Annotated in this window: 109 protein-coding genes, 1 tRNA gene and 1 pseudogene; 62 read left to right on the top strand and 49 right to left on the bottom strand. The window is 66.1% G+C overall.

All coding sequences use genetic code 11. From position 1 onward, the window contains the following. Nucleotides 1-437: 437 nt before the first annotated feature. The 3 genes from ACOHX0_RS03775 to ACOHX0_RS03765 form a co-directional block, all read right to left on the bottom strand. A complete protein-coding gene (locus tag ACOHX0_RS03775; protein ID WP_420675328.1) occupies nucleotides 438-1,109 on the bottom strand; it encodes a Hint domain-containing protein in 672 nt (223 codons plus the stop codon). 84 nt (nucleotides 1,110-1,193) lie between these two features. Then, the gene (locus ACOHX0_RS03770) at nucleotides 1,194-1,844 is read right to left on the bottom strand and encodes a sulfotransferase family 2 domain-containing protein (protein WP_420675327.1); all 651 of its coding nucleotides are present in this window, start codon (nucleotides 1,842-1,844) and stop codon (nucleotides 1,194-1,196) included. 187 nt (nucleotides 1,845-2,031) lie between these two features. Next, nucleotides 2,032-2,946: a DMT family transporter gene (locus ACOHX0_RS03765; RefSeq protein WP_420675326.1), complete on the bottom strand. Its 915-nt coding sequence runs from the start codon at nucleotides 2,944-2,946 to the stop codon at nucleotides 2,032-2,034. Nucleotides 2,947-3,033: 87 nt separating this feature from the next. On the opposite strand from ACOHX0_RS03765, the gene ACOHX0_RS03760 reads away from it, so the two are divergent. The 3 genes from ACOHX0_RS03760 to ACOHX0_RS03750 all read left to right on the top strand — a co-directional run bounded on the left by ACOHX0_RS03760 (nucleotide 3,034) and on the right by ACOHX0_RS03750 (nucleotide 6,370). After that, nucleotides 3,034-4,668, top strand: coding sequence for an AMP-binding protein (locus tag ACOHX0_RS03760; RefSeq protein WP_420675325.1), 1,635 nt, complete (start codon nucleotides 3,034-3,036; stop codon nucleotides 4,666-4,668). Nucleotides 4,669-4,769: 101 nt separating this feature from the next. Then, entirely contained in the window at nucleotides 4,770-5,780 is a 1,011-nt protein-coding gene (locus ACOHX0_RS03755; protein WP_420675324.1) for a hypothetical protein, read from the top strand. Between the two features lie 137 nt (nucleotides 5,781-5,917). Next, nucleotides 5,918-6,370 carry a PACE efflux transporter gene (locus ACOHX0_RS03750; RefSeq protein ID WP_420675323.1) on the top strand — a complete coding sequence of 151 codons (453 nt, stop codon included), beginning with the start codon at nucleotides 5,918-5,920 and terminating at the stop codon, nucleotides 6,368-6,370. A 73-nt stretch (nucleotides 6,371-6,443) separates the two neighbouring features. Here ACOHX0_RS03750 and ACOHX0_RS03745 read toward each other — a convergent pair whose 3' ends face one another. The 5 genes from ACOHX0_RS03745 to ACOHX0_RS03725 form a co-directional block, all read right to left on the bottom strand. Next, complete coding sequence (locus tag ACOHX0_RS03745; protein WP_420675322.1) at nucleotides 6,444-7,790, bottom strand: SPOR domain-containing protein; 1,347 nt, start codon at nucleotides 7,788-7,790, stop codon at nucleotides 6,444-6,446. A gap of 255 nt (nucleotides 7,791-8,045) precedes the next feature. Continuing rightward, nucleotides 8,046-8,678 carry a uracil phosphoribosyltransferase gene (gene upp, locus ACOHX0_RS03740; protein WP_420675321.1) on the bottom strand — a complete coding sequence of 211 codons (633 nt, stop codon included), beginning with the start codon at nucleotides 8,676-8,678 and terminating at the stop codon, nucleotides 8,046-8,048. A gap of 99 nt (nucleotides 8,679-8,777) precedes the next feature. After that, nucleotides 8,778-9,989 (bottom strand): phosphopentomutase, encoded by a 1,212-nt coding sequence (locus tag ACOHX0_RS03735; RefSeq protein WP_420675320.1) that lies wholly within the window; start codon nucleotides 9,987-9,989, stop codon nucleotides 8,778-8,780. Beyond that, the gene (locus tag ACOHX0_RS03730) at nucleotides 9,989-11,293 is read right to left on the bottom strand and encodes a thymidine phosphorylase (protein WP_420675319.1); all 1,305 of its coding nucleotides are present in this window, start codon (nucleotides 11,291-11,293) and stop codon (nucleotides 9,989-9,991) included. Before ACOHX0_RS03730 ends, ACOHX0_RS03735 begins: the two co-directional genes overlap by 1 nt. Nucleotides 11,294-11,297: 4 nt before the next feature. Next, entirely contained in the window at nucleotides 11,298-11,690 is a 393-nt protein-coding gene (locus ACOHX0_RS03725) for a cytidine deaminase (RefSeq protein WP_420675318.1), read from the bottom strand. 216 nt (nucleotides 11,691-11,906) lie between these two features. Between ACOHX0_RS03725 and ACOHX0_RS03720 the strand changes: the two genes are divergently transcribed. From ACOHX0_RS03720 to ACOHX0_RS03705, 4 genes are all read left to right on the top strand, one after another. Then, on the top strand, nucleotides 11,907-14,180 hold the full coding sequence (locus ACOHX0_RS03720; protein WP_420675317.1) for an NADP-dependent malic enzyme: 2,274 nt from the start codon (nucleotides 11,907-11,909) through the stop codon (nucleotides 14,178-14,180). A gap of 66 nt (nucleotides 14,181-14,246) precedes the next feature. After that, nucleotides 14,247-14,636: a GFA family protein gene (locus tag ACOHX0_RS03715; RefSeq protein WP_420675316.1), complete on the top strand. Its 390-nt coding sequence runs from the start codon at nucleotides 14,247-14,249 to the stop codon at nucleotides 14,634-14,636. Between the two features lie 282 nt (nucleotides 14,637-14,918). Then, the gene (prpE, locus tag ACOHX0_RS03710; protein ID WP_420675315.1) at nucleotides 14,919-16,808 is read left to right on the top strand and encodes a propionate-CoA ligase PrpE; all 1,890 of its coding nucleotides are present in this window, start codon (nucleotides 14,919-14,921) and stop codon (nucleotides 16,806-16,808) included. 97 nt (nucleotides 16,809-16,905) lie between these two features. After that, nucleotides 16,906-18,336, top strand: coding sequence for an amidase family protein (locus tag ACOHX0_RS03705; protein ID WP_420675314.1), 1,431 nt, complete (start codon nucleotides 16,906-16,908; stop codon nucleotides 18,334-18,336). Between the two features lie 760 nt (nucleotides 18,337-19,096). Here ACOHX0_RS03705 and ACOHX0_RS03700 read toward each other — a convergent pair. Continuing rightward, entirely contained in the window at nucleotides 19,097-19,858 is a 762-nt protein-coding gene (locus ACOHX0_RS03700; protein ID WP_420675313.1) for an NAD kinase, read from the bottom strand. Nucleotides 19,859-20,028: 170 nt separating this feature from the next. On the opposite strand from ACOHX0_RS03700, the gene glyA reads away from it, so the two are divergent. Beyond that, entirely contained in the window at nucleotides 20,029-21,324 is a 1,296-nt protein-coding gene (glyA, locus tag ACOHX0_RS03695) for a serine hydroxymethyltransferase (protein WP_420675312.1), read from the top strand. Nucleotides 21,325-21,897: 573 nt separating this feature from the next. Here glyA and ACOHX0_RS03690 read toward each other — a convergent pair. Further along, on the bottom strand, nucleotides 21,898-22,263 hold the full coding sequence (locus tag ACOHX0_RS03690; RefSeq protein WP_420675311.1) for a hypothetical protein: 366 nt from the start codon (nucleotides 22,261-22,263) through the stop codon (nucleotides 21,898-21,900). A gap of 115 nt (nucleotides 22,264-22,378) precedes the next feature. Between ACOHX0_RS03690 and ACOHX0_RS03685 the strand changes: the two genes are divergently transcribed. After that, entirely contained in the window at nucleotides 22,379-23,137 is a 759-nt protein-coding gene (locus ACOHX0_RS03685) for an alpha/beta fold hydrolase (protein ID WP_420675508.1), read from the top strand. Between the two features lie 44 nt (nucleotides 23,138-23,181). Here the strand turns inward: ACOHX0_RS03685 and ACOHX0_RS03680 are convergent, their stop codons facing one another. From ACOHX0_RS03680 to ACOHX0_RS03670, 3 genes are all read right to left on the bottom strand, one after another. Next, on the bottom strand, nucleotides 23,182-23,370 hold the full coding sequence (locus tag ACOHX0_RS03680) for a hypothetical protein (RefSeq protein ID WP_420675310.1): 189 nt from the start codon (nucleotides 23,368-23,370) through the stop codon (nucleotides 23,182-23,184). A gap of 113 nt (nucleotides 23,371-23,483) precedes the next feature. Continuing rightward, on the bottom strand, nucleotides 23,484-24,512 hold the full coding sequence (locus ACOHX0_RS03675; protein WP_420675309.1) for a sterol desaturase family protein: 1,029 nt from the start codon (nucleotides 24,510-24,512) through the stop codon (nucleotides 23,484-23,486). A gap of 31 nt (nucleotides 24,513-24,543) precedes the next feature. Continuing rightward, nucleotides 24,544-25,299 carry a class II aldolase and adducin N-terminal domain-containing protein gene (locus tag ACOHX0_RS03670; protein ID WP_420675308.1) on the bottom strand — a complete coding sequence of 252 codons (756 nt, stop codon included), beginning with the start codon at nucleotides 25,297-25,299 and terminating at the stop codon, nucleotides 24,544-24,546. A 93-nt stretch (nucleotides 25,300-25,392) separates the two neighbouring features. Here ACOHX0_RS03670 and ACOHX0_RS03665 point away from each other — a divergent pair, with 93 nt between their 5' ends. The 5 genes from ACOHX0_RS03665 (at nucleotide 25,393) to queF (ending at nucleotide 28,723) form a co-directional block, all read left to right on the top strand. After that, nucleotides 25,393-26,283: a LysR family transcriptional regulator gene (locus tag ACOHX0_RS03665; protein ID WP_420675307.1), complete on the top strand. Its 891-nt coding sequence runs from the start codon at nucleotides 25,393-25,395 to the stop codon at nucleotides 26,281-26,283. A gap of 199 nt (nucleotides 26,284-26,482) precedes the next feature. Next, on the top strand, nucleotides 26,483-27,184 hold the full coding sequence (gene queC / locus ACOHX0_RS03660; RefSeq protein WP_420675306.1) for a 7-cyano-7-deazaguanine synthase QueC: 702 nt from the start codon (nucleotides 26,483-26,485) through the stop codon (nucleotides 27,182-27,184). Beyond that, on the top strand, nucleotides 27,184-27,537 hold the full coding sequence (queD, locus tag ACOHX0_RS03655) for a 6-carboxytetrahydropterin synthase QueD (protein WP_420675305.1): 354 nt from the start codon (nucleotides 27,184-27,186) through the stop codon (nucleotides 27,535-27,537). The genes queC and queD overlap by 1 nt, the downstream gene beginning before the upstream one ends. After that, nucleotides 27,534-28,241, top strand: coding sequence for a 7-carboxy-7-deazaguanine synthase QueE (queE, locus tag ACOHX0_RS03650; protein ID WP_420675304.1), 708 nt, complete (start codon nucleotides 27,534-27,536; stop codon nucleotides 28,239-28,241). Before queD ends, queE begins: the two co-directional genes overlap by 4 nt. Before the next feature lie 17 nt (nucleotides 28,242-28,258). Next, the gene (queF, locus tag ACOHX0_RS03645) at nucleotides 28,259-28,723 is read left to right on the top strand and encodes a preQ(1) synthase (RefSeq protein ID WP_420675303.1); all 465 of its coding nucleotides are present in this window, start codon (nucleotides 28,259-28,261) and stop codon (nucleotides 28,721-28,723) included. 50 nt (nucleotides 28,724-28,773) lie between these two features. On the opposite strand, the gene ACOHX0_RS03640 is transcribed toward queF, so the two are convergent. The 3 genes from ACOHX0_RS03640 to ACOHX0_RS03630 all read right to left on the bottom strand — a co-directional run bounded on the left by ACOHX0_RS03640 (nucleotide 28,774) and on the right by ACOHX0_RS03630 (nucleotide 30,087). Next, nucleotides 28,774-28,858 (bottom strand) — tRNA-Leu (locus tag ACOHX0_RS03640). A 96-nt stretch (nucleotides 28,859-28,954) separates the two neighbouring features. After that, nucleotides 28,955-29,551, bottom strand: coding sequence for a tetratricopeptide repeat protein (locus tag ACOHX0_RS03635; protein ID WP_420675302.1), 597 nt, complete (start codon nucleotides 29,549-29,551; stop codon nucleotides 28,955-28,957). A 65-nt stretch (nucleotides 29,552-29,616) separates the two neighbouring features. Further along, the gene (locus ACOHX0_RS03630) at nucleotides 29,617-30,087 is read right to left on the bottom strand and encodes an Lrp/AsnC family transcriptional regulator (protein ID WP_420675507.1); all 471 of its coding nucleotides are present in this window, start codon (nucleotides 30,085-30,087) and stop codon (nucleotides 29,617-29,619) included. A 124-nt stretch (nucleotides 30,088-30,211) separates the two neighbouring features. Here ACOHX0_RS03630 and putA point away from each other — a divergent pair, with 124 nt between their 5' ends. From putA to ACOHX0_RS03615, 3 genes are all read left to right on the top strand, one after another. After that, complete coding sequence (putA, locus tag ACOHX0_RS03625) at nucleotides 30,212-33,643, top strand: bifunctional proline dehydrogenase/L-glutamate gamma-semialdehyde dehydrogenase PutA (protein ID WP_420675301.1); 3,432 nt, start codon at nucleotides 30,212-30,214, stop codon at nucleotides 33,641-33,643. Nucleotides 33,644-33,692: 49 nt separating this feature from the next. Next, nucleotides 33,693-34,457 (top strand): rhomboid family intramembrane serine protease, encoded by a 765-nt coding sequence (locus ACOHX0_RS03620; RefSeq protein WP_420675300.1) that lies wholly within the window; start codon nucleotides 33,693-33,695, stop codon nucleotides 34,455-34,457. Between the two features lie 64 nt (nucleotides 34,458-34,521). After that, nucleotides 34,522-34,899: a GFA family protein gene (locus ACOHX0_RS03615; RefSeq protein WP_420675299.1), complete on the top strand. Its 378-nt coding sequence runs from the start codon at nucleotides 34,522-34,524 to the stop codon at nucleotides 34,897-34,899. Between the two features lie 262 nt (nucleotides 34,900-35,161). Here ACOHX0_RS03615 and ACOHX0_RS03610 read toward each other — a convergent pair whose 3' ends face one another. Continuing rightward, nucleotides 35,162-35,947 carry an inositol monophosphatase family protein gene (locus ACOHX0_RS03610; protein ID WP_420675298.1) on the bottom strand — a complete coding sequence of 262 codons (786 nt, stop codon included), beginning with the start codon at nucleotides 35,945-35,947 and terminating at the stop codon, nucleotides 35,162-35,164. A 198-nt stretch (nucleotides 35,948-36,145) separates the two neighbouring features. On the opposite strand from ACOHX0_RS03610, the gene ACOHX0_RS03605 reads away from it, so the two are divergent. Further along, nucleotides 36,146-37,165, top strand: a complete 1,020-nt coding sequence (locus ACOHX0_RS03605; protein WP_420675297.1) for an NADP-dependent oxidoreductase — start codon at nucleotides 36,146-36,148, stop codon at nucleotides 37,163-37,165. Between the two features lie 47 nt (nucleotides 37,166-37,212). On the opposite strand, the gene ACOHX0_RS03600 is transcribed toward ACOHX0_RS03605, so the two are convergent. After that, nucleotides 37,213-38,118 carry a LysR family transcriptional regulator gene (locus tag ACOHX0_RS03600; protein ID WP_420675296.1) on the bottom strand — a complete coding sequence of 302 codons (906 nt, stop codon included), beginning with the start codon at nucleotides 38,116-38,118 and terminating at the stop codon, nucleotides 37,213-37,215. Nucleotides 38,119-38,216: 98 nt separating this feature from the next. On the opposite strand from ACOHX0_RS03600, the gene ACOHX0_RS03595 reads away from it, so the two are divergent. From ACOHX0_RS03595 to ACOHX0_RS03585, 3 genes are all read left to right on the top strand, one after another. Then, a complete protein-coding gene (locus ACOHX0_RS03595; protein ID WP_420675294.1) occupies nucleotides 38,217-39,086 on the top strand; it encodes a methylenetetrahydrofolate reductase in 870 nt (289 codons plus the stop codon). A gap of 66 nt (nucleotides 39,087-39,152) precedes the next feature. Then, nucleotides 39,153-39,632, top strand: a complete 480-nt coding sequence (locus ACOHX0_RS03590) for a PaaI family thioesterase (protein ID WP_420675293.1) — start codon at nucleotides 39,153-39,155, stop codon at nucleotides 39,630-39,632. A 73-nt stretch (nucleotides 39,633-39,705) separates the two neighbouring features. After that, complete coding sequence (locus tag ACOHX0_RS03585; RefSeq protein WP_420675292.1) at nucleotides 39,706-40,242, top strand: DUF2867 domain-containing protein; 537 nt, start codon at nucleotides 39,706-39,708, stop codon at nucleotides 40,240-40,242. Between the two features lie 135 nt (nucleotides 40,243-40,377). On the opposite strand, the gene ACOHX0_RS03580 is transcribed toward ACOHX0_RS03585, so the two are convergent. Genes ACOHX0_RS03580 through ACOHX0_RS03570 form a run of 3 tightly spaced genes read right to left on the bottom strand, consistent with a single transcriptional unit; the run spans nucleotide 40,378 to nucleotide 44,941 of the window. Next, nucleotides 40,378-41,466, bottom strand: coding sequence for a DUF2235 domain-containing protein (locus ACOHX0_RS03580; RefSeq protein ID WP_420675291.1), 1,089 nt, complete (start codon nucleotides 41,464-41,466; stop codon nucleotides 40,378-40,380). After that, a complete protein-coding gene (locus ACOHX0_RS03575) occupies nucleotides 41,444-43,741 on the bottom strand; it encodes a xanthine dehydrogenase family protein molybdopterin-binding subunit (RefSeq protein ID WP_420675290.1) in 2,298 nt (765 codons plus the stop codon). Before ACOHX0_RS03575 ends, ACOHX0_RS03580 begins: the two co-directional genes overlap by 23 nt. Before the next feature lie 48 nt (nucleotides 43,742-43,789). Then, complete coding sequence (locus ACOHX0_RS03570) at nucleotides 43,790-44,941, bottom strand: type III PLP-dependent enzyme (protein ID WP_420675289.1); 1,152 nt, start codon at nucleotides 44,939-44,941, stop codon at nucleotides 43,790-43,792. A gap of 106 nt (nucleotides 44,942-45,047) precedes the next feature. Here ACOHX0_RS03570 and ACOHX0_RS03565 point away from each other — a divergent pair, with 106 nt between their 5' ends. From ACOHX0_RS03565 to ACOHX0_RS03495, 15 genes are all read left to right on the top strand, one after another. Next, nucleotides 45,048-45,485: an Lrp/AsnC family transcriptional regulator gene (locus ACOHX0_RS03565; RefSeq protein WP_420675288.1), complete on the top strand. Its 438-nt coding sequence runs from the start codon at nucleotides 45,048-45,050 to the stop codon at nucleotides 45,483-45,485. A gap of 581 nt (nucleotides 45,486-46,066) precedes the next feature. Further along, nucleotides 46,067-49,138, top strand: a complete 3,072-nt coding sequence (locus ACOHX0_RS03560; protein WP_420675287.1) for a valine--tRNA ligase — start codon at nucleotides 46,067-46,069, stop codon at nucleotides 49,136-49,138. 192 nt (nucleotides 49,139-49,330) lie between these two features. Continuing rightward, the gene (locus ACOHX0_RS03555) at nucleotides 49,331-49,639 is read left to right on the top strand and encodes a DUF1330 domain-containing protein (protein WP_420675286.1); all 309 of its coding nucleotides are present in this window, start codon (nucleotides 49,331-49,333) and stop codon (nucleotides 49,637-49,639) included. 42 nt (nucleotides 49,640-49,681) lie between these two features. After that, nucleotides 49,682-50,146: a tellurite resistance TerB family protein gene (locus ACOHX0_RS03550; protein ID WP_420675506.1), complete on the top strand. Its 465-nt coding sequence runs from the start codon at nucleotides 49,682-49,684 to the stop codon at nucleotides 50,144-50,146. Further along, entirely contained in the window at nucleotides 50,143-50,583 is a 441-nt protein-coding gene (locus ACOHX0_RS03545) for a tellurite resistance TerB family protein (RefSeq protein ID WP_420675284.1), read from the top strand. Before ACOHX0_RS03550 ends, ACOHX0_RS03545 begins: the two co-directional genes overlap by 4 nt. After that, nucleotides 50,580-51,353 carry a phosphate/phosphite/phosphonate ABC transporter substrate-binding protein gene (locus tag ACOHX0_RS03540; RefSeq protein ID WP_420675283.1) on the top strand — a complete coding sequence of 258 codons (774 nt, stop codon included), beginning with the start codon at nucleotides 50,580-50,582 and terminating at the stop codon, nucleotides 51,351-51,353. The genes ACOHX0_RS03545 and ACOHX0_RS03540 overlap by 4 nt, the downstream gene beginning before the upstream one ends. Nucleotides 51,354-51,486: 133 nt before the next feature. Next, nucleotides 51,487-52,266 (top strand): ABC transporter ATP-binding protein, encoded by a 780-nt coding sequence (locus tag ACOHX0_RS03535; RefSeq protein WP_420675282.1) that lies wholly within the window; start codon nucleotides 51,487-51,489, stop codon nucleotides 52,264-52,266. 38 nt (nucleotides 52,267-52,304) lie between these two features. Beyond that, entirely contained in the window at nucleotides 52,305-53,021 is a 717-nt protein-coding gene (locus ACOHX0_RS03530; protein ID WP_420675281.1) for a transporter substrate-binding domain-containing protein, read from the top strand. Between the two features lie 109 nt (nucleotides 53,022-53,130). After that, complete coding sequence (locus ACOHX0_RS03525; protein WP_420675505.1) at nucleotides 53,131-54,012, top strand: ABC transporter permease; 882 nt, start codon at nucleotides 53,131-53,133, stop codon at nucleotides 54,010-54,012. Beyond that, nucleotides 54,009-54,821 carry an ABC transporter permease gene (locus ACOHX0_RS03520; protein ID WP_420675280.1) on the top strand — a complete coding sequence of 271 codons (813 nt, stop codon included), beginning with the start codon at nucleotides 54,009-54,011 and terminating at the stop codon, nucleotides 54,819-54,821. Before ACOHX0_RS03525 ends, ACOHX0_RS03520 begins: the two co-directional genes overlap by 4 nt. A 174-nt stretch (nucleotides 54,822-54,995) precedes the next feature. Further along, complete coding sequence (locus ACOHX0_RS03515; protein ID WP_420675279.1) at nucleotides 54,996-56,315, top strand: glutamine synthetase family protein; 1,320 nt, start codon at nucleotides 54,996-54,998, stop codon at nucleotides 56,313-56,315. A gap of 72 nt (nucleotides 56,316-56,387) precedes the next feature. Further along, the gene (locus ACOHX0_RS03510; protein WP_420675277.1) at nucleotides 56,388-57,068 is read left to right on the top strand and encodes a type 1 glutamine amidotransferase; all 681 of its coding nucleotides are present in this window, start codon (nucleotides 56,388-56,390) and stop codon (nucleotides 57,066-57,068) included. Continuing rightward, nucleotides 57,068-58,429 (top strand): glutamine synthetase family protein, encoded by a 1,362-nt coding sequence (locus ACOHX0_RS03505; RefSeq protein WP_420675276.1) that lies wholly within the window; start codon nucleotides 57,068-57,070, stop codon nucleotides 58,427-58,429. The genes ACOHX0_RS03510 and ACOHX0_RS03505 overlap by 1 nt, the downstream gene beginning before the upstream one ends. Nucleotides 58,430-58,559: 130 nt before the next feature. Continuing rightward, the gene (locus ACOHX0_RS03500) at nucleotides 58,560-59,870 is read left to right on the top strand and encodes an NAD(P)/FAD-dependent oxidoreductase (RefSeq protein ID WP_420675275.1); all 1,311 of its coding nucleotides are present in this window, start codon (nucleotides 58,560-58,562) and stop codon (nucleotides 59,868-59,870) included. Nucleotides 59,871-60,013: 143 nt separating this feature from the next. Then, nucleotides 60,014-61,219, top strand: a complete 1,206-nt coding sequence (locus tag ACOHX0_RS03495) for a DegT/DnrJ/EryC1/StrS family aminotransferase (RefSeq protein ID WP_420675274.1) — start codon at nucleotides 60,014-60,016, stop codon at nucleotides 61,217-61,219. Between the two features lie 348 nt (nucleotides 61,220-61,567). On the opposite strand, the gene phaR is transcribed toward ACOHX0_RS03495, so the two are convergent. Further along, nucleotides 61,568-62,104, bottom strand: a complete 537-nt coding sequence (gene phaR, locus ACOHX0_RS03490) for a polyhydroxyalkanoate synthesis repressor PhaR (protein WP_420675273.1) — start codon at nucleotides 62,102-62,104, stop codon at nucleotides 61,568-61,570. 565 nt (nucleotides 62,105-62,669) lie between these two features. Between phaR and ACOHX0_RS03485 the strand changes: the two genes are divergently transcribed. Further along, nucleotides 62,670-64,106, top strand: a complete 1,437-nt coding sequence (locus tag ACOHX0_RS03485; protein WP_420675272.1) for an adenylate cyclase Cya3 — start codon at nucleotides 62,670-62,672, stop codon at nucleotides 64,104-64,106. 108 nt (nucleotides 64,107-64,214) lie between these two features. On the opposite strand, the gene ACOHX0_RS03480 is transcribed toward ACOHX0_RS03485, so the two are convergent. Together ACOHX0_RS03480 and ACOHX0_RS03475 are read right to left on the bottom strand one after the other, a co-directional pair. Further along, nucleotides 64,215-64,661 (bottom strand): phasin family protein, encoded by a 447-nt coding sequence (locus ACOHX0_RS03480; protein WP_420675270.1) that lies wholly within the window; start codon nucleotides 64,659-64,661, stop codon nucleotides 64,215-64,217. A 132-nt stretch (nucleotides 64,662-64,793) separates the two neighbouring features. Further along, the gene (locus ACOHX0_RS03475; protein WP_420675269.1) at nucleotides 64,794-66,596 is read right to left on the bottom strand and encodes a PHA/PHB synthase family protein; all 1,803 of its coding nucleotides are present in this window, start codon (nucleotides 66,594-66,596) and stop codon (nucleotides 64,794-64,796) included. 133 nt (nucleotides 66,597-66,729) lie between these two features. Here ACOHX0_RS03475 and phaZ point away from each other — a divergent pair, with 133 nt between their 5' ends. After that, complete coding sequence (gene phaZ / locus ACOHX0_RS03470) at nucleotides 66,730-68,004, top strand: polyhydroxyalkanoate depolymerase (protein WP_420675268.1); 1,275 nt, start codon at nucleotides 66,730-66,732, stop codon at nucleotides 68,002-68,004. Nucleotides 68,005-68,008: 4 nt separating this feature from the next. Next, nucleotides 68,009-68,584, top strand: a complete 576-nt coding sequence (locus ACOHX0_RS03465; RefSeq protein ID WP_420675267.1) for a DUF6151 family protein — start codon at nucleotides 68,009-68,011, stop codon at nucleotides 68,582-68,584. Nucleotides 68,585-68,588: 4 nt separating this feature from the next. On the opposite strand, the gene ACOHX0_RS03460 is transcribed toward ACOHX0_RS03465, so the two are convergent. From ACOHX0_RS03460 to ACOHX0_RS03445, 4 genes are all read right to left on the bottom strand, one after another. Then, a complete protein-coding gene (locus tag ACOHX0_RS03460) occupies nucleotides 68,589-69,335 on the bottom strand; it encodes an alpha/beta fold hydrolase (RefSeq protein WP_420675266.1) in 747 nt (248 codons plus the stop codon). 115 nt (nucleotides 69,336-69,450) lie between these two features. Next, nucleotides 69,451-69,876, bottom strand: a complete 426-nt coding sequence (locus tag ACOHX0_RS03455) for a VOC family protein (RefSeq protein ID WP_420675265.1) — start codon at nucleotides 69,874-69,876, stop codon at nucleotides 69,451-69,453. A 91-nt stretch (nucleotides 69,877-69,967) separates the two neighbouring features. Next, on the bottom strand, nucleotides 69,968-70,717 hold the full coding sequence (locus ACOHX0_RS03450; protein WP_420675264.1) for an alpha/beta fold hydrolase: 750 nt from the start codon (nucleotides 70,715-70,717) through the stop codon (nucleotides 69,968-69,970). Nucleotides 70,718-70,800: 83 nt separating this feature from the next. Beyond that, nucleotides 70,801-70,941 carry a hypothetical protein gene (locus tag ACOHX0_RS03445; RefSeq protein WP_420675263.1) on the bottom strand — a complete coding sequence of 47 codons (141 nt, stop codon included), beginning with the start codon at nucleotides 70,939-70,941 and terminating at the stop codon, nucleotides 70,801-70,803. Between the two features lie 406 nt (nucleotides 70,942-71,347). Here ACOHX0_RS03445 and thrS point away from each other — a divergent pair, with 406 nt between their 5' ends. The 5 genes from thrS to ACOHX0_RS03420 all read left to right on the top strand — a co-directional run bounded on the left by thrS (nucleotide 71,348) and on the right by ACOHX0_RS03420 (nucleotide 76,112). Further along, the gene (gene thrS, locus ACOHX0_RS03440; RefSeq protein ID WP_420675262.1) at nucleotides 71,348-73,294 is read left to right on the top strand and encodes a threonine--tRNA ligase; all 1,947 of its coding nucleotides are present in this window, start codon (nucleotides 71,348-71,350) and stop codon (nucleotides 73,292-73,294) included. 233 nt (nucleotides 73,295-73,527) lie between these two features. Continuing rightward, nucleotides 73,528-73,833 (top strand): BufA1 family periplasmic bufferin-type metallophore, encoded by a 306-nt coding sequence (locus tag ACOHX0_RS03435; protein ID WP_420675261.1) that lies wholly within the window; start codon nucleotides 73,528-73,530, stop codon nucleotides 73,831-73,833. Between the two features lie 98 nt (nucleotides 73,834-73,931). Beyond that, nucleotides 73,932-74,786, top strand: a complete 855-nt coding sequence (bufB, locus tag ACOHX0_RS03430; protein WP_420675260.1) for an MNIO family bufferin maturase — start codon at nucleotides 73,932-73,934, stop codon at nucleotides 74,784-74,786. Beyond that, entirely contained in the window at nucleotides 74,783-75,553 is a 771-nt protein-coding gene (locus tag ACOHX0_RS03425; RefSeq protein ID WP_420675259.1) for an HvfC/BufC N-terminal domain-containing protein, read from the top strand. The genes bufB and ACOHX0_RS03425 overlap by 4 nt, the downstream gene beginning before the upstream one ends. 4 nt (nucleotides 75,554-75,557) lie before the next feature. Then, entirely contained in the window at nucleotides 75,558-76,112 is a 555-nt protein-coding gene (locus tag ACOHX0_RS03420; protein ID WP_420675258.1) for a DoxX family protein, read from the top strand. A 93-nt stretch (nucleotides 76,113-76,205) separates the two neighbouring features. Here the strand turns inward: ACOHX0_RS03420 and ACOHX0_RS03415 are convergent, their stop codons facing one another. Next, nucleotides 76,206-76,574 carry a hypothetical protein gene (locus ACOHX0_RS03415; RefSeq protein WP_420675257.1) on the bottom strand — a complete coding sequence of 123 codons (369 nt, stop codon included), beginning with the start codon at nucleotides 76,572-76,574 and terminating at the stop codon, nucleotides 76,206-76,208. 42 nt (nucleotides 76,575-76,616) lie between these two features. After that, a complete protein-coding gene (locus tag ACOHX0_RS03410) occupies nucleotides 76,617-76,934 on the bottom strand; it encodes an arsenate reductase family protein (RefSeq protein ID WP_420675256.1) in 318 nt (105 codons plus the stop codon). A 194-nt stretch (nucleotides 76,935-77,128) separates the two neighbouring features. Between ACOHX0_RS03410 and ACOHX0_RS03405 the strand changes: the two genes are divergently transcribed. Then, the gene (locus ACOHX0_RS03405) at nucleotides 77,129-77,335 is read left to right on the top strand and encodes a cold-shock protein (protein WP_420675255.1); all 207 of its coding nucleotides are present in this window, start codon (nucleotides 77,129-77,131) and stop codon (nucleotides 77,333-77,335) included. A 74-nt stretch (nucleotides 77,336-77,409) separates the two neighbouring features. On the opposite strand, the gene ACOHX0_RS03400 is transcribed toward ACOHX0_RS03405, so the two are convergent. Both ACOHX0_RS03400 and ACOHX0_RS03395 read right to left on the bottom strand, forming a co-directional pair. Further along, nucleotides 77,410-77,892, bottom strand: a complete 483-nt coding sequence (locus ACOHX0_RS03400; protein WP_420675254.1) for a dihydrofolate reductase — start codon at nucleotides 77,890-77,892, stop codon at nucleotides 77,410-77,412. Nucleotides 77,893-77,927: 35 nt separating this feature from the next. Beyond that, nucleotides 77,928-78,761 (bottom strand): thymidylate synthase, encoded by an 834-nt coding sequence (locus ACOHX0_RS03395; protein ID WP_420675253.1) that lies wholly within the window; start codon nucleotides 78,759-78,761, stop codon nucleotides 77,928-77,930. 221 nt (nucleotides 78,762-78,982) lie between these two features. On the opposite strand from ACOHX0_RS03395, the gene ACOHX0_RS03390 reads away from it, so the two are divergent. The 3 genes from ACOHX0_RS03390 (at nucleotide 78,983) to ACOHX0_RS03380 (ending at nucleotide 81,934) form a co-directional block, all read left to right on the top strand. Continuing rightward, complete coding sequence (locus ACOHX0_RS03390) at nucleotides 78,983-80,029, top strand: hypothetical protein (protein WP_420675251.1); 1,047 nt, start codon at nucleotides 78,983-78,985, stop codon at nucleotides 80,027-80,029. A gap of 6 nt (nucleotides 80,030-80,035) precedes the next feature. After that, nucleotides 80,036-81,439, top strand: a complete 1,404-nt coding sequence (locus ACOHX0_RS03385; RefSeq protein WP_420675250.1) for a surface lipoprotein assembly modifier — start codon at nucleotides 80,036-80,038, stop codon at nucleotides 81,437-81,439. A gap of 66 nt (nucleotides 81,440-81,505) precedes the next feature. Beyond that, nucleotides 81,506-81,934, top strand: coding sequence for a VOC family protein (locus ACOHX0_RS03380; RefSeq protein WP_420675249.1), 429 nt, complete (start codon nucleotides 81,506-81,508; stop codon nucleotides 81,932-81,934). A gap of 443 nt (nucleotides 81,935-82,377) precedes the next feature. Here the strand turns inward: ACOHX0_RS03380 and ACOHX0_RS03375 are convergent, their stop codons facing one another. From ACOHX0_RS03375 to ACOHX0_RS03365, 3 genes are all read right to left on the bottom strand, one after another. Further along, entirely contained in the window at nucleotides 82,378-82,875 is a 498-nt protein-coding gene (locus tag ACOHX0_RS03375) for a MarR family winged helix-turn-helix transcriptional regulator (RefSeq protein ID WP_420664466.1), read from the bottom strand. 76 nt (nucleotides 82,876-82,951) lie between these two features. Then, entirely contained in the window at nucleotides 82,952-83,209 is a 258-nt protein-coding gene (locus ACOHX0_RS03370) for an FAD assembly factor SdhE (protein ID WP_420675248.1), read from the bottom strand. Between the two features lie 2 nt (nucleotides 83,210-83,211). Beyond that, nucleotides 83,212-83,619, bottom strand: a complete 408-nt coding sequence (locus ACOHX0_RS03365) for a helix-turn-helix domain-containing protein (protein WP_420675247.1) — start codon at nucleotides 83,617-83,619, stop codon at nucleotides 83,212-83,214. A 96-nt stretch (nucleotides 83,620-83,715) separates the two neighbouring features. Between ACOHX0_RS03365 and ACOHX0_RS03360 the strand changes: the two genes are divergently transcribed. Both ACOHX0_RS03360 and ACOHX0_RS03355 read left to right on the top strand, forming a co-directional pair. Beyond that, a complete protein-coding gene (locus ACOHX0_RS03360) occupies nucleotides 83,716-84,918 on the top strand; it encodes a pyridoxal phosphate-dependent aminotransferase (protein WP_420675246.1) in 1,203 nt (400 codons plus the stop codon). 12 nt (nucleotides 84,919-84,930) lie between these two features. Continuing rightward, nucleotides 84,931-85,344: a hypothetical protein gene (locus ACOHX0_RS03355; protein WP_420675245.1), complete on the top strand. Its 414-nt coding sequence runs from the start codon at nucleotides 84,931-84,933 to the stop codon at nucleotides 85,342-85,344. Between the two features lie 21 nt (nucleotides 85,345-85,365). Here the strand turns inward: ACOHX0_RS03355 and ACOHX0_RS03350 are convergent, their stop codons facing one another. Beyond that, the gene (locus ACOHX0_RS03350; RefSeq protein WP_420675244.1) at nucleotides 85,366-86,145 is read right to left on the bottom strand and encodes a hypothetical protein; all 780 of its coding nucleotides are present in this window, start codon (nucleotides 86,143-86,145) and stop codon (nucleotides 85,366-85,368) included. Between the two features lie 206 nt (nucleotides 86,146-86,351). On the opposite strand from ACOHX0_RS03350, the gene ACOHX0_RS03345 reads away from it, so the two are divergent. Then, nucleotides 86,352-87,221: a delta-class carbonic anhydrase gene (locus ACOHX0_RS03345; RefSeq protein WP_420675243.1), complete on the top strand. Its 870-nt coding sequence runs from the start codon at nucleotides 86,352-86,354 to the stop codon at nucleotides 87,219-87,221. A gap of 39 nt (nucleotides 87,222-87,260) precedes the next feature. On the opposite strand, the gene ACOHX0_RS03340 is transcribed toward ACOHX0_RS03345, so the two are convergent. Further along, nucleotides 87,261-87,710, bottom strand: coding sequence for a deaminase (locus ACOHX0_RS03340; protein ID WP_475682649.1), 450 nt, complete (start codon nucleotides 87,708-87,710; stop codon nucleotides 87,261-87,263). 133 nt (nucleotides 87,711-87,843) lie between these two features. On the opposite strand from ACOHX0_RS03340, the gene ACOHX0_RS03335 reads away from it, so the two are divergent. Continuing rightward, nucleotides 87,844-88,215, top strand: coding sequence for a DUF1428 domain-containing protein (locus ACOHX0_RS03335; RefSeq protein WP_420675242.1), 372 nt, complete (start codon nucleotides 87,844-87,846; stop codon nucleotides 88,213-88,215). Nucleotides 88,216-88,224: 9 nt separating this feature from the next. Here ACOHX0_RS03335 and ACOHX0_RS03330 read toward each other — a convergent pair whose 3' ends face one another. Together ACOHX0_RS03330 and ACOHX0_RS03325 are read right to left on the bottom strand one after the other, a co-directional pair. Then, on the bottom strand, nucleotides 88,225-89,610 hold the full coding sequence (locus ACOHX0_RS03330; RefSeq protein WP_420675241.1) for an MATE family efflux transporter: 1,386 nt from the start codon (nucleotides 89,608-89,610) through the stop codon (nucleotides 88,225-88,227). A gap of 99 nt (nucleotides 89,611-89,709) precedes the next feature. Further along, nucleotides 89,710-91,128, bottom strand: coding sequence for a pyridoxal phosphate-dependent decarboxylase family protein (locus ACOHX0_RS03325; protein ID WP_420675240.1), 1,419 nt, complete (start codon nucleotides 91,126-91,128; stop codon nucleotides 89,710-89,712). A 348-nt stretch (nucleotides 91,129-91,476) separates the two neighbouring features. On the opposite strand from ACOHX0_RS03325, the gene parE reads away from it, so the two are divergent. Then, nucleotides 91,477-93,435 (top strand): DNA topoisomerase IV subunit B, encoded by a 1,959-nt coding sequence (gene parE / locus ACOHX0_RS03320; protein WP_420675239.1) that lies wholly within the window; start codon nucleotides 91,477-91,479, stop codon nucleotides 93,433-93,435. 5 nt (nucleotides 93,436-93,440) lie between these two features. Here the strand turns inward: parE and ACOHX0_RS03315 are convergent, their stop codons facing one another. Further along, nucleotides 93,441-94,496, bottom strand: a complete 1,056-nt coding sequence (locus ACOHX0_RS03315) for a hypothetical protein (RefSeq protein ID WP_420675238.1) — start codon at nucleotides 94,494-94,496, stop codon at nucleotides 93,441-93,443. 529 nt (nucleotides 94,497-95,025) lie between these two features. On the opposite strand from ACOHX0_RS03315, the gene ACOHX0_RS03310 reads away from it, so the two are divergent. The 4 genes from ACOHX0_RS03310 to ACOHX0_RS03295 all read left to right on the top strand — a co-directional run bounded on the left by ACOHX0_RS03310 (nucleotide 95,026) and on the right by ACOHX0_RS03295 (nucleotide 97,786). Then, the gene (locus ACOHX0_RS03310) at nucleotides 95,026-95,790 is read left to right on the top strand and encodes a hypothetical protein (protein WP_420675237.1); all 765 of its coding nucleotides are present in this window, start codon (nucleotides 95,026-95,028) and stop codon (nucleotides 95,788-95,790) included. 30 nt (nucleotides 95,791-95,820) lie between these two features. Continuing rightward, nucleotides 95,821-96,477, top strand: coding sequence for a DNA-3-methyladenine glycosylase I (locus ACOHX0_RS03305; RefSeq protein ID WP_420675236.1), 657 nt, complete (start codon nucleotides 95,821-95,823; stop codon nucleotides 96,475-96,477). Nucleotides 96,478-96,524: 47 nt separating this feature from the next. After that, nucleotides 96,525-97,208 (top strand): hypothetical protein, encoded by a 684-nt coding sequence (locus ACOHX0_RS03300; RefSeq protein ID WP_420675235.1) that lies wholly within the window; start codon nucleotides 96,525-96,527, stop codon nucleotides 97,206-97,208. Nucleotides 97,209-97,351: 143 nt separating this feature from the next. Continuing rightward, nucleotides 97,352-97,786, top strand: coding sequence for a DMT family transporter (locus ACOHX0_RS03295; RefSeq protein ID WP_420675233.1), 435 nt, complete (start codon nucleotides 97,352-97,354; stop codon nucleotides 97,784-97,786). Between the two features lie 48 nt (nucleotides 97,787-97,834). On the opposite strand, the gene ACOHX0_RS03290 is transcribed toward ACOHX0_RS03295, so the two are convergent. Together ACOHX0_RS03290 and ACOHX0_RS03285 are read right to left on the bottom strand one after the other, a co-directional pair. Then, the gene (locus ACOHX0_RS03290; protein ID WP_420675232.1) at nucleotides 97,835-98,518 is read right to left on the bottom strand and encodes an ABC transporter ATP-binding protein; all 684 of its coding nucleotides are present in this window, start codon (nucleotides 98,516-98,518) and stop codon (nucleotides 97,835-97,837) included. Then, the gene (locus ACOHX0_RS03285) at nucleotides 98,511-99,797 is read right to left on the bottom strand and encodes a lipoprotein-releasing ABC transporter permease subunit (RefSeq protein WP_420675231.1); all 1,287 of its coding nucleotides are present in this window, start codon (nucleotides 99,795-99,797) and stop codon (nucleotides 98,511-98,513) included. Before ACOHX0_RS03285 ends, ACOHX0_RS03290 begins: the two co-directional genes overlap by 8 nt. A 263-nt stretch (nucleotides 99,798-100,060) precedes the next feature. Between ACOHX0_RS03285 and ACOHX0_RS03280 the strand changes: the two genes are divergently transcribed. Beyond that, on the top strand, nucleotides 100,061-100,561 hold the full coding sequence (locus ACOHX0_RS03280) for an HPP family protein (protein WP_420675230.1): 501 nt from the start codon (nucleotides 100,061-100,063) through the stop codon (nucleotides 100,559-100,561). Nucleotides 100,562-100,566: 5 nt separating this feature from the next. After that, entirely contained in the window at nucleotides 100,567-101,115 is a 549-nt protein-coding gene (locus ACOHX0_RS03275; protein ID WP_420675229.1) for a TetR/AcrR family transcriptional regulator, read from the top strand. 161 nt (nucleotides 101,116-101,276) lie between these two features. Here ACOHX0_RS03275 and proS read toward each other — a convergent pair whose 3' ends face one another. After that, nucleotides 101,277-102,635 carry a proline--tRNA ligase gene (gene proS, locus ACOHX0_RS03270; protein WP_420675228.1) on the bottom strand — a complete coding sequence of 453 codons (1,359 nt, stop codon included), beginning with the start codon at nucleotides 102,633-102,635 and terminating at the stop codon, nucleotides 101,277-101,279. Nucleotides 102,636-102,944: 309 nt separating this feature from the next. Between proS and ACOHX0_RS03265 the strand changes: the two genes are divergently transcribed. The 3 genes from ACOHX0_RS03265 to ACOHX0_RS03255 all read left to right on the top strand — a co-directional run bounded on the left by ACOHX0_RS03265 (nucleotide 102,945) and on the right by ACOHX0_RS03255 (nucleotide 106,498). Beyond that, nucleotides 102,945-104,012, top strand: a complete 1,068-nt coding sequence (locus tag ACOHX0_RS03265) for an AI-2E family transporter (protein WP_420675227.1) — start codon at nucleotides 102,945-102,947, stop codon at nucleotides 104,010-104,012. 4 nt (nucleotides 104,013-104,016) lie between these two features. Next, entirely contained in the window at nucleotides 104,017-104,724 is a 708-nt protein-coding gene (locus tag ACOHX0_RS03260; RefSeq protein WP_420675226.1) for an HdaA/DnaA family protein, read from the top strand. Nucleotides 104,725-104,869: 145 nt separating this feature from the next. Then, a complete protein-coding gene (locus ACOHX0_RS03255; RefSeq protein WP_420675225.1) occupies nucleotides 104,870-106,498 on the top strand; it encodes a Ppx/GppA family phosphatase in 1,629 nt (542 codons plus the stop codon). Nucleotides 106,499-106,516: 18 nt separating this feature from the next. On the opposite strand, the gene ACOHX0_RS03250 is transcribed toward ACOHX0_RS03255, so the two are convergent. From ACOHX0_RS03250 to ACOHX0_RS03225, 6 genes and pseudogenes are all read right to left on the bottom strand, one after another. Next, on the bottom strand, nucleotides 106,517-106,921 hold the full coding sequence (locus ACOHX0_RS03250) for a hypothetical protein (protein WP_420675224.1): 405 nt from the start codon (nucleotides 106,919-106,921) through the stop codon (nucleotides 106,517-106,519). A 48-nt stretch (nucleotides 106,922-106,969) separates the two neighbouring features. After that, nucleotides 106,970-107,965, bottom strand: a complete 996-nt coding sequence (locus ACOHX0_RS03245) for an endonuclease/exonuclease/phosphatase family protein (protein ID WP_420675223.1) — start codon at nucleotides 107,963-107,965, stop codon at nucleotides 106,970-106,972. Then, on the bottom strand, nucleotides 107,946-108,644 hold the full coding sequence (locus tag ACOHX0_RS03240; RefSeq protein ID WP_420675222.1) for a TerB family tellurite resistance protein: 699 nt from the start codon (nucleotides 108,642-108,644) through the stop codon (nucleotides 107,946-107,948). Before ACOHX0_RS03240 ends, ACOHX0_RS03245 begins: the two co-directional genes overlap by 20 nt. Before the next feature lie 9 nt (nucleotides 108,645-108,653). Next, a complete protein-coding gene (locus ACOHX0_RS03235) occupies nucleotides 108,654-109,178 on the bottom strand; it encodes a GNAT family N-acetyltransferase (protein WP_420675221.1) in 525 nt (174 codons plus the stop codon). Further along, complete coding sequence (locus ACOHX0_RS03230; protein ID WP_420675220.1) at nucleotides 109,175-109,783, bottom strand: VOC family protein; 609 nt, start codon at nucleotides 109,781-109,783, stop codon at nucleotides 109,175-109,177. Before ACOHX0_RS03230 ends, ACOHX0_RS03235 begins: the two co-directional genes overlap by 4 nt. A 112-nt stretch (nucleotides 109,784-109,895) precedes the next feature. Further along, nucleotides 109,896-110,007 (bottom strand): annotated as a pseudogene (locus ACOHX0_RS03225) (IS5/IS1182 family transposase); the annotation flags it as partial.

Raw genomic sequence — 110,007 nt, 5'->3', positions numbered from 1 at the left:
CCGGCCGGTGCCCCGCGCATCGGCCGGTTTTTTTTATTGGGGGGTGCTTGCAAACCGTGTTGGCGCCGTATGGTCAAATCTCTCCCTGGCGCCGCAAGCGTGAAGCCGTGCGTCGACGGCGCCCGCGGTGGCGATGCTGACGGGTTTGGCTGGCAGTTTATTCCCGCAAAGTCCGTACTCCCTGTCGAGGGAGCACCAAGCCTCAACCAAATCGCCGCCGCGAGGGCGCGCGCCGGCGATGCGCGGCGGCCTTCAGCCTTGCTCCGCGCGGGGAACTCTCATACCCGGGCCAGCTAATCACCAAATGGCGCCAGCCATCGCAGGTGCGGCCACGACCACTTTTCGGGGAGGTGGTTTTGCTGGCGAACTGGCCCGGAACGGGACGGACAGGCCTTCCGGCCAGCGGTCCCGATTTCCGTGCATGGCCCCTGCGCCCATCAGCTGAGCGGCGGCCGGGTATCCTCGGCAAATTGGTTGCGCGGCAGCCCGGCGGCCCACTGTGCCTCTTCGTCGATCAGCGAAAGCACCAGCCCGCGCGCTTCCTCCGGTGGCAGGAGCCGGTAGAGCCCCTGCTCCGGCACGGCGCGGCCGCACATCAGGTTGCGCGGAGCGGCGGTGAAGCCCAGGGCGCCCGCCTCCAGGTAGATCACCTGGTCCTGGGCAAACCGCGGCACCGCCAGCGACAGGCTGCGGCCCGGGTGCATGCGGGCTATGCCGCGGTAGCCCTCCAGCGCGGCGGCGGGCACCACCGCGAAGGGATCTCCCATCGCGTCCTGCGCCAGCTCGCTCTCCAAGAGCACGCCCTGATCGGGCATCATCCACATCGGGTTGCGGTTCATCAGCGCATCGCGCGGCACCAGGAGCGGGCAGCGCGCCGGGTCCATTGCCTCACCGTCGAGGGCCAGCACCTCGCGCTCGACCTCCAGCACGGGCTGCATGCCGTGGTCAAAGGTCAGAACCCGGTCACCGGGCGCCAGCGCCTCCACCGGGCGCCAGCCGAAGCTGGAAGCAACCAGCGTGCCCTCCAGAAAACCGCCCTGCCCCGCGGCCACCAGCGGAAAGCCGCTCGCCAGCGGCCCCGCCTTGCGCTTCGAAAACCAGTCCAGCATCGCCCGTCCTTTCCTGCGCCGCCCCGGGGGCGGAAGTCCTCTGCGGCCCGCACGAGGGGCCGCGGTCTCCGACAGGCATAAGGCTCAATCGTTAAAAGAGTATTCAAATTGTTCGATGTCCTGCGCGCAGGCCTCGGCCACGGCGCGGGCGGTGGCGGCATCGTAGTAGCTGCGCCAGTCCGCGCGCCGCACGGAGGCATTGGCGTGCGGCAGGGTCAGCGCAAAGCCGAGGTGATCGAACAGCGGCTGGGCGTCGCGCGCGAAATGCTCGAGCCGGATGTAGAGGCTGCAGTGCACTGCCCCGCTCGCCAGCCGCATGTAGGAAGAGGCGGGGCTCGCGCGCAGCGTGGCCTGCGTCTGGGGATGCGTCACGAAGGCGGAGAAATCCAGCTCCCGCGCCTGCGCCACGGCCGGATGGGCAAAGCTTTGCGTGCGCAGCCAATGATAATAGCTGACCACCCGGTCCCACGGATTGCGCACCAGGGTGAAGGCAAAGAGCGCCCGCAGCTCCGCCTCGCTGCGAATCCCGTCGAGGTCACCCAGCGCCGAGTGTTTCCAAAGCCGCCCCCGCGCTTTCGCCCCCGCCAGGCGGCGGCGGCGCTTTTTGGCTTTGGGTGTATCGCCCAGCATCAGGTCATCCGCCATCGCGCGCGCTTCCAGCGCCAGCGCAAGCGCGGTGCCGCCGGTCTTGGGGATATGAATGAAAACGTAGCCGCGTCCGGGCGACAGGATCATGGCCCGACCCTAGGCAATCGCACCGCAATAGGAAATGCCGCAAATGCGCCTCGCGGCGCAGGCCTCCGGCGGGGGTATTTCGCGTCAGAAAGCGGTTCCTTGGATTTTTCCCCCTGCCACTTTCTGGCTCCAAATACCCCGGGGTGAATTGGCCCCAGGGGGCCAAGAGGGGCAGCGCCCCTCCCCCTCAGCCCGAGCGCAGGGCGATGGTGGCCCCCGCCAGCACGATGAGCGCAATGCCGAAAATCTGCCAGGCGTCGAGAACCTGACCGAAGACCATCCAGGCAAATGCCGGGCCGACGATCATCACCGAATACTCGAAGACCGCCACAAAGGACGCCTCGCCCAGCTGGTAGGCCTTGGTTATCAGGAAGACGCCCCCCACCGCGGCAAAGCCCTGCAAGAGGATCAGGTGGGAAATCTCCCAGAGCGGCCAGGCCCAGCCGCGGGTGAGGAAGCCGTCAGCGCCCGCGGGCACCGGCTGCGGCCAGATTTCGAGTCCGGCGAGCAGTGCCGCGCCTATAAGCCCCTGCGCCAGCAGGTAGACAAACAGCATCGCCACTGTGCTTTCGCCCCGGCACAGGCGCCCGGTCGCGATCGAGCCGAGCGCATAGAAAAACCCGCCCGCCACCGGCAGAAGAATCAGCCAGTCGAAAGCGCCGGGGTCCGGCTGCAGCACAAACAGAACCCCGGCAAAGCCCGCCAGCACTGCCGAGATGCGCACCAGCCCGATCCGCATATTCAGGAACAGGACCGAGACGATCACGATGATGATCGGCGAGGTGAACAGCCCGGCCAGCGCCTGGGCAATCGGCATCAGCGCGACGGCGGAGAAATAGAACACCATCGACACCGCCAGCAGCACCGCCCTCAGCGTCACCGCTCCCAGCCGGACAGGCGCCATGCCGCCCAGGCCCGCCCGGGCCATCAGCCACAGGAAGGGCAGCGCCACCAGGGTGCGCAGCAGGTAGAACTGCCCCAGCCCGATATGTTCCGCCATCAAAGGCACGGCATTGTCGGTCATGCCGATGATTGCCATCGCCGCAAGCATCGACTGGGCCGCGGCGGCCTGGCTGCTCCCTGCCCCTCGGGAAAGTATCATTTGTTTCATGCCCTTTGCATTGCCCGCAACTTTCCGCAATATCTAGCCTCAAAACGACACATAGAGTGATTCAAGGGGAGGTATCCGATGGGTTGGATGGCGGATGAGACCGGTCTGGAGAAGACCGCCGCGAATTACGTGCCGCTCACGCCGCTGTCGCATCTGCGGCGCGCGGCCCTGGTGTTCCCGGATCACCTTGCGGTGATCTACGGCAGCCACCGCAAGACCTACGCCGAGTATCATGGGCGCGTCAGCCGGCTGGCTTCGGCGCTGGCGGCGCGGGGGGTGGCCCCGGGCGATGTCGTGGCAACGCTGCTGCCGAACCTGCCCGCCCAGGCGGAGGCGCATTTCGGGGTGCCCGCCTGCGGCGCGGTGCTGAACACCATCAACACCCGGCTGGATACGGGCACCGTGGCCTATATCCTCGATCATGGCGGCGCCAAGGTGCTGCTGGCCGACCCGCAATACCTTGAGCTGGCCGAGGCCGCCGTTGCGGAAATGGACGGCCAGGCACCGGAGATTATCGAGGTGGCGGACGGTCACGCTGGCTGGCCCGCGTCCGGCAAATACACCGAATACGAGACGCTGCTGGCCGGAGGCGATCCGGAATTCGACTGGATCATGCCCGAGGATGAGTGGGAGAGCCTGGCGCTGAACTATACCTCCGGCACCACCGGGCGGCCCAAGGGCGTGGTCTACCATCACCGCGGCGCCTACCTGATGACGATGGGCACGGTGGTGTCCTGGCGGATGGTGCTGCACCCGGTCTATCTCACCATCGTGCCGCTGTTTCACTGCAACGGCTGGAACCACACCTGGATGATGCCGCTGGTCGGCGGCACGCTGGTCTGCTGCCGCGACGTCACCGCAGCGAATATCTATAACGCGATCCACGACGAAGGCGTCACCCATTTCGGCGGCGCGCCGATCGTGCTGAACATGATCGTCAACGCCAGGGAAGTGGAACGCCGGCCCTTCGAACACACGGTCGAGGTCTTCACCGCCGGCGCCCCGCCCGCGCCCGCGACACTGTCCAAGATCGAGGATCTGGGCTTCAACATCACCCATGTCTACGGGCTGACCGAGACCTTTGGCCATGTCACCGAATGCTGCTGGAAGGACAAGGAATGGGGCGGGCTGGACCGCGCCAGTATCGCCGCCCGCAAGGCGCGCCAGGGCGTGGCGATGCCGATGATGGAGCCGGTGGCGGTACGCGGCAGCGACCTCAGCATCCTGCCGATGGACGGGCAGAGCCAGGGCGAGATTGTCCTGCGCGGCAATTCCGTGATGAAGGGGTATTACAAGAACCCGGAAGCCACCGCCGAGGCCTTCAAGGGCGGCTATTTCAACTCGGGCGACATCGCGGTGCAGCATCCGGACGGCTATGTCCAGATCGCGGACCGGGCCAAGGACATCATCATCTCGGGCGGGGAGAATATCTCCTCGGTCGAGGTGGAGGGCGTCTTGATGGCGCATCCGGACGTGAACCTCGCCGCGGTGGTGGCCAAGCCGGACGAGAAATGGGGCGAGGTTCCTTGCGCCTTTGTCGAATTGAAACCCGGGGCGGAGCCGGATGCGGCGGCGCTGATTGCCTTTGCGCGGGAAACGCTGGCGGGCTTCAAGACCCCCAAGGAGGTGCTGTTCCAGGAGCTGCCCAAGACCTCCACCGGCAAGATCCAGAAGTTCGAGCTGCGCAAGATCGCCCGCGGCCTCAGGGGCTGAGGCAAGGCAAAAGCGGCAGCGCGCTGCAAAGCGGTTTGCTGCCCCCCCGATCTTGTGTTTAATCCGGCGGCGACAGGAACAACGGGGGGCAGTCCGTCAGCATGACCGCATTGAAGGAATTCGAGCGTCTGGAGGCAGCGGGCCTGTGGCGCGCGGACGCAGAGGCCCAGCGGCGGGATGTGATCATCTCGGTCGGGGATGCGACGCTGACGATTTCCGACATGAACGACCGGCCGCTCGCGCACTGGTCGCTGGCGGCGCTGGAAAGGGCCAATCCGGGCGAATACCCCGCCCTCTTCCACCCCGATGGCGACCCCGGCGAGACGCTGGAGATCGGTGCCGACGAGACCACCATGCTGGAGGCAATTGCCCGGGTGCAGGCCGCGATCGGCCGGTCGCGGCCGCGGCCCGGCCGCCTGCGCGCGCTGAGCGGGCTGGGGATGCTGGCGCTGTTCCTGGCGCTGGCGGTCCTGTGGCTGCCGGGCGCGGTCAGCCGCCATGCGGTGAGCGTTGTGCCGGAAATCAAGCGCAAGGCGGTAGGCCGGGCGCTGCTGGAGCGGATCGAGCGGGTCTCGGGCCCGGCCTGCGCCACACCGGAAGCCGCGCCGATCCTGAGGAAGCTGGCGCAGCGCACCGGGGTGCGGCGGCTGGCGGTGCTGCGCTCGGGCGTGCCGGGCAGCTTGCACCTGCCGGGCGGCATCGTGCTTCTGAACCGCAGCTTCGTGGAGGATTACGAAGACCCCGCGGTGGCGGCCGGCGCGATCCTCGCCGAGCGCGCCCGCGCGGCGGAGGGCGATCCGATGGCGGCGCTTCTGGATGCGGGCGGGCTGGCGGCGCCGGTCCGGCTTCTGACCACGGGCGATGTGAACCGCGCAACGCTCGATGCCTATGCCGAAGCGATGCTGGCAAGCCCGCGCCCGGTGGTGCCGCCGCAAGTGCTGCTGGCAGAGTTCGCCCGCGCCGGGCTGCCGTCCGCGCCTTATGCCTATGCGCTGGACATCACCGGAGAGACCGTGCTGCCGCTGATCGAGGGCGATCCGATGGCGGGCCAGGAAGTGGAGCCGGTGCTGAGCGACCGCGATTGGGTGCGGTTGCAGAACATCTGCGGCTAGGAGGCGGACCACCGGCGGCGGGGGTTGAAACCGCGGCGGCGCCGGCTATCTTGGCGGCAAGCGAGGACGCCCTCCCCCAAGACGGGACAGCAGCCGGGACGGCCCGGGTCACCCCAAGAGGGATAAGGGGAGATACCATGCGCAGCGCCGGGGACCGGATCCGCCATGCCGTCAGCTTTGAAATCATCGGGCTTCTGCTCATCACGCCGCTGGGCGCCTGGGTTTCCGGCATGCCCGCCGCGCATCTGGGGCTGGCCGCCTTTGTCTGCGCAACGATCGCGACTTTTTGGAACTTTCTCTACAACCTGCTGTTCGACAAGGCGCTGCTCGCCTTGCGCGGCTGCACCGACCGCGGCGTGCCCCTGAGGGTTCTGCATGCGGTGCTGTTCGAGCTGGGGCTGCTGCTGGTGCTGATGCCATTCCTGGCGTGGTATCTGGAGATCAGCCTGTTCATGGCCTTCGTGATGGATGCGGGGTTCGCGGCCTTCTACCTGGTTTACGCCTTTTGCTTCAACTGGGCCTACGATGTGATCTTCCCGGCGCCCGCCCGGCCCTCCGGGCCCGCCGAGGCGGTGGCGCAGGCGGGCTGAGGCCGGGCTTAGGACAGAGGAAAAGCCGGGACGCGCGGGGCGCTCCCGGCTTTTATGTTTTGGGATCTGGAGCTTACTTGCTGAGCCGGGCGCCGGGGAAACCTGCAGCCTGCACCGTGGAGAGGGCGGCGTGCGCCTTCGCAGGGCTGGCAAATGGACCCGCCAGCACGACTTTCAGGCTGTGCCCCTTGCGGCTCAGCGTGCCGAGCCGCACCGGCAGCCCGCGCGCTGCCAGCGCCTGTGCGGCGGCGCGGGCCTCGGCGGCGTCAGCATGGGTTGCGGCACGGATGTAGCTTTGCGCGGGCGCAACCAGATCCGGGGCCGGGGCTGCCGGGTCGGCGCGGCTGGAAAGGCGCAGCGCGGGTTTCTTGGCCTCCGCCGGGCTGCGGCGGGCCTTGGGCGGGAGGGTGACCACGGGGCTGTCGAGCGGCAGTTTCACCAGCCTGCGCGGCACCTCATCGGTCCAGATCCGCGCACTGGCGGCAGCGCCCGCCGCGCCGCGCGGGCCGCGGGCGGGGTTCAGGCGGCCGTCTTCGCGGCTGACCCGGATATAACCGGGCGGCACGACGGCGGCCCCGTTGACCACGGCCGGGCGGATGGTGCGTTCGGCACGGCGGGGGTTGAGGCGGCCGTCCTTCCAGACCGGGCGGTAGCCCTTGGGGACGGAGAAATTGTTGCTGAGGCGGCGCTCCTGATAGATGTGCTTTTGCACCACGCGCGTGTTGGGCGTGAGCGGAAGCGCCGATTGCGGGCCGATCCCGGGGCTGTCGCCATAGGTGACGGGCGAGACCGCCTGCGGGCCGCAGCGGGCGCTGCCGCGGTTGATGTACTGCTGGCTGAGCGCCGAGGCGCCGGGACAGGGGGGGCTGGCCGCGGGTGCGGCCTTGGCTGCGGGGTTCGGCGCGAGCCGCACGGGTTTCTGCCGGGCGGGCCTGGGGGAGGCAGCTGGTTTGGCGGGCGCAGCCGCTGCGGCACGTTTCACCGGTTTGACAACAGGTTTCGCAGCCGGTTTCGCAGCCGGCGTCACGGCGGGCTGAGCTGCCTGTTGCGCCGCTTTCGGTGCAGGTCTTGCGGGGGCTGCGGCGGTGGCCTGCGCGGGCTGATCACCCTGCGGCAAGGTGATCATTTCGGGCCCGGGCACAGCCTGCTGCGGCTGCTTGGTGGTGCCCGCGACGCCAGTGGGCTTGTAGCCGCAGATCTGCCTGCGGGACCGGGTCACCCGCGGCACCCAGGTCACATTGCCGCCGATACCTGCGCGGATGTAGATGCAGCCGCGGCTGTCGACATATTGCTTGGCGGCATAAGACGCAGGCGGATATTCGGCGGGCGGGCTGGCCTCGCGCAGCACCTGTGCCTCTAGCGCCGTGATCCCGGCGGACCCCGCGATCAAGGCCAGCGCAATAATTCTAGCTATTTTCATACCCGTGCCCCGCAATATATGGCGGCAGGATGCCCGATGCGCCGGGCTGAGTAAAGATTTCGCGGCGTAAATATGGCCGCAAGCGGCTGATTTGCCATGGTATCGCACCCGGGCACCGCCCCCAGCGCGGAACAAGGCCGAAGGCCGCGGCGCATCGCCGCCGCGCGCCGGCGATATGCGGCTCTGGCAGACCTTCCGGCGGAATGAAAAAAGCCCGGCGGAGGGCCGGGCTTTTCTGTACTACGCAACCGCCGCTTACTTGGTGCCGAACATCCGGTCGCCCGCGTCGCCGAGGCCGGGCAGGATGTAGCCCTTCTCGTCGATCTGGCGGTCAAGCGAGGCGGTGACGATCGGCACATCCGGGTGGGCTTCCTTCATCTTGGCGACACCTTCCGGCGAGGCCAGCAGGCACAGGAAGCGGATGTTGTTCGCGCCCGCCTCTTTCAGCAGATCGACGGCGGCGGCGGAGGAGTTGCCGGTCGCCAGCATCGGGTCCACCGCGATCACCAGCCGGTCCTTCAGCCCTTCCGGCGCCTTGAAGTAATACTGCACCGGCTGCAGGGTTTCCTCGTCGCGGTAGAGGCCGACAAAGCCGACGCGGGCCGAGGGGATCAGCTCCAGCACACCATCCAGCATACCGTTGCCCGCGCGCAGAATCGAGACCAGCGCCAGTTTCTTGCCCGCCAGGATTGGCGCTTCCATTTCCTCCATCGGGGTTTCGACGGTGGTGGTGGTCAGCGGCATCCCGCGGGTGATCTCATAGGCCAGGAGCTGGGTGATCTCGCGCAGCAAGCGGCGGAAACTGGCGGTCGAGGTGCCCTTGTCCCGCATCAGGGTCAGCTTGTGCTGCACAAGCGGGTGATCAACGACTGTGAGATGGTCGGTCATGGGGCGCTCCTAAAGTTGTTTGTTGCGCTTTTATTGGCTTTGCCGCAGCAGGCAAGGCGGTTTTGCCCGCTGCCGCCCGGAAAGGGGTGCTGGGAGGGATCAAAGGAAGCTCTTGCCGGGGCCTTGCGCGGGCACACCCAGGTGCGCCGCGACCGAAGCCGCCACATCGGCGAACTTCACCGCGCCGATGGGGCCCGCGCCAAGACCCGCAATCAGCACCGGCACCTGTTCGCGGGTGTGGTCGGTGCCGGGCCAGGCGGGATCGTTGCCGTGGTCGGCGGTGAGCAGCAGCATGTCGCCGCCGCGCAGACGCGGCAGCAGACGGCCGAGCGCGGCGTCGAACCATTCCAGCGCGCGGGCATAGCCGGAAATGTCGCGGCGGTGACCGTAAAGACTGTCGAACTCCACGAGGTTGGCGAAGGTGAGGCTGCCGTCCTCGGCTTCTTCCACCGCGTCAAAGAGATGCTGAATCAGCGTCTCGTCCGGACCTTTCTTCAGCGTGTCGATGCCCGCCATGGTGAAGATGTCACCGATCTTGCCGATCGCATGCACGCGGCGGCCTGCGTCCTGCACCCAGTTGGTGAGCACCGGCGCGGGCGGCGCAATAGCGTAGTCGCGGCGGTTGGCGGTGCGGGTGAAGCCCTCCTCCGCCGTACCGGTGAAGGGGCGCGCGATGACGCGGCCGACCTTCATGGCGTGCAGCTCGGGCGCCAGCGCCTCGCAGAGCTTGAGCAGGCGGTCCAGGCCGAAGGTCTCTTCATGCGCGGCGATCTGGAACACACTGTCGGCCGAGGTGTAGCAGATCGGCTGGCCGGTCTGCATGTGCTCCGCCCCGTGGCGGGCGATGATCTCGGTCCCCGAGGCGTGGCAGCTGCCGAGGATGCCGGCTGTGCCCGCAAGCTCCGCCGCGCGGGCGGAGAGGCTTTCGGGGAAGGCAGGCGTGGTGTCGGGGAAATAGTGCCAGTCCCAGGGCACCGGGAGGCCCGCCAGCTCCCAATGGCCCGAGGGCGTGTCCTTGCCCGGGCTCAGCTCATGGGCGCAGCCCCAGCGGCCTTCGGGGTCCGCGTCCAGCCCCGGAAACGGCACCGAGGACGCGAGCCGCATCGCCGCCCCAAGGCCAAGCCTGGTGAGGTTCGGCAAGTCCAGGGGGCCGCTGCGCCCCTCCTCAGCCTGCCCCGCGGCGCAGGCCTGGACGATATGGGCCAGCGTGTTGGCACCAAGGTCGGGAAGGTCGCCGTTGAAGAACCGCCCGGCATCCGGCGCGCCGCCAATGCCAACCGAATCCATCACCACAAGGAAGGCGCGGGGCATCAGGAGATCCTTTCGTGCACAAGCGGCGGCAGGGTTTCGGGCGCCTCGCCGATGGTGAAGGCGGCCAGAACCTCGGCCTCGGCGGCGCGGGCGGCGTCGTTACTGGCCGCATGCACACGGGCCAGCGGGTCGCCCGGCTCCACTGGCTGGCCGAGGCGGGCAATGTCCGAAACGCCGACGCCCGGATGGATACGGTCGCTTTCCACCATGCGGCCGCCGCCAAGGCGCACCACCGCAAGCCCCAGCGCCTCGCCGTCGATGGCGGCGGCATGCCCGCCTTTGGGGGCCTTGACCACGCGGGACACTTCGGCCCGCGGCAGGTGATCGCGCCAGCGGTCCGCAAAATCGGCAGGGCCGCCAAAGGCCGCGATCATGCGGGCAAAGCGGTCCGCGGCGCGGCCGTCCGTCAGGGTTTCGGTGATCTTGGTTTCGCCCTCGGCGGCATCCCGTGCCAGCCCGCCATGGGCCAGCAGCACGCCGCCCAAGGCCGCCGTCAGCTCCGCCAGCGGGCCTGAGGCAGCGCCGGTGAGCACCCGCATCACCTCCGCCACCTCCAGCGCGTTGCCAAGCGCGGGCGCCAGCGGCTGGTTCATGTCGGTGATCAGCGCCGAGGTGGTGCAGCCGGCCGCATTGGCGGTATCGCAGAGTGAGCGGGCCAGCGCGCGGGCGTCCTCCGCCGTCTTCATGAAGGCGCCGGAGCCGATCTTCACGTCGAGCACCAGCGCGCCGGGGCTGGCGGCGAGCTTCTTGGAGAGGATCGAGGCGGTGATCAGGTCGAGGCTTTCCACCGTCGCGGTCACGTCGCGGATGGCGTAGAGCCGTTTGTCGGCGGGGGCAATTTCCGCCGTGGCGCTGACGATGGCGCAGCCTACGTCCTTGACCATGGCGCGCAGCGCACTTTCGCTGACCGAGGTGGAGAGGCCGGGGATGGCCTCCAGCTTGTCGAGCGTGCCGCCAGTATGGCCAAGCCCGCGGCCGGAAATCATCGGCACATAGGCGCCGCAGGCGGCGAGCGCGGGCGCAAGCAGGAGCGACACGCAATCCCCTACCCCGCCGGTCGAGTGCTTGTCGAGCACCGGCCCGTCCAGATCCCACGCCAGAACGTCGCCGGTGTCGCGCATCGCCAGCGTCAGCGCACTGCGCGCCCCGGTCGGCAGGCCCTGCAAGCAAACGGCCATGGCAAAGGCGCCCGCCTGCGCGTCGGAGACGGCGCCGCTGGCGAGGCCTTTGGCGAACCAGCGCAGTTCGTCGTCTGAGGGCGTGCGGCCGCGGCGCAGGCTGGCGATTATGGCACGGGCGTCCATGATGTCAGCTCCGATCCATGTGGGCGGTGTCGAAGGCGGCGGGCAAGAGGTCGGCAATCGTCAGCACCGCTTCCTTGCCGTCCACCGTGCCCATGGTGACCTTCACCTCGCCCTTGCCGAATTCCTTCAGCTTCTGGCGGCAGCCGCCGCAGGGCGGGATCGGCGCCGGGCAGTCGGCGACCACGTAGGCCTCGGTCAGCTCGGTCTCGCCGGCTGCGACCATCGCCGCAATGGCGCCAGCCTCGGCGCAGGTGCCTTCGGGATAAGCCACGTTTTCCACGTTGCAGCCCACGTAGATGCGGCCCGAGGCGGCGCGGATGGCGGCGCCGACCTTGAAGTTGGAATAGGGTGCGTGGGCGTTGTCCCGCACGGCGAGAGCGGCGTTCTTCAGGCTCATGACGATTCCCTGGCTGCTTTATCATTCGGACAAGATGCCGCAGGATAGCGGAAACCCGAGGGGGAGCGGAAGCCCCTGCCCCGGGGAATTGCCGCTGCGGCACCCTTCCGCGGGAAGCCGCCGGCGGCGGGCTGCCGCAGCCCCTCCGCGGTTTTCTCTGTTCCCCCGCCGCGGGAATTGGTTTAATGCTAAACTAAATTGTTTCAGGAGCGCCAAATGTCCGATTCACAGAACCTGCGCCAGGCGGCCTTGCACTATCACGAGTATCCGCAGCCCGGGAAACTGGAGATCCGCGCCACCAAACCGATGGCCAACGGCCGCGACCTGGCGCGCGCCTATTCGCCCGGTGTTGCGGAAGCCTGCACCGAAATACAGGCCGACGCCGCCAATGCAGCCCGCTATACCTCCCGCGGGAACCTGGTGGCGGTGGTGTCCAACGGCTCGGCCGTGCTGGGGCTTGGCAACATCGGCGCACTGGCCTCCAAGCCGGTGATGGAAGGCAAGGCGGTCCTGTTCAAAAACTTCGCGGGCATCGACTGTTTCGACATCGAGGTGAACGAGAGCGACCCGGAAAAGCTCGCCGATATTGTCTGCGCGCTGGAGCCGACCTTCGGGGCCATCAACCTTGAAGACATCAAGGCGCCGGATTGCTTCGTGGTCGAAAAGCTGTGCCGCGAGCGGATGAACATCCCGGTTTTCCACGACGACCAGCACGGCACCGCCATCGTGGTGGGGGCGGCGGCTAAGAACGCGCTGCATGTGGCCGGAAAGAAGTTCGAGGACATCAAGATCGTTTCCACCGGCGGCGGGGCGGCCGGGATTGCCTGCCTCAACATGCTGGTAAAGCTTGGGGTGAAGCGCGAAAACATCTGGCTCTGCGACATCCACGGGCTGGTCTATGAGGGCCGCACCGAGGACATGAACCCGCAGAAGGCGGCTTTTGCCCAGGCTTCGGACAAGCGCACTCTGGGTGAGGTGATCGAGGGGGCGGATCTGTTCCTTGGCCTCTCCGGCCCCAATGTGCTGAAGCCGGAGCTGGTCGGCCAGATGGCGGCGCGGCCGATCATCTTTGCGCTGGCCAACCCGAACCCCGAAATCATGCCGGACCTCGCCCGCAACGTGGCGCCGGATGCGATCATCGCGACCGGGCGCAGCGATTTTCCCAACCAGGTCAACAACGTCCTGTGCTTCCCCTTCATCTTCCGCGGCGCGCTGGATGTGGGCGCAACCGAGATCAACGACGCGATGCAGATCGCCTGTGTGGACGGTATCGCGGACCTTGCCCGCGCCACCACCTCGGCCGAGGCCGCGGCGGCCTATCAGGGCGAAGAGATGAACTTCGGCCCCGACTACCTGATCCCCAAGCCGTTCGACCCGCGGCTGGTGGCGGTGGTTTCCTCCTCGGTTGCGAAGGCTGCGATGGACAGCGGCGTGGCGACGCGGCCGATCCCGGACCTTGACGCCTACAAGCAGAAACTGAACCAGACCGTGTTCAAATCGGCGCTCCTGATGCGGCCGGTGTTTCAGGCCGCCCGCGCTGCCGCCCGCCGCATTGTGTTCACTGAGGGCGAGGACGAGCGGGTGTTGCGCGCCGCCCAGGCGGTGCTGGAGGAGACCACGGAAACGCCGATCCTGATCGGCCGTCCCGAGGTGATTGAGACGCGCTGCGAACGGCTGGGGCTGGACATCCGCCCGGGCCGCGATTTCCAGCTGGTGAACCCGGAAAACGACCCCCGCTACTACGACTATTGGAACAGCTATCACCAGCTGATGCAGCGCCAGGGCGTGACGCCGGATCTGGCCAAGGCGATCATGCGCACCAATACCACCGCGATCGGCGCCATCATGGTGCAGCGCGGCGAGGCCGACAGCATGATTTGCGGCACGTTTGGCGAATACCGCTGGCATCTGAATTATGTCGAGCAGGTGCTGGGCGGCGGCACCTATACGCCGCATGGCGCGCTGTCGATGATGATCCTGAAGGACGGGCCGCTGTTCATCGCCGACACCCATGTGCATGTGGAGCCGACACCGGAGCAGATCGCGCAGACCGTTGAGGGAGCTGCCCGCCACGTGCGCCGCTTCGGACTGGAGCCGAAAATCGCCCTGTGCTCGCAATCGCAATTCGGCACCATCAACTGCGACACCGGCGCGCGGCTGCGCGCCGCTATCGGGATTCTCGACGGCAAGCACTGCGATTTCGTCTATGAGGGCGAGATGAACATCGACACCGCGCTCGACCCCGAGCTGCGGGCGCGGATCTTCCCGAACTCGCGGCTGGAGGATGCCGCCAACGTGCTGATCTTTGCCCATGCCGATGCGGCGTCGGGCGTGCGCAACATCCTGAAGATGCGCGCCGACGGGCTGGAAGTGGGGCCGATCCTGATGGGCATGGGCAACCGCGCCCATATCGTCTCCCCCGCGATCACCCCCCGCGGGCTTCTGAACATGGCCGCCATTGCCGGCACCCCGGTAGCGCACTACGGTTAAGTCCGGGCGGCCGCGCCTTAGCTGGCCGCCCCCGGCGATTGCGGGACGGCCAGCAGGGAGGCGGGCATGAGGGGGCATTGCAACTGCGGCGAGGTGTTTTGGGACAGCGGGGCCGAGGTTGCCTGGAGCTGCTATTGCCATTGCGCCGACTGCCGCCGCGCCTGCGCGGCGCCGGTCACCGCCTTTATCGGCCTGCCGCATGAGGCGGTGAAATGGGGCGGCGCCGAGCCCCGCATCTACCGCTCCTCCGAAGGGGTGGAGCGGCTGTTCTGCGGCACTTGCGGCACCCAGATGGCCTACCGCAATGCCCGCGACACGGTGAATATCCACCTCTATACCGCGACGCTGGAAGACCCGGAGGCGGTGCCGCCGCGCTTCCACGTCTTCCACGCCGAGCACTTGCCCTGGCTGCATCTAAAGGACACGCTGCCCCGCTACGCCAAGACCGCCGGCTGACGGGGTGATTCCCTGCGGCCAGCCCCTGCCCCGCGCGGGGAAGCAGGCGCGGTTGGCTGCGCAATATCCTGACTTTGCAAAGGCGGCGGCGCTTTCCGGAATATTCTCCCGCAAAGCCGGCTTTGCAAAGCCGGTCTGGTGCAGGGTTGTAAATCCTGTAAATCCCGGCGCGAAAGCGCCCCCTGCCCTGTAATTTTCTTCACCGATCTGGTCCGCGCGCGTGGCAAAACTTGCCCGGCGGCAGCGTTCTCGCCTAGGCATTTGGCAGGAGGAGAATGACACATGGCATATCAGGATATCTACGCCCGCTGGCAACAGGACCCGGAAGGCTTCTGGATGGAGGCGGCCGGCGCGATCAGCTGGGACCGCGCGCCCTCGAAAGCGTTCTTCGATAAGGGCGACGGGCTCTCCGAGTGGTTCTCCGAGGCGCGCGTCAACACCTGCTACAACGCGGTGGACCGGCATGTGGAGGCAGGCCACGGCGCGCGCGCCGCGATCATCCATGACAGCCCGGTGACCGGCAGGAAGCAGGTGATCTCCTACGGCGAGCTGAAGGACCGGGTGGCCAGGCTGGCCGGCGCCCTGCGCGCCAAGGGGGTGGAGAAAGGCGACCGCGTAATCATCTACATGCCGATGGTGCCCGAGGCGCTGGAGGCGATGCTGGCCTGTGCCCGGCTTGGCGCGGTGCATTCGGTGGTGTTTGGCGGCTTTGCCGCAAACGAGCTGGCGGTGCGCATCGACGATGCCACCCCCAAGGCGATCATCGCCGCCTCCTGCGGCATCGAGCCGGGGCGCACCGTAAAGTACAAGCCACTGCTGGACGGGGCGATCGAACAGGCGGCGCACGAGCCCGATTTCTGCGTGATCCTCCAGCGCGAGCAGGAGGTGGCGGAGCTGAGCGAGGGGCGCGATGTCGACTGGCACCGCTTCCAGGACGGGGTAGAGCCCGCGGACTGCGTGCCCGTCGAGGGCAACCACCCCTCCTATATCCTCTATACCTCCGGCACCACCGGCGCGCCCAAGGGGGTGATCCGCCACACCGCGGGACAGCTGGTGGCGCTCAATTGGACAATGAAGAACATCTACAACGTCGATCCGGGCGATGTGTTCTGGGCCGCCTCGGACGTGGGCTGGGTCGTGGGCCACAGTTACATCTGCTACGGGCCGCTGATCCACGGCAACACCACCATCGTGTTCGAGGGCAAGCCCGTGGGCACGCCCGATGCGGGCACCTTCTGGCGGGTGATCTCGGAGCACAAGGTGAAGAGCTTCTTCACCGCCCCCACCGCCTTCCGCGCGGTGAAGCGGGAGGACCCGAAAGGAGAGTTCGTCCAGAAGTATGACCTGAGCTGTCTGCAGCAGGTTTACCTGGCTGGCGAGCGCGCCGATCCCGACACCATCGCTTGGGCCGAGGAGCAGCTCAAAGTGCCGGTGATCGACCACTGGTGGCAGACTGAGACCGGCTGGGCAATTGCCGCCAACCCCCTCGGGATTGAGGCCCTGCCGGTGAAGCGCGGCTCGCCCGCGGTGGCAATGCCGGGCTATGAGGTCGATATCCTCGACGAGGGCGGCAACCCGGTTGCGCCCGGCCAGCTGGGCGCGATCGCGGTGAAGCTGCCGCTGCCGCCGGGCACCCTGCCGACTCTGTGGAACGCGGAGGAGCGCTACCGGAAGAGCTACCTCACCACCTTCCCCGGCTATTACGAAACCGGCGATGCGGGGATGAAGGACGAAGACGGTTATCTCTATATCATGGCGCGCACCGATGACGTGATCAACGTGGCGGGGCACCGGCTGTCCACCGGCGCCATGGAGGAGGTGCTGGCCAGCCACCCGGACGTGGCCGAATGCGCGGTGATCGGCGCTGCGGATGCGCTGAAGGGGCAGATGCCGGTCGGCTTCCTCTGTCTCAACGCAGGCTGCAGCCGCGCGCCCGCCGAGGTGGTGGAGGAAGTGGTAAAGCTGGTGCGCGGCAAGATCGGCCCGGTGGCTGCCTTCAAGCGCGCCGCGGTGGTGGAGCGGCTGCCGAAGACCCGCTCGGGCAAGATCCTGCGCGGCACCATGGTGAACATCGCCGATGGAACGGCTTGGAAGATGCCTGCCACGATCGACGATCCGGCAATCCTGGACGAAATCAAGGCGGCGCTGCAGGGTCTCGGCTACGCCAAGTAGCGCCTCCGGTTCCCGGCGCGGAAATCCGGTGCGCTGCCGTCCGGTTTTGCTTGCAAGTCTCCCCTGCCCGCCTAACCTGCGGCGGGGGAGGCCATTCATGACACAAACCGACATCTGGCGGCTGAGCGCAGCGGAGCTGTCGCGGCGCACCCGCGCGGGCGACGTGAGCGCGGAAGCCGCGGTGCAGGCCTCGCTCACCCGCATGGAAACGGTGAACCCGGGCCTCAACGCGGTGGTCGAGGATCTGGGCGCCGAGGCACTGGAGCGCGCGCGGATGCTGGACAAGGCACGCGCGGGCGGCGCGGAACCCGGGCCGCTGCACGGGGTTCCGGTGACCATAAAGATCAACGTGGACCAGGCGGGCCATGCCACCTCGAACGGGGTGGCGGCCTTGAAGGACCTGATCGCGCCCGCCGATGCGCCGGTGGTGGCCAACCTGCAAAAGGCGGGCGCGGTGGTGATCGGGCGGACCAATACGCCCGAGTTCTCTTTCCGCGCCGATACCGACAACCCGCTGTTCGGGCGCACCCATAACCCCTGGGGAAATCATGTCTCGGCCGGCGGCTCCTCGGGCGGCGCAGGGGCTGCGGTAATGGCGGGGATCGGGGCGCTGGCGCATGGCAATGACATCGGCGGCAGTTTGCGCTTCCCGGCCGCCGCCAACGGAGCCGTCACCGTGAAGCCGGGGCTTGGCCGGGTGCCTGCCTGGAACCCCAGCCAGACCGCCGAGCGCGGGCTGCTGGCGCAGCTGATGTCGGTGCAGGGGCTGCTGGTGCGCGCCACTGAGGACCTGCACCTGGCGATGCCCAGCCTGATCGCACCCGATCCGCGCGATCCCTTTCACGTGCCCCTGCCCTGGCGCGGCGCGGCTCTGGACGGTCCGGTGAAGGTCGCTTTCACCCGCAACACCTTCGGCTATGACCTGCACCCCGAGGTGGAGGCGGCGCTGCTGTTTGCCCGCGATGCGCTGAGCGATGCGGGCTGCGTGGTCGCGGAGGTGGAGCCGCCCAATGTGTTTGAGGCCGGGCGTGCGGGCTACCGCGCGCTGATGGGAGAGGTGTTTGCGCTGATGAAGGCGGACGTGGAGGCTGCGGGCTCGCAGACCGTGCGCGATATCTTTGCCGTCTATTTCGAGGAATTTCCGCCGTTTTCGGGGGAGGAGCTGCTGCGGATGATGGCGCAGCGCAGCCATTACGCGCGGCAGTGGTCGCTGTTCATGGAGGAGTACCCGCTGGTGTTGTCGCCCTTCCTGCCGCAGCCCTTCTTCCGGCCCGGCCGCGACACCGAAGGCCCCGAGGGCGTGCAGGAGGTGCTGGGCAGCGCGGTCTATTCCTATGCGATGAACTTCATGGGCCTGCCCGCGGCCTCGGTCCCGGCGCGGCTGGCGGAATTGCCTGCGGGGCCGCAGCCCATAAATGTGCAGATCACGGCGCGGCGCTGGCGGGAGGATCTGGCAGTGGAGGCCTGCGCCGCCATCGAAGCGCGGGCCGGCCGGATGTGCGAGGCCCTTTGGGAGCGGATGGGGTAGCCGGCGGAGTGGCCGGTGTGGCCGGGCAGCGGAGCGAACGGATTGGCCCGCCAGCGCAGCGGACCGGGCCGAATTTCAGGCGCACAGGTGCGATGCGGGAAAGATCAGGGAGCGGCCATCGGCGGCGGCGCAATAGCCGCCGGATCAGCGCCCGGCTCTGAGCTTGCCTTTGGCGTTCGAGGTCTCCACATCGTTCCAGGTCTCCACATCCAGGTCATCAGACCCGGGTCAACACGTCCTGGCCATCACGCCCGGATCAGGACGCCCGGATTATCACGCCCGGAAAAAGACGCTGGAGGGGGGCAAATCAAACATGCTCACAAGCCGCCGGGGGCGCGGCTTGAACCGCCCCCGGGGCCTTCCAAAAAAAGGATACTCGTCACAGGCACACCGTGCGCGGCGCGCCGCCTTCACATCTACAGATTCTTCGCAGGGACATGCGGTCTGACTGACGACCCGTCCTGCCGCCTGCGTTACACTTGCACTTGCCTTGCCCGGCCATTCATCAGAACCAGCCAGTCCAGCGCGGCTATTGCCGTTTTCCGCAGCTTCTGCCGAAGGCACCGGTACCCGACGTCAACTCGTCAACACGCCCTCTTTCAAACATCCGAGGGCAAACTTCAGCGGCTTACCGGGGGCAAAGCATCAAACCCTCTGCCCGTACGAAAAGCATCGCATGGATTCCCTACCTGAACCTTCACAAAAGCGTGAAACCAGCATTAACGGCCGCAATGCTCCCGCAAATAATTCCGCGGCCCGCTCAGGTGAACTGTTCGGAGATCAGCCGCTCTTCCAACCCGTGGCCCGGATCGAAAAGGATCTTGTGGCGGACTCGCGGCTCCGTCTGGATCTCGACCCAGTCGATATCGGCGACCGACATCGAATCCGCGTCCGCCATCACCGGGCGTTTTTCAGGCTCCAGCACGTCGAAGCGCACCCTGGCGTTGCTGGGCAGCAGCGCGCCGCGCCAGCGCCGGGGGCGGAAGGCGGCAATTGCAGTGAGCGCCAGCACGTCCGAGCCGATCGGCAGGATCGGCCCATGCGCCGAGTAATTATAGGCGGTGGAACCCGCGGGCGTGGACACCAGCGCCCCGTCGCAGACCAGCTCTGCCAGCCGCTGCCGCCCGTCGACCGAGATCTTCAGCCGCGCCGCCTGCGGCCCGGCCCTGAGCAGCGAGACCTCGTTGATCGCCAGCGCCCGGTGGGTTTCACCGCTGCGATCCATCGCGGTCATCGACAGCGGGTTGATGATCTCCTGCTCGGCGTCCTCCAGCCGCTCGATCAGCCCGTCCTCGCGGTAGGTGTTCATCAGGAAGCCGACGGTGCCGCAGTTCATGCCGTAGACCGGTGCGGGGTGGTCGACCATGGAATGCAGCGTGCGCAGCATGAAACCGTCGCCGCCAAGCGCCACGATCACATCCGCCTCCTGCGGCGCCACGTGGCCGTAGCGGCGGCTGAGCGCGGCCAGGGCCGCCTGGGCGACATCGGTGCGGCCGGCCAGAAAAGCGATTCTCAGAGACATGCGATCTGTTTCCGGTGGTGGTCAGCTGGTTCCGAAACAAGCACAGCTTTTCCCCAAAGGCCAGACTTGCCGTTCTCCCAAGCGCATATGTCGCTTTACAGGCTTTCGAAGGGGCGGTGTTTCCGATAGGAAATCCCTCGACACTGTTCCTCTACTGACATGGAGCCATCATGACTGAAGCGACCCGCGACCCCGGCTTTTTCACCCAGCCGCTTTCCGAACGCGACCCGGAGCTGTTCGGCGCGATCACCGATGAACTGGGCCGCCAGCGCGACGAGATCGAGCTGATTGCCTCCGAGAACATCGTCTCCGCCGCGGTAATGGAGGCTCAAGGCACGGTTCTGACCAACAAATACGCCGAGGGCTACCCCGGGCGGCGCTATTATGGCGGCTGCCAGTATGTCGATGTGGCGGAAGACCTGGCCATCGACCGCGCCAAGCAGCTGTTCAACTGCGAATTCGTGAACGTGCAGCCGAACTCCGGCAGCCAGGCCAACCAGGGCGTGTTCCAGGCGCTGATCAAGCCGGGCGACACCATCCTGGGCATGGATCTGGCCTCGGGCGGGCACCTGACCCACGGTGCCAGGCCGAACCAGTCGGGCAAGTGGTTCAATGCGGTGCACTACGGCGTGCGCCAGGACGACAACCTGATCGACTATGACCAGGTCGAAGCGCTGGCGAAGGAGCACCAGCCCAAGCTGATCATCGCCGGCGGCTCGGCCGTGCCGCGGGTGATCGACTTTGCCCGCTTCCGCGAGATCGCCGACATGGTGGGCGCCTACCTGCACGTGGACATGGCGCATTTTGCAGGCCTCGTGGCGGCCGGCGAGCATCCCTCGCCCTTCCCGCATGCGCATGTGGCCACCACCACCACCCACAAGACCCTGCGCGGGCCGCGCGGCGGCATGATCCTCACCAACGACGCGGATATCGCCAAGAAGGTGAACTCGGCGATTTTCCCGGGCATTCAGGGCGGTCCCCTGATGCATGTGATCGCGGCCAAGGCGGTGGCGTTCGGAGAGGCGCTGCGCCCGGAGTTCAAGGCCTATCAGAAGCAGGTCAAGGCCAATGCGGTGGCGCTGGCGGATCAGCTGATCAAGGGCGGGCTCGACATCGTGACCGGCGGCACCGACACCCATGTGATGCTGGTGGACCTGCGCCCCAAGGGCGTGACCGGCAATATCGTCGACAAAGCGCTGGGGCGGGCCCATATCACCACCAACAAGAACGGCATCCCCTTTGACCCGGAAAAGCCGACGGTGACTTCGGGCATCCGGTTGGGTACTCCGGCAGGCACCACCCGCGGCTTCAAGGAAGAAGAGTTCCGCGAGATCGCCGATCTGATCGTCGAGGTGGTCGACGGGCTGGCCGCGAACGGTGAAGACGGCAATGGCGCGGTGGAGGCCGCGGTGCGCGAGAAAGTCGCCGCGCTCTGCGCCCGCTTCCCGCTCTACCCGAACCTGTAAGCGCCAGCTCTGCGGAGCAGTTCCAGCCGCCGCGGCCCGCCAGCCGCGGCGGTTTTCCATCTTGCAGCGGCGCCCTCCCGCGCCCCGCCGGGGCATCGAAGATGCACCGGCACGGGCCTTGGGCCCGGCCGCGCGGGCCTCACGGCCCGCGCGGCTTGCGCCGCGCCTGGCGCGGCGCCCGGCCCAACGCTTTGACACCCGCCTCCGGCGGACGGCAAAGGGACGGGAGGGCGCCGGTATTTTTGGGGTGCCCGTTTACACGGCTCTTCAAGGCGCACGGAACGCAGCCGCATCAAACCCATTTCAAGCCCCTTCCCCCAAATCATCCCCGGCGCGGGACAGGGCCCAAAGGCCGCCGCGCATCGCCCGCGCCCCCGCGGGGCGGCGGCTGGGTGAGGCAAAGCGGTCCCTCGCGGCTGCATACGGACTTGGCTGGGAAAAACGGCCTGTCATTCCCCGTTGGACCGCCCGCGCGCGCCGGCGAGGCGCGGCTTGGTGGGCGGGGGCCATGGCGGATTATCCCCGCGGCAATCCCGCACATGCGCGATTGATCATTGGAGGGGCCGGAGCCGCTCAGACAAACCCGCGCCAGCGCAGCACGATCACCAGGAGCGTAAAAACCGCGAGCAGCGAGAAGGCCATGCTGCCAAGGATGCTGAGCAGCAGCGTCTTGCGGCGGCCGGCGAGGTCGATCTGCCGCAGATGCGCTTTCACCTCCTCTGCCGCGGCGCGCAAGGGTTTTTCCTCGACCGTCAGCCGCAGCCGCGGATGTTCCAGGAGCGGCAGCGCCCGGGCGAGCTGCATGCCCTGCCGGTAGATGCGCCGCGGCAGGCGGCGGCGGGCGCGGGTCAGGGCGGCGGCAAGATCGCCCGTGGCATGTTCGCGCTGTTTCAGCAGCTGGCGGATGTCTGCGATCTCCTGTTCCAGGCTGGCGGCCATGGCGGCTCTCTCCTCGAAGGTGGCGGCTTGCGTCAGATTAGCCCTGATGAGCGGGCGGCTCAATCCGGCGCGATCGGGGCTGGCAAGGCGCTGCCTGCGCGGCTATCACTGCATCATGCTGAACACCATCACACATGGCTCCGCCACGGAGCAGCCGCCGCTTCTGATCGCGCACGGGCTTTACGGCTCGGCCCGCAACTGGGGTGTGATCGCCAAGCGCCTTTCGGACCAGCGCCAGGTGGTGGCGGTCGACATGCGCAACCACGGCCACAGCCCCTGGGACGATAGCCACAGCTACCCTGACCTGGCCGCTGACCTGGCCGGGGTGATCGCGGAACATGGCGGGGAGATGGATGTGATCGGCCATTCGATGGGCGGCAAGGCGGCGATGATGCTGGCCTTGCAGCACCCGGGGGCCGTGCGGCGGCTGCTGGTCGCCGATATCGCGCCGGTCGCCTATGGCCACAGCCAAATCCAGTATATCGAGGCAATGCGGCGGGTCGATCTCTCCACCCTGGAGCGGCGGCCCGAGGCCGAGGCGCAGCTTGCCGCGGCCGGGGTGGAGCCTCAGCTGCAGAGCTTTTTCACCCAGTCGCTGGACGTGCCGAACCGGCGCTGGCGGCTCAATCTCGATGCGCTGGCGGACCAGATGCCGAACATCATGTCCTTCCCCGATACAGACACCGTCTGGGAAGGCGATACGCTGTTCCTGTCGGGCGCCAACTCGGATTATGTGCTGCCGGAACACCGCGGCCGCATCCGCGATCTGTTTCCCAACGCGCGTTTTGCCAAGCTGCCGGGTGCCGGCCATTGGCTGCATGCCGAGAAGCCGCGCGAGTTCGAAGCGGCGGCGCGGGTGTTCCTGAACGCCTGACGCCCGGCCCCTAGGGACGCGCCCCACCCTCGCCGGCTGGCAGTTCAGGCGCCGCGGGCGTAAAGCGCGCGGGCGACCAGCCAGGCCACCGGCAGGCCCAGCGCCGCGCCCGCTGCTGCGGCCGCCAAAATCGCCGGGACGGTGGCGAGCCCCGCCACCAGCACCGCAATCACCCCGGCACCGGCCAGGCTGGTTCCGATCAGCGAATAGAGAAGAGAGGCAAGGCGCAGCATCGGGGTCTCCTTTGATCTGCTGTAACTGTCTGCATCTCTCTTAGCCGTCCCGCCGCACGCCCACGTTGATCAGGATCAGATTGCGCGGGCCAATTCCACCCGCACCGCGGTCCTCACCGGGTATACATCTGCTTCTTGAAGGCCCGGGTGCGCTTGGTCGCTGCCGCGCTGCCGTCGTGGTAGGTGCCGAACCACTTGTCGAAGGGGATCTCCGAGGTGCCGTAGTTGCACTCGAAATAGCGGTGGTGCAGCTGGTGGAAGAAATCCCCGGCCTTCGCCGCCTCCCGCTCCCCCGCGATCACCCGCTCGAAACCGGAGTGCGACAGCACCGGGCTCACCTGCTGGAACATGGCGTGGAACAGCAGGTGCAGCGGGTGCGAGGGCAGCACCAGATGGATGAAATAAGTGGTGAAGTAGAGCAGGTTTTCGAACCAGTGGTTCGAAATGCCGGACCAGGGCCCGGTGTTGACGTTGCGGTGATGCACCGCGTGCACATGGCGGTAGAGCCGCGGGTAATGCTCCAGCCGGTGCACCCAGTAGAAATGCAGCCCCGACCACATCGGGATCAGCATGAGCCACAGAACCGCCCAGACCGGCGCCTCGGCAAAGCTGATGACGGGCGCCCAGCCGTTCGCCATGATCCAGAAGATGCCCCATTGGTAGACGGTCGCCACGGTGATGGCGCTGCCCAGGGTCCACCATATGTTGTCGAGCACCTGGCTGCGGAAGGTGAAACTGCCGTTGCCGCGGGAAAGGTCGCGGGCGTCAAACTTCTTCCGCGTCCCCTGCCCCTTCCGGATGTAGAGCCACCAATGCAGCCCGCCCGCCACCAGGATCTGCGGCACGAGATTCATCAGCCAGATGCGCATCATCCAGCCGGGGCGGAAGCTGGCCATCTCCGCCAAGGGCGGCAGCAGCCAGAGATAGAGCGCCACAGCCAGCAGAAAGGTTACCGTGAGCGCTGTGATTTCCATCCAGGCGCCGCGGTACCAGGCCAGAACCGCCCGGGGGCGCGGCGGCCAGTGGAATAACGGGTTGAGCGGCACCGGGCCCTCAGGGCGGTAGTTCCAGCGCTGGCTTTCGGAATCCGAAGCACTGGCGGTCACTGTCTCGGTCATCGGGGTCATTCCGGGCGCGGTCATGGGTGTACCTCCGGGCTGGGGGCGTCAGGGATCAGGTTGCGTAATTGGAGCGCTCATCGTCGAGGATGGCTTTCAGCTCGGCCAGGTGGCGTTCGGCCTGGCTGGGGTAGTCTTCCAGTTCGCGGGCGGTTTTCTCGGCGGTCTCATCGCTCAGCACCCGCAGCGTCCGGCCGGTTTGCAGGGCGCGGATATAGGTCTCCGCCGCGCGCTCGAAATAGTAGAGGCGGTTGAAGGTGTCGGCGACGTCCGCGCCGATGACCAGCACGCCGTGGTTGCCCATAATCATCACCTTCTTCTTGGGGTCGGAGAGCAGCGCGGCGCAGCGTTCGCCCTCGGCCTCAAAAGCGAGCCCGCCATAGCCTTCGTCCACCACATGGCGGTTGAAGAAGGCCGCCGTGTTCTGGTCGATCGGCAGCAGGGTGCTGTCGGCGAGGCAGGCCAGCACGGTCGCGTGGATCGAATGCACATGCATCACGCAGCGCGCATGCGGACAGAGCCGGTGCAGCGCGCCATGCAGCCCCCAGGCGGTGGGATCGGGGGCATCGGGGCGATCCATCGTCCTTGCGTCGTTGGCATCGAGCAGCAAGAGGTCCGAGGCCTTCAGGCGGGCAAAATGCACCTGGTTGGGGTTCATCAGGAAGCGGCTGCCGTCGTCACTCACCGCGAGGCTGAAGTGGTTGGCGACCCCTTCGTGCATGTTCAGCCGCGCGGTCCAGCGGAAAGCGGCGGCCATGTCGGTGCGTGCGGCCCAATGGGTGAGGTTTTCCTGCAGCGCTTGCGTGTTCATCGGTATCTCCATCGCTGTTTTACCAGGGATGCCAGCGCGCCCGGGGGCTGACAAACGATGGATTCCGCGCTAATGCATCAGGAAATCTTATGCATGGATCATGCACCGATGTCCGCGCCCTCCCTGCCCCCGCTGACCTGGCTGCGCGCCTTCGAGGCGAGCGCCCGGCATCTGTCGTTCACCCGCGCCGCCGCCGAGCTGAACCTCACGCAGCCGGCGGTCAGCCAGCACGTGCGCAGCCTGGAGAATTTCCTCGGCCGCGAGCTGTTCCTGCGCAAGACCCGCGCGCTGGACCTGACCGAGGCGGGGGCGAACTACCTGCCGGTGGTGCGCGAGGCCTTCGACCTGATCGCGGCCGGAACCCGGGCCTTCACCGGCGGCGGCCAGGGGCGGCATCTGGTGTTGCAGTGCAACATGGCGTTTTCGGTGTTCTGGCTGGCACCCCGGCTGCCGCGGCTCTATGCGCGGTTTCCCTGGTTGGTGCTGAACATCGTAACACCGATCTGGGACCCGGAGCGCCATGCGGCAAACGCCGGGACCGAGATCCGCTTTGGCCGCCCGAACGACATGTCGGCCGCGGCGGTGCGGCTGACGCGGGACCGCTTCTACCCGGTCTGCGCGCCCGGCTACCAAGGCGGGCGGGTCGATTTCGCCTCGGCCACTTTGCTGGATTGTGCCGGCGTCACCGGGTCTTGGGGCGCGTGGTTCAAGTCGCAGGGCCTGGCGTTTGCGCGCGCTGAAGAAGTCAACCTCGGCTCCACCTACGTGATCGCGATGACCGCGGCGCTGCATGGCGCAGGCATCGCCATGTCGCATGACACGCTGGCGGCGGGCCTCTTGGAGAGTGGCCAGCTGGTGCGCGCGGGCGGACACTCGGCAGAACTGATAGAGAACTACTTCCTGCTGCCCCCGCCGAGCCATGCCAGCACCCCGGCCTCGCGCGCGTTTCTGGAGTGGCTGGGGGAAGAGCTGCCGCCGGTGTGACGGCCCAGCGCTTGCGCCCTTCCGGCCGCGGCCGGGCACTGCCCGCACCGCTGTCAAGACGCCTGCCGCATTTTCAAGAATTTCCTGAAAGACCCGCACAAAGTGCGCATTGCGCCCAACCCTTGCGCCCCCTCGCCCGCGCCGCTATATGCGCAGAACCGGTCGCAGCCTACCCGGTCATCAAAACAAGGGTTCGAAAATGAAAACTATCGTTATCTGCTCGGGCGGGCTCGATTCCGTGTCGCTCGCGCATATGGTGGCTGAGGAACAGCAGCTCACCCGTCTTGTCTCTTTCGACTATGGCCAGCGCCACCGCAAGGAGCTCGACTACGCCGCCGCCGCCGCCAAACGGCTGGGCGTGCCGCATGACATCATCGACATGCGCAATATCGGCGCCGCGCTCTCGGGCTCGGCGCTCACCGATGATATCGACGTGCCGGACGGCCACTACGAAGAAGAGACCATGAAGGTCACCGTGGTGCCGAACCGCAACGCCATCATGCTCGCCATTGCCTATGGCATCGCTGCCGCAAGTGGCGATGAGGCGGTGGCGACGGCGGTGCATGGCGGCGACCACTTCATCTATCCCGACTGCCGCCCGGCCTTCACCGAGGCCTTCGACGCGATGCAGCGGGCAGCACTCGACGGCTATGCGGACGTGCGGCTCTACACGCCGTTCGTGCACCGCTCCAAGGCGGATATCGTGACCGCGGGTGCCAGGCACAATACGCCCTTTGCCGAGACCTGGTCCTGCTACAAGGGCGGCGAAAAACACTGCGGCCGCTGCGGCACCTGCGTGGAACGGCGCGAGGCCTTCCATCTCGCAGGCGTCGACGATCCGACGGTCTACGCCGATCCCGATTTCTGGCAGAAGGCTGTTGCCGGAAAGGCGGGTGGCTGATGTTCCGGATCACCAAGGAGTTCCATTTCTCCGCCTCGCACCAGCTATCGCATCTGCCGCCGGAACACCAATGCGCGCGGCTGCACGGGCACAACTACGTGGTGGTGGTGGAGCTGGCGGCGCAAGCGCTGAACCGGGACGGCTTTGTGCGCGACTATCACGAGCTGAAGCCGCTCAAGGCCTATATCGATGAGTGTTTCGACCACCGGCATCTGAACGACGTGCTGGAGGGGCCCTCGACGGCCGAGAACATGGCGAAACACTTCTACGACTGGTGCCGCGCGCGCTGGCCCGAAGTGGCGGCAGTGAAGGTCTCGGAAACGCCGAAGACCTGGGCGGAATACCGGCCATGACCCTCCGCATCGCAGAAATTTTCGGCCCGACGATCCAGGGCGAAGGCGCGCTGATCGGGGAGCCCACGGTGTTCATCCGTGCGGGCGGGTGCGACTACCGCTGTTCCTGGTGCGACAGCATGCATGCGGTCGACAGCGCCTACCGCCACGATTGGGCCGCGATGGCGCCCGAAGACGTGATGGCTGAGGTGCGCCGCCTGTCGGGCGGCAAGCCGCTGACCGTGTCGATCTCGGGCGGCAACCCTGCGATCCAAGACTTCGGCCCGGTGATTGCGCTTGGCAAGGCCGAGGGCTACCGATTTGCCTGCGAAACCCAAGGGTCCGTCAGCAAGCCCTGGTTTGCGGATCTCGACACGCTGGTGCTGAGCCCCAAGCCTCCCACCAGCGGGGAAACGGTGGACTGGAAAGCCTTTGACCAGTGCCTGGAAGCCGCCAGGGGCTGCGGTCAGGCAGTGATGAAGATCGTGATCTTTGACGACAAGGATTATGCTTGGGCCAAGGCCGCCGCCGAACGCCACCCGGATCTGCCTCTGTACCTGCAGCCCGGCAACCCGGAGGTCGACCCGGAGCTGCCGGTTGACTTGCAGCAGGCCACCGACCGGCTGCTGTGGCTGATTGAAAAAGTGACCGGCGACGGCTGGTTTGCCCCCCGCGTCCTGCCCCAGCTGCATGTGCTGGTCTGGGGCAACAAACGCGGCGTCTGAAGATTAGGAACCCTGACATGTCCGACAGCATCTACAGCAACCTGAAACAGCTGGGCGGCGAGACCGTGCAGCCCGCCAGCCCCGAAGAGGCGGAACTGGAGCGGGTCGAGAACCCGCAAGCCGATGTGGCCTACAACGTGCGCTTCACCGCGCCCGAGTTCACCTCGCTCTGCCCGATGACCGGCCAGCCGGATTTCGCGCATCTGGTGATCGACTACGTGCCGGGCAAATGGCTGGTGGAGAGCAAATCGCTGAAGCTCTTCCTGACTTCCTTCCGAAACCACGGCGCCTTCCACGAGGATTGCACGGTGTCGATCGCCCGCCGCCTGGCAGAGTTCCTGGAGCCGCAGTGGCTGCGGATCGGCGGCTACTGGTACCCGCGCGGCGGCATCCCGATCGACGTGTTCTGGCAAACCGGCCCGCTGCCCGAGGGCGTCTGGATTCCGGACCAAGGTGTGCCCCCCTACCGCGGCCGCGGCTGACCGGAAAACGGTCCCGCGTGCTGGTTCCGGGTCTAAGATTTTCTGCCGGGTGGTACGGGCGGCGGGACTCGAACCCGCACGGCCTAGGGCCTAGGGATTTTAAGTCCCTTGTGTCTACCATTCCACCACGCCCGCACGCAGCTGGACTGCAAGCTAGGGTCTAGCGGCATGGGCCGCGGCGGACAATCTCTATTCAACCCGCGGGCGCGGATTTTCCCGCGCGGCGGGCGCTCAGAGCGATTGCCCGGGGTCCGGGGCCGTATCGGGCGCCAGCGGGCCGCCCGGGGCGGCGAGGCTGCGTTCGGGCAGCCAAGGGTTCAGCAAGAGCGCCGTGGCGAGTGCCGTGCGGGCTTCCTCCATCCGCGCGAGCCCGTAGAGCGACAGCGCCCGGCCGCTGAGTGCCGCCACATGGCGCGGCGACAGCGCCAGCGCGCGGTCGAGGTCCGCCAGCGCCGAGGCGAAATCGCGGCGCAGGTAATGCACGAAGGCGCGCTGGTTGTAGCCTTCGGCGTAGTCCGGGCAATAGGCGATCAGCGCGTCGAAATCCGCAAGCGCCCCCAGCAGGTCGAAGCCTGCGCGCCGGGTCATGCCCCGGTCGAGGATCTCCTGCGCCTGCGCGTCGGGCGCATCGGCCCAATACTGCCACATGCGGTTGGTGATCAGGCGCGCCTCCTGCTCGCCGGGCGCGGACTGCACCTCGGCGAGGAGCTGCTCCAGCGGTTGGGAGTGATCCGGCGCAGGCGGGCAGCCTGCCGAGGCTATGGCAGGCAGGACGGCAGCCAGCAGCAGGGCTGGCAGGCAGGGCGGGCGGGCAAGCGGACTGGACATGCCTATAATGCTGGCGCAGTTGCGGCCGGGATCAAGCTGGTGTCCGCCCTGCCCCGCGCGGCACCTTACAGCGGGCCGGGTGCTGCCTCCTCCTTCACCGCCTGCATCGCCACGTAGGTGGAGGTCGAGGAGACATGTGGCAGCGAGGAGATCTTCTCCCCCAGCACCGCGCGGTATTCGGTCATCGAGCGGGTGCGCACCTTCAGTAGGTAGTCGAAATGCGAGGCCAGCATATGCGCCTGCTCGATCTCCGGCACCCGGATCACCGCGGCGTTGAACTTCGCCAGCGCTGCCTCGCGGGTGTCGTCGAGCTTGACCTCGACAAAGGCGACGTGGTCGAGCCCCAGCCGGATCGGATCCACAAGGGCGCGGTAGCCGGTGATGATCCCGCCGGTTTCCAGCCGTTTCAGCCGGGTCTGGGTCGGGGATTTCGACAAGCCGATGCGGCGCGCGAGATCGGCGATGGAGATGCGGCCGTCCTCGGCCAGGACGTTCAGAATCGCCCGGTCGAACCGGTCCAGATCGGAGAAGTTCATTTGAGCTGCCATATCGCCTCACTTTCCTCAATCGTACCGTACATCGCACATCTTCGGGCGGTTGTCCCGCAGTATTGGGTGTAATCTTGTCATCAGACTTCTTCGTCCAGCGGAGCACGAGAACATGAACACCTCCCAGAAACTGCGGCACCGTATCGATGCCGGAACCTACGCGAGCGAGACCGCGATGCGCGGCAAGCTAATCGACCAGGCGGCCCTCAGCAGTGAGGACCGGCAGCGGATCAGCGCCAATGCAGCCGCCTTGGTGCGCGACATCCGCGGCCATTCCGCGCCCGGGCTGATGGAGGTGTTCCTGGCCGAGTACGGGCTTTCCACCGAAGAAGGCGTCGCGCTGATGTGCCTGGCCGAGGCGCTGCTCCGCGTGCCGGATGCCGACACCATCGACGCGCTGATCGAGGACAAGATCGCGCCCTCGGACTGGAGCAAGCACCTGGGCAAGTCCTCCTCGCCGCTGGTCAATGCCTCGACCTGGGCCCTGATGCTGACCGGCAAGGTGCTGGACGAGGACAAGCCCAGCCCGGTGCGCGCCCTGCGCGGTGCGGTGAAGCGTCTGGGCGAGCCGGTGATCCGCACCGCCGTGGGCCGCGCGATGAAGGAGATGGGCCGCCAGTTCGTGCTGGGCGAGACCATCGAGAGCGCCATGAAGCGGGCCGAGGGGATGGAGGCCAAGGGCTATACCTACTCCTACGACATGCTGGGCGAAGCCGCGCGGACCGAAGGCGATGCCTCGCGCTATCACCTCGCCTATTCGCGGGCGATCTCGGCAATTGCAGCCGCCTGCCACAGCGATGACATCCGCGAGAACCCCGGTATCTCGGTGAAGCTGTCGGCGCTGCATCCGCGCTACGAGCTGGCGCATGATGCCAGCGTGATGGAGACCCTGGTGCCGCGGCTGAAGGCGCTGGCGCTGCTCGCCAAGGCCGCAAAAATGGGGCTCAACGTCGATGCCGAAGAAGCCGACCGGCTGTCGCTGTCGCTGGAAGTGATCGAGGCGGTGGTGTCCGACCCGGCTCTGGCGGGCTGGGACGGCTTTGGCGTGGTCGTGCAGGCCTACGGGCCCCGCACCGGGCTGGCGATCGACGCGCTGCACGAAATGGCCGAAAAATACGACCGCCGCTTCATGGTGCGGCTGGTGAAGGGCGCCTATTGGGATACCGAGATCAAGCGCGCCCAGGTCGAAGGCGTCGATGGCTTCCCGGTCTTCACCTCCAAGGCGCTGACCGACGTGTCCTACATCGCCAATGCCCGCAAGCTCTTGGGGCTGACCGATCGGATCTACCCGCAGTTCGCCACCCACAACGCCCATACCGTCGCCGCGATCCTGCACATGGCCGATGGCAAGGACAAGGCGTCATACGAGTTCCAGCGCCTGCACGGCATGGGCGAGACGCTGCACCAGATGGTGCTGGAGCAGAACAAGACCAACTGCCGGATCTATGCGCCTGTCGGTGCGCACCGCGATCTTCTGGCCTATCTGGTGCGCCGCCTGCTGGAGAACGGCGCCAACAGCTCTTTCGTGAACCAGATCGTGGACGAGAACGTGCCGCCGGAGGTGGTGGCTGCCGACCCGTTCGACGCAGTGGAGGACCTCACCCGCCAGATCCCGACCGGGCCGGAGCTGTTCCTGCCGGAGCGGATGAACTCCAAGGGCTTCGACCTTGGCCATGCACCGACGCTGGCGCGGATCGAGGCGGCCCGCGCGCCCTGGCGCGACCATCAGTGGGAGGCAGGCCCCCTGCTGGCTGGTGAGGCGCAGCCCGAGACCTCGAAGGACGTGACCAGCCCCACCGACCTGAGCGTGGTCGGCCGGATCGCGCAGTGCAGCAGCGCTGATATCGAGCTGGCGCTGGCCTCGGCCACCCCTTGGCACGCGGCCGCGGCAGAGCGCGCAAGCGTGCTGAACAGGGCCGCCGACCTCTACGAGGAAAACTTCGGTGAGCTGTTTGCCATCCTTGCGAGGGAAGCGGGCAAGTCCATCCCCGATGCGGTGGCCGAGCTGCGCGAGGCGGTGGACTTCCTGCGCTACTACGCCGCCCGCATTCCCGACGCGGCGCCTGCGGGGATCTTTTCCTGCATCTCGCCGTGGAACTTCCCGCTGGCGATCTTCACCGGGCAGATCTCGGCCGCGCTCGCGGTGGGCAACGCAGTGCTGGCCAAGCCCGCCGACCAGACGCCGCTGATCGCGCATCGCGCGGTGCAGCTGCTGCATGAGGCCGGTGTGCCCCGGGCCGCACTGCAGCTGGTGCCGGGCCGCGGCAGCGTTGTCGGCGCTGCGATCACCTCGGACCCGCGCGTGAACGGCGTGGCCTTCACCGGCTCCACAGCGACCGCGCTGCGCATCCGCAAGGCGATGGCCGAGAACCTCCAGCCCGGATCGCCCTTGATCGCGGAAACCGGCGGGCTCAACGCGATGATCGTCGACTCCACCGCGCTGCCGGAACAGGCGGTGCAGGCGGTGATCGAAAGCGCCTTCCAGTCGGCGGGTCAGCGCTGCTCGGCGCTGCGCTGCCTGTATCTGCAGGAGGACGTGGCCGAGACCGTGCTCACCATGCTGAAGGGCGCGATGGACTGCCTGCGGCTGGACGATCCGTGGCACCTGCCCACCGACAGCGGCCCGGTGATTGACGAAGGCGCCCGCGCGGGCATCCTCGCCCATATCGACAAAGCCCGCGCCGAGGGACGGGTGCTTAAAGAGCTGCGCACGCCGCAGGGCGGCACATTCGTGGCGCCGACGCTGATCGCGGTGCCGGGCATCCAGGCGCTTGAGGAGGAGATCTTCGGCCCCGTGCTGCATGTGGCGCGGTTCCGGGCGCAGGACCTGGACAAGGTGATTTCCGACATCAACGCAACGGGTTACGGCCTGACCTTCGGGCTGCACACGCGGATCGACGACCGGGTCCAGCATGTCTGCGACCGGGTCCATGCGGGCAATATCTATGTGAACCGCAACCAGATCGGCGCCATCGTCGGCAGCCAGCCCTTCGGCGGCGAAGGCCTGTCCGGCACCGGCCCCAAAGCGGGCGGGCCGAACTACCTTGCCCGGTTCTGTGCGCCTGACCGGCAGCGAAGCCGCGCAGGCTCAGCCCCCGAAGCTGCGGGCCAGAGCGCAGCGGCGCTGCCGCCTGCCAGCGGGGTTCCGGCGCAGGCGGTCACCACCACCCTGCCCGGCCCGACCGGTGAATCGAACCGGCTGACGGTGCTGCCGCGGCTGCCGCTCCTCTGCATGGGGCCCGGGGCCGAAACCGCGGAAGCCCAGGCCGATGCGGTGATCAGCCTCGGCGGCACTGCGATCAAAGCGCATGACCTCATGGGCATCCGCCAGCTGGAGAGCGTCGACGGCATCGCGGGCGTCCTGTGGTGGGGCGACGAGGCCACCGGCCGCGAGATCGAGCAGGCGCTGGCGCGCCGCGACGGGCCGATCCTGCCGCTGATCCCCGGCCTGCCCGACCGCGCCCGCGTCATGGCCGAGCGCCACGTCTGCGTCGACACCACCGCCGCCGGCGGCAACGCGGCGCTTCTCGGCGGCATGAGCTGAACCCGATAACCCCTTGACGCTGGGCCGCAACCGGCCCAGCGTTTCCCGCATGTTTCCCTTGCGCGACCACAACCCCTCCCACCGGACGCCCTATGCCGTCTACGTCCTGATGGCGGCGAATATCCTGGCGTATTTCTATTATTCCGCCACCTATGCCTCGCCCCGGGCGCTGGCCTATTTCTATGATGCCTTTGCAGTGATCCCGGCCGAGATCAGCCAGGGCTATGGGCTTGCCACCCTGTTCACCTCGATGTTCATCCACGGCGGGCTGATGCATCTGGGCGGCAACATGCTGTTTCTGTGGATCTTCGGCGACAACCTCGAAGACGAGATGGGCCACCTGCCCTTCCTGCTGTTCTACCTTGCCTGCGGCATCGGCGCCGGGGTCATCCACGTGATCTCCGCCCCCTGGTCGCAGGTGCCGACGGTGGGGGCCTCGGGCGCGATTGCCGGGGTGATGGGGGGCTATCTGCTGATGTTCCCGAAGGCGCGTGTCGATATCCTGCTGGTGCTGATCATCTATTTCCGCATCTTCTCGATCCCTGCCTTCGTCATGCTGGCGGCCTGGCTGGGGATGCAGTTCCTCGGCGGCATCGGCGCCGATCCGGATCAGGGCGGCGTGGCCTATTGGGCCCATGCGGGCGGCTTCATCGTCGGGCTTGCACTGTGTGTGCCGCTGTGGATCAAGCGCGGCGGGCCCGCCTTCTGGAACAAGACGCACGGCCTGCCGCCGCATCCCGCAAGCCAATATTCCGCCAGCCGCATCCCCAAGCTGCCGCGCCGGAAGCGCAATCCGGGGCCTTGGGGGAAGTGAGGGACGTCAGGGAAGTGAGGGACGTCGGGGAAGTGAGGGACGTCAGGGAAGTGAGGAGAGAAACATGAAACGCCTGAAAGCCACCTGCCACTGCGGCGCCGTCGAGATCGAGGCGGAGTTTCCGCAAGGCCTTGCCTCGGCGGCCCGCTGCGATTGTTCCTTCTGCCGCCGCCGCGGGGCGGCGGCGGTGACGGCGTTGGCTCAGACACTGAAGGTGCGGAAGGGGGCGGAGAACCTCAGCCTCTACACCTGGGGCACCCATACGGCGAAGCACTATTTCTGCAGGACCTGCGGCATCTACACCCACCACCAGCGCCGGTCGAACCCGGCGGAATGCGGGGTGAACCTCGGCTGTATCGAGGGCGCCAATCCGCGGACGCACCCTGAGACCTATGGCGAGATTCCGTGGAGCGACGGGGTGAACCATCCTTCGGACCGGTAGAAAGCCAGCCACCAAGCCGCGCATTGCCGACGCGCGCGGAGGCGATGCAAACGGCAGTCTATGGCAGTTTATCCCGGCCAAGTCCGTATACCCCTTTTGAGGGAGCGCCCAGCCTCAGCCAAATTGCCGCCGCGTGGGGGCGCGCCTGCGATGCGCGGCGGCCTTCGGCCTTGTTCCGCGCCGGGAGACATGACGCCCCCTTCCAGAACGCAAAAACGCGGCCACGGGGCCGCGTTTGCAAGTCCTGGATATCCGGGGCGGCTCAGCCGCGGATTACCTTGGCGAAATTCTCGAAGATCGGCTCGTTCGAGCAGACCACGCTGCCGCTGTCGATGATGCCCGCCTCGGGGTCGATCGCCTCGGCAAACCCGCCGGCTTCTTTCACCAGGATGATGCCCGCGGCCAGGTCCCAGGCGTTCAGGCGGCGCTCCCAGAAGCCTTCGTAGCGGCCCGTCGCGACATAGGCCATGTCCAGCGCCGCCGAACCCCAGCGCCGCACGCCGGCACAGGCGGGCATCAGCCGGGCCAGGTCCTGCAGCGTCAGCGGCAGGTCGGAGCGGCCGCCGAAGGGCACGCCGGTCGCAAAAACCGACTCGATCATCCGGTGGCGGCCGGAGACACGGATGCGGCTTTCGTTCATCCAGGCGCCCGCGCCCTTCTCGGCAAAGAACATCTCGTCCTTGGCAGCGTCATAGATCACGCCGGCCACCACCTGCCCCTTGTGCTCCAGCGCGATCGACACCGCCCAATGCGGCAGGCCGTGCAGGAAGTTGGTGGTGCCGTCGAGCGGATCAACGATCCAGCGGCGGGTCGGGTCCTCGCCCGGCTCCTCACCGCCTTCTTCGGCCAGCCAGCCGTAGGTCGGGCGGGCGCCGCGCAGCTCGTCCTTCAGGATCTTCTCGGCCGCTATGTCGGCCTTGGAGACGAAATCGCCCGCGCCCTTCATCGAGACCTGAAGGTTTTCGACCTCGCGGAAGTCCTTCACCAGGGAACGGCCTGCCTTGCGGGCGGCCTTGATCATCACGTTGAGGTTTGCGCTGCCAATCATGTGTGCGTTTCCTGTGCCGGTCGGGGAAGGTGCGGGTCAAACCGTGCCTATACGCTTCAAGCCAGAGCTTGCCAAGGGGGCAATGCCTACGAGCAGGGCACCGCCTGACGGCGGGTCAATTCCGCGCTGGCGGTTGAATTCGGCAAGCGCGGGGCACAGAGTTCTGCGCAGCACAGTTTGATCAGGAAGGACGATCCCATGACCGAAGAGATGCAGCGCATCGTGTTGGCGAGCCGCCCCGAGGGCGAGGCCACAGAGGAGAACTTCCGCCTGGAGACTGCCCCCCTGCCCCAGCCGGGTGAGGGCGAAGTCCTTGTGAAGCTTCACTATATGTCTCTGGACCCGTACATGCGCGGGCGCATGAACGATGCCAAATCCTATGCCGCGCCGGTGCCGGTGGGCGGCACCATGGAAGCGGGCGGCGTGGGGGAGGTAATCGCCTCCAACAGCCCGGCGTTCGAGCCCGGCGACTTTGCGCTGGGGCAGTTCGGCTGGGCCAGCCATGCCTGCCTGCCCGCGGATCAGATCCGCAAGCTCGACCCGGACATGGCGCCGCTCACCACCGCGCTTGGCGTGCTGGGCATGCCGGGGTTTACCGCCTGGCATGGCTTGGACGCCTATGGCCGCCCCAAGGCGGGCGAGACGCTGGTGGTTGCCGCCGCGACCGGGCCGGTCGGCTCGATGGTGGGGCAGCTTGCGAAACAGGCGGGCCTGCGGGTTGTCGGCATCGCGGGCGGGGCCGAGAAATGCAAGCTGGCGGAGGAAACCTTCGGCTTTGACGCCTGCCTCGACCACCGCGCGCTGGGGTCTGCCGAGGCGCTGAGTGCGGCGCTGGCGGCGGCCTGCCCCGGCGGTATCGACATCTATTACGAAAACGTCGGCGGCAAGGTGCTGGAAGCGGTGCTCCCGCTGATGAACAACTTCGGCCGCATCCCGGTCTGCGGCATGATCGCTTGGTACAATGGCTCCGAGACCGCGCTGACCGCACCGGCGATCTGGCGCACGGTGCTGACAAAGTTCCTGTCGGTGAATGGCTTCATCATCTTCAACCACTACGACCGCTACCCGGAGTTCCTGAAGGAGGTGGCGCCCAAAGTGGCCGATGGCTCGATCAAGTACCTCGAAGACATTGCCGAAGGGCTGGAGATCGCGCCCAAGGCCTTCCTGTCGATGATGAAGGGCGGCAACACCGGCAAGCAGATCGTCAAGCTGGCCTGAGCCGGCTGATTATCGGCCCGGCCCTCGCCGGGGCCGGGCCTTTTGGATCATTGCTGTTGCAGCTTGCGGGCCTCGATCTTGGCGAGGCGGATCAGCTCCTGCATATAGGGTTTCTCCCGGTCCTCGCGGCGCACAGCGGCATAGAGGCTGCGGGTGATCCCCGCCTTGGTCAGCGGCCGGGTCACGTAGTCGGAGGAATACTTCACTTCCCGCACCACCCAGTCCGGCAGCACCGACACCCCGCGGTTGGAGGCAACCAGCAGCAGGATCACCGCGGTCAGCTCCACCTGCCGGATCGAGGCGGGCTCCACCCCGGCGGGCGTCAGGAGCTGGCTGAACACGTCAAGCCGGGATTTCTCCACAGGGTAGGTGATGAGCACCTGACCAAGGAAGTCCTCCGCCTCGACATAGGGTTTTTCGGCCAGCGGGTGATGGGAGGAAGCGACAAAGACCGGTTTGTAATCAAACAGTTCGATAAAATCGACGCCCGGGATGTCCTCGGGGTCGGAGGAGACCACAAGATCCACCTCCTCCTTCTGCAGCGCGGGCAGCGCATCGAAGGCAAGGCCCGGGCGGATGTCGACATCGACATCGCCCCAGCTCTTGCGGAAGGCCTCCAGCACCGGGAACAGCCACTCAAAGCAGGCGTGGCATTCGATCGCGATATGCATCCGCCCGGCGTGGCCGTCGCGCAGCGAGGAAAACTCGGCCTGCGCCGCCTCCACCTGCGGCAGCACCTGCTCGGCCAGCCGCAACAGCCGCAGCCCCGCGGGCGAAAGTTTCATCGGCTTGGACCGGCGCAGAAACAGCTCCACTCCCGCCTGCTCCTCCAGCCCCTTCACCTGGTGGCTGAGCGCGCTTTGGGTGATGTTCAGCTGATCCGCAGCCCGGGCCAGCCCGCCGGCCTCGTGGATGGCCTTGATGGTGCGGAGATGGCGGAATTCGATATGCATCCTATGATGTCGCTCATGTTGTTCTTGAGAATTATGAAATTGTCTCACAGTGCCGCACATGCGACAAGAGACGAAATCAACACAGCGAGAGACCTGAAATGACGACGCCAGAGATTTCCTTCGAATTCTTCCCGCCGCAGAGTCTCGAAGCCTCCTTCCGGCTTTGGGACACCGTTCAGGTGCTCGCTCCGATGGACCCTCGCTTTGTCTCGGTGACCTATGGCGCAGGCGGCACCACCCGCACGCTCACTCGTGATGCGGTGGCGACGCTGCATAATTCCTCCGGCCTGAACGTGGCCGCGCATCTGACCTGCGTCAACGCCTCCAAGGCGGAAACGCTGGAGATCGCCGACCAGTTTGCCGAAGCCGGCGTGCGCGAGATTGTTGCATTGCGCGGCGATCCGCCCAAGGGCGAGGGCACGTTCACCCCGCACCCTGAAGGCTTTGCCGACTCGGTGGCGCTGATCGAGGGGCTGGCGGCGCGCGGCGGTTTCACCATCCGCGTCGGCGCCTACCCGGACCGCCACCCGGAGGCTGCCGACCAGTCCGCCGATGTCGAATGGCTGAAGCGCAAGCTGGATGCCGGCGCGGACGAGGCGCTGACCCAGTTTTTCTTCGAGGCGGAGACCTTCTTCCGCTTCCGGGATGCCTGCGAGAAAGCGGGGATCGACGGCAGCAAGCTGACACCCGGCATCCTGCCGATCGAAAACTGGAAGGGCGCGCGCAACTTTGCCCGCCGCTGCGGCACCATCATTCCGCAATGGGTGGAGGATGCCTTCGACAAGGCGGTGCGCGACGGCCGCGAAGACCTGCTGGCGACCGCGATCTGCACCGAGCTGTGCTCGGACCTGCTCGAAGGCGGCGTGGAGAAGCTGCATTTCTACACGCTGAACCGGCCGGAGCTGACCCGCGATGTCTGCTTTGCGCTGGGGATCACGCCGAAGGTGGCGCTGGAAAACGTAGCGTAAAGCTTGCAGGCCTGGCTGCGCGCTTTCTAAGTGGGGCAAAGCTCCCCGCCTGGAAAGACGCGCACCATGTTTTATGCCCAACAGCCCTCCGACCTCCTGACGATGCAGCAGATCACCGGGCTTTCGGGACTCGAGTTCATGCAAGGCATCCTGGAGGGCGGCCTGCCCGGCCCGCCGATTGCCGAGACGCTGGGCTATCGCTTGGCCGAGGTCGAAGAGGGCCGCGTGGTGTTCCGCGGCACGCCGGAGTTTGCCGTCACCAACCCGATGGGCACGGTGCACGGCGGCTGGTACGGCACGCTTCTGGACAGCGCCATGGCCTGCGCGGTCATGACCCGGGTGCCCAGGGGCTCGGCCTATACGACGCTGGAATACAAAATCAACATCCTGCGGCCGATCCCGCTGGGAGTGACGGTGGATTGCACCGGCCTCACCGATCACGTGGGCCGCTCCACCGGGGTGGCGCATGGCGAGGTCCGCGGGGTGGAGGATGGCAGGCTCTACGCCACCGGCTCGACCACCTGTATCGTGATGAAAACTGCCTAAGCCCGGCGCAGGGCGATGGCACGCGGGCTTGCCGGCCTGGCGAATCCGATTATCTTCCTGCCAGTAACCCGACGTGCTGCAAAAAAGGCCGGTCATGCCACCAAGCTCCCTCGCGAGGGCCGCCACTGCCCGCATTCAAGTCCTGGCCCCCGCTGCAGACCTGGATTTCCTGGATACCCAATCCATTGTGCTGCCGGTCCCGCTCACCCCGCTGGAGGCCTGGAACCTGATGCACGCGCGGCCGCTGCCCGGCATGAAACTGGCGTTTCGGCTGCGCGATGCAGTGTCCGCCTGCTTTGGTGCCAGACGCATTGGCGGCATTAGCAATAAAGCGCATGCAAATGTTCATCCCGGCGACAAGCTGGATTTTTTCCTGGTGGAGGCTATTTCGCCGGAAGTTCTGACCCTCACCGTGCGGGACAAGCATTTGGACGTGATGACCTGTATCACCTGCAGCAGCGGCGTCCTGTCCGTCACCTCTTCCGTCAAGACACACAACCTGTTCGGCCGGGCCTACATGATACCGGTACGTCCTGCTCACAAGCTGATCGTGGCCCTGACGCTGAAACGGCTGCGGCAGGCACTGGAGCGGCACCGCGGCCTTGGCTGATCCAGCCCCCGGCGGGCCGCTCCTGACGCTGTCCCGGTCCTGCCCCGTCCGGCGGCCTGGAAATGGACCGCCGGCCCGGTATCGGACTGCGGCTCATCAGTCGCAGCTTTCCCAGCCAATCAGGTCTTCAGGTCTTCAGGTCTTGGAAAACATCGCCAGCCAGCCGCCGCCGCTGGTGCCAGCTGCGGTTTCGGCCTTCTTGCCGGCGTCGACGCTGCTGTGCAGCCGCTCGCTGGCATCCAGCCCGACCCGGCGGCGGCTGCGCAAAAGGAAGATCTTGCCCCAGCCGCGCCAGGTGCCGACCGAAGGAGCATTCGGGTCAACGGAGAAACGCATCCGCCAGTCCCTGGGCAGCGGCAGGCCGCGGTCCTCGGCCCGCTCCAGCATCCAGACAAGCGGGATGTTGGCCAGCGGCCGGGCGGCTTCAAACCCGCCGAGCTGGCCGCCGACATCGCCATGGGCGCCGCGGAACCAGACCTGCTCGATATGGCCGCCCCAGCCCTCGGGGCTGTCCCAAAGCACCGGTTTGAAAACCTCCCGCGTCTCCTCCAGCGCCAGCGCGTGGTAGCCGCTGCGAATGTGCGGGCCCAACTGGTGGTTGTGAAAGTTGTGCCGGTTTTCCGCCCATCGCCACAACAGCGGCAGCCGCAGGCCGAGCGCCTTCACGGTATCCCAGACGCCCAGCATCTCGATCTCCACCGCCTCGTGGCAATAGGCCCGTGAAAACGCCGCGCCGGTCTTGGAGCGCCCGTTCAGCCGGTAATGCCGGTAGGCGGTGCGGATGTTGCGCACGGTGGCGTGTTCAGGTTTGAGCAGGCCGATACGGTCGATCACCCCGGCCAGCGAGCGCACCGCATAAGCGCCGCGGGAGTAGCCGAAGAGGTAGATCCGGTCGCCGGGACGATAGCGGGAGGCGAGGTAGCCATAAGCGCGGCGGATCTGCCGGTTGATGCCGCGGCCCATCATTACATCGGGCGCGCTGCCCCAGCCCTTCCACTGCACCCCGGACTCGTAAAAGACCGAGACCTGTCCGCTCATCTCGCGGCACAGGTGGTAAGTCTGGCCCGCGTTGGTCTCGCGGCCGTTTTCCAGCGTCGACATGGTGCCGTCGAGGATGATGACATGGGCCTGCGGCCCGCGCAGCTTGGTTTCGCCGGAATGCTCCGAGCGCAGGGGCCGGCCGAGCCACCCCAGTACCCGTTTACTCAGCTGCGTTAGAAACATCCCTCAACACTTCCCACATTCTGTGCGGTGTGAACGGCATGTCCACCTGCCGCACCCCGCGGTCCCAGACCGCGTCCTGCACCGCATTCGCCAGCGCCGCAAGCGCGCCAACGGTGCCCGCCTCGCCGCAGCCCTTCATACCCATCGGATTCTGGGTCGAGGGCACCGGCTCGGAGGTGAATCCGATCATCGGCACACCGCTTGCCCGCGGCAAGGCATAGTCCATGAACGATGCCGTGAGCAGCTGCCCGTCCCCGTCGTAGACAACCCGCTCCAGCATGGCCTGTCCCAGCCCCTGCGCCACCCCCCCGTGCACCTGGCCTTCGGCCAGCATCGGGTTGATCAGATTACCAAAATCATCCACTACAGTATAGCGCTCCACGGCCGATTGCCCAGTTTGCGGATCGATCGAAACCTCGGCGACATGGGCGCCGTTCGGAAACGAGCGCCCCGGCAGCCGGGCCCGCGCCGCGTGACGCTGCAGATCGGTGCGGCCTTGCGCGCGGGCCATCTCCGCCGCCTCCAGCAGCGACGGCGTGAGATTGGAGCCCGGCGCCCGGAAGGTTTCGCCGTCAAAGCGGACATCGGCTTCGTCCACGCCCATCTGTTCCGCCAGAAAAGGGGTGAAGGCGGTTATCATCGTCTCCACTGCGGCGAGCGTGGCGTTGGCCTGCGTAGTGACTGAGCGCGACCCGCCGGTGCCGCCGCCCTGGGCGATGCGGTCACTGTCGCCCTGCACGACCTGGATGTTCTCCGCCGGGATGCCGGACTGATCGGCAAGGAAGCTGGCATAGACGGTTTCATGCCCCTGCCCGTTGCTTTGCGTTCCGACATAGATGTTCACACGGCCGTCCTCCAGAAACTCGACTTCCGCAGCTTCCGAAGGATCGCCCAAAATGCTTTCGATATAGTAACAGAGGCCGATCCCCCGCAGCTTGCCGTCTTTACCATCCGCCGCCCGGCGGGCGGCAAAGCCTGCAAGATCCGCCTTTTGGGCGGCCCGGGACAATATGCGGCTGAAGTCGCCCACGTCGTATGTCTCTCCGGTGACTGTCTGATAGGGAAACGCCCGGGGCGCGATAAAGTTGCGCCGCCTCAGATCCCAAGGGTCCACGCCCAGTTCACGCGCGGCGCGGTCCATCACCCGCTCCAGCACGTAAATTGCCTCGGGCCGGCCAGCACCGCGGTAGGCGTCCACCTGCACGGTGTTGGTGTAGTAGCCCTCGACCTGCAGCCAGGCGGTCTGGATGTCGTAGGCGCCCGCCAGCACCCGGCTGAACAGCTGGGTCTGGATCGGCTGGCCGAAGGGGGCGTTATACGCGCCGAGGTTGCAGCGGGTGCGCACCCGGTAGGCGGTGATTTTCAGGTCGGCGTCAAAGGCCAGCTCCGCCAGCGAGGCGAGGTCACGGCCGCCGTTGTCGCTCAGCATCGACTCGCTGCGATCGGCGACCCAGAACACCGGGCGGTTCAGCGTGCGCGCAGCGTGGGCGACCACGAAATACTCCGGATAGGGCGAGGCCTTCATGCCAAACCCGCCTCCGACATCCGGGGTGGTGACGCGCACCGCGTCCTCCGCAAGGCCCAGCCGCTCAGCCAGTTGCGACTTCATCCCCCAGACGCCTTGGCCGCCGAAGGCAAAATGCAGCCGCCCGTTCTGCCATTCGGCAAAACAGCCGCGCGGCTCCATCGCGCTCACGATGATGCGGTTGTCTTCCACATCCAGCGACACGGTATGGGCCGCATCGGCAAAGGCGGCCTCAGTCGCGGCCTCGTCTCCCATGCCCCAGTCAAAGGCGCGGTTGTCGGGCGCGGCCTCGTGCAGGGGCGAACCGCCGGGCGCGAGGTCCAGCTTCACCGGCAGATCCTCGATCTCCAGTTCAATCAGCTCACCCGCGTCACGGGCCTGATCCAGCGTATCGGCGATCACCACCGCCACCGGCTCCCCGACATAGCGGACCCGGCCGCGCGCCAGCACCGGGCGTTCGGGGGCTGCGCCCCCGCTGCCGTCGCGGTTCCTGACCGTGGTGGCATCCATCGAGACGCCAACCCCGGCCTCTTCCAGATCTGCCAGAGTGATCACCGCCCGCACGCCTTCTGCCGCGCGGGCCTCTTCAACGTGCAGCGCCGTGATCTCGCCATGTGCCACCGGGCTGCGCAGCACGTATGCGCGCAGCGCGCCCGCCGGGGCCGCATCCTCGATGTAACGCCCCTGCCCGGTCAGGAAACGGACGTCCTCGACCCGTTTTGCGGGCTGGCTCTTGCCGAATTTTTCCATGCGTGCCCCTTTCCTCTGCGGGCCCGATGCCCGGGGGCGAGACTAGGCTCAGATCCGGGATTGTCCAGTGAGCTCGATCACCGTCGCCACGTCGCTGAGGCCATAGCCGTTGAATTGAGTGCTCATGGCCGAGGAATAGGCCCCAAGGCCGGGAAACAGCACATAATCACCCGCCGCCGTGTCTTCGGGCAGCGGCAGCCCGTCGGGCAGCCGGTCGAGGCTGTCGCAAGTTGGCCCGAACACCACCCGCGGCTTGCGCGCGCCGGTGCGGCGGCGGCCGCAGGCGCCCACCACCTCGACCCGGCCGGGCAGGCCCATGTCGCGGATGTCGACCAGGCCGCCATAGATGCCGTCATTCAGGAACACCACGCCGCCGCCCTGGCGCATGCCCTTGATGCGGGCGGCCAGGGTGAAGCTCTCCGACACCATCGCCCGGCCCGGCTCGCAGATCAGCTGCGGGCCTTCAGGGCCAAACGCCTGCTCCGCGGCCCGGACGATGGCGGCAAAGACGCGCTCCAGATCCGGCGCCTCGCCATCGCGGTTGGCGGCAAATCCGCCGCCCACATTGAGCCGCGCGATACGCACTCCCGCGGCGTCCACGATGCGGCGGGCGGCGTGGATATACTCAACCCAGGCGGCCTCATCCTCGCATTGGGTGCCGGGGTGGAAACAGAGCGCGGGCGTCCAGCCGCCTGCGGCCACCTGCTTCAGGAGCGCCACCGCCTCCTCCGGCGCGGCGCCGAACTTGCTGCCGAAATCATAGGCCGCGCCTTTGACCGGCAGCGCAAAGCGCACAGCGATCTCGCAGCTGCGCGGCACGGCAGACAGCTTCTCCAGCTCGCCCGCCTCATCCACCGACCAGCTGGCGGCGCCGTGGTCTATGCCCGCCGCGATTTCCGCGCCCGAGCGCATCGGGTTATTGTAGTGCATCACCGCATCGGGACTGGCCGCGCGCACCGCTGCCATCTCGGCCGGCGAGGCGACATCGAAGGCAGTGATCCCCGCCGCCACCAGATTGGACAGCACCGCCGGATGCGGGTTCGCCTTCACCGCATAGGTTACCAGCCCCGGAAAGCCGGCCTGGAACCGCGCTGCCACCTCATGCAGCACCCGCGGCGCAAAATAGAGGATCGGATGATCCGGCGTGCTGCGGGCCAGGTGGGTTTCAGGGGAAAGCCAGAGCGGCGGAATCTGCTGCATGGGGAGGAACCTCGTTCGTTTTCCCTATTTTCCGCCGCGGAGGCGTCGATTATGCTCGTCACTTTGCCTATAGTGACGACAATTGACGGCAGATCGCAGGCACTCCATGCAAAGTGACGACATAGACCAGCGCCTTGTGGCGCTTTTGCGCGAGAACGCCCGCCGCCCGGTGGCCGAGCTTGCCCGGCGCCTGGGGCTGGCACGCACAACGGTGCAGGCCCGGATCGAACGGCTGGAGGCGACCGGGAGGATCTCCGGCTACACACTGAAAACCTCCGCCGCGGCGCGGCCGCCCCTGGAGGCCACGGTGCTGATGTCGATCGAGCCGCGCTCCGGCCCGGCGGTGCTGGCGCGGCTTAAGGGGCTGAGCGGGGTCGAGGTGGTGCACACGACCTCCGGGCGTTTCGATCTGCTCGCCCAGGTCGTGGCGCAGAGCACAGCGGAGCTGGACGACACCATCGACCGCATCGCCGAGGCGCGTGGCGTGCGCTCCTCCGAAAGCCTGATCCACCTCGCCACCAAACTGGACCGCACAGGCCAGTAGCGGGGCAGTAACGGGGCAGCAACCGGACAATGGCCGGGCAGTGAGAGTGCCGCGCCGCCGCACAGCAGACGCGGCGGGCCGAACGCGGTTCAGGACGGCCGCCCGGAGGCGCAGCGACGCCCGCAGGAGGCGCGAACCCGGAAGCCATTGCAAAGTCAAGGGCATTGAAGCCAAACCTGGGTCAACGGCACGGCCTGCCCCCCGCGCAAGAGACGCCGCCCCCGCGGCTGCGGTGCCCGGCGGGGCGCGCCTGCGGCGCGTTTGGGTACTTCCAGTCAGAAAGTGAATACCCAAGCGTGCCTTTGCCGGCGGGCCGTCCATCCTCGACGGGACACTCCTGCCGGCCGGCAAAGGCAGCCACTTCCTGACGCGGTCATCGGCTCCCCAGCCTGTACCGCATAGGTAGAGTGACACGAGTCAGGTTAAGAAACCCTTACCGCCCCTTTCTGACCTTCAAATACCCGAAATCCGCCGGCAAGCCCCGCGCGGCGCCGCCCGCGGGAGAAGAAATCCCACATCCGCCTTCCCCTTCGCGCCGCCATTCGGTAAGGGAACGGCCAATTGCAGGAGGGATCCCGACGATGGCGATGGAAAAGACGTTCAACGCGGCGGACGCCGAAAGCCGCCTCTACAAGGCCTGGGAAGAGGCCGGCTGTTTCAAGGCAGGCGCACATGCCAAGCCCGAGGCCTCCGCCTATTGCATCATGATCCCGCCGCCGAATGTCACCGGTGTGCTGCACATGGGCCATGCCTTTAACAACACGCTGCAGGACATCCTGATCCGCTGGAAGCGGATGCAGGGCTATGACACGCTTTGGCAGCCGGGCACCGACCATGCTGGTATTGCCACCCAGATGGTGGTCGAACGCATGCTGGCGGAAACCCAGCAACCCTCGAGGGGCGAACTCGGGCGCGAGAAATTCCTGGAGAAAGTCTGGGAATGGAAAGAGAAATCCGGCGGCACCATCGTCGAGCAGCTGAAGCGCCTCGGTGCCTCCTGTGACTTCTCCCGCACCGCCTTCACCATGGCGGGTGCTGGCGGTGACACCCGCACCGGCCACGAGAACTCCCCTGATTTCCACGATGCGGTGATCAAGGTTTTCGTGGAGATGTACAACAAGGGGCTGATCTACCGCGGCAAGCGGCTGGTGAACTGGGATCCGCATTTCGAGACCGCAATCTCCGACCTTGAGGTCGAGAACATCGAGGTTGCGGGCCACATGTGGCACTTCAAGTACCCGCTCGCGAATGGCGCCACCTACACCTATGTGGAGAAAGACGCCGATGGCAACGTGATCCTCGAAGAGGAGCGCGACTATATCTCCATCGCCACCACCCGGCCCGAGACCATGCTGGGCGACGGCGCGGTGGCCGTGCATCCCTCGGACGAGCGCTATGCCCCGATCGTCGGCAAGCTCTGCGAGATCCCGGTTGGCCCCAAGGACCACCGCCGCTTGATCCCGATCATCACCGATGAATACCCGGACAAGGACTTCGGCTCGGGCGCGGTGAAGATCACCGGCGCGCATGATTTCAACGACTACCAGGTCGCCAAGCGCGGCGGCATCCCGATGTACCGGCTGATGGACACCCGCGGCCGGATGCGGGCCGATGGCGCGCCTTATGCCGAGGCCGCGGAACTGGCGATGGCGGTGGCCAAGGGGGACCAGACCCTGACCGAGGCTGAGGCGGATGCGGTTAACCTTGTGCCGGACGAGCTGCGCGGACTGGACCGCTTCGAGGCGCGCAAGGCGGTGGTCGAGCAGATCACCGGCGAGGGGCTTGCCGTCATGGTCACCGAGACCCGCGCGGATGAAGACGGCAACGAGGCCGAGGCCCTGGTGCCTTATGTCGAGAACAAGCCGATCATGCAGCCCTTCGGAGACCGTTCCAAGGTGGTGATCGAGCCGATGCTGACCGACCAGTGGTTCGTCGATGCCGAAAAGGTTGTCGGCCCCGCACTGGACGCGGTGCGCAATGCCGATGTGAAGATCATCCCGGAATCGGGTGAGAAGACCTATTACCACTGGCTTGAGAACATCGAGCCCTGGTGCATCTCGCGTCAGCTGTGGTGGGGGCATCAGATCCCGGTCTGGTACATCCCCGGTGAGGAGGACTGGTATCCGGTCTGCGCCGCCACCGAGGAAGAGGCGCTGGAGAAAGCCCGCCTTGGCGCACCCGAAGGCACCGAGTTCCGCATCGTGGCCGACCAGCAGGAAGCCGCGGCGATCCTGGCCGAGCAGGTGAAGCTGATGGACACCCGCGACGAGGGCACGATCCAGAGCTTTGCAGGCCCGATGCAGGTGCCGATGTTCCGCGAGCCGGACGTGCTGGACACCTGGTTCTCCTCGGGCCTGTGGCCGATCGGCACGCTGGGCTGGCCCGAGGACACCCCGGAGATGCAGAAGTACTTCCCGACCTCCACCCTGGTAACCGGGCAGGACATCCTGTTCTTCTGGGTGGCGCGGATGATGATGATGCAGCTCGCCGTCGTGGACCAGATCCCCTTCGACACCGTCTATCTGCATGGCCTCGTGCGCGACGCCAAAGGCAAGAAGATGTCGAAGTCCACGGGCAACGTCATCGACCCCTTGGAGATCATCGGCGAATACGGAGCCGACGCGCTGCGTTTCACCAATGCCGCGATGGCCTCGCTCGGCGGGGTGCTGAAACTCGACATGAAGCGGATCGAGGGCTACCGCAACTTCGTCACCAAGATCTGGCAGGCCTGCTCCTACGGCGACAACGTGATCGACGCCTTCAGCGCCGGGCGCGGAGCGGAGCCGCCTGCAGCCAGCCTGCCGCTCAACCGCTGGGTCATCGGCGAAGTGGCCAAGCTCCGCGAGGAGGTGGACGCGGCGTTCGAGGCCTTCCGCTTCAACGATGCGGCCAATGCGATGTACGCCTTCTTCTGGGGCACTTTCTGCGACCGCTACCTGGAGTTCACCAAGCCGGTGTTCCAGTCGGGCGATGCGGCGGCGCAGGAAGAGACCCGCAAGGTCTTTGCCTGGGCGGTGGACCAGAGCCTGATCCTGATGCACCCGGTGATGCCCTTCGTGACCGAAGAGCTGTGGAACGTGACCGCGGGCCGCGGGATCAAGACCGGTGACGCGTCCAAGATGCTGGTGCATGCGGACTGGCCGTCCTTCAGCGCCGCCGATCTGGTGGATCCGGAGGCCGAGCGCGAGATGAACTGGGTGATTTCCGTGATCGACAACACCCGCTCGGCGCGCGCGCAGATGAACGTGCCCGCGGGCGCCAAGGTGCAGATGCTGGTGACCGATATCGACGATTTCGGCCGTGCTGCATGGGAGCGCAACGAGGCGCTGATCAAGCGGCTGGCGCGCATCGAGGACCTGCAGGAGGCGGACAGCCTGCCCAAGGGCTCGGTGGTGATCGCGGTTCCCGGTGCCTCCTTCGGGATGCCGCTGGCGGATCTGATCGACGTCGATGCAGAAAAGGCGCGGCTGGAGAAGACCCTCGGCAAGCTCGCGAAGGAGCTTGGCGGCCTGCGCGGGCGGCTCAACAACCCGAAATTCGCGGCCTCGGCCCCGGAAGAGGTGGTGGCCGAGGCGCAAGCCAACCTCGCCGCGCGCGAGGAGGAGGAAGCCAAGCTGAACGAGGCGCTGGCGCGCCTGGCCGAGATCGGCTGAGCGCCTGCCCCCCTGCATCTGGAACAAAGCGCCCGCCCCTGTGGCGGGCGCTTTCCGTTTCGGCCCTGCCCGGGGCGCCGCGCGGCAAGCGTCAAATCCGGCACGGCGGGGAAAATCCTGCCTACAGTGCCATTGTGTTCGCCACGGATTTGTACCAGCCTGACGGAAAGTTAACACAGACGGGAGGCTTCCATGCCCGAAGGATCCAAGCCCAGAGGCTACTGGGTGGCCCATGTGGATGTGGACAATATGGAGCGTTACAAGGACTACATCACCGCCAATGCTGCGCCTTTTGCAGAATACGGCGCGCGCTTCCTTGTCCGCGGCGGCCCGCGGGAGCTGCGCGAGGGGGCTTTGCGCGCGCGCACCGTAGTGATTGAGTTTCCCGATTTCGAAACCGCCAAAGCCTGCTATGATTCAGTGGCCTATCAGGATGCGAAAGCCTTGCGCGATCCGGTCTCGACAGGCGATATGGCGATCATCGAAGGCTACGGCGGCTAGCTCTGCCGGGCCGGCTGCACGACCCCGGGAGGCCCCATGCCGCTGCTCAAGAAATTCTTCCAGGCGTTCCGCCCCTCCGAACCGCCGGCGTTGCCGGATCCGGACGCCGAACTTGCGCTTGGCGCGCTTCTGGTGCGGGTGGCGCAATCGGACCGCGACTATCAGCTGGAGGAGATCAGCCTGATCGACCGCATTCTCGCCCGGCTTTACCAGCACAACGCGATCGAAGCCGCCAAGGTGCGGGCCACCTGCGAAAAGCTGCATGCCGCCGCCCCCGAGACCGACACTTTCGGCCGGCTGATCCGGGAGACCACCGGGCTGGAGGAGCGCATGGCGGCGCTGGATGCGCTGTGGGAAGTGGTGCTGGCGGACGGCCACGAACACGCGGGCGAGGTCACCATCCTGGAGGATGCGCGCAAGGCGATGGGGCTGTCTTATACCGACAGCCAGGCCGCGCGCGCCCGCGCGATGGAGAAAATGGACCCCGCAGAGGAGCAAGGCCAGTGATCGCCGCGCTGCTCAAGCGGCTGTTGGAGCCCGCGCCCGCCCCGCTGGACGATGCCGACGCGCGGCTGGCGCTGACCGCGCTGCTGGTGCGCATCGCCCGTTCGGACAACAATTATGCCGAGGTCGAGAAGGACCGGATCGACCGCATCCTCGGTGCCCGCTACGGGCTGGAGGCGGGCGAGGCGATCCTGTTGCGCGAACAGGCCGAGGCGCTGGAGGCGGAGGCGCCCGACACCGTGCGATTTACCCGCGCCATCAAGGAGGCGGTGGTCTTCGAGGACCGCATTGCGGTGATCGAGGCGCTGTGGCAGGTGGCGCTCGCCGACGGGCGCCGGGACGCGGGCGAGGACGCGCTGCTGCGGCTGTCCTCCAGCCTGCTGGGTATTTCCGATGTGGACAGCGCCAGGGCGCGCAAACGGGCGGAGGCTTCCCTTTGATTGCTCATCTTGCGATGTACGACCGGCCGGAGACGGCGGCTGCGAACGACCGGCTTTGGGATCTGGTGCGGGCGCGTCTGGGCGGCGGCCCGGAGCGGCTGACAAGGGATGCGGATATGTGGGAGGTCTGGCAGTCGCCGGACCTTTTGCTTTCCCAGACCTGCGGCTGCCCGTACCGCACCCGCCTCTACGGCCGTGTGCAGCTGGTGGGCGCACCCGACTATGGTCTGGCGGGCTGCCCGCCGGGCCACTACAACAGCGTATTCATCGCCCGCAAGGCGGACGCGGGCCAGCCGCTGAGCGCCTTTGCAGGCCGCGCCTTTGCCTACAACGAGGCGTTGTCGCAGTCGGGCTGGGCGGCGCCGATGGTGCACCTGCACGCGCGCAACCTGCTGCCCGGCGCGCTGGTGGAAACCGGCGGCCACCGGGCCTCGGCGCTGGCGGTGGCGGAGGGGCGCGCGGATTTCGCTTCCCTCGATGCGCTGAGCTGGGAGATGATCCGCCGGTATGATGCCTTTGCAGGCGGTCTCTGCGAACTGGAGCGCACCGCGCCGACCCCCGCCCTGCCCTATATCACCGCACCGGGACAGGACGCAGGGGCGCTGTTTACAGCACTGGAAGCGGCGATCCGCGGGCTGGACGCTGACAGCCGCGAGACCTTGAATTTGCAGGGGCTGGTGCAGATCCCGGCGGCCGGTTACCTGGCGGTTCCGACCCCGCCCGGCCCGGTTCTGACCGGGCAAAAAATCCGCGCTGCGGAATTGACCTGACCAAACTGCCCAAATGGACGCCTGCCTGCGCATTTCGGAAGGGCCGCGGCAAGGTTAAGCGGTTTGAACATTGCATTCGGTCTTTTTTTCGGTCCAATAAGAACGAATTTCTACTCAGATGGACAACGACACCTTGACCGATTCAACGCCTGTTCTGCAAATTCGCGGCCTCCATAAATCCTATGGGGAGCTGGAAGTGATCAAAGGCGTGGACATCACCGCCCGGCGCGGCGATGTGGTCTCGCTGATCGGCTCTTCCGGATCGGGCAAGTCGACGCTGCTGCGCTGCTGCAACCTTCTGGAAGACAGCCAGGACGGCGAGATCCTGTTCAAGGGCGAGCCGATCGCCTGGACCGGCAAGGGCCTGGCGCGGCGCCCGTCCGACGCCCGGCAGGTGCTGCGCATCCGCACCAACCTGTCGATGGTGTTCCAGCAGTTCAACCTCTGGGCCCATATGACCATCCTGCAGAACGTGATGGAAGCGCCCGTCACCGTGCTTGGCCGCGACCGGATCGAGGTCGAGGAAGAGGCGCGCCACTACCTCGCCAAGGTTGGCATCGGCGACAAATGCGACGTCTACCCGGCGCAGCTGTCGGGCGGCCAGCAGCAGCGGGCGGCCATTGCGCGCGCGCTCTGCATGGAGCCGGAGGCGCTTCTGTTCGACGAGCCCACCTCGGCACTTGACCCCGAGCTGGAGCAGGAGGTGGTGAAGGTGATCAAAGATCTCGCCGCCGAGGGCCGCACCATGCTGATCGTCACCCACGACATGAACATGGCCGCCGATGTCTCGAACCACGTTGTGTTCCTGCATCAGGGCCTGATCGAGGAAGAGGGCAGCCCGGACGAAGTCTTTGGCAACACCCAGTCCGACCGCCTGCGCGGGTTCTTGTCCTCGACCCGCCACGCGCAATAAAAACCAACTCTATAACCAACCAAAACGGGAGTTACTTCATGAAATCTCTAATCCTTGGCACCGCCGTCCTGGCGCTGACCGCAGGCATGGGCCTGGCCGAGACCGTGCGCCTGGGCACCGAAGGCGCCTACCCTCCGTACAACTTCCTGAACGATGCAGGCGAAGTGGACGGGTTCGAGCGCGAGCTGGGGGACGAGCTGTGCGCGCGCGCCGAGCTGACCTGCGAATGGGTCACCAACGATTGGGATTCGATCATTCCGAACCTGGTTTCCGGCAACTACGACGCCATCATCGCGGGCATGTCGATCACGCCCGAGCGTGACGAGGTGGTGGACTTCTCGCAGAACTACACCCCGCCGTCCGCTTCGGCCTATGCGGCGCTGTCCGAGGACGTGGACCTGACCGGCGGTGTGGTTGCGGCGCAGACCGGCACCATCCAGGCCAACCACGTGGTCGATTCCGGCGCCACCCTGCTGGAATTCCCGACCCCGGACGAAACCATTGCCGCCGTGAAGGCCGGCGAAGCCGACGCCGTGATGGCTGACAAGGACTTCCTGGTGCCCGAAGTCGAGGGCTCCGACCTGGTCTTCGTCGGCGACGACGTGCCGCTGGGCGGCGGCATCGGCCTGGCCTTCCGCGAGTCCGACCCGGAGCTGCGCGGCAAGTTCGACGCGGCGATCCAGTCCATGAAGGATGACGGCACCCTGAACGAGCTGATCATCAAATGGCTGGGCGAGGAAAGCCCCCGCTTCTGATTGCAAGTCTCGGAGGGGGCGGCAGCCGCCCCCTCACTCTTCTGCGCCGCCGCCTCCGGCCCCGCGCAGCTTGCCCCCCATATAAAACGCCAAAACGACGAGGTCCGTCATTTTCGGATATTGCTCAGACCCCGCCACGCTTGAAGGGCTCACGTGGCTTTCCTGCTACCTGACCACAGGCAAGCACATGTCCTTTTACCAATCGTTCGGCACGGTGCTGCTGCTGCTGGCGGTGACGGCGCCCTCGGCGATGCTGTTCGGCTTTGGCGGCGCGATGGCGGCGCGGGCGCGGGTTGCGCCCTTGGCCTGGTTTGGCAAGGGCTATATCGCCATCGTGCGCGGCGTGCCGGACATCGCCTTCTTCCTGTTCTTCGTGATCGCGCTGGACCAGGGCATCGAATGGCTGCGCCACAAGGTGAAATGCCCCGATTGGGATCAGCCGGTGCGCCAGGGCAGCGATTTCATCGTCTGCTCCATCGCCAAGATGCCGCTGGGAGACTCGCCGCAATGGGTGCATGAAGTCTACGGCTTCATGCTGGCGGTGCTGACATTTGCCATCGTGTTTGGCGCCTTCGCCGCTAACGTGCTGTTCGGCGCCATGCAGGCAGTGCCGCGGGCGCAGATGGAGACCGCCGAGGCCTATGGCATGACCCACCGCCAGGCGTTCTGGCGCATCCTGGTGCCGCAGATGTGGATCTACGCGCTGCCCGGCCTGTCGAACCTGTGGATGGTGCTGATCAAGGCAACGCCCCTGCTGTTCCTTCTGGGGGTCGAGGACATCGTCTACTGGGCACGCGAGCTGGGCGGCAGCAAGACGCCGAAGTTCACCGACTACCCGCATGGCGACTGGCGGATGTGGTATTTCCTGGGGCTGCTGCTCTTCTACCTCGCCTTTACCCGCGTCTCCGAAGTGGTGCTGGCACGGATCACCCGGCGCCTGTCCCATGGGCAGGCCACCGTCGCCGGTGAAGCACAAAGGAAAGCGGCATGAGCTGTATCCAGACCATTCAGGACTACGCCCTGCGCTCCATCGGATTTGGCGAGCGGCTGCTGCCGCGCAGTGACTTCACCCTGTGCGAGCAGTTCACCCTGATCGGCTCGGGCATGCTTTGGAACATCTATTTCGGCCTGCTGGCGGTACTGTCGGGCTTTGTGCTGGCCAATGCCCTGGCGGTGGCGAAAAACTCGAACAGCCTCGTATGGCGCAAGCTGGCCGAGTGGTTCATCTTCATCTTCCGGGGCTCGCCGCTGTTCATCCAGTTCTTCTTTGCCTACTTCCTGTTCCTGAGCCTGAAGAGCGTCTCGCCGATATTCGACGCCTTCTCCTCGGCCTGGCTGGGGGCGCTGATCGTGCTGTTCCTGAACACGGCCGCCTACACCGGAGAGATCTTCTATGGCGCGCTGCGCTCGATCCCCAAGGGCGATATCGAGGCGGCGGATGCCTATGGGTTCACCGGCTGGATGCGGTTCCGCAAGATCCTGTGGCCGACGATGATGCGGCTGGCCTGGCCTGCCTATACCAACGAGGCGATCTTCCTGTTCCACGCCACCACGCTGGTCTATTTCTCGGGCTTTCCAGCCTGGCGCCAGAAGGGCGATGCGCTTTATTACGCGAATTACTTCGCCGACAAGACCTTCAACCCCTTCATCCCCTACCCGATCCTGGCCTTCTATTTCATCCTGCTGACGCTGGCGATCATCACGGTGTTCGGCGCGGTCAACCGCTACCTGAACCGGCACCTGCCGCAGGACCAGCGGCCCAAGTTCCGGTTCAAGTTCCGCCCGGCGCTGATCCGGTAATCGGATCTCAGCGTTCTGAAATGGCTCCTTTGGGAGCCATTTTTTTTGCGCCTTGCCACGCCCGGACACCGCGCCGCGCCTGGCGGCAGGCTTGCGGGCAACTTTTGATCAAATTTTCTTGGCGAACCGATTTCTCTGCGCTAGGGTTGGCGCAACGATATCATGGAGCCCCCAATGGACCTGTCCGGACTGAGAACCATCCGCATTGCCGCCTGCGACATGAACGGCCAGATGCGCGGCAAGCGCCTGCCTGCGGGCATGGCCGCCAAGCTGGGCGGCGGCGCGGCGCGGATGCCGGTCTCCACCCTCAACGTCGACCTTTGGGGCTGCGACGTGGAGGACAACCCGCTAGTGTTTGCCACCGGTGACGCTGACGGTATCATGCTGCCCACCGAGCGCGGCGCGGTGCCGATGCCCTGGCTGAAGAACGCGTCGGCGCTGGTGCCGATGGCGATGTATTGGGAGGACGGCTCCGCCTTCCTCGGCGATCCGCGCCATGTTCTGGCGGAGGTGCTGTCGCGCTACGGTGCGCGCGGCTGGACGGTGCAGGCAGCGACCGAAATGGAGTTCAGCCTGATCGACGACAGCGGCCCGCAGCCGGCCCCGCCGATCGACCCGCTGACCGGGCGCCAGCTGGATCAGCAGTCGGTGCTGTCGGTGGCCGAACTTGACGCTTTCGACAGCTTCTTCAGCGACCTTTACGAAGGCGCCGAGATGATGGGCATTCCGGCCCAGTCGGCGATTTCCGAAAGCGGACTGGGCCAGTTCGAGATCAACCTCGACCACCAGGAAGCAATGCGTGCCGCCGATGATGCCTGGCTGTTCAAGGCGCTAGTGAAAGGAGTTGCGCGCAAACACGGCTTTGCCGCGACTTTCATGGCGAAGCCCTATGCCGAGGAAGCGGGTAACGGCATGCATGTGCATTTCTCGGTCGAGGACCGGGACGGGCGCAATGTCTTTGACGATGGCGGCGAAAAGGGCTCGCCCCTGCTCCTGAATGCGGTGGCCGGGTGCCTCGCGGCGATGCCCGCCAGCACGCTGATCTTCGCGCCGCACGGCAACTCCTACGACCGGCTGGTGCCCGGCGCCCACGCGCCGGTCAGCGCCGCCTGGGCCTATGAAAACCGCACCGCCGCGCTGCGCATTCCCGGCGGCAGCCACAAGGCGCGCCGGATCGAGCACCGGGTCGCCGGCGGCGACATCAACCCCTATCTGATGCTCGCTACCGTGCTGGGCGCGGCAATGGCAGGGATCGAGGACGGCATGCAGCCCCCTCCGCCATCGGAAGGCAACATCTATGAAATCAAGGGCCTGCCGCAGCTGGCCGAGGACTGGCAGACCGCGATCGACTGGTTCGACAGCGACCCGCTGATTGCGCGGGTGCTGCCGGAGCTGGCAATCCGCAATCTGGTGATGGTCAAGCGCCAGGAGCTGAAGGGCTTTGCCGAACGCCCCGAGGCCTCGCATTGGCTGTCCTGGCTGGAAGCGGTATAGCAGCGCCAGGAGGCGGGCCTTGCCGCGGTCTCCGGCCTCGGCTAGGCTCAATTTGATCAAATCAGGTGAACTATGAAAATCGGAATTTTGCAGACCGGGCACGCGCCGGACGACCTGATCGGCGCATCCGGAAATTACGACGGGATGTTCCGCGACCTGCTGGCAGGCCACGGCTTTGAATTCGAGACCTGGCCGGTGGTGGACGGCACCTTCCCCGAAGGCCCCGAAGCCGCGGACGGCTGGCTCATCACCGGCTCCAAGCACGGGGTCTATGAGGATCACGCCTGGATCAAGCCGCTGGAGGAGCTGATCCGGGAGATCGACGCGCAGAAGCGGCCCCTGGCCGGGATCTGCTTCGGCCACCAGATCATCGCCCAGGCACTTGGCGGCAAGGTCGGCAAGTTCGAAGGCGGCTGGGCCGTGGGCCGGGTCACCTACATGCAGGACGGCAAGCCCCTGGTGCTCAACGCCTGGCACCAGGACCAGGTGATAGAGCCGCCAGCAGGCGCCCGGGTTCTGGCGGGGGACTGCTTCTGCAAATACGGCATCCTGGCCTACGGGGACCATATCTGGACGCTGCAGCCGCACCCCGAGTTTTCTACCGGATTTGTCGCCGGGCTGATCGAGAAGCGCGGCCGCGGCCTGGTGCCGGACGACATTCTGGAAGCCGCCTCCGCCAATCTCGAGGGGCCGCTCAACAGCAATGATATTGCCGCATTCCTTGCAGAGTTTTTCAAGAAAGAGAGGACCTGATGTCCGCCGCCTGGCTCGACGCGCTGCCCGATGCAGCAAAAACCTACCTGGAGGGCCGCCGGCTCGACGAAGTGGAATGCATCATCTCGGACCTGCCCGGCATCGCCCGCGGCAAGGCGGTGCCCGCGTCGAAGTTTGCCAAGCAGGATTATTTCCACCTGCCCGACAGCATCTTCTACCAGACTATCACCGGCGACTGGGGCGAAGCGGCGGATGAGGATGGCTTCATCGAAAAGGACATGATCCTGAAGCCCGACATGTCCACTGCCTCGGCCGCGCCCTGGACCGCGGACTGGACGCTGCAGGTAATCCACGACGCGTATGACCGCAACGGCCGCCCGATCCCCTATTCGCCGCGCAACGTGCTGCGGCGGGTAGTGCAGCTCTACCACGACCGCGGCTGGAAGCCGGTGGTGGCGCCGGAGATGGAATTCTTCCTGGTCGCGCGCAACATCGACCCGGCCAAGGAGATCGAGCCGATGATGGGCCGCTCCGGCCGCCCGGCGGCGGCGCGGCAGGCCTATTCGATGACCGCGGTGGACGAATTCGGCCCGGTGATCGACGATATCTACGACTTTGCCGAGGCGCAGGGCTTCGAGATCGACGGCATCACCCAGGAGGGCGGCGCGGGCCAGCTGGAAATCAACCTGCGCCATGGCGATCCGGTGAAGCTGGCCGATGAGGTCTTTTACTTCAAGCGGCTGATCCGCGAGGCGGCGCTGCGGCATGACTGCTTTGCCACCTTCATGGCCAAGCCGATCGAGAACGAGCCTGGCTCGGCCATGCATATCCACCATTCGATCCTGGACATGGAAACCGGCGAGAACATCTTCTCCGGCCCCCAGGGCGGTGAGACGGATGCCTTCTACCATTTCATTGCCGGCCTGCAGAACCACCTGCCCGCGGGGCTGGCGGTGATGGCGCCTTACGTGAACTCCTACCGCCGCTACGTGAAGGACCACGCCGCGCCGATCAATCTGGAATGGGGCCGCGACAACCGCACCACCGGTATCCGGGTACCGCTGTCGGGGCCCGCAGCCCGGCGGGTGGAAAACCGCATCGCGGGCATGGATTGCAACCCCTACCTCGGCATCGCGCTGTCGCTCGCCTGCGGCTACCTCGGCCTGGCCGGCGAGGAACGCCCGCGCAAGCAGTTCAAGGGCGACGCCTATGAGGGCGACGGCGATATCCCGCAAGTGATGGGCCAGGCGCTGGACCTGTTCGACGGGGCAATTGCCCTGCATGAGGTGCTGGGGCCGGAGTTTGCCCGGGTCTATTCCATCGTCAAGCGCGCGGAGTACGAGGAGTTCCTGCAGGTAATTTCGCCCTGGGAGCGGGAGCATCTGCTGCTGAACGTCTAGGGGCGTTTTGGCGGCGTCCGGAAACTCCGGCACTGTGCCTGGCCGCGGTGCCCGGGCAATTGAGTATTTAAAGCAAGATGACGAGCGGGAGCGCCTTCCCAGCGCACCCCGCGTCCGGGAGAGCTGTGCGATGGCGATGAACCTGCTTTATGCCAATGACCGCAAGGGGCAGTACCCCGAAAGCTGGTATGCGGCGACCGCCGTGCCATTGGACCCGTTTCCGGCGCTGGATGGAGAGGTGACGGCGGATGTGTGCGTCGTGGGGGCGGGTTATACCGGGCTGTCGGCGGCGCTGCATCTGGCGGAAGCCGGGATGCGCGTCGTGCTTCTGGAGGCGCAGCGCGTGGGATTCGGCGCCTCGGGCCGCAATGGCGGCCAGCTGGGCAGCGGCCAGCGCATGGACCAGGAGGGGCTGGAGGCGCTGATGGGCGCGCCCGAGGCGGCAAAACTCTGGCAGCTGGGCGAGGAAGCCAAGGATCTGGTGAAATCGCTGATCGCGCGGCACGGGGTGGACTGCCACCTGAGACCGGGCGTCGCCTGGACCGGTTTCACCACGCGCGAGGCTGAGGACCTGCACAGCTATGGCCGCCACCTGCAGGACCGCTACGGCTACGGCGAAATCGAGCTGCTGGACGCCGAGGCCTGCCACACGATGTGCCCCTCGGCCGCCTACAAGGGTGGCATTCTGGATCATGGCGCGGCCCATCTGCACCCATTGAACTACGCGCTGAGCCTCGCCCGCGCCGCCGCCAAGGCCGGGGTGCGGATCTGCGAGGAGAGCGAGGTGCTGGAAATCGCGGATGGCTCACCGGTGCGGGTGCGCACCAAGGGCGGGCGCGTGACTGCGGAGCATCTGATCCTGGCCTGCAACGGCTATCTTGGCGGGCTCAGCGGCCAGGTCGCGGCACGGGTGATGCCGATCAACAATTTTATCGTGGCGACCGAGCCGCTTGGCGCGGAGGCCGCGCGGGTGCTGACCCGCGATGTTGCCGTGGCGGACAGCAAGTTCGTGGTGAATTACTTCCGGCTCAGCCATGACAAACGGCTGCTGTTCGGCGGCGGCGAGAGCTACGGATACCGCTTCCCCGACGCTATCGAAGCCGTGGTGCGCAAGCCGATGCAGGAGATCTTCCCGCATATGAAGGACGTGCGGGTGGATTATGCCTGGGGCGGCACCCTCGGTATCACCATGAAGCGGATGCCCTATCTGGCGCGGCTCGCGCCCAATGTGCTGTCGGCCTCGGGCTATTCCGGCCATGGTGTCGGCACCGCCACCCATGCGGGCCAGCTGATAGCGCTCGCGGTGCAGGGTGAGGCCGCGGGGTTCGACACTATGGCCCGGGTGCCCGCGCCGCGCTTCCCCGGCGGGCGGCGGATGCGCTCGCCGCTGCTGGTGCTGGCGATGACCTGGTTTGCCCTGCGCGACCGGCTGGGGATCTGAGCGCTTCGCGGCCCCAGAAGCCGCGCCTTCCGCAACGCTTCTGTGAAATTTCGCCTATGGGCGCCCGCGGCGGCGCCTCACCTCTTGGCAAGCGCGCGCCGTCCTTTTAGGTTTCTGGAAGTAACTATTCAGGAATTTGAAATATGCAGCTTCCCCCCAATGTGCATGACGCCGAACCCATCCCCGCAGCCGCCCGCGAAGCGATTGACGCGCTGATGCAATCGGGGGATCTGTTCCGCTACACCGCGCCGGAGAACGCGCCGGTCACGCTCTTGGAGCAGGAGTTTGCAGCACTCTTGGGCAGCAAATACGCGCTTGCGGTCTCCTCCTGCTCGGCGGCGCTCTTCCTGTCGCTGAAGGCACTTGGACTGCCGCGCGACGCGCGGGTGCTGATCCCCGGCTTCACCTTTGCCGCGGTGCCGTCAGCGGTGGTGCATGCGGACTGCGTGCCGGTGCTCTGCGAAGTTGGGGAAAACTACCGCATCGACATGGCGGACTTCGAGGCCCGGCTGAAGGATGTGCAAGCGGTGATCATCAGCCATATGCGCGGCCATACGTCGGACATGGACGCGATCCTGGCGTTGTGTGATGCGCGCGGCATCCCGGTGGTCGAAGACGCGGCGCATTCGCTGGGCACCACCTGGCACGGGCGCAATATCGGCACGCTGGGACGTGTGGGCTGCTTTTCTTTCCAGTCCTACAAGATGGTGAACGCGGGCGAAGGCGGCATCCTGATTACAGATGATGCCGATCTGGTGGCGCGCGCGGTGATCATGTCGGGCGCCTACGAGCACAACTGGCAGAAGCACCAGGCCGCGGATGGCGCCCCCTGCCCTGCGCTGGCGGTCGCGTTCGAACGCTGGCAGAACCGGCTGCCGCTTTATAATCTGCGCATGAGCAACCTGTCGGCCGCGGTGATCCGCCCGCAGCTGCCCGAACTGGCGCACCGGGTGCGCGCCGGGCTGGCCAACCATGACTATGTGGCGGAACGGCTGAATGCCTGCGCCTGGTTCGACGTGCCCGCGCCGCTGGCGCCGGAACTCCGGGCGCCGGATTCGATCCAGTTCAACCTCGCCGGCATGGATGAGGCCGATATCCGCGGCTTTGCAGCGGCGGCCGCCGCCAAGGGCGTGAAGGTGCAGGTCTTCGGGCTGTCAGCGGACAATGCGCGGGCGTTCTGGAACTGGCAGTTCCTGCCCGAGCCGCAAGAGCTGCCGCAGACCCGCGCGATGCTGATGAAGGCCTGCGACGTGCGCCTGCCGGTGCGGCTCAGCCGTGCGGAGCTGGATGTGATCGCGGACATCCTGCTGGCCGCGGCCGAGGAGACCAAGAACCAGGCGGCTGCCTGACTTGAACGGCTGTTGATCACGGGGCGAAGGCCGGCGATTGCCGCGGGCAAAGCTGCTTTAGCCCCAAGCAACAAGCCGTGCGCCGACGGCGCGCGCGGGAGCGAACCAACGGGTCCAACTGGCAGTTAATCCCGGCCAGATCCGTACTTCTTGCCAAGGGACCGCCGAGCCTCAACCAGATCGCCGCCGCGTTGGCGCACACCGGCGATGCGCGGCGGTCTTGCGGCCTTGTCCTGCGCCGGCGGCCATCAAACGCGTCACCCTTCACATAAGAAGCCCCGCCGGGTGTCCTGGCGGGGCTCTTTCATGGTCCGGAGGTTGCACCGCAGCTGGCCGCAGCCGGGCGGATCATTTCATCTTGGAGAGTTTTTCCTGCAGTGCGGCGAGCTGCTTCTTGATCTCGTCCAATTCCTCGCCGCTCTCGGGCTTGCCGCCTTGCTCTGCGGCCGGCCAGGCGCCGGTCATCGCCTTCAGAAACGCCTCCTGCTGCGCCTTCATCGCCTCAAACCCCGGCATCTGCGACATCGGGTTCATGGCGCTCATGTTCTCCATCATCTTGGCCTGGCTTTCGCGCAGCATGTCGAAGGAGGATTGCAGGAATTGCGGCATCACGCCGCCGCCCGGCACCATGTAGCTGCGCACCAAGTCATTGAGAACATTGACTGGCAGCACGTTCTCGCCGCGGCTTTCATGTTCGGCGATGATCTGCAGCAGATATTGCCGGGTGAGGTCGTCGCCGGTTTTCAGATCGACGATCTGCACCTCGCGGCCGTCGCGGATGAAGCCTGCGATATCCTCCAGCGTGACGTAATCGCTGGTCTCGGTGTTGTAGAGTCGGCGGCTCGCATAGCGTTTGATCAGCAGTGGCTTGTCTTGTTCCGCCATTGGTTTCCTCCCCGGCCATGATGCAACGCAGCAAAGCCTATGCCAGTGCAGAACAAAAGAAAAGCCTGACGCGGCGCGGCGCAGGTTTTGTGCGCGGCGGGGCTTTGGTGCCGTCTGGCGTACCTCCTGCGGTGCGGAATATCCAAATCGATACGCGAGTGACACAGGGAATTGCGCCAGCCGTGGTATAGTGGGGCATTGGCCCAGTGAAATTTTTGGTGGCGGAAGAATGGCTGACCAAAGGGACAGAGTGCGCCCGGCCGCGATCCTGATTGCAGCGCCGGCGCCAGCTGCAGCAGGGAGCGCGGCGGCTGCCGGGGCCCCGGGCGGCTGGACTGTTGCGGCGGAAACGCAGCTGAGGGCGATTGCCCGCCAGCATCGCGGCCATCTGCTGGCACCGGACGGGCCGGGGCTGGCAGCCGCTTTCCCCACTGCGCTGCAGGCCGTTAACGCAGCGCTGGAGATGCTTCGCCTGGGGGACGAGTCCGCCCCGCCCGGACCGCGCGGCCGCTGCGCCATCGCCATCCACAGCGCCGCGCGCGGCATGCAGGCCGGGGAGTCCGCCGTGACGGGCCCTCTTCGCACCGCGCGGGATCTGCACCGGCTGGCCGAAGCGGGCGAGGTCCTGGTCTCCGACGCGGTCCGCCGGCAGGCGGAAGGCGACTGCGGCGCGCGCTTCCAGCCGCGGCGTCCGGGCCGCGGGCCCGCGGGAGAGCGGCTCTGGCGCGCGGTCGCGGCGCCTGAGCCGCAGCATTTCGCCACCCCGCCGGGTATGGAAATGTCGGTGGCGGTGCTGCCCTTCACCGACGAGGCGGATGCGCAGGGTGCTGAAGAGGCCGCAGGCACAGGGGCGGGCTCAGGGGCGGGCGGCGGACTGGGCAGCGGGCTGACTGAGGACGTGATCATCGGCCTCTCCCGTTTCCGCCAGCTGCGGGTGATTGCGCGCAGTGCTGCGGCCGCCCGGGTGCCACGGCCCCTGCCCGCAGCACTGGCGGCCTTTCAACTGGGGGTGCGCTTCGTGGTCGAAGGCCGGGTGCGGCGGGCGCCGGGCCAGCTGCGTGTCACCGTCGGGCTGATCGACGGCAGGAGCGGCATCACCCTTTGGAATGCCCATTACGACCGCGCCGAAGGCGATCTCTTTGCGTTGCAGGACGAACTGGCCGGCGCAATCGTGCAGACCCTGACCTGGCAGCTGGACCGGCTGGCGGGGCAGCGGGTGCTGGCGCGTGGCGGCGGCGGCCTGGCCGGGCTGAGCGCGCAGGAGCTGGCGGTGATGGCGAAATCGGTGGTGCTGGACTCACCGCAGGCGCTGCGGCGCTGCCGCACGCTCTACCAGCGCGCCAGCCAGGCCGATCCGGACAATGCGGCCGCTCTTGCCGGTGCGGCGCTCACTTATCTAGCGGAATGGATGAGCGGCTGGGGCCGCTCACGCCGGGAGACGCTGGGGCGGGCGCTGCCGCTGTTGCGCCGCGCCGCCGGGCTGGATCCGCTGGATGCGGTGGTGCAGCGGCGGCTTGGGGTGCTCTGCCTGTTCGACGGCGGCCTGGCGCTGGCTGGGGCGTATCTGAACCGCGCGCTGATGCTGAATCCGAACGATGGCGACACTCACGCCTTTCACGCGCTGTACCGCATATGCTGCGGCGAGCCGGGCCGGGCGCTGGAGGAACTGGCGAAGGCGGTGGCCGCCAACCCCTTCCACCCCAGCTACTACTATTGGTTCATTGGACTGGCGCAATACATGCAGCGGCGCTACGAGGCCGGGCTGCTGCCGCTGAAGAAGGCAATCGGGCTCTATCCCAACTTCCCGGCCCCGCATTGGCATGCGGCCGCCTGCCATGGCCAGCTGGGTCACGCGGCAGACGCCGCGGCCGAACGGCGCCGGATCCTGGAGGCCGCCCCGGGCACCACCATCCGGCGCATTGCCCGCGTCTTGCCCTGCGCAAATCCCGGCGACCTTTCGCATTATTGCGACGGGTTGCGCCGGGCCGGGCTGCCGGAATAGCCCCCCTCCAAATGCAAAAGGACAGGCCTTGCGGCCTGCCCTTCTTCACGATCCGGCTCCGAAGGGAGGAGAGCGGGAACCCGATCGCGGACGTTTCCTGCTGGCGCCTTACTTGGCAGCAGCGGACTTCTTGGCGGCGGTGCTCACCTCGGCGGTGGCCTTCTTGACCGCAGCGGAGGCTTCCTCGCTGAAGTCCTTGCCTGCCGACATCATCAGCTCGACGGTGTCCATCTGGACCTTCTTTGCCACTTCGGCAAAGGCGGCCATGTTCTCGGCGGCCACTTCGGCGGAGGCCGACGCGAAGTCAGTTGCGGATTTGGCATAGTCTGCCGGGTCTTCCTTGACCTTGGATACTTCGCCCAGCTTGGCCAGGGTTTCCTTGGTCCACTTGCTGGAGATTTCGGCCGATTTACCGGCCGCGTCCAGCGCAACAGCGGAGAGTTTTTCGTTCAGGGCGGCGGTGTTCTTGAACACGTCTTCCATTGCCTTGGTGTCGACCGGGAAGGCGCCCATGAAGTCTTTCATCATCGCGGTGAAGTCTTGGGTCTTTGCCATAGTTCTAATTCCTCAGAAAGCTGCAGCAGGACCATCCTGCTTTTGTCGTCTGAACCGAATATGAGCGCTGCACCGCAGCATTTCAAGGATTTTGTTGCTGCGGTGCAGAAAAACTTCGCAAAGGCAGAGAAATCAGCGGCTTGCCTTCACTTTCACATAGCTGCCAGGGGCCGGCTCCAGCGCGGGGAAGCCAGAATCACCCGCCTCGCGGGCGGGCACCTGCTTGCCGGAGCGCTTCTTCAGCCAAGCTTCCCAGCGCGGCCACCAGGAGCCTTCGTGGAACTCCGCGCCCTCCTGCCAGGCGGCCGGACCGGCATCGAGGTCGCCGTTGGTGAAATGGCCGTATTTGTTGCGGCTGGGCGGGTTCACGATGCCCGCGATATGACCCGACTGCGACAGCACGAAGGTCTTGCTGCGCGCCCCCATCTGCTGCACGCCGCGGTAGCAGTCCTTCCAGCGCGCGATGTGGTCGGTCTCGCAGGTGACGGCGAACAGCGGCACGTCCACATCGCTTACATGCAGCGTCTCGCCCAGGATCTTGAAGCCGTCGCGGGCGAACTCGTTGCGCTGGCACAGGCCGCGCAGGTACTGCATCGCCATCCGCCCCGGCAGGTTGGCGCCATCGCCGTTCCAGTACAGGAGATCGAAGGCGGGCGGGGTCTGGCCCATCATGTAGCTTTTCACCGCCGGTCCATAGACCAGGTCCTTGGAGCGCAGGAAGGAGAAGGTGCGCGCCATGATCCAGGAGCGCAAGAGGCCGCTGTCCTCGACTTCCCGTTCGATCCCGTCGATGAAGTCGTCCTGCAGGAAGGGGGTAAACTCGCCCTGGTCGTCGAAATCGGTGAGCGCGGTGAAGAAGGTGGCAGATTTCACCGGCTTCCCGCCGCGCTTCTTCAGCAGCGCCAGGGTGAGCGACAGCGTGGTGCCGGCGATGCAGTAGCCGACGGTGTTCACCTGGGGCACGCCGCAGATCTCCTTCACCGTGTCGATCGCGGTCAGGAATCCTTCCTCGATATAATCCTCCAGCCCGGCCTCGGCATAGCTGTCGTCCGGGTTGACCCAGCTCACCACAAACAGCGTGTAGCCCTGTTCGGTCACCCATTTGATGAAGCTGTTCTGCGCCTTCAGGTCGAGGATGTAGAACTTGTTGATCCAGGGCGGAAACAGCACGATCGGGGTTTCATGCACAGTGTCGGTCACCGGCTTGTACTGGATCAGCTCCATCATCCGGTTGCGGAACACCACATCGCCCGGCGTGGTCGCGATATTGCCGCCCAGCTCGAAGGCGTTCTCATCCGCCAGCCGCACCACCAGCTCGCCGTTGTTGGCCTCGAGATCGGAGACCAGGTTCTCCAGCCCGTCGATCAGCGACTGGCCCTCGGTCTCCACCGCGCGCTCCAGCGCATCCGGGTTGGTGGGCAGGAAGTTGGTGGGCGACATCATCTCGATGATCTGCTCGGCGAAGTAGCCCAGCCGCTGCTTGTCCTTGCCCTCCAGATCGCTTGCCGTCTGCACTGCCTCGCGGATGGCTTCGGCATTGGTGAGATACTGCTGCTTGACGTAGTTGAAATATGGGTTGCTGTGCCAAAGCGGGTTGGCAAAGCGCGGATCCGCGGGCCCGCCCTCCGCGGCCTCCTCTCCGGCGGCGGCCAGGGCGCGCTGCGCCTCGGCAAAGTTCATCACCGATTTGCTCCAGTACTCGACCTGATGCTCCATCAGTTTGGCCGGGTTTTGCAGCGCTTCAGCCCAGTAGGCCGTTGCTGCGCGTGCAAAAAGCTCTTGATTCGGAGCGTCCAAAGCGGGGTCATGCGGGGCCTTCTGGGCCATCACCGTGACCAGCCGCTTGGAGAGCTCCTCCACGCGTGTCATGTTTTCCCTAAGCTTTTCAACTTGCTCGGGGTTGGGTACAGCGCTGAGCTCTTCACTTGTTGTCATTTAAAAAAATCCCCCATAGGCTTTCTGCTACGCAGAATACGCATCTGCTGATTTCAGGGCAAAGCTGCGATTGATCCAGTTTTCCGATTTTTGCGGCCCCTTAACGCCGGTGCGGAGTTCCTTGGAGGCGAGCATGCGATACATGATGACCTACGACCTGATGGAAACGGTCCGCAACACCAACCAATGGCTGGGGGCTACCGCGCTTTCCATGGCATCCTATCCAATTTTTGCGGCCTTGCCAAATCCGGCGCTCAGCTGGATGGCGGCCTGGGGTGAAGTGACCGAACGCACTTATCAGCGCATGGTTGCGAAGCCTGACTGGGGCATCCACACCTATACCGGCGAGGAAGGCAGGGACCATCTCGTCGACATCGTGACCGTGATGGAGAAGCCCTTCGGCGATCTCCTCCATTTCCGGGTCAGCGGCCGCGAGGAGCAGCCGCGCAAGGTGCTCTTGGTGGCCCCGATGTCGGGCCACTACGCGACGCTCCTGCGCTCCACCGTAAAAAGCCTGCTGGTCAACTGCGAGGTCTATGTCACTGACTGGCACAATGCCCGCGACATCCCGGTTTCGGCCGGCAAGTTCGATGTCGAGGATTACACGCTCTACCTCGTCGACTTCATGCGCGAGCTGGGCCCCGACAGCCATGTGGTCGCGGTCTGCCAGCCGGCGCCGCTGACGCTGGCGGCAACCGCCTACCTGGCGGAGCAGGACCCCAAGGCGCAGCCTTCCTCGCTGACGCTGATCGGCGGCCCCGTCGACCCGGACGCGAGCCCCACCGAGGTCACCGATTTCGGCCGCCGCGTCACCATGGGCCAGCTGGAAGAGACGATGATCCAGCGCGTTGGCTTCAAGTACAAGGGCGTGGGCCGCATGGTCTATCCCGGGCTGTTGCAGCTTGCTTCCTTCATGTCGATGAACGGCGAACGCCACAGCAAGGCCTTCGTGGACCAGATCCAGCGGGTGTCGCGCGGCGAGGCCACGGACCATGACGCCCACAACCGGTTCTACGACGAATACCTGGCGGTGATGGACATGCCCGCGGAATTCTACCTGTCCACGGTGGAACGCGTCTTCAAGAACCGCGAGATCGCCCGTAACGAATTCGTCGTGAACGGCCACAAGGTGGATATCGGCAAGATTACCGACGTCGCGGTGAAAACGGTCGAAGGCGCCAAGGACGACATCTCCGCCCCCGGACAGTGCGTCGCCGCGCTCAACCTGCTGACCGGCCTGCCGGAGGAGAAGAAGGCAAGCCACGTGGAGCCCGGCGCGGGCCATTACGGCATCTTTGCGGGCCGCAGCTGGCGTGACAACATCCGGCCGCTGGTGATCGACTTCATGAACGCCAACAGCCGCAAGGCCGTGCGCACCCGGCCGGCCAACAGCAACACGGCCGCCTGATCCGATGGCGGCGGAGGGGCTGGCATTCTCCTGCCGCTGCGGCGCGCTGGCGGGACATGTTTCGGCGCTGGGCGTAAAGGCGGGCACGCGCATCGCCTGCCACTGCGCCGACTGCCGCGCCAACGAGCTCTACCACGGCCAGCCGGACCAGGCGCCGGAACCCGTCGACCTGTTCCAGCTGGCCCCCGATGCGATCACGATCACCCAAGGGGCGGAACATCTGCAAGCGATCCGGCTGGGGCCGCGCGGGCCCTTGCGCTGGTATGCCGCCTGCTGCGGCACGCCTTTTGCCAATACGTTGGCCTGGCCCGGGCTGCCCTTTGCCGGCATGCGCGCGGATCTGTTTCAGGACAAGGCCCCATTGGGCAAGCGCCGGGCGGAGGCCTTCATCCCGCAGTCCGGCAAGCCGCCGCGCACCAAGGGCGCGGGCGTGATGGCCTGGGGGGTGCTGAGCCGGATGCTCTCGGCGCGGCTGTCGGGGCGCTGGCGGCAGTCGCCCTTCTTCGATGCGGCGACCGGAAAGCCGGTGGCAGAGGTGCATCTCTTGAGCAAGGAAGAGCGTGCGCCGCTCTACCGCTGAAACGTCAGTGCAGGCGGAGGCCAGCCTCAACGGGCGGCTCGGCCAGCCAGCTTAGCAGCGCTCGGTTCACCGCCTCGGGCTGTTCCAGCACCGGCATGTGGCCCGCATCCTCGATCACCTCCAGCCGGGCGCTGGGGATCAGCTGCGCCAGAAGTTCGTGCTTGGCCACCGGCGTCAGCCGGTCGTGTGCCCCGCAGAGCACCAGCGCCGGCACTTTCACCCGGCGCAATACCGCCTGCTGATCGGGCCGCCGCTGCAAGGCACGGGTCTGGCTTTCGTAAAGCTCTGGGCCAAGTTCCAGACCCATCCGGCAGTACATCTCCAGCACTTCCAGCCGCCGCAGCCCCGGCGCCAGCACATCCGGCGGCAGGGTAGCTTGCAAGGCGTCCTGCAGACGGCCGGTGCGGGCGGCGATGATCAGCGGCTCGCGGTCGGCGGCTTGCTGCGGCGTGTCGGCCAGGGCCGTCGCCGCCATCAGGCAGAGCCGGGTCACCCGGTCCGGCGCGCGGCGGACCAACTCCATCGCCAGGATCGCGCCCATCTCCTGCCCTGCCAGCGCAAAGCGCGGCGGCAGGTTGGCGAGCATGCGGGAGGCGATCTCCTCCACCGTGCCACCACCTGCCAGCGGCAGCACCATGACCGGCATGCTGCCTGAAAATGTCCTGACCTGGGGCTCGAATATCCGCCCGTCGCACATCATGCCCGGCAGCAGCACCAAAGGTTCCTGGCCTGGTTGTTGCGTCTGCCCCATTGCCTGCCCTCGCGGTCTGCCTGCCTTTCAACTGTGCAGGCCGCGGGCGGAAGCCGACAATAAAATCAGCGCATAAGAGGCATTTTTTAATGCAGCTGCCGCCGGCGCGCCACGGTCAGTAACCGTTCCAGCAAAAGGCGCCATCGGTGCCGAGGGTGGAAAACGGGTTGAAGGCGATCTCCCAGATGTGGCCGTCGGGGCTGCGGAAATAGCCGTGGTGGCCGCCCCAGAACGCATCCTGCGCGGGCTTCAGGATCTCCGCGCCGGCGGCTTCGGCGGCGGCGAGCAGTTCTGACACCTCCTCCTGACTGCGGGTGTTGTGGCTGAGCGTCATGGCACCCGCACCCAGTGCCGAAGGCGGCAGGCCGATGTCCTCGGCCAAGGCATCGAGCGGATAAAGCCCCAGCGTCTGCGACAGCAGATCAAAAGCCACCACCCCGTCCGGGCTCTGCGCCCGCCGCCAGCCCAGCGCCTCATAGAAAGCCGCGGCGGCCGCCGTGTCCGGCACGCCCAGCGTGATCAGGCTTACCCGCTGTTCCATCGTGGGATTCTCCCTGGTTGAAAGCTGCGCGAAGGATAGCACTCATGTGAACGCGGACCAATGCGCGAACATGGAGCCTGCCGCCCCGGTGTCAGACTTCGCCCAGCACCTCACGCACCGCGGTTTCGATCATCGTCAGGCAGGCCGGGTCCGAGAAGCGGTGATCGGCGTCCTTGACCAGCGCCAGCCGCATGTCGGGGCAAGTGGCATGGCTCATCAGCCGCAGTGCGGTCTCGGTGGAGACGGCGGTGTCGGCGGTGCCCTGCAGGCCGCGCACCGGGAACGGCAGGAACAGCGGCGAGCGCAGCACCAGCCGCTTGCGGCCGTCCTCGATCATCCGCTTGCTGATGTGGTAGGGCTCCATGTAGTCGCTGGGCAGTTCAACATAGCCTTGGCTTTCCAGCTGCGCCTTCTGGCTGTCCGAGAAATTGGCCCAATAGCCGTCCTCGGTGAAGTCCGGGGCTGCGGCGATGGTGACCATGCCCTTGATCCGCTCCGGCATCGCGCGCGCCAGCAGCAGCGCCTGCCAGCCGCCCATGGAGGAGCCGACGGGCACCACCTCGCCCTCGGTCAGCGCGTTGACCGCGGCCAGCGTGTCCTCGTGCCAGTCGCCGATGCAGCCCTCCTCGAATCGCCCTGAGCTTTCGCCGTGGCCGGAATAGTCGAACCGCAGGAATGACTGGCCGCGGGCCTTGGCCCAGGCTTCCAGATGCACCGCCTTGGTGCCTTCCATGTCGGATTTCAGCCCGCCAAGGAACACCACCCAGGGCCCCTGCCCTGCGCTGCGGTGGTAGGCGATGCGGCGCCCATCGGGCGTGTCGAGGTATTCGGGTTTGGTCATGGCGTCCTCGGTTGCAATCACCGCGCCAGAGTGCCCTGTTCCGCACGGCAGGAAAACCCCGTTTGCAATGGTTTACCGGCGGCTCAGCCGCCCTCCGCCTCCTCCAGCGCCGGCGCTCCGGGCAATGCGGCGAGCGCCATGGGCGCCAGGCAGACCGCGAGCCCCGCCGCCCAGCCTTCAGGCGGCAGCGCCACCAGCGCAATCGCCGCCGCCGCGCCCTGCATCGCCGAACCGCCCGCCCGGGCCCGTTAGCACCGCTTCCACCGCGCAACCCAGCCCGCGAGGATCACCTGCGGCAAGAGCGCCCCCGGCTCACGCAGCGGCACCAGGGCGGCGATGAAGACGAAGCGCACACTGCGCCCGCCGGCATTCAGCTCAGCCCTGGCTTGGGGCCAATCAGCCTGCCGGCGGCCTTGGTCATCGACAGCAACACCGCATGGCGCTGCCCGTTGCGCGCCTCGGCCGCGTCCGCCGCGCCGCCGCCGGCCGGCTCCCGGAAAAGTCCAGTTGCCGCCGTCCTCTGGCCTCCCCCGGCTTGACTTGCCCGCGCCCGGGCTTCACATAGCGCCCAGACACAAACCCGCAACCGGGCGTTCTGTGGGCGCCAAACCGACGAGGAGCAGCCAGACCATGGCCCAAATCTCTCTCACCTTCCCCGATGGCAATGCACGATCCTATGACGCGGGCGTAACCCCGGCGCAGGTGGCCTCCAGCATTTCCACCTCGCTGGCCAAGAAGGCCATCTCCGCCACCGTCAACGATCAGCACTGGGACCTGCAGTGGCCGATCGAAGATGACGCCGCTATCGCCATCCACACCATGAAGGACGAGGTGCAGGCCAACGAGCTGATCCGCCATGACCTTGCCCATGTGATGGCGCGCGCAGTGCAGGAAATCTGGCCCGACACCAAGGTCACCATCGGCCCGGTGATCGAGAACGGCTGGTATTACGACTTCGACCGGGCTGAGCCCTTCACCCCCGAAGATCTCGGCGCCATCGAGAAAAAGATGAAGGAAATCATCAACAAGCGTGATGAGGTCCGCACCGAGGTCTGGGAGCGCGACCGCGCGATCCAGCATTACACCGACAACAATGAGCCTTATAAGGTCGAGCTGATCGAGAGCATTCCCGGCGATGAGCCGCTGCGGATGTACTGGCATGGTGACTGGCAGGATCTTTGCCGCGGCCCGCATCTTCAGCACACCGGCCAGCTGCCGGGCGATGCCTTCAAGCTGATGAGCATTGCCGGCGCCTACTGGCGCGGCGACAGCTCGCGCGCCATGCTGCAGCGGATCTACGGCGTTGCCTTCACCGGCAAGGAGAAGCTGAAGGCCCACCTCACCATGCTGGAGGAGGCTGCCAAGCGCGACCACCGCAAGCTGGGCCGCGAGATGAACCTCTTCCATATGCAGGAAGAAGCGCCGGGCCAGATCTTCTGGCATCCGAACGGCTGGACCATTTACACCGAGCTGCAGAACTACATGCGCCGCAAACAGCGCGCCGACGGCTATGTCGAGGTGAATACCCCGCAGGTGGTCGACCGCAAGCTGTGGGAGGCCTCGGGTCACTGGGACAAGTATCAGGAGCACATGTTCATCGTCGAAGTGGACGAGGAGCACGCGCGTGAGAAAACCATCAACGCGCTGAAGCCGATGAACTGCCCGTGCCATGTGCAGGTCTACAACCAGGGCCTCAAATCCTACCGCGACCTGCCGCTGCGGATGGCCGAATTCGGCTCCTGCAACCGCTACGAGCCCTCGGGCGCGCTGCACGGCATCATGCGGGTGCGCGGCTTTACCCAGGACGATGCGCATATCTTCTGCACCGAAGAGCAGATCGAGGCGGAATGCGCCAAGTTTATCGACTTCCTGTCCTCAGTTTACAAGGATCTGGGGTTCGAGGAATTTGAGATCATGTTCGCCACCCGTCCGGAAAAACGCGTTGGCAGCGAAGAAAGCTGGGACCATGTCGAGGCAGCGCTGGAAAACGCCATCAAGAAGACCGGCAACGCCTATACGCTGGACCCGGGCGAAGGCGCCTTCTACGGCCCCAAGCTGGACTTCAAACTGACCGATGCCATTGGCCGGGTCTGGCAGTGCGGCACCTTCCAGGTGGATCCCAACCTGCCGGAGCGTCTGAATGCCAATTACATCGGCGAGGACGGCGCCAAGCACCGCCCCTACATGCTGCACCGCGCCTGCCTGGGCTCCTTCGAGCGCTTCATCGGCATCCTGATCGAAAGCCATGCGGGCAAGCTGCCGTTCTGGCTGGCGCCGCGCCAGGTTGTGGTCGCCTCGATCACTTCGGAGGCTGACGACTACGTGCATGAAGTCGTGGCCGAGCTGAAGAAGGCCGGCGTGCGCGCCGAGGCCGACGTCCGCAACGAGAAGATCAGCTACAAGGTCCGCGAGCATTCCGTGGGCAAGGTGCCGGTCATCCTCGCCGTCGGCCACCGCGAGGTGGAAGAGCGCACTGTCTCTATCCGCCGCCTGGGCGAGAAGCAGACCAAGGTGGAAAGCCTTGAAAATGTTACAAAGGCGCTGGCCGCGGAGGCCACCCCGCCGGATCTTCTGTAACAATTCCCGCCATTCCAGCATCTAGCGGCCCCCCCTCGGGGGCCGTTTTGTTACGAAGGGGCGAAAAACCGCCTGATAACAGCCCCCTGCGCGCCCGATTGCCGCAAGTTGCCATAACATATGCTGACACGGGCGTGAGACACAGGGTCGTGACTTAAGTTCGCTTAAACTGCGCGCTAGGGTTTCCCTGTCATACCCGACACCGCAAGCAAAACCGAAAAGGACTTACCGAGATGTCGAACACCGCAAAATCCCTGGCCGTCGCAGGCGCCGTTGCCGCCGCCCTGGCCGCCGCATCGGCCGTTCCCGCTGCCGCGGGCACCAAGGAAAAATGCTACGGCGTTTCGCTGGCCGGCCAGAACGACTGTGCCGCAGGCCCCGGCACCACCTGCGCCGGCACCTCGACTATGGACTATCAGGGCAACGCTTGGACCCTGGTTGATGCAGGCACCTGCGAAGAGATCGAACTGCCGCAAACCGCAGATGGTTCGGAGCGCAAGGGCTCGCTGGAGCCGCTGGAACGCGACCTGCCCGCATAAGCGCGCGAAAGTACAACAGGGGGGCGGGAGACGGCAATTCCCGCCCTTTTTGCATCCGCCTCCCCGCATCTGCCGCGAACACCGCAACAGGAGCCGCCATGCTGGACGCCGCCGCACGCAAACACCTGCCCGCCGCGCCGGGCGTGGGCTACAAGCCGCAGCATTTCTCCGATCTGCTGGCGAATCCGGGCGCGGTTGAGTGGCTGGAAATCCACGCCGAGAACTACATGGGCGGCGGCGGCCGTCCGCTGGCCCAGCTGCGCCACCTGGCGGAACGCTTTCCCATATCGGTGCATGGCGTTGGCCTGTCGATCGGCGGCGAGGGCCGGCTCGACGCAGACCACCTGGCGCGGCTGAAGCACCTCATGGGCTGGCTCAAGCCTGCAAGTTTTTCCGAACACCTGGCCTGGTCCACGCATGACAGCCATTTCTACAACGACCTGCTGCCCCTGCCCTACACCAGCGCGACGCTCTCCCGAATCTGCGATCACATCGCTGAAGTGCAGGAGACGGCCGGGCGGCAGATGCTGCTGGAAAATCCTTCGAGCTACCTGAGCTTTTCCGAAAGCACCTGGTCCGAGCCGGAGTTCCTGGGTGAGATCGCGCGGCGCACCGGCTGCGGGCTGCTACTGGACGTGAACAACGTCTTTGTTTCCGCCACCAACCTCGGCTTTTCGCCCCAAGGCTATATCGACGCCTTCCCGCTGGATCAGGCCGGCGAAATCCACCTTGGCGGCCATGACGAGGATGAGGACGGCAGCGGCGGCCCGCTGCTGATCGACAGCCACGGCACCCCGGTGGCCGATCCAGTCTGGACGCTCCTGGACTACACGCTGGCACGCTCTGGCCCGAAGCCGGTGCTGATCGAATGGGACAACGACGTGCCCGCCTGGGATGTGCTCGCGGGGGAGGCCGCGCGTGCGGCCGCCGCGCTGGAAAGGGTGCCCGCATGAGCGTCTCCCAGTCCCAGTTCACCCGCGCCCTGATGGATCCCGGCCAGTCGGTGCCGGAGGGCTTGCAGGATCACCTTGCCCGGCCCGCCGGCCGCCGCTTCGACGTCTACCGCAACAACGTGACCGTCTCCCTGTGCGAGGCGCTGCACAGCGCCTTCCCGGTGATTGCCAAGCTGCTTGGCAAGGAAAACATGGACGGGATCGCGCGGCTCTACCTGCGCGCGCATCCGCCCGCGTCGCCGCTGATGATGTTCTACGGCGCGGAGTTCCCCGCCTTTCTGGAGGCGATGCCGCAGCTAGCGCACCTCGGCTATCTGGGCGATGTGGCCCGGCTGGAGCTGGCGCTGCGCCGCGCCTATCACGCCCGTGATGCCATACCCATCGCGCCGGAAACTTTGGGCGCGATGGCGCCGGAAACGCTGATGGCGGCGACGCTGGAATTTGCCCCCGCGGTGCAGCTTCTGCGCTCGTCGTGGCCGCTGCATGCGATCTGGCGCTACAACTCTGAGGCCGGCGCGCCCAAGCCGCAGGCGGGTGGGCAGGACGTGCTGGTCACCCGGCCCGAATTCGACCCAGCCCCCGCCCTGCTGCCGCCGGGCGGCGGCGCTTGGATCGGCGCGCTGACGGCGGGAGAAAGCCTTGGCGCGGCGCTGGACCACGCTGCGGAGGACACCCCCGGCTTTGATCTTGGCGCCACGCTGGCCCTGCTCCTGCAGGGCGGCGCGATCACCGTACTGAATACTTCCGCAGAGACCAATGAAGGGTAACCCCATGCACGCACTTGTATCCTTCCATCACGCCGTTTTCACCCCCGTCGCGCGGGCCGGAGACCGGCTGCTGCCGCTCATCGCGCGCTTTGTTTTTGCCGCGACGCTGCTGGTGTATTTCTGGAACTCCGGCCTGACCAAGCTGGGCGGCGGTCTGGCGGGGCTGTTCACGCCCTCGGTCGGCGCCTACAGCCAGATCTTCCCGAAACAGCTGGAGGCGGCAGGCTATGATGTCTCGCAGTTCGGCGCCTTCCACACGCTGGTTGTGCTGGCGGGCACCTATGCTGAGTTCCTGCTGCCGCTCCTGATCGTGATCGGCCTGTTCACCCGGCTCTCCGCGCTTTGCATGATCGGCTTCATCGTGGTGCAATCCCTCACCGACATCTTCGGCCACGGCGCCACCGACACCAAGACGCTGGGCGCGCTGTTCGACCGTTTTCCGGACGGTGTAATCCTGGACCAGCGGCTGTTCTGGGTGTTTGTGCTCGCCTATCTGGTGGTGCGCGGCGCGGGGGCGCTTTCGCTCGATGCGCTGATCAGCCGCCGCGTGGAGGGCTGAGGCACGGGGCGGGACAAGCAAAAGGCGCCCTGCCCGTCTGGCAGCGGCGCCTTTTTCGTGGCGGCGTTCATGGCGGACCTGGCCGCGCCCGGTTCAGAAATGCGCCTTGGGCTCGTCCGGTTTGCCCGCGGCCAGCGCCAAGAGGCCTGCCGCCAGCGCAAAACTCAGCGGAAAGATGGTAAAGACGTTGAAGCCGAACCCCGCATACATTGCCGCGGCTGAAGCCAGCAGCAGCACCCCGCCCCACAGCGCCCGCGCCCGAGCCATCGCGCCGCCCGCAATCGCCAAGAGCGGCGCCAGCACCGCCATCAGCCGGAGTTGCGGGACATTCTCCACCTGCCCGGCCAGCCCCTCGACCGGGCCGAAATACTCAACCGCCGCGGTATAGCCATAGCCCGCGAACCCCACGATCATGGCAAAGAGCCCCGCCACGATTCCCAGTACCAGCGCCGCATTGCGCATGTCTCTTCTCCCGCTGCTCAGACCGCTGAGATAAGCACGCGCTCAGCCCGCGCCAAGGGCCGCCTGGGTGGACTTGTCCCAGCCGAGGCAGAGCGTGCCGCCCGCATCGATGAGCGGCCGCTTCATCAGCGCGGGATGCGCCTGCAACAGCTCCAGCGGCGGCCGCGTGCGTTCGGATTCATCCAAACCGCGCCATGTGGTGGAGCGTGTATTGACCAGTTTGCCGCCAAACTGCGTGAGCGCCGCCTGCAAAAGCGGCGCCGGGACGCCCTCTGCCCTAACGTCAACAAACTCAGCTTCTGGCAATTGTTTCAGTGCCTTGCGGCAGGTGTCGCAGTTTTTCAGCCCATAGATCTTCATTCTCGCTCCGTCTTCCGCCGCCGGCGGCTCACAATTTATGGTGGAATACGCCAGTTTTTCTTGATTTTTGGCAAACCCGTGTAAAACTCGAAGGCGTCTGCCCCTTTGCCACGCGCAACGCAGGCGTGCGGAGGGGCAGTGCGCGCCCATTTGGCACGCCAAGGCGAAGTGCAAAGTAGAAGGAGACACGGGAAATGCCAAGTGGCACCGTGAAATGGTTCAACACCACCAAAGGCTACGGCTTTATTGAGCCCGATGAGGGCGGCAAAGATGTGTTCGTGCACATTTCCCAGGTTGAGCGATCCGGCATGGCCGGGTTGGCTGACAACATGAAGGTGAATTACCAGCTGACCGAAGGCCGTGACGGCCGCAAAATGGCTAGCGAACTCAAACCTTCCTGACATCATACCCCTCGCGCTGCGCCTGCAAGGGCGCAGACGCCCGCGGTCCGCGCGACTGGCAGCGCCGTTAGGTTCTAACCGCGGCGGCGCAGATATTCGTGCAACACGCAGGCCGGGTCTTCCGCCCGCAGCACGGTTTCGCCGGTGCTGAGCCAATCTTTGTGCGTGAACGCGGGAAAATAGGCATCCGCATCCGGCACGGTCATGCTGACCTCGGTGATCAGCAGGCGGTCGGCGATGCCCAGCATGGCGCGGTAGATGCCTTCGCCGCCGATGCCGTAAAGGCGCCGGCAGCCTTGCGCGTATGCTTCCGCCACCGCGGCCTCTATCGAAGGCAGCACCTGCGGCGCTGCTTCGGGGTTAGATGACACCACCAGATTCAGCCGGTTCTTCAGCGGCTTGACCGGCAGGCTGTCCCAGGTGTTCCGCCCCATGATCAAAGCGCCGCCCAGGGTCTCGCGCTGGAACGCCTTCAGGTCCTCGGGCGCGTGCCAGGGGATGGTGTTGTCCTTGCCGATGGCGCCATTCTGCGCCCGGGCCGCGATCAGGGTGATCATCGCCTGCTCCGTCTTATTGCTGGTGAACCCGGGGCTCAGACCGCCACCGGGGCCTTGATTGCCGGATCGGGATCGTAGTTCAGGATCTCGAAATCCTCGTAGCGGAAGTCGAAGATCGAGCTGACCTGCCGCTTGATCCTCAGCTTCGGCAGCGGCTTGGGAGTGCGGGTCAGCTGCAGGCGCACCTGTTCCATGTGGTTGGAATAGATATGTGCATCACCCATCGTGTGGATGAATTCGCCCGGCTCATAGCCCGTCACATGCGCCAGCATCATCTGCAACAGAGCGTAGGAGGCGATGTTGAACGGCACGCCGAGGAACATGTCGGCCGAGCGCTGGTAGAGCTGCAGATGCAGCTTGCCGCCCAGGATGCGCACCTGCCAGAGTGTATGGCACGGCGGCAGCGCCATTTGGGGCACGTCGGCCGGGTTCCAGGCCGTGACGATCAGGCGGCGGCTGTCGGGGTTCCTGCGGATCATCTCCACCAGACCGGCAATTTGGTCGACGCTGCCCGCACGGTAGAGCGGTTCGTCGCCCATGTGCCCCGCCAGCGGCTCCAGCCGCGGGAAGCGGCGCCACTGGTGGCCGTAGACCGGGCCGAGATCGCCGTTCTCGTCGGCCCATTCGTCCCAGATCGAGACGCCGTTTTCCTTGAGGTAACGGATGTTGGTATCGCCGGAGAGGAACCACAATAGCTCGTGGATAATCGAGCGCAGGTGCAGCTTCTTGGTGGTGACCAGCGGGAAGCCCTCGGCCAGCGGGTAACGCGCCTGCAGGCCGAACCAGGACAGTGTGCCGGTGCCGGTGCGGTCGCTCGAGGCCACGCCCTGGTCGAGAATCTGCTTCAGCGCGTCGTGATATTGCCGCATCAGTGCCCCTTTCCGTTTCGCCTTCGGCCGGTGCCCCGGCATAGCCTTTGACGCCGCGCCCGCCAAGCCGGAATTCCGCCGCACCGGGCGGCCTGCCCGCCCCGGAAAAAAACGGTAGCGCATCCGCCACGGTCCTCCCGAATTGCCGCCTGCACAATTGACTTTGCCATACCCCCCGCGGAAGGTGCCGCCAAACAACAAGATATTTGAGGTAGAGGCAGATGAGGCGTTTTTGGCTGGGGCTCGCCGTGGCGGGGGCCCTGTCGGCATGCAGCGGCGGCAACCCGTTCACCGAAGCGGAAGACTCGGGCAGTGACGGCGGCGATGGCGGAGGCGATACCGGCACACCGATCGTCCGCGATGGAACGCCCCCCGGCACCGCGTCGCCCACCCCTTCAGCAGGCATCTTCCGGTCCGAGCCCACCGAGGCAGACGGCGGCGAAGAGGGCGACGGCTACGCCACCAACATCAGCTACGACTCCGCTACGGACACGTTCAACGTGGACAACCTCGGCTTTGACGGCGACAACGGCTACGCGCGCGGCACCGCCGTCAGCAGCCTCGGCCCCTTTGCCGTCTATGAGGCCGATGCCCAGTATCCCGACTCGACCGGCGGCACGCCGATCAACCAGTTCACGCACCGGGCCATCTACGGCGTCAGCACTTCGGGCAACACTCAATTCGCCATCGTGCGGACCGGCTCATATGTCGACTATGGGTTTGGCGGTTTCATCTACCAGCGCGACAACGGTGTCACCCTGCCGGCGACCGGACAGGCGGTCTACAACGGTTCCATGGCCGGCATCCGCGATTTCAACGGCAGCGGCGGGCTGGAGTACACCACGGCGGACGTGCAGATTGCTATCGATTTCGACGACTTCAACGACACGTCAGGTCAAGGCGGCCGCGCGGTGCAGGGCCAGTTCAGCAACCGCAGGATCTTCGACGTCAACGGTAATGACATCACCGGCGATGTCCTGAGCCGCATCAACTCGGAAAACAGCCTGAGTCTGTCCTCGATTCCCGTGCTGTCGCTCGACGTCGGCCCTGGCGCCTTGGATGACAACGGCGAGATCCTGGGCACTCTGACCAGCTTCTACACCGACTCCAGCGGCTCCGTGCAGGTTTACGAGGCAGGGAATTACTACGCGGTGGTGTCCGGTGACAATGCCGAGGAGATCGCCGGGGTGGTCGTGGTGACGAATTCGATCGATCCGGCCGCGGACACCGTGCGGGAAACCGGCGGCTTCATCGTCTACGACAACTGACCCCTCGTGCCCGATCCGCGGAAATACCTCCGCCTGGCGGCGCTGGCGGCGCTGGTTCCGGCTCTGCCGGTGCTGCCCGGCAACGCGCCTGCTGCGTCAGCCGAACTCACCCCGGCGCAATTCCGGGAGACGGCGGCGGCCGCGCTGCGGCAGGGCAACCCGCAGGACGCCTACAAGTTTTCGGCGGCGCTGCTGCAGCGGGACCCGAAGGACCGCACTGCCCTGCTCATCCAGTCGCGGGCGGCACGCTCACTTGGCAGTTTCCGGAACGCGCGCCGCGCCGCAAAGCAGGCCTGGCGGCTGGCGGAAAACGATGCACAGAAATTCGCCGCCTCCCTGCTGATGGCGCAGGCCCTGTCCTCGGACGGCAAGAAGACCCTGGCCCAGTTCTGGCTGCGCCGCGCGGTTCACCACGCGCCAAACGAAACACTCCAGCGCCGCGCGATCCGCGATTTCCGCTATGTCCGTGCGTCAAGTCCCTGGCTGCACCGGATTTCTTTGTCTGTCACGCCCGAATCCAACATCAATAACGGGTCGAGCGAGCGCACCTCCTACCTGCATTACCGGCTGACGGAAGCGCTGCTGGGCCGGCCCGCGGAGTTTCAGCTTGGCGGCACGCAGATGGCGTTGTCCGGGATCGAATACGCGGTCAGCTTCAGCACCCGCTACCGGTTCAGGGAAACCGCCACCCGCGCGCACGATCTGACCCTGTCGGCGGACCTGCGCACCTACACGCTGTCGGGCGATGCCAGGGCGCAGGCGCCGGGGGCAAAGGGCAGCGACTTTGCCTTCGGCTCCTACACGGCCGGCTACGCCCACAAAGGTCTCAATCTGGACCGGCGCGGTGAATACCGCGTTGCCGTTCACGGCGGGCAGACCTGGTTCGGCGGCGAGGAATACACCCGCTTCCTGCGGCTTTCGGCGGGGCAGAGTTACAAGCTGGAGGGCGGCCGGCGGATTTCTGCCCGGGTTTCCGGAGACCGCCAGTTCGGGGTTATGACCAGCGACCAGGACACGCTGAGGGGGGACGTGTCCTACAGTTTCCGCCTTGGCAGTCAGGCCGCCATCCTCGCCGGGCTGTCGCTGGCGAAGTCCGACTCCCCCTCCCCGGAGGACGAGTTCTCGGAAGCCGGGCTGAGAGCGCAACTGACGATCGGCAAGCCGATCCTCGGCGCCATCGCGCGCATTGGAGTGGCGGCCTACAACCGGGACTACGCGGTCTCCGCCCACAGCCCGGACGGGCGCCACGATGAAAAATACTCCGCGGACCTGTCGCTCACCTTCAAGGAACTCGGTTACTACGGCTTCAACCCGACACTCAGGGTTTCCGGCGCCAAGACGGACAGCAACATCGGCCTGTATCAATCGCACCGCTTCGGCGTGAACATCGGTATTCAGTCGGCGTTTTGAACCGGCTCGACACTGACTGCCAGACAGGTAGTCTGGCGGTCCTGATGACTCGAGATGGAGACACCCATGCCGCTCAGATACCTGCACACGATGGTCCGGGTGAAGGACCTGGAAAAGTCGATGGCTTTTTATGAACTTCTCGGCCTGAAGGAGACCAAGCGCCACGAGAACGAGAAGGGGCGGTTCACCCTGGTGTTCATGGCGCCTCCGGGCCAGGAGGAGGCGCCGGTGGAACTCACCTACAACTGGGACGGTGACGATGCGCTGCCCGATGACAGCCGCCATTTCGGCCATCTCGCTTACGGGGTGGATGACATCTATGCCACCTGCCAGCACCTGATGGACAACGGCGTTACCATCAACCGGCCGCCGCGTGACGGGCATATGGCCTTTGTGCGCTCGCCCGACAACGTCTCGGTGGAGCTGCTGCAGAACGGCGGGCGGAAGGAACCGCAGGAACCCTGGGCCAGCATGGAAAACACCGGTCACTGGTAAGGCGCCCGGCACCGCCCAACCCTGCCGCCAAAACGGCCAGGCAGCGACCGTCCAAAAACGAGCACAGGCCGCGTCCAGGTTTTACAGGGGCGCGGCCCAATTCCATCTGACGCCTACATGGCGCGCCTGCACACGGCCGCCGCAGCCGGGAGAACCCTGCCCGCCCCGCCGCACGTCCGGGCCAAGGCCGCTGGCCGTCAGCAGATCGCGCCGCGCTATGCCGCCTTCGCGGGCGCTGCGGTGTCTGATCTCAATTTTGGGAAACCGGTAAACTTGCGAAAAAGTGGGCGGTTACTTCTGCAACCTCACACCTGCGGCCCGCGAAACCGGACCCGGGCGGTACACCCATTTGAACCTGTGGAGTAGATTGCTCCTCCCGCGGCCCCCGGCGATTCGCCCGCTGCCGCGCTGCCTTCCGGGACAGGCTGCCCCAAAAGGCGCTCTCAATAGATATAGCGGATTTGATCCGACCAGTAACGCTCCACGCGCTTGAGCGAAGCAGTGATATCCTCGATCCCTTCGGAGGAAATCACCCCCTTGCCTTCCAGCCCTTCCGCATGGCGCGAGAAAAGGGCCGAGACGATGTCGCGGATCTCCCGGCCGCGCGGGGTCAGGCGCACCCGCACCGAACGGCGGTCGATCTCGCAGCGCTGGTGGTGCATGTAGCCCATTTCCACCAGTTTCTTCAGGTTGTAGCTGACGTTGCTGCCCTGATAGTAGCCGCGGCTTTTCAGTTCGCCAGCGGTGACTTCATTATCGCCGATGTTGAACAACAGCAGCGCCTGCACCGCGTTGATTTCGAGCACGCCGACGCGCTCGAACTCGTCCTTGATCACATCCAGCAGCAGCCTGTGAAGACGCTCCACCAGGGCGAGCGCTTCCAGGTAGCCAGTCATGAACCCCTTGCGGTCCTGCTGGCCGATTGGCTTTTCCATACTCATTCGCATCTCCGACTCGAATTTGCTCGAGGAACAGAATGCGGAAAATTCCCGAAAAATCGGTTAAGCTGGGATTTTATTATTTTTGGTAGGTTTGCGATATGTCCTGGATAAGGCCGCGGTAACCTTCCGCGGGCTCCGACTGGCCGGTCACCCACTGGTAGAGATCCTGGTCGTTCTCGTGCAGCAGCCGGTCATAGAGATCCAGCCGCGCATCGTCCATCGCGGCCAGATTGGCCGCGGCAAAGGCAGAGAGCAGGATGTCCATTTCCTTGATGCCGCGGCGCATCGAGCGCATCTGCAACCGCTTCAAGCGGGTCTCACGGGTCTCGGACACGCTTACACCTGGGGCTCGGCAGCAGCGTTCAGCAGGGTGCGCAGCTTCTTCTCCAGCCGCGCGGCGCGGTCGGCGTTGCTGCGCATCTCGCCGCGCAGGTCGCGCAGCTCTCTCAGGATGCCGGCAAAATCGCTCGCTGCCAGCTCGCCATCAAGCGGCTCCGGCATGCCCTCACCCTCGCCGGTCAACAGCCAGGACATCGAAACGTTCAGGACACCGGCCACCATCGTCAGCTTGTTGGCACGCGGCTCGCTCAGGTCCTGTTCCCAGCCTGCAAGCGTCGATTTCTTGATGCCCAGCCGGCGCGACAGCTGTGCCTGGGTCATCCCCGCGGCTTCGCGGGCGGCGGCAACGCGGTCGCCGAAGGTGGCTGCATCGGGGCCGTACCAGTCCGTTTCCTGCTGTTCCATCGTCCGTTCTCCTATTCGTTGTGCCAATGCAGCTTGAAGGCTGTCCGGGCGCACCCTATGACAGTTCCAGGGAACATACAAACCGGGGCACAGCCTATGTCTTTTCTGTCCGAGACACTCTCTCGCGTCAAACCGTCACCCACGATCGCGATGACCGCAAAAGCGGCTGAGCTGAAAGCGGCCGGCCGCGACGTGATCGGGCTGAGCGCCGGGGAGCCGGATTTCGACACGCCGCAGAACATCAAGGATGCCGCGGTGGCGGCTATTGCCGCGGGCAAGACCAAGTACACCGCCCCCGACGGCATCCCGGAACTCAAGCAGGCCATCTGCGCCAAGATGAAGCGTGATCACGGGCTGGAGTACACGCCAGCTCAGGTTTCGGTCGGCAGCGGCGGCAAGCAGACGCTTTACAACGCGCTGATGGCGACGCTGAACGAGGGTGACGAAGTGGTGATCCCTGCGCCCTACTGGGTGAGCTACCCGGATATGGTGCTGCTGGCAGGCGGCACGCCGGTGATTGCTGAAACCTCGATCCAGACCAATTTCAAGCTGACCGCCGATCAGCTGGAGGCGGCGATCACGCCCAAGACCAAGTGGTTCATCTTCAACTCGCCGTCGAACCCCACCGGCGCAGGCTACAGCAGGGAGGAGCTGAAGGCGCTCACCGATGTGCTGCTGCGCCACCCGCATGTCTGGGTGATGACCGACGACATGTACGAGCACCTCGCCTACGACGGGTTCGAATTCTGCACGCCCGCGCAGGTGGAACCGCGGCTTTATGACCGCACCCTCACCTGCAATGGCGTGTCCAAGGCTTATGCGATGACCGGCTGGCGCATCGGCTACGCCGCAGGCTCGGAACAGCTGATCGCGGCGATGCGCAAGGTGCAGTCGCAGTCCACCTCCAACCCCTGTTCGGTCAGCCAATGGGCCGCGGTGGAGGCGCTGAACGGCACGCAGGAGTTCCTCGCGCCCAACACCGAGATCTTCAAGCGCCGCCGCAACCTGGTGGTGTCGATGCTGTCGGAGATCGAGGGCATCTCCTGCCCCACGCCGGAGGGCGCCTTCTACGTCTACCCCTCCATCGCCGGGCTGATCGGCAAGACCACGCCCGCGGGCAAGGTGATCGGAACTGATGAGGATTTCGCCACAGCCCTTCTGGAGGAAGCGGATGTTGCCGTGGTCTTTGGCGCGGCCTTTGGCCTCTCGCCGAACTTCCGGGTGTCCTATGCCACCTCGGACGAGGCCCTGACCGAGGCTTGCACCCGCATCCAGAAATTCTGCGCCGCGCTGAACTGAGGGAGGACAGGCATGGGCGCTGATCTGCCGGAGTATTATTTCCGCGTCCGTGAGAACGGCGCCTTTGTCTTCCGGGTCGAGAGCGAGACCCGGCAGCGGCGGATCGAGATGGACCAGATCGCGGTGGTGAACATCCGCAACGGCGAGATCAAGCCGCACGGGCCGCGCCAGTTGAGCCCCCGTGACCTGGCCGAGATCCGCGCCTGGATGGCGGCGCGCGCGGCGACGCTGGCGGCGCGCGACATGGAGGACATTCACCGCGCCATCGACCATCTGAACCTCACTGCGCATTGGGCGAACAGCCGCGCCTCGGCCGAACAGCTGGAGGAGGTGACCGACGCGCTGCTGCTCGCCATGCACGACCTGCGCAGTGTGCTTGTGCGCAAGAAGGCCGAGCGGCTGAGCGCGGAGCGCGGCGGGGACTGAGCGCCGCCGTCGGCAGGGCTCTCAGCCGCAAACGCTTGAGTGCAGGGAAAACCGCCCTTCCAGCGGAACGGGCGGCCGCGCGGGAGGGGCGGCCGGGCCCCGGTTGAGCTGCCTCATGCCGAAGCGCACAAACCGGCGGTCCGCGTCCTCCTCCGCCTCCAGCACGAAACGCTCCGGCAGCCGTCCCGCGGGCACCGCCCAGCGCCCGTGCAGGCCCAGCCGCTGGCGCGGCGTGGAGCGCAGGCGGAAGGCGGAAAAATCGGGCTGCGTCCTGCTGCCCACGCGTACCGCGATGCGGCCGGTCTGGCAGATGTACTGCCGCTGCACCTCCGCCCGCAGCACCCCGTCCGGCGCATCTTGCCTCAGGGTGACGAGATGCCCGCCCTTGATCCCTGCGCCAAGAACGCCGAACTCCAGCTCCTCCGCCAGCGCAAGGCGCCGAGTGCCCGGCCCGAAAAGCGCGTCCTCTCCCTGCCAGGCCTGGCCGGCCGCGATATGCAGCCGGTAGCGGCCGGGCGGCACCAGCACACGGAAGAAAGTGCCTCCTCCGGCAAATGCGGCCAGCACCGGGGTGCCGGTCGCTGGGTCGTGCAGGGTCAGGTAATAGCCGTCCCCTTCGGGGCTCTTGATTTGCAAAGGGAAGACGGCGGGCAGGCCGCTGCGTTGCCAGAGCAGACCCTTCGGCATCGGCTCGTCTCCTCCCGCGGGCCCCGGCACCAGCCACAGCACCGCCAGCAGGGTCAGAATGGCCCGTCCGCCGGAGAACGCCCGGCGCCCCGGCCTGGCGCGTGATGACCTCATATCCTTGCCCCAATGCTGCTGAGGATGGCACGCAGTATAGCACAGCGGAGCGGCCCGCGCTGCGAAGCGCCTCGGCTTTTCCATCAATTGGCGCGATCAGCTCCTGGTGGATTAAATTTTCATTCACACAATCGAAATACCAAGGCAGCAAGACATGCCCGCCGCCCGTCCGTTCAACCCGTAACCGCTTTTCAACAGGAAAAGATATGTTCGAACCCCTGCCCGCTCTCATCGCTGCTGCCCTCTCCACCCTTGCACTGTCCGGCGCCGCGCTTGCCGTCGGCAGCTCCGCAAGCGGGGTGCCGGACGAATTGATCGCTGCCCAGCGCGCAAAACTGGCGGAAGAGACCAAGGGCGCGGGTTTCGGGCCGCAGTCGCCGCGCGACATCGGCGCCGCCGCGGGCCGCAACCCGCGCCTGTTCAGCACGGCGCCGGACTACAGGCAGATGAACCTGTGCAACATCCATTTCCACGAAAGCGCCGAGCATCGCGGCGGCGAATTCACCCGCTACGCCGGCAATGGCGATGGCAACGGGTACGGCACCGGCTATGTCTACGATGGCGAGTTGAGCACGGCGGAGCTGGCGCCGCTGGCCCAGCCCATCGGCAGCAATGCACATGGCGGGCTGGAGCCCGGGGACACAATCGAGCTGCACTATGTCCACACCACCGCCCAGGCGCAGCCCGGCCCCACCCTCGGTGCCTGCCTGAGCGATGCGGTGAAAAACCCGCAGCTGCGGGTGGAGGCGCAGGTTTTTGTACTCGTGAACGACGAAAACGCGCTGGATTTCAACTACCTGACCGAACTTGGCATGCGGGGCGGCCTGCATCAGGCACTGCATATCCCGGAGGACAGCGGCACACCGGTGGTCTATGCCGGCTCCACCACCGGCCCCAGCTACAACGAGGCAGGCTCGCCTTTCGAGGTGACCTGGAGCGTGCGCCCCAAAGTCGCCCGGGTGAATATCCACTCGGTGGGGAAATGGCTGGAGAGCAACATCTTTGACGAGGACCACGCCCATGGGGTGCGCAACCTGGTGCTGAACCCGGCGCTGCTGTCGGACATCACCCGCTGAAGCCGGCCGTCTCCTCCGGCCGTCGACAGGCGGCCGGGGTCACGTTTCGGCGATATCCTCGGACCAGAGCGCGGGCTGCTCGCGGATGAACCGGGCCATCAGCGCGATGCACCCGGGATCTTCGGCCAGCACCACCTCCACCCCGCGCTGGCGCAGGAAACCTTCGTTTCCGCCGAAGTTCCGGCTGTCTCCGATCACCACCCGGGGGATGCCGAATTGCACGATGGTGCCCGCGCACATCATGCAGGGCGACAGCGTGGTATACAGCACCGTGTCACGGTATGTCGCCTGCCGCCCCGCCTTGCGCAGTGCGTCCATTTCGCCATGCGCGACCGGGTCGCCCTTCTGGACCCGCTGGTTGCGCCCCTGCGCCAGCACCGCGCCGCCGCGCGCCAGCACCGCGCCGATCGGGCAGCCGCCCTCGGCAAAGCCGGCGCTTGCCTCCTCATAGGCGCGGTGCAGCATCTGCTGATCTGTTTCCGTCATCATGGCTGTCCGCTCTCCCTCGCATCGGCTGGCTATGCTGCCGCTGCCAGCCTGCCCGCTGCGGCAGGCCCTGGTCAAGCGGCGCGGCGGATGTGGTAGGATGAAGCGGACCGCTGCCCGCGAAGGAGGTAAGCCAATGCATATCGCCGGTTTCGTGATCCCCGTGCCTGAGGAGAACCGGGATGCCTACCGCGACTGGGCCGAGGCCAGTGCCAGGCTGCTGCGCGAACATGGCTGCCTGGAGATCGTCGAAGCCTGGGAGGATTATGTCCCCGATGGCGAGCTGACCGATTTCCGGCGCGCGGTGGATGCGCGCGCGGAGGAGAAGATCGTTTTCACCTGGCAGATCTGGCCCAGCCGCGCGGTGCTGGAGGCGGCGGAGAAGAAAATGCAAGCCGATGCGCGCTTCGATATCCCCGCGGACATGCCCTTTGACCGCAAGCGCCTGATACTGGGGACTTTCACGCCGCTGCACGTGATGGGCCGCGGCGGACCGGAAGCGGGCTGAGGCGCTGTCTCAGGCGCGAGCGGCGGCGCCTGCCTTGTGGATCGAGCGGCCCCAGAACCGGCGCATCAGGAAGATGCCAGCGGTGGTCAGCCCCGCGACCAGCCCCATCCAGACGCCGATGCCGCCCCAGCCCAGCACAAACCCCATCACGTAAGACGCGGGAATGCCGACCGCCCAATAGCTGAGCGCGGCAATCACCATCGGCACCCCGGTGTCCTGCACCCCGCGCAGCAGTCCCAGCGCCACCGCCTGCATCCCGTCCATCATCTGAAACAGCGCCGCCGCCGCCAGCAGCCCGGTGCCCGCCGCGATGATCGCGTCGCGCTGCGGTTCGGCGCGATCAAGGAACAGCGAGATCAGGGCCTCCGGCACCGTCAGGAACAGGGTGACGCCCACCACCGACATTGCCAGCGACAGCACAACGACGACCCCGCCGCCGCGCGCCATATGCGCTTGGTCCCGGCGCCCGAAAGCGTTGCCCGCGCGGATGGTGGCAGCGTTCGACAGACCCAGGTGCACCATGAACGTGAGCCCGGTCAGCGACATTGCAACGCCATGCGCCGCCAGCGCCACCGTGCCGAGCCAGCCCATCATCACCGCCGAGGCCGCAAACAGGCTGGTCTCGCTGAGGGTGGTCAGCCCGCTCGGCACCCCCACCCGGACCACCTGCCACAGCATCTCCCAGTCCGGACGGTGGAAGTTCTTCAGCAGCTCATGCTCCGGCAGCACCTTCAGCGCATAGAACAGCACCGCAATTAGCGACACGCTGTGGGTGGCAAGCGAAGCCACCGCGGCGCCCTCGATCCCCAGCTCAGGCGCGCCCCAGTGTCCGAAGATCAGCGCGTAGTTCACCAGCGCATTCACGACGGCGGCCAGAAGCGTGATCCAGAGCACAACCTGGGTGCGTTCCAGCGCCGCGAGGTAGGATTTCATCACCATGACCAAAAGCGCGGGCACCAGCGCCCAGCCCGCGATGCGAAGGTATCCGGCGGCCAGCTGCGCTACCTCGGGCTCCTGCCCCAGGAGCTTCAGGATCGGCCCGGACCACCACAACAGCGGTATCGCCGCGGCGGCATAGGCAAGCGACAGCCACAGCCCCATGCGGGTGCTGCGGCGGATCTGGCGGTCTTCTCCCGCGCCGGCCGCGGCGGCGACCATCGGCATCACCGCAAAGGAGAAGCCGGAGCCGAGGATGAACAGGATGAAGAAATAGGTCGAGCCCAGCGTCACCGCCGCCAGCGCCTCGACGCTGTACCAGCCCAGCATCACCGTATCGGTGAGCCCGATGGCAAACTGCGCCACATGGCCGCCGATCAGCGGCAGGCCAAGCACGGCGATGGCGCGCACATGGGCGGCAACGGGCATTTCGGCCGGGATTGTGAGGCGGGTATCCATAACATCATGCTTTATGCAGACCCGCTTGCCCCGGCAAGAGAGGAAATCCCTGCTCCTGCCGGTGTAGTGAGAGGTGACAATTACACCATAGCGGCAGGTTCAGCCCTCTGCCTCCTCCCGCGCGACGGCGGCGACGGCGGCGGAGATGTCCCCGGCCCGGCTGCGGTGGTTGGTGATCGCCGCACGCAGCAGCACGGTGCCTTGCACCCGGGTGGTGGAGAACACCGCCTCGCCGCTTTCCTGCAGGGTTTGGGCAATGCGGGCGTTCAGCGCCGATTGCGCCTCTGCCGCGAGGTCCGCCCGCGCGGTGAAGACGCAGACGTTGGAGACCACCGGCGCGCCGAGCGCCATTCGGGGCCGGGCGGTGACTTCCTCTGCCATCTGCGCGGCGAGCTGGCAATTTCCGGTGATGGCTTCGCTGAACGCGGCCTCGCCATAGGTTTCCAGCGCAGTCCAGACTTTCAGCGCCCGGTTGCCGCGCGAGAGGTCGATGCCGTAGTCGCAGAACCAGGGCTCGCCGCCCGCCAGCCCGCGCTCGGCGCCCTCAAGGTAGGAGGGGCGCGCGGCAAAGGCGGCACGATGCTCACCCTCGTTGCGGATCAGCACGAGGCCGCAGTCATAGCCGACGTACATCCACTTGTGGAAATCCAGCGCGATACTGTCGGCGCGCCCGATGCCGTCGCTGAGCGCGCGCCAGGGCTCTGCCGCAATGCGCGTCCAGGCGCCAAAGGCCCCGTCCACATGCAGCCAGAGGCCCAGTGCTGCCGCCGCATCGGCCAATGCCTCCAGATCGTCGAAGAGGCCGAGGTCCACCGATCCGGCGGTGCCCACCACCAGGAAGGGCCGCGCGCCCGCGGCGCGGTCTTCCTCCACCATCACGGAAAGCGCCGCACAGTCCATCCGCCCGTCCTTCAGCGGCACTTTGCGCAGGTTGTCCGAGCCGATGCCCAGTAGCTCCACCGCCTTCAGCGTTGCGTTATGCACGCCTTCGCCTGCATAGGCCGTGAGCCGCACCGCGCCCTGCCCAGCCTTGCGCAGATCGCCAAGCGCCCGCACCCGCGCGGCCTGAAACGCAATCACCGTCGCCTGCGAGGTTCCGGTGACCAGCACGCCGCTGGCGCTCTCGGGCAACCCCATTTTCGCCCGGGTCCACTCAATGACGGCGTGCTCCATGTAGTTCGCCCCGTGGTCGCGCCCGCCCAAATTGGCGTTGACTGCCGCCGCAGCGAGCGAGCTGATCAGGTCGGAGGCCAGCCCCGAGCCCTGAACCCAGCCCCAGAATCGCGGATGCGTGTTGCCGCCGTGGTAGGGCAGCACGTCTGAAATGATCCGGTCCACCGTCTCCTGCGGCCCCCGTGCTTCGGCTGTCACCGCGTAGCGCGCACCGATGTCGTCCGGCACCGGCTGCCAGGGGCGCTGCGCGGCCTGTTGCATCTGGTCCAGCGCCGCCTCCAGCATCCGCTGCGCTTCCGCCCGGAATCCATCCCAATCCTGCGTCTTGATTCCCTTACCAGCCACCCGCGCGTCCTCCTCCTGCCAATCGCTGGCAGAGGTGTATCCCGCAGTCCCCTGAGCCGCACGGAAAATATCGGCGCAGGCAAAAACCGGAACTATAGTTTGATGCGTTGAGAGCCGTGGCTGCCCCGGAGCGACAGGAAAGCTGCACAACCCTGCACCTTGCTTCCTCCGGTCTCGCTGCCGGTCTCCGGGATTGCCCCCGGTAAAACTGCGGAGACGCTTCGCGGCCTCGCGGAGCCGGACGATGCCCCCGGACTCTTATCCACAGCCCGGCGGCCCCTCTTCCACCCGGCCCGGCTTCCTGCCATAATACGCGCCAATCAAGACCAAGGAAGAGCAGTTCCCCACATGGCCGAAGACCTCCTCAGCACGCCCGCAGCCGAGACCTATGACGCCTCCTCGATCGAGGTTCTGGAGGGGCTGGAACCGGTCCGCCAGCGCCCCGGCATGTATATCGGCGGCACCGACGAGCGTGCTCTGCATCACATGGTCGCGGAAATCCTCGACAACTCGATGGACGAGGCGGTGGCGGGCCATGCCAGCCGCATCGAGGTGGAGCTGCATGCGGACTACTCCGTCAGCGTGCGCGACAACGGCCGCGGCATCCCGATCGACCCGCACCCGAAGTTCCCGGACAAATCGGCGCTGGAGGTCATCCTTTGCACCCTGCACGCGGGCGGCAAGTTCTCCGGCAAGGCGTACCAGACCTCCGGCGGCTTGCACGGGGTCGGCTCTTCGGTGGTGAACGCACTGTCGGATGTGATGGTGGTGCAGGTGGCCAAGAACAAGGAGCTGTTCGAGCAGCGCTTCTCACGCGGCGTTCCGCAGGGCGGCGTGGAGAAGATCGGCGCGGCCCCCAACCGCCGCGGCACCACGGTGACCTTCCACGCCGACGAGCAGATCTTCGGCCATCACCGCTTCAAGCCCGCGCGGCTGTTCAAGCTGGTGCGCTCCAAGGCCTATCTGTTCTCGGGCGTCGAGATCCGCTGGAAATCCCACATCGGCGACGGCGAGACCCCGCAGGAAGCGACCTTCCACTTCCCCGGCGGCCTGCGCGACTACCTGACCGAGGTGCTGGGCACGTCCACCACCTATGCCGATGCGCCCTTTGCCGGCAAGGTGGAGTTCCGCGAGAAGTTCGGCGCGCCGGGCTACGTCGAATGGGCGATCAACTGGACGCCTGCGCGCGACGGCTTCACCCAGAGCTACTGTAACACCGTCCCCACGCCTGAGGGCGGCACCCATGTCGCCGGTTTCTGGGCCGCGATCCTCAAGGGCGTCAAGGCTTACGGCGAGCTGGTCGGCAACAAGAAGGCCGCCGGCATCACCCGCGAAGACCTGATGGCGGGCGGCTGCGCGCTGATTTCCTGTTTCATCGCCGACCCGGCCTTTGTCGGCCAGACCAAGGACCGGCTGTCAACCGAGGCCGCTGCCAAGATGGTGGAAAACTCGGTCCGCGACCATTTCGACAACTGGCTCGCCGCCGACACCAAATCCGCCGGAGCCATCCTCGATTTCCTGGTCCTGCGCGCCGAGGAACGCCTGCGACGCAAGCAGGAGAAGGAAACCCAGCGCAAGACCGCCACCAAGAAGCTGCGCCTGCCCGGAAAGCTGACCGATTGCACCGCCAAGAACCGCTCCGGCACCGAGCTGTTCATCGTCGAGGGCGACAGTGCGGGCGGCTCCGGCAAGGGCGCGCGAAACCGGGTGAACCAGGCGCTCCTGCCGCTGAAGGGCAAGATCCTGAACGTGCTGGGGGCTGCGTCGAACAAGCTCGGCTCCAACGCCGAGATCAACGATCTGTGCGAGGCGCTTGGCGTTGGCCTTGGCACCAAGTTCAACCTCGACGATCTGCGTTATGACAAGATCATCATCATGACCGACGCGGACGTCGACGGCGCCCACATCGCGTCCTTGCTGATGACCTTCTTTTTCACCCAGATGCGCCCGCTGATCGACAACGGCCACCTCTACCTCGCCTGCCCGCCGCTGTTCCGCCTGACCCAGGGGGCGCGCCGTGTCTACTGCCTGGACGAGGCCGAGCGCGATATGTGGCTGGAGAAGGGCCTCGGCGGCAAGGGCAAGATCGACGTCTCCCGCTTCAAGGGTCTTGGCGAGATGGACGCCAAGGACCTGAAAGAGACCACAATGGACCCGAAGACCCGGAAACTGATCCGGGTGACCATCGACGAGGACGAGCCCGGCGAGACCGGCGACCTGGTCGAGCGCCTGATGGGGAAAAAGCCCGAACTTCGCTTCCAGTATATTCAGGAGAATGCGAAGTTTGTGGAGGAGCTGGATGTTTGAAGTTACTAACCTAACAGATGGCCAAACCCGTCATCAGTTGTGACAGATTTAAGCTCTCCAAGAATCGCCTTCAGCCCATTTTCGTCAATGGGCTGGGCTATTTCTCTACCTTCAAATTTTAGTACTCTTAGAACTTTGGACTGCTTTGCTCTCCCGTCTAGAAAGCGTGTAGCAACTTGAGCGACAATCTCTGTGTTCTCCGAAAAACTTAGTTCTTTTTGGTGCAACCGGTCCCAAAATTCACGATCTTCGACAGTAAACAAAGCCTTTTTGTCGTTGGCAGTCTTGCCCTTCCATTGCCGTGCTTGCTGGTCCTCTTCCTCAAGGTTTGGAGAGGTAACAGTAATGGCTTCCAAACTCACTCTCCATTCCTCGTTTTCATCCCGCTCAGGATCAGGCCTCTTGGGGCGAATTGCCCTTCTCGGAAACTCATGTCTAGGAATCGGAGGGTGGCCGTTGTTTTCTATCTCCACGGACGAGATTGCGGGGTCGGCTATGCACCCTTCAAACATTTCTGCTTGAGCATCGGACAACTCAAAAATCGTCTTCTCCGATACCGGCAATCGTTCCAATCTTTCGCGCGGTACAACCAGTGCCGACGACGAAGCCTGTGACATTACTTCTGCAATTTCTTTGCAAGCTTGTTCTGTCGCTGCCTTCTCAAGTTCTTCTCGTTCCTTCTCAGTATTCGCCTGTTCGATACGTTCTCGGAAGTCGCTTACTACATCAGCCGCGATCTGCGCGGGAAGCTTGCCTGTCAACTCTTTGACAACTTCCTTTGCAATGTCCGTTTCTAGGCCTTGTACAACTGTCCAGAGTATTCCGTAGGTGCCAGCCACCCCCCATGCAGTTGCCCTCGCTCCTTTCACCACAACTTTCAGGATTTGACGAACACTGCCAGGCTCAGGAGCAAAGACAACAAGCTCTAGGTCCAACTGGTCGTCGAAGAGTTCCCTATTGAGGGTATTCAGTGCTCGTTGAGCCGACTTAGCCGATGCTACAAAGGCATTGACGCTCATATAGTGGTTTGGCACTTCAAACCGTATTTGTATTTGGCTCAAGGCACTAACCCTTATTAGTCATCATTCAACTTTCACAAGAAACAAATCCACGTCAATCGGAAAAAACCGCTCTAGTTGATTACTTTGCTGCGTTAATTTACCCCACTCTGCTTTCTGTACTGAGGTCCAAGACGCGCTGTCCGGCCACCCTCCCGCACCACAAGGCCCGCGCCTGACCTTGGGAGGGCGCGAATGCGCCTTCCCGGGGGGAAGGTCAGGCGCGGGCTGTGCGGCTATCGCCTCACGGCCCAGGGGACATCCAGCCAGCGCCCCCTTTGATTTGCACGATTGGTTGCGAAGGGCTCCGCCCGTCCGAACCTCAAACGCTCCCCCGGAGCGTTTTCCGCTGCGCGGACCGGTTCGAACTCCCGAAGGCAAGGTCAGGCGCGGGCCGTGCCACTTCGTGACACGCCCCAAGTGGCCGCCCCCTCCCGCCCCCTGACAGATCCGTGAGGCACCTTGCCCGCGCGGCCCGGTGCTTTCTAGACTGGCGGCAGGGTCCATAGCCCAGCCCCGCGCGGAGCCCGCCATGAGTTTCATCGCCGACAACCAGCTGCTGCTGATCCTCCTGTGCTTTGCCGCCGGGCTGGCGACGACAGCGCTTCTGTTCCGCAAGCCTGCGGGCCACCAAGCCTGGAAGCTGGCGGATCTGATCTGGGTGCTGCTCGGCGGCTTCGGCGCGCTGGTCGCCGTGGTCTCGGGCATCTATGCCGCCGACACCTCCAAGCTGGAGCGGCAGATCGACATCGCCTTTGCCGCAACATCCGCCTTCGACCGTGACGCCGCGCGCTTCCGGCTCAGGTTCTGCGAGCCGGCCTATGACGCCGACATCGCGGTGCTGTGCGACAAGGTGGAGTTCCTCTCCGCCTCCACGGCGGGCAATGCCGCGCTGCCCCTGTTCATCGCCGTTACTGACGAGGTCGCGCCCTTGCAGGGGCTGCGGCTGCGGCTGCCCGGCCTCGCCCGCGGCAGCGGGATGCAGCAGATGGCCGCCCGCGCCGATGCCTTTGATCCGGAGGCCTTTCTTGTCTTCACCACGCTCGACACCCCCACCCGCGCCGCGGTCGATAACATGCGCCGCAAAGTGCCCGCGATTGCCGGCGACTACCTGATCCTCGCCCGCGCCTATGACGCGCTGATCGATCAGGTCGCCAAGCTGAAGCGCGAATGGGAGGTGCTGCAGGACAGCCGCCACATCCTCGCGCTGCACCTGGTCGCGCTGTGCCTGGTGAGCTTTGCCGCGCCTTTCCGGCTCGGCAAATCACTGGTGGAGTTGCGCAGGCCCCGCCGCTAACCTGAAGCCAAAGCGGAGACGGGGCGGCAGATGCGGACATTCGAGGAGATCCACGCGATTGCGGCAGACCGCCACGGCGGGGCTGCGGCGCTGGAGGCCAAGCTCGTGCGGCCGGACCCGGCGGTAAGTGACCTGCCCGAGGACAGGTGGCTGGCGGTGATGACGAAATGCATCTTCCAGGCAGGCTTCAACTGGCAGCAGATCGAAAACAAGTGGCCCGCCTTCGAGGACCGTTTCCACCGCTTCGACCCCGACGCCTGCGCCTTCATGAGCGAGGAGGAGTTCGACAGCATCCTGCAGGACACGCGCCTCGTGCGGAACGGGGCCAAGCTGGCCTCGGTACGGCAGAACGCGGGTCTGATACTGGAGCTTCGCCAGGAAGGCGGCGCAAGCGCGGTGCTGGGCGGCTGGCCGCCGGAGGACTACGCGGGGCTGCTGGAGATGCTGAAGAAACGCGGCAGCCGTCTGGGGGGACTCACCGGGCAATATGCGATGCGCTTTGCGGGGCGCGACAGCTTCATCCTCAGCCAGGACGTGACCGCGCGGCTGATTGCGGAAGGAGTGATCGACAAACCCGCGACGTCGAAAACCGCGCTGAAGGCGGCGCAGACGGCTTTCAACACGTGGAGAGCGCAATCCGGCCGCTCGCTGAGCGAGATCAGCCGGGTGCTGGCGCTGAGCCTCTGAGCCGTGCCGGTCCGCGCGCAGCCCAACCTTCTTAACGGAGCCGCCCGATGATCCTGCGGCTTCTGCTGCTTGCGGCCCTGCTGCTGGGCGGCTGCGGCCGGCCGCTGACCGAGCGCGAACGCGGCTTTCTCGGCGGGCTGCATGGCAGCTCCCTGGATGCCGAGCGGGTGCGGATCGTGCGCGGCGCGCCGCTCAGGGCAATCACTTTCCGCCGCAAGCAGCGGCCCGCTCTGACCTGCCGCGAGAAGATCATGCCGCCGGTGAAAGACGAGCTCGTCACAACCTCGCCCGCCGCGCTGGCACTGTTCAACAGCATCTTCTTTGTCAAACGCTGGTACCTCGACGACTACCTGCCGGAATACCCGCAGCGGATCTCGCTGGTGGAGGCGATGCTGCTGGCGCATGAGGTCACCCATGTCTGGCAATGGCAGAACCGCGGGCAGACCGGCTACAGCCCGCTGCGCGCCGCGGCCGAGCACGGGCGGCGCAACGACCCCTATCTCTTCGACCTGGAGGGCAACGGGAACTTCCTCACCTACGGCTACGAGCAGCAGGGCGCCATAATGGAGGAATACGTCTGCTGCCGCGCGCTGGCGCCCGGGGCCGCGCGCACCCGGCGGCTGCACGCGATGATCGGCGGGGCGATGCCGCTGAGCCCGCTGCCCGCGGGCCGGGAGAGCGACGTCTACCTGCCTTGGGACGGCGTGGAGCTGGCGGGCATCTGCGATTGAGGCGCCAGCACTCCAGCAACGGAAAACGGCTCGGAAAACATGGGTTTTCCGGGCCGGAATTCATGCTGAATTCCGGCATTGCGCCCGCACTGGCCGGGGCCTATCGTCCGCTCTGACGCGCCGCCGACGGACAGGAGCCTGCCATGACCCAATACGCCCTCATCATGCTCGCCGCCGGGCTCGGCATCCCAGTTCTGGCGGCGCTGAATGCCGCGCTTGGCAAGATGGTCGGCTCCCCCGCCTCGGCCGCGGTGGTTCTGTTCGTGGTGGCGCTGCTTTCTGCCGCGGCCTATTGCTTGCTGGCCGGGCCACAGGCGCTGGCCAAGATCCCCGCCGCCCCCAAGCACCTGTTTCTCGCCGGGGTGCTGGTTGCCTTCTACGTTCTGTCGATCACCCATGTAGCGCCGCATTTCGGGGTCGGCAACGCGGTGTTCTTCGTACTGATCGGGCAGCTGATCTCGGCTGCGGCGATCGACCATTTCGGCCTGTTCGGCGCCCAGGTCAGCCCGCTGACGCTGACCCGGGCGGCCGGGATTTCGGTGATGGGGCTGGGGGTCTGGATCACCCAGATGGCCTGAGCCCTGCGGTCCGCTGCAGCGCCCAGGCCAACGCGGAACGGCGGCGCCTCAAGCCGGTTGCAGCAGCCCGTTTGCCAGTCGCAGCTGCCGGTCCATCCGCGCCGCAAGCTCCAGATTGTGGGTCGCGATCAGCGCCGACAGCCCCGTGCTGTGCACCAGCTCCATCAGCGCGCCGAAGACCTGATCCGAGGTTGCCGGGTCCAGGTTGCCGGTCGGCTCATCCGCCAGGAGGATGCGCGGCGCGTTGGCAAGCGCGCGGCAGAAGGCGACCCGCTGCTGCTCGCCGCCCGACAGCGCCGCGGGCCGGTGCCCGGCGCGCCCCTCCAGCCCGACCCGGGCCAGCAGATCTTCGGCCCGAGCGGCGGCGGCTTTTCGCGAGGTCCCATTTGCGAGCTGCGGCAGGATAATGTTCTCGGCCGCGGTGAACTCAGGCAGCAGATGATGGAACTGGTAGACAAATCCCACCTCCTGCCGCCTCACCCGCGTGCGGCGGCGGTCGCCCTTGCTGCCCACATCCTCGCCCGCAACCCGCACCGCGCCGGCATCGGGCGTATCCAGAAGCCCCGCAATATGCAGAAGCGTCGACTTGCCCGCGCCCGACGGCGCCACCAGCGCGACTACCTCGCCCGCGCGCAAGGAAAGGTCTGCCCCGCGCAGGACTTCCACCTCCCCGGGCGTGCCGCGCAGGTAGGACTTTGTAATTCCCTCCAGCTCCAGCGTGATCTCACTCATAGCGCAGCGCCTCCACCGGGTTCAGCCGCGCCGCGCGGCGGGCGGGGAAAATGGTCACGAAGAACGACAGCCCCAGCGCCAGTGCCACCGCCGACAGCACGTCAGCCAGCCGCAGCTCGGCCGGCAGCGCATAGATGCCGCGGATCGACGGATCCCAGACGCCGCCGCCCATCAGGACATTCACGAAGGAGAAGATCGGGTCGATATAGAGTGCAAACAGGCAGCCCAGCACCACGCCGAACAGGGTGCCCAGCACGCCGGTAAAGGCGCCGCATATGAAGAACACCCGCATTACCGAGCCCTCGCTGAGGCCGATGGTGCGCAGGATGCCGATGTCGCGTCCCTTGTTCTTGACCAGCATGATCAGGCCCGAAACGATGTTCATCGCCGCGATCAGCACCAGGATCGACAGGATGATGAACATCACATTGTCCTCGACCTCCAGTGCCCGCAGGAAGCCGCCCGACGCATCGCGCCAGGTCCAGACCGCGGCCGCGCCGCCCGCCGCCTGCAGCACTGGCAGCACCACCCCGTCCACATTTTCCGGGTCCGCCACCATCACCTCTATCTCGTCGGCCGCGCCCTCGCGGTTGAAGAAACTCTGCGCCTCGGCAAACGGCAGGTAGACGCGGGTGCGGTCGATGTCGTAGCGGCCAGCGGTGAAGATATAGACCACCTCGTAGGCGTTCACCCGCGGGCTGGTGCCAAAGGCGGTCTTCACGCCATTGGGCGAGATCAGCTTGATCTTGTCGCCAATGGTCACGCCCAGCTCCCGCGCCACGCCGGAGCCGAGGGCAATGCCCTCATCAAAACGGGCCAGATCGCCAAGCGCCTCCCCGCCCTGTGCCACCGCCGGGATGGTGCGGATGTCCTCGGCCGCGATGCCGAAGACCTCGACGCCCGCGTTGCGCTGCTGCACGTTGGCCATCACCTGCCCCTTGACCAAGGGGGCTGCGCGGGTGACGCCCGGCACCGCGGCGATGCGTCCGGCCAGCGCCTTGTAGTCGCGCAAGCTGCGGTCCAGGACACCCGCCTCGTTCACCTCGCCATGGGAATAGACAGTGATGTGGGCATTGGCGCCGAGGATGGTGCCGACGAACTCCGAGCGGAAGCCCGAACGCACCGCCAGCGTCGCGATCAGCGCAAAGACTGCGAGGGTGATGCCGATCAGGCTGATCCAGGTCATAACCGAGACCCCGCCCTCAGCCTTGCGGGCGCGCAGGTAACGCCAGGCGATCATCCATTCAAAACGGGAAAATGGCGGGGGTGTGGTGGCCATGTGTGCTCCGGTCTCTTGCCGCCTGATGAGGCGCGCGCAACCCTATGAGCGGGCGGGAAAAGGGTCAAGCCGATGCCCGGGCTTCCGCGGCGGTTCTGTGCTCTTGGCGGCGAAGACTGCCGGGGGCGGACGTGGCCCGGGAAAGTGGAAGTGGCACGGTCACGGGAAAGTAGGATTGCACATTTGGAATGACCGTTCCATATAGGAACGATCGTTTCAATCCCCTGCGCCCGCAGCGGGGTCAAATCGCTACAGGAGCCGTCATGCGCCGTATCATCCCCCTCGCGCTGCCCCTTGCGCCGCTGTTTCCCGCCATTGGCGCCGGGTTCGGCGGGTTTCTTGCCATCGCTTGCCTGTCGCTGCTGTCCCAGCAAGCGGAACTGATGCTGCTCATGGCGCCATTCGGGGCAAGCTGCGTGCTCCTCTTCCTGGTGCCCGCCAGTCCGCTGTCACAGCCCGCAAATGTGATCGGCGGCCATGCGGTGGCCACGCTGATCGGGCTTGCAGCAAACGCGGTGCTGCCGGACAGCGGCTGGGCGATGGCGCTGGGGGTGGGACTTGCGATTACCGCAATGGCTCTGCTGCGGCTTGCGCATCCACCAGCGGGCGCTGACCCGCTGGTGGTCTTTGCCAGCGATCCCGGGCTGGGCTTCCTGCTGTTCCCGGTAATCTCCGGTGCGGCGGTCCTGGTCGCGGTGGCAATGCTTTACCACCGGCTGAGCGGCGGCAGCTATCCGGCGCGGCCCGGGACGAGGACGGGATGAGCGCGATGCGGGCAACGGCACGCGCCGATATCCTGCCAGCCCTCTCGGAGGTCTTCCGCAGCCACGGCTTCGAAGGCGCCAGCATCGGGCGGATCGTCGCGGCAACGGGGATGGGCCGCAGCAGCCTCTATCACCTCTTCCCAGGCGGCAAGGACGAGATGGCGCGCGCGGTCCTGGACCATGTGGATGCCTGGTTCGAACGCAACATCTTCCAGCCGCTGGAGCAGGACGCCCCGGCACTGGCGCTCAACCAGATGTTCGACGCAGTGACCGAGTATTTCCGCGAGGGCGGCCGCATCTGCCTGGTGGGAGTCTTTGCTCTGGACGGCACCCGGGACCGGTTCACCGCAAAAATCCGCGCCTATTTCAATCGCTGGGTGCAGAGCCTGCAAAACTGCCTGACCCGGGGCGGCATGGCCGGGGCTGAGAGCAGCGCAGTTGCCGCCCAGGTGGTTGCGCTGATCCAGGGCGCCATCGTGCTGGCCCGCGCTACCGGCAGCCCGGAGGATTTCCAGCTTGCCCTGCTGGCCGCCCGCAGCCTGTGCAGGCACTGAGCTGCCGCGGTGCCGCAGGACCGCCGCAGCGCAAATCTTTTGAAAAAAGATTTGCCAAGAGTTTTTCTCAAAACTCTTGGCTCCGTGGCGCCGGCAGACATGAAAAAAAGGGAGCGGAGCCGCTCCCTTTTTGCCTCTTGCTCATCCTGCCGCGCCGCGCATTAGAACCCGCGGCCGGTCATGTGGGCGGCATAGATCTGCGCCACTTTCTTCACCGCCTCCTCCGGGCTCAGCTCCACGCTTTCACCCGAGCGGCGCGAGGTCAGCTCCACCACGCCGTTCTTCAACCCGCGCGGACCGACCGTGATGCGCCACGGCAGACCGATCAGATCCATGGTGGCGAACTTGCCGCCCGCGCGTTCGTTGCGGTCGTCATAAAGCGGCTCCAGTCCCGCCGCGGTCAGTGCCGCGTAGATCTGGTTGCAGGCGGCGTCGGCCTCGTCGTCACCCTGCTTCAGGTTCACGATACCGCAGTGAAACGGAGTAACGCCCTCAGGCCAGATGATGCCCTTGTCGTCATGGCTGGCTTCGATGATGGCGCCCAGCAGGCGCGACACACCGATGCCATGCGACCCCATATGCACGGGCGTGGGCTTGCCGTCGGGGCCTTGCACCGTGGCGCCCATGGCTTCGGAATACTTGGTGCCAAAGTAGAAGATCTGCCCCACTTCGATGCCGCGGGCAAAGCGGCGGCGGTCTTCCGGCACCTGGTCCAGGAACACGGCTTCGTCGTGGGTCTCGTCGGTGCGGGCGTATTTCGAGGTGAACTCCTCCAGCACACCCTGGCACTGACCGACGTTGTCATAGTCGATCTCGCGGCCGCCGAAGGTGAGGTCGGTCACCGCAGAATCGTAGAACACTTCCGACTCTCCGGTCTCGGCCAGCACCAGGAACTCATGCGTATAGTCGCCGCCGATAGGCCCGCCATCGGCGCGCATCGGGATCGCCTGCAGGCCCATCCGCTCATAGGTGCGAAGGTAGCTCACCAGGTGGCGGTTGTAGGCGTGCAGCGCGTCTTCCTTGGAAAGGTCGAAGTTGTAGCCGTCCTTCATGTAGAACTCTCGGCCCCGCATCACCCCGAAGCGCGGGCGGATCTCGTCGCGGAATTTCCACTGGATGTGGTAGAGCGTCAGCGGCAGGTCCTTGTAGCTGGAGACGTGCGAGCGGAAGATGTCGGTGATCAGCTCCTCGTTGGTGGGACCATAAAGCATGTCGCGGCCATGGCGGTCGCTGACCCGCAGCATTTCCTGGCCGTAGTCATCATAGCGCCCCGATTCCTTCCACAGATCCGCCGATTGCAGCGTCGGCATCAGCATCGGCACATGGCCTGCGCGCATCTGTTCTTCATGCACGATGGTCTCGATCTTCTTCAGCACCTTGAAGCCAAGCGGCAGCCAGGAATAGATCCCGGCGGAGGCTTGCTTGATCATCCCGGCGCGCAGCATCAGCCGGTGGCTGACGATCTGGGCTTCGGAGGGCGTCTCTTTCAGAACAGGCAGAAAATAGCGGGACAGGCGCATGTCGGTCTCATTCTCACGAAGGTTTCCCATGCGGTCTAAGGCATCGCCGCGGCGCAGGCAATCGGGCTTTGCCGGTTGCGCGCGGGCCGGATCCGCCCGCCCCGCCCCGCCCCGTCGCGACCTATGGCGCTCATCCGCGGCCGGCCGCCGCGGCAGCCGGCTTTGCCACAGGCTATCCAGAGAGAATCCCGGTCTATCCCCGGCTTGCCCACAGGCGATTGCTGCCCGCCCCTTGCAAGGCCCCCGCCCTTGGGGGAAGACTGAATCCCGGATGCAGACGGCATAGCAGTAAAGGCGGGCGGTTCGGCGATGGCGCTTACGGCACAGAAACAGATGAAATACTGGGGCGTTGCCGCGGCGGTCTTCGTGGTAATGCTCTGGGCGCTTGGCCATGTGCTTTTGCCCTTCGTGCTGGGCGGCGCCATTGCCTATATGATCGACCCGGTCGCCGACCGGCTCGAGGCCTGGGGAATGAGCCGCGCGGGCGCGACCGCCACTATCACTGTCGCGGCGCTGATGGTGTTCCTGACGCTGGTGCTGCTGGTGGTGCCGACGCTGATCTACCAGATGATCGACCTGGCCGAGGTGCTGCCGCAGCTGGTCCGTGATGCACGCGCCTTTGCCATCGAACACTTTCCTTCGGTCTTCGAGGAAAACACCCGCCTGCACCAGGCGGTGACCTCCATGGCGGAAACGTTGCAGTCGCGCGCGGGCGCGCTGCTGCAATCGGTGGCGGGCTCTGCGGTGTCGCTGCTCAACGTCGTGGTGCTTCTGGTGATCGTGCCGGTGGTCTCGGTCTACCTGCTTCTGGACTGGGACCGGATGGTGGCGCGGATCGACGCGCTTCTGCCGCGCGACCACCAGCCGGTGATCCGGCGGCTGGCGACTGAAATCGACGCGGTGCTGGCCTCCTTCATCCGCGGCATGGGCATGGTCTGCATGATCCTCGGCACATATTACGCGGTCGCGCTGATGCTGGTGGGGCTGAACTTCGGCCTCGCAGTCGGCTTCATTGCCGGGCTGGTCACCTTCATCCCATATCTGGGCGCCGTCATCGGCGGCGCGTTGGCCATTGGCCTCGCGCTGTTCCAGTTCTGGGGCGACTGGGTCTCGATCGGGCTGGTTGCAGCGATCTTCGTCGCGGGCCAGGTGATCGAGGGCAATGTGCTCACCCCCAAGCTGGTGGGCGACTCGGTCGGGCTGCATCCGGTCTGGCTGCTGCTTGCACTGTCGGTTTTCGGGGCGCTCTTCGGGTTTGTCGGCATGCTGGTGGCGGTGCCGGTGGCGGCCGCGCTTGGCGTCATCGCGCGCTTCCTCACCGAACGGTACCTCGACAGCCGGCTCTACCGCGGGCAAAGCTACGGGGACGCGGAATAACGCCATGGCACAGCAGTTGAGCTTCGATCTCCCGGCGAAACCGGCGCTGGGGCGGGATGATTTCTTTGTCGCGCCCTCCAATGCGATGGCGGTGGCGCTGCTGGACCCCGGCTTTGCCTGGCCCAGCGGCAAGCTGGTGCTGTCGGGGCCCAAGGGCTCCGGCAAGACCCATCTGACCCATGTCTGGGCGAGCCAGTCGGGTGCCCGCATCGCCAATGCGGCGCGGCTGCGGCTGGAGACGGTGCCGGAACTTGCGCGCGGGCCTCTGGCGGTGGAGGACGTGCCGCAGATCGCCCGCGATGCGCGGCGGCAGAAAGCGCTGTTCCACCTGCACAACCTGGTGCTGGCGAACGGCCACCAGCTGGTGCTGACGGGCCAGGCGGCGCCGAACCTCTGGGGGCTGACGCTGCCCGACCTGCAAAGCCGGGTGCAGGCCGCCACCCATGCCGAGCTGCAGCCGCCGGACGACCAGCTGCTCGCGGTAGTGCTGGCGAAACTGTTCAATGACCGCCAGATCGCGCCCAGGCCCGAGGTGATTCCCTATCTGGTGGCGCATATGGACCGCTCTTTTGCCGCTGCCGCGCGTATCGTCGACCGGCTGGACCGGCTGTCGCTGGCGGAAAACCGCACGTTGTCGCGGCCCCTGGCGGTGCGGGTGATGACCGAGCGGCCCGACGCACGGATGCTGCATGCGTCCGCCGCAGCCGGTTGACCGCCCTGCCCCCTTCGACCATCCTGCCCGCGGATTCTGCGGCCAATAGAAGCCCCGGACCAGCCCCGAACCCCGGCCCGCGGCCGCCGCGGATACCGAACGGAAAGACCCGGACCATATGCCGGACAAAAAAGACGGAGCCGTCATGAACGTGACCCAGGACCCCGCCGCCGGCGCCAGCACCGATTGGGGGCCCTTCGGCCGCCCTCTGTTCGACGATCCGGGCGCGCGCGCCCTGTCCCGTGTCGGCGTGGTGGACGTCGGCTCGAACTCGGTGCGGCTGGTGGTATTTGACGGCGCGGCGCGGAGCCCCGCCTATTTCTACAACGAAAAGATCATGTGCGGCCTGGGGGCTGGGCTGTCGGACTCCGGCCGCCTCAACCCCGAGGGCCGGGCGCGGGCGCTGTCGGCGCTGCGCCGCTTCCAGGGCCTCGCCCGGGGCATGGACCTGCCGCCCCTGTCGGCTGTCGCCACCGCCGCGGTGCGCGACGCCGAGGACGGGCCGGATTTCTGTGCCGAGGTGCTGCGCGAGACCGGACTCAAGATCCACGTCGTCGACGGCCGCGAGGAAGCGCGGCTGTCCGCGCAAGGGGTGCTCTTGGGCTGGCCCGGTGCCTACGGGCTGGTCTGCGACATCGGCGGCTCCTCCATGGAGCTGGCGGAAATCCATGACGGCAAGGTCGGGCGCTGCGTCACCTCCTCGCTCGGGCCTTTGAAACTGCGCGACGTCAAAGGCGGCCGCCGCGGCCGCAAAAAGCACATCGCCGCGGTGATGGAGGAGCTGAAGGCGGAAATGGGCACCCAGCGCGACCGGCTGTTCCTGGTCGGCGGCAGCTGGCGTGCCATTGCCCGCATCGACATGGCGCGGCGCGGCTATCCGCTGAAGGTGCTGCATGAATACCGCATGTCGGCCTCCGACGTGCGGGAGACTGCAAAATACATCGAAGACCGCGACCCCGGCAAGCTGCGCGCCGAATGCGGCATCTCCAACACCCGCATGTCGCTGGTTCCCTACGCCATCGACGTGCTCACCAAGCTGATCAAGACTTTCAAGCCGAAGGATATCGCGGTATCCAGCTACGGCATCCGCGAGGGGCTGTTGTATGAGCAGATGCCGCAGCGCCTGCGTGAGCGCGATCCGCTGATCGAGGCTTCACGCTTTGCCGAGGCAAAGGACGCCCGCATCCCCGGCTTTGGCAAGACGCTTTACGATTTCGTCAGCCCCCTGTTCACGACCTACCGGCACGGCAAGAAACGGCTAGTGAAGGCGGCCTGCCTCTTGCATGACGTCAGCTGGCGCGCCCATCCCGACTACCGCGCCGAGGTCTGTTTCGACAATGCGACCCGCGCCAACCTCGGCGGGCTGAAACACTCCGAACGGGTCTTCCTTGGCCTCGCCCTGCTGCACCGCTACAGCAACAAGCGCCATGGCACGACCTTCGAGCACCTCTATTGGCTGCTGGACGAACGCGGCCAGGAAGAGGCGGAAATCCTCGGCAAGGCAATGCGCTTCGGGGCGATGCTGATGGTCAACGGCAAGGCCGACATTGGCCGGATGCGCTGGCAGCCGCGCAAGCGCCTTCTGCACGTGGAGCTGCCCGCCTCGGCCCGGCCGCTTTATGGCGAAGTGGCGGAATCGCGGCTGCAATCGCTGGTGAAGGCGCTGGATGCGGAGGTGACAGTCACCTTCAAGGAGACCGAAACGGCCCAGGCCGAGGAAGATCTGGATATCAACGGCGGGCAGGACGCGGGCACACCCGGGACTGCGGCCTGAGGAGCGCACGCACCGCGGCTAGATCTCGATCTCGCCGCCGCTGCCCTGCCGCCGCGGTGCATCGCCGTCCGGCCCCTGCTGCGGCGCGTCCGGCTTGCGGCGGATGATGATGTCCCCATTGGGCAGCTTTTCGGGCAGTTCGTAGACGCTCCAATCCTCCACCCCGCGGGCGATCTCCGCCAAGGCGGGGCCCATTTCGCTCAGGAACGCTCCCAGCGCCGGGCCGACGTCCTGCATCAGCCCCTGGAATTCCTCCAGCGCGGGCGCCATCTCCTTGCGCAGGCCTTCCCAGAACAACTCCGCCCCGCGCTGCATCAGGCCGGAGCCGTTGCCATCACCATCGGGCGCCTCCCCCGCCTCCTGGGCAGGAAGCGGCGCGGCCAGGGCGGCTAGGATCACGGCGGGCAAAACAATCTGTCTCATGTGTCCAATATAGGCGGTCCGCTCCGCAAGTTAAGGCAGGGCGGCGCGTTATGGCAACGCGATGTCCAGCGTCACCGGGAAATGGTCCGAGGCGTCCAGGAGTGCCGCACGCAGGTCCTCGTCGGCGTAGCACTCCGCATCCTCGAATGGGTGCCAGATCCGCCAGGCGGGTGCAAAACCCATGAGGCTGCGTGAGACCAGCACATAGTCCAGAAGTGCGCAGAAATACCGCTGCGTCTCGGTATTGTAGAACCGCGAAGTGGTCGGCAGCGACTGCGGGTGCGGCTGCAGCATGGTTTCTGCATTTGGGTCGGTCAGCAGATCACCCATCACGATCTCGACCGTGGACTGGCCGAACAGCCGCTCGTATTCATCAAGCCCGGGTCCGTCGTTGAGATCGCCAAGCACCACTACATGCTCGCCCGCCGCCACATGCTCCGCCACGCGCCGGTGCAGCCAGAGTGCCTGCGCCAGCTGCTTGCGGCGGCTGGAGATGGCAATGCGGGGAATTTCCGAGCCGCTGCGGGCGCCATGCGGCGCCTTGGATTTCAGATGCGCGCCGATCATCCGCAGATGGCTGCCGCCGCAGGTGGTCACCGCAAGCTCCAGCGGCGGCTTGGAAAACCGCGTCTCTCCGGTCTCGGCGCCCGCAAAACCATCGGCCGCAAACACCCCGTCGAACCGCGGTACCGCAGCACTGGCGCGGGCGTCATGCACCGCATCCAGCACATCCGGATCGTAGATCAGGGTAATTTCCTGCTGGGTGTCGTTTGCAAAGCCGCTGACCGCTTCGCGGGCGCGCAGGCCGGCTTCCGCGGCAAAGGCTTCGAGCGCGCGCGTGCTGCGCTGAGTGCGGCCGGTGTTGGGCGCCTCGATCACCATCACCGCATCGGCATCCAGCCGCTGCAGAACCTGTGCGATGGCGCGTCCCTGGGTGTAGCGGTCCACATCGTGGCGGCGCGAGGGCCGGGCGTCCAGAATCAGCCGGTCGTCCCGGTCAAACAGCGCCGAGAACCACTCGATGTTATAAGTCGCCAGCCGCATGCGCGCTTGTGCTGCTGATCTCTTCCCACGCGCGGTTGATGTCGATCATCCGCTTCTCGGCCAGTCGCACCGCCTCCTTGGGGACGCCGCGGGCAAGCATCCGGTCGGGATGGGTCTCGCGCACCAGGCGGCGCCAGTGCGTGCGGATTTCCTCCACCGGCATGTCCGGGCTGACGCCCAGCACGGTGTAGGGGTCCTTGGGCGCATCCGGCACGAACCGCGCCCGCAGCGCCTGGAACTGCTGCGGCGACTGGCCGAAGATGCGGCTTACCTCCGCCAGGAATTCGTCCTCGCCCGGGTGGTAGGACCCGTCCGCCATGGCGATGTGAAACAGCCCCTCCATCAGGTCGCAAAGCGTCTGCGGATCATCGGCGAACATGCGCTGGATGCGGGCGGCATACTCCTGATAGCCCGCCACGTCGGTGCGTGCCATGTCAAAGACCCGTGCCGCGCCCGCCTCGTCCTCCTGGGCGATCTGGAACACGTCCCGGAAAGCCGCAACCTCGTCGCGGGTCACCCGGCCATCCGCCTTGGCCATCTTGGCCCCCAGCGCGATCACCGCAATGGTAAAACCGACCGAGCGTTCCGGCGGCGCGCGCAGCCGGTCGAAGACCTCCGCCAGGCTTTCGCCTTTGGCCAGCGCTGCCAGCGCGTCAGAGATGCGGGACCACAGGGACATGGCGCCAGACTAGGCGTCTTTGCCGCGGCTGTCAGTCCCGCTTTCCCGCATTGCGGCGAGATTTTTCTGCATCAGCACAAGATCCAGCCACTGCCCGTGCTTGTACCCCGCTTCCGGAAGCCGCCCGGCCTCGGTGAAGCCAAGCGCGGCGTGAAAGGCCTGCGCGTCCGGGTTGGCGCCGCTGATGCCCGCAACCAGCACGCGGATGCCCGCGGCAACAGCCGCCTCCTCCAGCCGCTGCATCAAGGCCCGGCCCAGCCCGCGCCCCTGCGCGGCCGGATCCAGATAGATCGTCAGCTCCGCCGTATGCGCATAACCCGGCCCGCTGCGGAAGGCGCCGAAATAGGCAAGCCCTGCCACCGTGCTGCCGGCTTCCGCCACGAAGTAGCGCCCCGCCCGCTCCGCGATCTCCGCCGCGATGGCCTCGGTTGTCTTCTCCACCGTTGTGAAGGTCACCAGCGTGTCACGCACGATCCGGTTATAGATGCGGGCGATGGCAACAGCGTCGCCGGGTTCGGCCGGGCGGACCGTCACGCGAGCACCCGGGGCCCGTGCGGCGTGTCAAACTCAGCCATGAGCGCCGGTGCGCCCGGCTCCACCGCCACGCGCGGATCGCTGATGATCCGGTCCAGTGCCTCTTGCAGCGCCGGCGCCTCCGGATGCGCTACCACGAGGCGGCGCAGGCGGCAGCCCGATTGCGCGAGCTGCGCCGCGGGCGGCGGGCTTTGCCATTGCAGCACGGCGGAAAACAGGTTGCCGAAGGGCAGCAGCCCACCTTCCGGCACAGTCATCAGCCAGCTCAGATCGCCGCGCTGCATTTGAACGCAGCGCTGCGCATGCGCGGGCAGCAGGTGCTGCTCGGCCGCCAGGTCTTCGCTCCGGATGATCCAGTTGCTCAGCCGCGGCGGGCCTTCCAATTGGTCGAGGTTAAACCAGCGCGGCCGCTCCTGCGGCACCTGCGCGGGGTCGATGGCGATGGCCTCAAGGTAGAGGCCTTCCTCCAGCCCGGTCAGCCAGTTGCGGGTGCCAAACCGCTGATGGCTGCCGCCGGGACCCAGCGCGACGCCGAGGGCCTCTTCCACATAGGCGGCGGCCGCTTCCAGCGTCCCGCCGGCCACTGCCAGGTGATCAAGCCTCATCGCGCGCCCTTTCTTTTGGCGCGAAGACTAGCGGTGCGGCGGCCAGGTGCAAGATAAGAGTTGCAGGCGCGGCCGCCCAGACCGCCCAGACCGTGCGGTCTAGGGTCAGGACTCATAGCCAGTAAATGACGAGTGCGGCGAGGGCGATGGCTGAGGGGAAGACCTTCGGGCATCTGTCGTATCGGGTCGCCACACGCCGCCAATCCTTCAGCCTGCCGAACATG

Source organism: Cribrihabitans pelagius (genome assembly GCF_048820915.1).
In the GTDB taxonomy this organism is placed as follows: Bacteria; Pseudomonadota; Alphaproteobacteria; order Rhodobacterales; family Rhodobacteraceae; genus Cribrihabitans_A; species Cribrihabitans_A pelagius.
This window is presented reverse-complemented; position numbering and strand designations above follow the sequence as displayed.

Bases quoted from the DNA above. Each gene is read 5' to 3' on its own strand.
- queC (WP_420675306.1), top strand. From the start codon at position 26,483: ATGAAAACTATCGTTATCTGCTCGGGCGGGCTCGATTCCGTGTCGCTC.
- ACOHX0_RS03720 (WP_420675317.1), top strand. From the start codon at position 11,907: ATGTCCGATTCACAGAACCTGCGCCAGGCGGCCTTGCACTATCACGAG.
- ACOHX0_RS03725 (WP_420675318.1), bottom strand. From the start codon at position 11,690: ATGAGCCTGAAGAACGCCGCTCTCGCCGTGCGGGACAACGCCCACGCA.
- ACOHX0_RS03570 (WP_420675289.1), bottom strand. From the start codon at position 44,941: ATGCAGCAGATTCCGCCGCTCTGGCTTTCCCCTGAAACCCACCTGGCC.
- ACOHX0_RS03630 (WP_420675507.1), bottom strand. From the start codon at position 30,087: ATGAACTTCTCCGATCTGGACCGGTTCGACCGGGCGATTCTGAACGTC.
- ACOHX0_RS03455 (WP_420675265.1), bottom strand. From the start codon at position 69,876: ATGGAACAGCGGGTAAGCCTGATCACGCTGGGCGTGCCGGACACGGCG.
- ACOHX0_RS03285 (WP_420675231.1), bottom strand. From the start codon at position 99,797: ATGGCCACCACACCCCCGCCATTTTCCCGTTTTGAATGGATGATCGCC.
- ACOHX0_RS03415 (WP_420675257.1), bottom strand. From the start codon at position 76,574: ATGCGCAATGCGGCGCTGGTACTGGGAATCGTGGCGGGGCTCTTTGCC.
- ACOHX0_RS03365 (WP_420675247.1), bottom strand. From the start codon at position 83,619: ATGGAACAGCAGGAAACGGACTGGTACGGCCCCGATGCAGCCACCTTC.
- ACOHX0_RS03475 (WP_420675269.1), bottom strand. From the start codon at position 66,596: ATGACAACAAGTGAAGAGCTCAGCGCTGTACCCAACCCCGAGCAAGTT.
- proS (WP_420675228.1), bottom strand. From the start codon at position 102,635: ATGCGCCTGTCCCGCTATTTTCTGCCTGTTCTGAAAGAGACGCCCTCC.
- ACOHX0_RS03400 (WP_420675254.1), bottom strand. From the start codon at position 77,892: ATGATCACCCTGATCGCGGCCCGGGCGCAGAATGGCGCCATCGGCAAG.
- ACOHX0_RS03255 (WP_420675225.1), top strand. From the start codon at position 104,870: ATGAACGTGACCCAGGACCCCGCCGCCGGCGCCAGCACCGATTGGGGG.
- ACOHX0_RS03775 (WP_420675328.1), bottom strand. From the start codon at position 1,109: ATGCTGGACTGGTTTTCGAAGCGCAAGGCGGGGCCGCTGGCGAGCGGC.
- bufB (WP_420675260.1), top strand. From the start codon at position 73,932: ATGCTGGACGCCGCCGCACGCAAACACCTGCCCGCCGCGCCGGGCGTG.
- phaR (WP_420675273.1), bottom strand. From the start codon at position 62,104: ATGGCGGAACAAGACAAGCCACTGCTGATCAAACGCTATGCGAGCCGC.
- ACOHX0_RS03510 (WP_420675277.1), top strand. From the start codon at position 56,388: ATGAAAATCGGAATTTTGCAGACCGGGCACGCGCCGGACGACCTGATC.
- ACOHX0_RS03515 (WP_420675279.1), top strand. From the start codon at position 54,996: ATGGACCTGTCCGGACTGAGAACCATCCGCATTGCCGCCTGCGACATG.
- putA (WP_420675301.1), top strand. From the start codon at position 30,212: ATGAACACCTCCCAGAAACTGCGGCACCGTATCGATGCCGGAACCTAC.
- ACOHX0_RS03435 (WP_420675261.1), top strand. From the start codon at position 73,528: ATGTCGAACACCGCAAAATCCCTGGCCGTCGCAGGCGCCGTTGCCGCC.
- ACOHX0_RS03305 (WP_420675236.1), top strand. From the start codon at position 95,821: ATGCGGACATTCGAGGAGATCCACGCGATTGCGGCAGACCGCCACGGC.
- ACOHX0_RS03560 (WP_420675287.1), top strand. From the start codon at position 46,067: ATGGCGATGGAAAAGACGTTCAACGCGGCGGACGCCGAAAGCCGCCTC.
- ACOHX0_RS03445 (WP_420675263.1), bottom strand. From the start codon at position 70,941: ATGCAGGGCGCGGCGGCGGCGATTGCGCTGGTGGCGCTGCCGCCTGAA.
- ACOHX0_RS03480 (WP_420675270.1), bottom strand. From the start codon at position 64,661: ATGGCAAAGACCCAAGACTTCACCGCGATGATGAAAGACTTCATGGGC.
- ACOHX0_RS03405 (WP_420675255.1), top strand. From the start codon at position 77,129: ATGCCAAGTGGCACCGTGAAATGGTTCAACACCACCAAAGGCTACGGC.
- ACOHX0_RS03605 (WP_420675297.1), top strand. From the start codon at position 36,146: ATGACCGAAGAGATGCAGCGCATCGTGTTGGCGAGCCGCCCCGAGGGC.
- ACOHX0_RS03335 (WP_420675242.1), top strand. From the start codon at position 87,844: ATGCATATCGCCGGTTTCGTGATCCCCGTGCCTGAGGAGAACCGGGAT.
- ACOHX0_RS03260 (WP_420675226.1), top strand. From the start codon at position 104,017: ATGGCACAGCAGTTGAGCTTCGATCTCCCGGCGAAACCGGCGCTGGGG.
- ACOHX0_RS03620 (WP_420675300.1), top strand. From the start codon at position 33,693: ATGTTTCCCTTGCGCGACCACAACCCCTCCCACCGGACGCCCTATGCC.
- ACOHX0_RS03685 (WP_420675508.1), top strand. From the start codon at position 22,379: ATGCTGAACACCATCACACATGGCTCCGCCACGGAGCAGCCGCCGCTT.
- ACOHX0_RS03700 (WP_420675313.1), bottom strand. From the start codon at position 19,858: ATGTCTCTGAGAATCGCTTTTCTGGCCGGCCGCACCGATGTCGCCCAG.
- ACOHX0_RS03745 (WP_420675322.1), bottom strand. From the start codon at position 7,790: ATGAAAATAGCTAGAATTATTGCGCTGGCCTTGATCGCGGGGTCCGCC.
- ACOHX0_RS03230 (WP_420675220.1), bottom strand. From the start codon at position 109,783: ATGAGGCTTGATCACCTGGCAGTGGCCGGCGGGACGCTGGAAGCGGCC.
- glyA (WP_420675312.1), top strand. From the start codon at position 20,029: ATGACTGAAGCGACCCGCGACCCCGGCTTTTTCACCCAGCCGCTTTCC.
- ACOHX0_RS03500 (WP_420675275.1), top strand. From the start codon at position 58,560: ATGGCGATGAACCTGCTTTATGCCAATGACCGCAAGGGGCAGTACCCC.
- ACOHX0_RS03330 (WP_420675241.1), bottom strand. From the start codon at position 89,610: ATGGATACCCGCCTCACAATCCCGGCCGAAATGCCCGTTGCCGCCCAT.
- ACOHX0_RS03635 (WP_420675302.1), bottom strand. From the start codon at position 29,551: ATGTCCAGTCCGCTTGCCCGCCCGCCCTGCCTGCCAGCCCTGCTGCTG.
- ACOHX0_RS03375 (WP_420664466.1), bottom strand. From the start codon at position 82,875: ATGAGTATGGAAAAGCCAATCGGCCAGCAGGACCGCAAGGGGTTCATG.
- queD (WP_420675305.1), top strand. From the start codon at position 27,184: ATGTTCCGGATCACCAAGGAGTTCCATTTCTCCGCCTCGCACCAGCTA.
- ACOHX0_RS03395 (WP_420675253.1), bottom strand. From the start codon at position 78,761: ATGCGGCAATATCACGACGCGCTGAAGCAGATTCTCGACCAGGGCGTG.
- ACOHX0_RS03450 (WP_420675264.1), bottom strand. From the start codon at position 70,717: ATGACCAAACCCGAATACCTCGACACGCCCGATGGGCGCCGCATCGCC.
- ACOHX0_RS03460 (WP_420675266.1), bottom strand. From the start codon at position 69,335: ATGGGGCAGACGCAACAACCAGGCCAGGAACCTTTGGTGCTGCTGCCG.
- ACOHX0_RS03310 (WP_420675237.1), top strand. From the start codon at position 95,026: ATGAGTTTCATCGCCGACAACCAGCTGCTGCTGATCCTCCTGTGCTTT.
- ACOHX0_RS03250 (WP_420675224.1), bottom strand. From the start codon at position 106,921: ATGAGACAGATTGTTTTGCCCGCCGTGATCCTAGCCGCCCTGGCCGCG.
- ACOHX0_RS03615 (WP_420675299.1), top strand. From the start codon at position 34,522: ATGAAACGCCTGAAAGCCACCTGCCACTGCGGCGCCGTCGAGATCGAG.
- ACOHX0_RS03600 (WP_420675296.1), bottom strand. From the start codon at position 38,118: ATGCATATCGAATTCCGCCATCTCCGCACCATCAAGGCCATCCACGAG.
- ACOHX0_RS03420 (WP_420675258.1), top strand. From the start codon at position 75,558: ATGCACGCACTTGTATCCTTCCATCACGCCGTTTTCACCCCCGTCGCG.
- upp (WP_420675321.1), bottom strand. From the start codon at position 8,678: ATGACCGACCATCTCACAGTCGTTGATCACCCGCTTGTGCAGCACAAG.
- ACOHX0_RS03555 (WP_420675286.1), top strand. From the start codon at position 49,331: ATGCCCGAAGGATCCAAGCCCAGAGGCTACTGGGTGGCCCATGTGGAT.
- queF (WP_420675303.1), top strand. From the start codon at position 28,259: ATGTCCGACAGCATCTACAGCAACCTGAAACAGCTGGGCGGCGAGACC.
- ACOHX0_RS03760 (WP_420675325.1), top strand. From the start codon at position 3,034: ATGGGTTGGATGGCGGATGAGACCGGTCTGGAGAAGACCGCCGCGAAT.
- ACOHX0_RS03755 (WP_420675324.1), top strand. From the start codon at position 4,770: ATGACCGCATTGAAGGAATTCGAGCGTCTGGAGGCAGCGGGCCTGTGG.
- ACOHX0_RS03465 (WP_420675267.1), top strand. From the start codon at position 68,009: ATGGCGGCGGAGGGGCTGGCATTCTCCTGCCGCTGCGGCGCGCTGGCG.
- ACOHX0_RS03505 (WP_420675276.1), top strand. From the start codon at position 57,068: ATGTCCGCCGCCTGGCTCGACGCGCTGCCCGATGCAGCAAAAACCTAC.
- ACOHX0_RS03290 (WP_420675232.1), bottom strand. From the start codon at position 98,518: ATGAGTGAGATCACGCTGGAGCTGGAGGGAATTACAAAGTCCTACCTG.
- ACOHX0_RS03705 (WP_420675314.1), top strand. From the start codon at position 16,906: ATGACACAAACCGACATCTGGCGGCTGAGCGCAGCGGAGCTGTCGCGG.
- ACOHX0_RS03520 (WP_420675280.1), top strand. From the start codon at position 54,009: ATGAGCTGTATCCAGACCATTCAGGACTACGCCCTGCGCTCCATCGGA.
- ACOHX0_RS03590 (WP_420675293.1), top strand. From the start codon at position 39,153: ATGTTTTATGCCCAACAGCCCTCCGACCTCCTGACGATGCAGCAGATC.
- ACOHX0_RS03280 (WP_420675230.1), top strand. From the start codon at position 100,061: ATGCGCCGTATCATCCCCCTCGCGCTGCCCCTTGCGCCGCTGTTTCCC.
- ACOHX0_RS03735 (WP_420675320.1), bottom strand. From the start codon at position 9,989: ATGCCCCGCGCCTTCCTTGTGGTGATGGATTCGGTTGGCATTGGCGGC.
- ACOHX0_RS03295 (WP_420675233.1), top strand. From the start codon at position 97,352: ATGACCCAATACGCCCTCATCATGCTCGCCGCCGGGCTCGGCATCCCA.
- ACOHX0_RS03595 (WP_420675294.1), top strand. From the start codon at position 38,217: ATGACGACGCCAGAGATTTCCTTCGAATTCTTCCCGCCGCAGAGTCTC.
- ACOHX0_RS03675 (WP_420675309.1), bottom strand. From the start codon at position 24,512: ATGACCGCGCCCGGAATGACCCCGATGACCGAGACAGTGACCGCCAGT.
- ACOHX0_RS03350 (WP_420675244.1), bottom strand. From the start codon at position 86,145: ATGAGGTCATCACGCGCCAGGCCGGGGCGCCGGGCGTTCTCCGGCGGA.
- ACOHX0_RS03730 (WP_420675319.1), bottom strand. From the start codon at position 11,293: ATGGACGCCCGTGCCATAATCGCCAGCCTGCGCCGCGGCCGCACGCCC.
- queE (WP_420675304.1), top strand. From the start codon at position 27,534: ATGACCCTCCGCATCGCAGAAATTTTCGGCCCGACGATCCAGGGCGAA.
- ACOHX0_RS03390 (WP_420675251.1), top strand. From the start codon at position 78,983: ATGAGGCGTTTTTGGCTGGGGCTCGCCGTGGCGGGGGCCCTGTCGGCA.
- ACOHX0_RS03770 (WP_420675327.1), bottom strand. From the start codon at position 1,844: ATGATCCTGTCGCCCGGACGCGGCTACGTTTTCATTCATATCCCCAAG.
- parE (WP_420675239.1), top strand. From the start codon at position 91,477: ATGGCCGAAGACCTCCTCAGCACGCCCGCAGCCGAGACCTATGACGCC.
- ACOHX0_RS03565 (WP_420675288.1), top strand. From the start codon at position 45,048: ATGCAAAGTGACGACATAGACCAGCGCCTTGTGGCGCTTTTGCGCGAG.
- ACOHX0_RS03265 (WP_420675227.1), top strand. From the start codon at position 102,945: ATGGCGCTTACGGCACAGAAACAGATGAAATACTGGGGCGTTGCCGCG.
- ACOHX0_RS03765 (WP_420675326.1), bottom strand. From the start codon at position 2,946: ATGATACTTTCCCGAGGGGCAGGGAGCAGCCAGGCCGCCGCGGCCCAG.
- ACOHX0_RS03245 (WP_420675223.1), bottom strand. From the start codon at position 107,965: ATGCGGCTGGCGACTTATAACATCGAGTGGTTCTCGGCGCTGTTTGAC.
- ACOHX0_RS03340 (WP_475682649.1), bottom strand. From the start codon at position 87,710: ATGATGACGGAAACAGATCAGCAGATGCTGCACCGCGCCTATGAGGAG.
- ACOHX0_RS03240 (WP_420675222.1), bottom strand. From the start codon at position 108,644: ATGTCCCTGTGGTCCCGCATCTCTGACGCGCTGGCAGCGCTGGCCAAA.
- ACOHX0_RS03680 (WP_420675310.1), bottom strand. From the start codon at position 23,370: ATGCTGCGCCTTGCCTCTCTTCTCTATTCGCTGATCGGAACCAGCCTG.
- ACOHX0_RS03360 (WP_420675246.1), top strand. From the start codon at position 83,716: ATGTCTTTTCTGTCCGAGACACTCTCTCGCGTCAAACCGTCACCCACG.
- ACOHX0_RS03530 (WP_420675281.1), top strand. From the start codon at position 52,305: ATGAAATCTCTAATCCTTGGCACCGCCGTCCTGGCGCTGACCGCAGGC.
- ACOHX0_RS03410 (WP_420675256.1), bottom strand. From the start codon at position 76,934: ATGAAGATCTATGGGCTGAAAAACTGCGACACCTGCCGCAAGGCACTG.
- ACOHX0_RS03690 (WP_420675311.1), bottom strand. From the start codon at position 22,263: ATGGCCGCCAGCCTGGAACAGGAGATCGCAGACATCCGCCAGCTGCTG.
- ACOHX0_RS03300 (WP_420675235.1), top strand. From the start codon at position 96,525: ATGATCCTGCGGCTTCTGCTGCTTGCGGCCCTGCTGCTGGGCGGCTGC.
- ACOHX0_RS03750 (WP_420675323.1), top strand. From the start codon at position 5,918: ATGCGCAGCGCCGGGGACCGGATCCGCCATGCCGTCAGCTTTGAAATC.
- ACOHX0_RS03575 (WP_420675290.1), bottom strand. From the start codon at position 43,741: ATGGAAAAATTCGGCAAGAGCCAGCCCGCAAAACGGGTCGAGGACGTC.
- ACOHX0_RS03275 (WP_420675229.1), top strand. From the start codon at position 100,567: ATGCGGGCAACGGCACGCGCCGATATCCTGCCAGCCCTCTCGGAGGTC.
- ACOHX0_RS03425 (WP_420675259.1), top strand. From the start codon at position 74,783: ATGAGCGTCTCCCAGTCCCAGTTCACCCGCGCCCTGATGGATCCCGGC.
- thrS (WP_420675262.1), top strand. From the start codon at position 71,348: ATGGCCCAAATCTCTCTCACCTTCCCCGATGGCAATGCACGATCCTAT.
- ACOHX0_RS03665 (WP_420675307.1), top strand. From the start codon at position 25,393: ATGGATCATGCACCGATGTCCGCGCCCTCCCTGCCCCCGCTGACCTGG.
- phaZ (WP_420675268.1), top strand. From the start codon at position 66,730: ATGCGATACATGATGACCTACGACCTGATGGAAACGGTCCGCAACACC.
- ACOHX0_RS03355 (WP_420675245.1), top strand. From the start codon at position 84,931: ATGGGCGCTGATCTGCCGGAGTATTATTTCCGCGTCCGTGAGAACGGC.
- ACOHX0_RS03715 (WP_420675316.1), top strand. From the start codon at position 14,247: ATGAGGGGGCATTGCAACTGCGGCGAGGTGTTTTGGGACAGCGGGGCC.
- ACOHX0_RS03345 (WP_420675243.1), top strand. From the start codon at position 86,352: ATGTTCGAACCCCTGCCCGCTCTCATCGCTGCTGCCCTCTCCACCCTT.
- ACOHX0_RS03580 (WP_420675291.1), bottom strand. From the start codon at position 41,466: ATGTTTCTAACGCAGCTGAGTAAACGGGTACTGGGGTGGCTCGGCCGG.
- ACOHX0_RS03610 (WP_420675298.1), bottom strand. From the start codon at position 35,947: ATGATTGGCAGCGCAAACCTCAACGTGATGATCAAGGCCGCCCGCAAG.
- prpE (WP_420675315.1), top strand. From the start codon at position 14,919: ATGGCATATCAGGATATCTACGCCCGCTGGCAACAGGACCCGGAAGGC.
- ACOHX0_RS03380 (WP_420675249.1), top strand. From the start codon at position 81,506: ATGCCGCTCAGATACCTGCACACGATGGTCCGGGTGAAGGACCTGGAA.
- ACOHX0_RS03670 (WP_420675308.1), bottom strand. From the start codon at position 25,299: ATGAACACGCAAGCGCTGCAGGAAAACCTCACCCATTGGGCCGCACGC.
- ACOHX0_RS03495 (WP_420675274.1), top strand. From the start codon at position 60,014: ATGCAGCTTCCCCCCAATGTGCATGACGCCGAACCCATCCCCGCAGCC.